The 113,134-nt window shown below is 62.0% G+C and carries 105 protein-coding genes, 1 pseudogene and 1 riboswitch (1 of these 107 cut by a window edge); of the genes and pseudogenes, 59 read left to right on the top strand and 47 right to left on the bottom strand.

The genetic code is table 11. From position 1 onward, the window contains the following. The 3 genes from CO666_RS15105 to CO666_RS15095 all read left to right on the top strand — a co-directional run. Nucleotides 1–161: the final stretch of a transketolase family protein gene (locus tag CO666_RS15105; RefSeq protein WP_097612905.1), read on the top strand. It extends 796 nt beyond the left edge of the window; only the last 161 of its 957 coding nucleotides appear in the window; its start codon lies beyond the left edge, outside the window; the stop codon is at nucleotides 159–161. Between the two features lie 67 nt (nucleotides 162–228). Then, nucleotides 229–1,695, top strand: a complete 1,467-nt coding sequence (locus CO666_RS15100) for an FGGY family carbohydrate kinase (RefSeq protein WP_097612904.1) — start codon at nucleotides 229–231, stop codon at nucleotides 1,693–1,695. Between the two features lie 21 nt (nucleotides 1,696–1,716). After that, nucleotides 1,717–2,667, top strand: coding sequence for a sugar-binding transcriptional regulator (locus tag CO666_RS15095; RefSeq protein WP_085737461.1), 951 nt, complete (start codon nucleotides 1,717–1,719; stop codon nucleotides 2,665–2,667). A 30-nt stretch (nucleotides 2,668–2,697) separates the two neighbouring features. Here the strand turns inward: CO666_RS15095 and CO666_RS15090 are convergent, their stop codons facing one another. The 3 genes from CO666_RS15090 to CO666_RS15080 are packed head-to-tail and all read right to left on the bottom strand — an operon-like array spanning nucleotide 2,698 to nucleotide 5,657. Next, the gene (locus tag CO666_RS15090) at nucleotides 2,698–3,450 is read right to left on the bottom strand and encodes an ABC transporter ATP-binding protein (RefSeq protein ID WP_097612903.1); all 753 of its coding nucleotides are present in this window, start codon (nucleotides 3,448–3,450) and stop codon (nucleotides 2,698–2,700) included. After that, the gene (locus tag CO666_RS15085) at nucleotides 3,444–4,514 is read right to left on the bottom strand and encodes a FecCD family ABC transporter permease (RefSeq protein ID WP_097612902.1); all 1,071 of its coding nucleotides are present in this window, start codon (nucleotides 4,512–4,514) and stop codon (nucleotides 3,444–3,446) included. Before CO666_RS15085 ends, CO666_RS15090 begins: the two co-directional genes overlap by 7 nt. Before the next feature lie 6 nt (nucleotides 4,515–4,520). Then, entirely contained in the window at nucleotides 4,521–5,657 is a 1,137-nt protein-coding gene (locus CO666_RS15080; RefSeq protein ID WP_097612901.1) for an ABC transporter substrate-binding protein, read from the bottom strand. Between the two features lie 116 nt (nucleotides 5,658–5,773). On the opposite strand from CO666_RS15080, the gene CO666_RS15075 reads away from it, so the two are divergent. Beyond that, on the top strand, nucleotides 5,774–6,559 hold the full coding sequence (locus CO666_RS15075) for a class I SAM-dependent methyltransferase (protein WP_097612900.1): 786 nt from the start codon (nucleotides 5,774–5,776) through the stop codon (nucleotides 6,557–6,559). Nucleotides 6,560–6,797: 238 nt separating this feature from the next. On the opposite strand, the gene moaA is transcribed toward CO666_RS15075, so the two are convergent. Then, nucleotides 6,798–7,844, bottom strand: a complete 1,047-nt coding sequence (moaA, locus tag CO666_RS15070; RefSeq protein ID WP_097612899.1) for a GTP 3',8-cyclase MoaA — start codon at nucleotides 7,842–7,844, stop codon at nucleotides 6,798–6,800. Nucleotides 7,845–7,980: 136 nt separating this feature from the next. Here moaA and CO666_RS15065 point away from each other — a divergent pair, with 136 nt between their 5' ends. Together CO666_RS15065 and CO666_RS15060 are read left to right on the top strand one after the other, a co-directional pair. After that, nucleotides 7,981–8,355, top strand: coding sequence for a gamma-butyrobetaine hydroxylase family protein (locus CO666_RS15065; RefSeq protein ID WP_097613049.1), 375 nt, complete (start codon nucleotides 7,981–7,983; stop codon nucleotides 8,353–8,355). 36 nt (nucleotides 8,356–8,391) lie between these two features. Beyond that, nucleotides 8,392–9,582 (top strand): low temperature requirement protein A, encoded by a 1,191-nt coding sequence (locus CO666_RS15060; protein WP_097613048.1) that lies wholly within the window; start codon nucleotides 8,392–8,394, stop codon nucleotides 9,580–9,582. Between the two features lie 54 nt (nucleotides 9,583–9,636). Here the strand turns inward: CO666_RS15060 and CO666_RS15055 are convergent, their stop codons facing one another. After that, nucleotides 9,637–10,104 carry a MarR family winged helix-turn-helix transcriptional regulator gene (locus CO666_RS15055; protein ID WP_097612898.1) on the bottom strand — a complete coding sequence of 156 codons (468 nt, stop codon included), beginning with the start codon at nucleotides 10,102–10,104 and terminating at the stop codon, nucleotides 9,637–9,639. A gap of 47 nt (nucleotides 10,105–10,151) precedes the next feature. On the opposite strand from CO666_RS15055, the gene CO666_RS15050 reads away from it, so the two are divergent. Both CO666_RS15050 and CO666_RS15045 read left to right on the top strand, forming a co-directional pair. Further along, nucleotides 10,152–11,126, top strand: coding sequence for an alpha/beta hydrolase (locus tag CO666_RS15050; RefSeq protein ID WP_097612897.1), 975 nt, complete (start codon nucleotides 10,152–10,154; stop codon nucleotides 11,124–11,126). Nucleotides 11,127–11,162: 36 nt separating this feature from the next. Then, nucleotides 11,163–11,774, top strand: a complete 612-nt coding sequence (locus CO666_RS15045) for a pyridoxamine 5'-phosphate oxidase family protein (protein WP_097612896.1) — start codon at nucleotides 11,163–11,165, stop codon at nucleotides 11,772–11,774. Between the two features lie 38 nt (nucleotides 11,775–11,812). Here the strand turns inward: CO666_RS15045 and CO666_RS15040 are convergent, their stop codons facing one another. Further along, nucleotides 11,813–12,880: a GGDEF domain-containing protein gene (locus CO666_RS15040; RefSeq protein WP_097612895.1), complete on the bottom strand. Its 1,068-nt coding sequence runs from the start codon at nucleotides 12,878–12,880 to the stop codon at nucleotides 11,813–11,815. 231 nt (nucleotides 12,881–13,111) lie between these two features. Here CO666_RS15040 and CO666_RS15035 point away from each other — a divergent pair, with 231 nt between their 5' ends. Beyond that, the gene (locus CO666_RS15035) at nucleotides 13,112–13,300 is read left to right on the top strand and encodes a hypothetical protein (protein ID WP_097612894.1); all 189 of its coding nucleotides are present in this window, start codon (nucleotides 13,112–13,114) and stop codon (nucleotides 13,298–13,300) included. A gap of 52 nt (nucleotides 13,301–13,352) precedes the next feature. On the opposite strand, the gene CO666_RS15030 is transcribed toward CO666_RS15035, so the two are convergent. Further along, complete coding sequence (locus CO666_RS15030; RefSeq protein ID WP_097612893.1) at nucleotides 13,353–14,960, bottom strand: fumarate hydratase; 1,608 nt, start codon at nucleotides 14,958–14,960, stop codon at nucleotides 13,353–13,355. Between the two features lie 255 nt (nucleotides 14,961–15,215). On the opposite strand from CO666_RS15030, the gene CO666_RS15025 reads away from it, so the two are divergent. After that, nucleotides 15,216–16,043, top strand: a complete 828-nt coding sequence (locus CO666_RS15025; RefSeq protein WP_097612892.1) for a VCBS domain-containing protein — start codon at nucleotides 15,216–15,218, stop codon at nucleotides 16,041–16,043. Between the two features lie 271 nt (nucleotides 16,044–16,314). Here the strand turns inward: CO666_RS15025 and fumC are convergent, their stop codons facing one another. Continuing rightward, nucleotides 16,315–17,706: a class II fumarate hydratase gene (gene fumC, locus CO666_RS15015; protein ID WP_097612890.1), complete on the bottom strand. Its 1,392-nt coding sequence runs from the start codon at nucleotides 17,704–17,706 to the stop codon at nucleotides 16,315–16,317. Nucleotides 17,707–17,767: 61 nt separating this feature from the next. Between fumC and CO666_RS33665 the strand changes: the two genes are divergently transcribed. After that, nucleotides 17,768–18,034: a hypothetical protein gene (locus CO666_RS33665; RefSeq protein ID WP_143540313.1), complete on the top strand. Its 267-nt coding sequence runs from the start codon at nucleotides 17,768–17,770 to the stop codon at nucleotides 18,032–18,034. Between the two features lie 70 nt (nucleotides 18,035–18,104). Next, nucleotides 18,105–20,015: a L,D-transpeptidase family protein gene (locus CO666_RS15010; RefSeq protein WP_097612889.1), complete on the top strand. Its 1,911-nt coding sequence runs from the start codon at nucleotides 18,105–18,107 to the stop codon at nucleotides 20,013–20,015. A gap of 308 nt (nucleotides 20,016–20,323) precedes the next feature. Here CO666_RS15010 and CO666_RS15000 read toward each other — a convergent pair whose 3' ends face one another. Both CO666_RS15000 and CO666_RS33660 read right to left on the bottom strand, forming a co-directional pair. Next, nucleotides 20,324–21,034 carry an HAD family hydrolase gene (locus CO666_RS15000; RefSeq protein WP_097612888.1) on the bottom strand — a complete coding sequence of 237 codons (711 nt, stop codon included), beginning with the start codon at nucleotides 21,032–21,034 and terminating at the stop codon, nucleotides 20,324–20,326. After that, a complete protein-coding gene (locus CO666_RS33660; RefSeq protein WP_143540311.1) occupies nucleotides 21,031–21,279 on the bottom strand; it encodes a hypothetical protein in 249 nt (82 codons plus the stop codon). Before CO666_RS33660 ends, CO666_RS15000 begins: the two co-directional genes overlap by 4 nt. A gap of 24 nt (nucleotides 21,280–21,303) precedes the next feature. Here CO666_RS33660 and rpiA point away from each other — a divergent pair, with 24 nt between their 5' ends. The 3 genes from rpiA to CO666_RS14985 all read left to right on the top strand — a co-directional run bounded on the left by rpiA (nucleotide 21,304) and on the right by CO666_RS14985 (nucleotide 22,970). After that, nucleotides 21,304–22,002 (top strand): ribose-5-phosphate isomerase RpiA, encoded by a 699-nt coding sequence (gene rpiA, locus CO666_RS14995; RefSeq protein WP_097612887.1) that lies wholly within the window; start codon nucleotides 21,304–21,306, stop codon nucleotides 22,000–22,002. Between the two features lie 15 nt (nucleotides 22,003–22,017). Beyond that, nucleotides 22,018–22,584 carry a DUF2059 domain-containing protein gene (locus CO666_RS14990; RefSeq protein ID WP_097612886.1) on the top strand — a complete coding sequence of 189 codons (567 nt, stop codon included), beginning with the start codon at nucleotides 22,018–22,020 and terminating at the stop codon, nucleotides 22,582–22,584. 89 nt (nucleotides 22,585–22,673) lie between these two features. Continuing rightward, a complete protein-coding gene (locus CO666_RS14985; RefSeq protein ID WP_097613047.1) occupies nucleotides 22,674–22,970 on the top strand; it encodes an acylphosphatase in 297 nt (98 codons plus the stop codon). Between the two features lie 46 nt (nucleotides 22,971–23,016). Here the strand turns inward: CO666_RS14985 and CO666_RS14980 are convergent, their stop codons facing one another. Beyond that, nucleotides 23,017–23,235 carry a hypothetical protein gene (locus tag CO666_RS14980; RefSeq protein ID WP_097612885.1) on the bottom strand — a complete coding sequence of 73 codons (219 nt, stop codon included), beginning with the start codon at nucleotides 23,233–23,235 and terminating at the stop codon, nucleotides 23,017–23,019. A 203-nt stretch (nucleotides 23,236–23,438) separates the two neighbouring features. Here CO666_RS14980 and gor point away from each other — a divergent pair, with 203 nt between their 5' ends. Next, nucleotides 23,439–24,824: a glutathione-disulfide reductase gene (gor, locus tag CO666_RS14975; protein WP_097612884.1), complete on the top strand. Its 1,386-nt coding sequence runs from the start codon at nucleotides 23,439–23,441 to the stop codon at nucleotides 24,822–24,824. Nucleotides 24,825–24,839: 15 nt separating this feature from the next. Here the strand turns inward: gor and CO666_RS14970 are convergent, their stop codons facing one another. Next, the gene (locus tag CO666_RS14970) at nucleotides 24,840–26,123 is read right to left on the bottom strand and encodes a TadE/TadG family type IV pilus assembly protein (protein WP_097612883.1); all 1,284 of its coding nucleotides are present in this window, start codon (nucleotides 26,121–26,123) and stop codon (nucleotides 24,840–24,842) included. A gap of 255 nt (nucleotides 26,124–26,378) precedes the next feature. On the opposite strand from CO666_RS14970, the gene CO666_RS14965 reads away from it, so the two are divergent. Next, nucleotides 26,379–27,752, top strand: a complete 1,374-nt coding sequence (locus tag CO666_RS14965; protein ID WP_097612882.1) for a class II 3-deoxy-7-phosphoheptulonate synthase — start codon at nucleotides 26,379–26,381, stop codon at nucleotides 27,750–27,752. 57 nt (nucleotides 27,753–27,809) lie between these two features. Here CO666_RS14965 and CO666_RS14960 read toward each other — a convergent pair whose 3' ends face one another. Continuing rightward, a complete protein-coding gene (locus tag CO666_RS14960; RefSeq protein ID WP_097612881.1) occupies nucleotides 27,810–29,648 on the bottom strand; it encodes an ABC transporter ATP-binding protein in 1,839 nt (612 codons plus the stop codon). A gap of 305 nt (nucleotides 29,649–29,953) precedes the next feature. Here CO666_RS14960 and CO666_RS14955 point away from each other — a divergent pair, with 305 nt between their 5' ends. Next, a complete protein-coding gene (locus CO666_RS14955) occupies nucleotides 29,954–30,352 on the top strand; it encodes a GFA family protein (RefSeq protein WP_097612880.1) in 399 nt (132 codons plus the stop codon). Here the strand turns inward: CO666_RS14955 and CO666_RS14950 are convergent. Beyond that, entirely contained in the window at nucleotides 30,349–30,879 is a 531-nt protein-coding gene (locus tag CO666_RS14950) for a DUF1003 domain-containing protein (RefSeq protein WP_097613046.1), read from the bottom strand. The two genes, CO666_RS14955 and CO666_RS14950, sit on opposite strands and share 4 nt — an antisense overlap. Before the next feature lie 176 nt (nucleotides 30,880–31,055). Here CO666_RS14950 and CO666_RS14945 point away from each other — a divergent pair, with 176 nt between their 5' ends. Together CO666_RS14945 and CO666_RS14940 are read left to right on the top strand one after the other, a co-directional pair. Continuing rightward, nucleotides 31,056–32,735 (top strand): NAD+ synthase, encoded by a 1,680-nt coding sequence (locus CO666_RS14945; protein WP_097612879.1) that lies wholly within the window; start codon nucleotides 31,056–31,058, stop codon nucleotides 32,733–32,735. A gap of 63 nt (nucleotides 32,736–32,798) precedes the next feature. Then, entirely contained in the window at nucleotides 32,799–33,629 is an 831-nt protein-coding gene (locus tag CO666_RS14940) for a TolB family protein (protein ID WP_097612878.1), read from the top strand. Between the two features lie 53 nt (nucleotides 33,630–33,682). Here the strand turns inward: CO666_RS14940 and CO666_RS34170 are convergent, their stop codons facing one another. Further along, nucleotides 33,683–34,081, bottom strand: coding sequence for a hypothetical protein (locus CO666_RS34170; RefSeq protein ID WP_179869689.1), 399 nt, complete (start codon nucleotides 34,079–34,081; stop codon nucleotides 33,683–33,685). A 325-nt stretch (nucleotides 34,082–34,406) separates the two neighbouring features. Here CO666_RS34170 and CO666_RS14930 point away from each other — a divergent pair, with 325 nt between their 5' ends. Continuing rightward, on the top strand, nucleotides 34,407–34,886 hold the full coding sequence (locus CO666_RS14930; RefSeq protein ID WP_245436792.1) for a hypothetical protein: 480 nt from the start codon (nucleotides 34,407–34,409) through the stop codon (nucleotides 34,884–34,886). Between the two features lie 289 nt (nucleotides 34,887–35,175). Here CO666_RS14930 and CO666_RS14925 read toward each other — a convergent pair whose 3' ends face one another. From CO666_RS14925 to CO666_RS14910, 4 genes are all read right to left on the bottom strand, one after another. Next, nucleotides 35,176–36,243 (bottom strand): 3-deoxy-7-phosphoheptulonate synthase, encoded by a 1,068-nt coding sequence (locus tag CO666_RS14925; RefSeq protein ID WP_097612876.1) that lies wholly within the window; start codon nucleotides 36,241–36,243, stop codon nucleotides 35,176–35,178. A 322-nt stretch (nucleotides 36,244–36,565) separates the two neighbouring features. Continuing rightward, complete coding sequence (locus CO666_RS14920) at nucleotides 36,566–37,147, bottom strand: hypothetical protein (RefSeq protein ID WP_097612875.1); 582 nt, start codon at nucleotides 37,145–37,147, stop codon at nucleotides 36,566–36,568. A gap of 61 nt (nucleotides 37,148–37,208) precedes the next feature. Beyond that, nucleotides 37,209–39,083, bottom strand: a complete 1,875-nt coding sequence (locus CO666_RS14915; protein ID WP_097612874.1) for a methyl-accepting chemotaxis protein — start codon at nucleotides 39,081–39,083, stop codon at nucleotides 37,209–37,211. A gap of 226 nt (nucleotides 39,084–39,309) precedes the next feature. After that, nucleotides 39,310–40,713, bottom strand: a complete 1,404-nt coding sequence (locus CO666_RS14910) for a DHA2 family efflux MFS transporter permease subunit (protein WP_097612873.1) — start codon at nucleotides 40,711–40,713, stop codon at nucleotides 39,310–39,312. Between the two features lie 426 nt (nucleotides 40,714–41,139). Then, nucleotides 41,140–41,325, top strand: a riboswitch (cobalamin riboswitch). Nucleotides 41,326–41,367: 42 nt separating this feature from the next. Between CO666_RS14910 and bluB the strand changes: the two genes are divergently transcribed. Further along, a complete protein-coding gene (gene bluB / locus CO666_RS14900) occupies nucleotides 41,368–42,057 on the top strand; it encodes a 5,6-dimethylbenzimidazole synthase (protein ID WP_097612872.1) in 690 nt (229 codons plus the stop codon). Nucleotides 42,058–42,087: 30 nt separating this feature from the next. Here the strand turns inward: bluB and CO666_RS14895 are convergent, their stop codons facing one another. After that, nucleotides 42,088–43,179 (bottom strand): DUF2865 domain-containing protein, encoded by a 1,092-nt coding sequence (locus tag CO666_RS14895; RefSeq protein WP_097613044.1) that lies wholly within the window; start codon nucleotides 43,177–43,179, stop codon nucleotides 42,088–42,090. Nucleotides 43,180–43,470: 291 nt separating this feature from the next. On the opposite strand from CO666_RS14895, the gene CO666_RS14890 reads away from it, so the two are divergent. Then, complete coding sequence (locus CO666_RS14890; RefSeq protein WP_097612871.1) at nucleotides 43,471–44,007, top strand: ribonuclease H family protein; 537 nt, start codon at nucleotides 43,471–43,473, stop codon at nucleotides 44,005–44,007. 66 nt (nucleotides 44,008–44,073) lie between these two features. Here CO666_RS14890 and CO666_RS14885 read toward each other — a convergent pair whose 3' ends face one another. Both CO666_RS14885 and CO666_RS14880 read right to left on the bottom strand, forming a co-directional pair. Beyond that, nucleotides 44,074–46,386, bottom strand: a complete 2,313-nt coding sequence (locus CO666_RS14885) for an NADP-dependent malic enzyme (protein ID WP_097612870.1) — start codon at nucleotides 46,384–46,386, stop codon at nucleotides 44,074–44,076. Nucleotides 46,387–46,546: 160 nt separating this feature from the next. Further along, a complete protein-coding gene (locus CO666_RS14880; RefSeq protein WP_097612869.1) occupies nucleotides 46,547–47,167 on the bottom strand; it encodes an NADPH-dependent F420 reductase in 621 nt (206 codons plus the stop codon). A gap of 103 nt (nucleotides 47,168–47,270) precedes the next feature. On the opposite strand from CO666_RS14880, the gene CO666_RS14875 reads away from it, so the two are divergent. Together CO666_RS14875 and CO666_RS14870 are read left to right on the top strand one after the other, a co-directional pair. Further along, complete coding sequence (locus CO666_RS14875; RefSeq protein WP_097612868.1) at nucleotides 47,271–48,158, top strand: LysR family transcriptional regulator; 888 nt, start codon at nucleotides 47,271–47,273, stop codon at nucleotides 48,156–48,158. A gap of 185 nt (nucleotides 48,159–48,343) precedes the next feature. Next, complete coding sequence (locus CO666_RS14870; RefSeq protein WP_097612867.1) at nucleotides 48,344–49,783, top strand: FAD-binding oxidoreductase; 1,440 nt, start codon at nucleotides 48,344–48,346, stop codon at nucleotides 49,781–49,783. A 98-nt stretch (nucleotides 49,784–49,881) separates the two neighbouring features. Here CO666_RS14870 and CO666_RS14865 read toward each other — a convergent pair. Next, nucleotides 49,882–50,031: pseudogene (locus CO666_RS14865) on the bottom strand (TetR/AcrR family transcriptional regulator); the annotation flags it as partial. A gap of 82 nt (nucleotides 50,032–50,113) precedes the next feature. Here CO666_RS14865 and CO666_RS14860 point away from each other — a divergent pair. The 3 genes from CO666_RS14860 to CO666_RS14850 are packed head-to-tail and all read left to right on the top strand — an operon-like array spanning nucleotide 50,114 to nucleotide 51,454. Beyond that, nucleotides 50,114–50,428, top strand: a complete 315-nt coding sequence (locus CO666_RS14860) for an ArsR/SmtB family transcription factor (protein ID WP_097612865.1) — start codon at nucleotides 50,114–50,116, stop codon at nucleotides 50,426–50,428. Further along, entirely contained in the window at nucleotides 50,425–50,796 is a 372-nt protein-coding gene (locus CO666_RS14855) for an SRPBCC family protein (protein WP_097612864.1), read from the top strand. Before CO666_RS14860 ends, CO666_RS14855 begins: the two co-directional genes overlap by 4 nt. 46 nt (nucleotides 50,797–50,842) lie before the next feature. Next, nucleotides 50,843–51,454, top strand: a complete 612-nt coding sequence (locus tag CO666_RS14850) for an ATP-dependent Clp protease proteolytic subunit (RefSeq protein ID WP_097612863.1) — start codon at nucleotides 50,843–50,845, stop codon at nucleotides 51,452–51,454. A 140-nt stretch (nucleotides 51,455–51,594) separates the two neighbouring features. Here the strand turns inward: CO666_RS14850 and CO666_RS14845 are convergent, their stop codons facing one another. From CO666_RS14845 to CO666_RS14840, 3 genes are all read right to left on the bottom strand, one after another. Then, the gene (locus tag CO666_RS14845) at nucleotides 51,595–52,344 is read right to left on the bottom strand and encodes a histidine phosphatase family protein (RefSeq protein WP_097612862.1); all 750 of its coding nucleotides are present in this window, start codon (nucleotides 52,342–52,344) and stop codon (nucleotides 51,595–51,597) included. A gap of 97 nt (nucleotides 52,345–52,441) precedes the next feature. Beyond that, the gene (locus tag CO666_RS34165; protein WP_179869688.1) at nucleotides 52,442–52,585 is read right to left on the bottom strand and encodes a hypothetical protein; all 144 of its coding nucleotides are present in this window, start codon (nucleotides 52,583–52,585) and stop codon (nucleotides 52,442–52,444) included. 70 nt (nucleotides 52,586–52,655) lie between these two features. After that, complete coding sequence (locus CO666_RS14840) at nucleotides 52,656–52,988, bottom strand: hypothetical protein (protein ID WP_097613043.1); 333 nt, start codon at nucleotides 52,986–52,988, stop codon at nucleotides 52,656–52,658. Nucleotides 52,989–53,234: 246 nt separating this feature from the next. On the opposite strand from CO666_RS14840, the gene CO666_RS14835 reads away from it, so the two are divergent. Next, complete coding sequence (locus CO666_RS14835; protein WP_097612861.1) at nucleotides 53,235–54,074, top strand: UDP-2,3-diacylglucosamine diphosphatase; 840 nt, start codon at nucleotides 53,235–53,237, stop codon at nucleotides 54,072–54,074. Between the two features lie 164 nt (nucleotides 54,075–54,238). Further along, nucleotides 54,239–55,459, top strand: coding sequence for an MFS transporter (locus CO666_RS14830; RefSeq protein ID WP_097612860.1), 1,221 nt, complete (start codon nucleotides 54,239–54,241; stop codon nucleotides 55,457–55,459). Here CO666_RS14830 and dgcA read toward each other — a convergent pair. Continuing rightward, the gene (gene dgcA, locus CO666_RS14825) at nucleotides 55,411–56,394 is read right to left on the bottom strand and encodes an N-acetyl-D-Glu racemase DgcA (protein ID WP_097612859.1); all 984 of its coding nucleotides are present in this window, start codon (nucleotides 56,392–56,394) and stop codon (nucleotides 55,411–55,413) included. The two genes, CO666_RS14830 and dgcA, sit on opposite strands and share 49 nt — an antisense overlap. A gap of 85 nt (nucleotides 56,395–56,479) precedes the next feature. Here dgcA and CO666_RS14820 point away from each other — a divergent pair, with 85 nt between their 5' ends. From CO666_RS14820 to CO666_RS14800, 5 genes are all read left to right on the top strand, one after another. Then, a complete protein-coding gene (locus CO666_RS14820; protein WP_097612858.1) occupies nucleotides 56,480–57,664 on the top strand; it encodes an ABC transporter permease in 1,185 nt (394 codons plus the stop codon). Nucleotide 57,665: 1 nt separating this feature from the next. Next, nucleotides 57,666–58,511 (top strand): ABC transporter ATP-binding protein, encoded by an 846-nt coding sequence (locus tag CO666_RS14815; RefSeq protein ID WP_085737424.1) that lies wholly within the window; start codon nucleotides 57,666–57,668, stop codon nucleotides 58,509–58,511. Nucleotides 58,512–58,519: 8 nt separating this feature from the next. Next, nucleotides 58,520–59,890 carry an MlaD family protein gene (locus tag CO666_RS14810; RefSeq protein WP_097612857.1) on the top strand — a complete coding sequence of 457 codons (1,371 nt, stop codon included), beginning with the start codon at nucleotides 58,520–58,522 and terminating at the stop codon, nucleotides 59,888–59,890. A 17-nt stretch (nucleotides 59,891–59,907) separates the two neighbouring features. Beyond that, entirely contained in the window at nucleotides 59,908–60,519 is a 612-nt protein-coding gene (locus tag CO666_RS14805; RefSeq protein ID WP_097612856.1) for an ABC-type transport auxiliary lipoprotein family protein, read from the top strand. A 147-nt stretch (nucleotides 60,520–60,666) separates the two neighbouring features. After that, nucleotides 60,667–61,920 (top strand): sensor domain-containing diguanylate cyclase, encoded by a 1,254-nt coding sequence (locus CO666_RS14800; protein ID WP_097612855.1) that lies wholly within the window; start codon nucleotides 60,667–60,669, stop codon nucleotides 61,918–61,920. Between the two features lie 116 nt (nucleotides 61,921–62,036). Here the strand turns inward: CO666_RS14800 and CO666_RS14795 are convergent, their stop codons facing one another. Then, on the bottom strand, nucleotides 62,037–62,912 hold the full coding sequence (locus tag CO666_RS14795; RefSeq protein WP_097612854.1) for a D-alanyl-D-alanine carboxypeptidase family protein: 876 nt from the start codon (nucleotides 62,910–62,912) through the stop codon (nucleotides 62,037–62,039). Between the two features lie 370 nt (nucleotides 62,913–63,282). On the opposite strand from CO666_RS14795, the gene CO666_RS14790 reads away from it, so the two are divergent. Further along, nucleotides 63,283–64,032, top strand: a complete 750-nt coding sequence (locus CO666_RS14790; protein ID WP_097612853.1) for an aminoacyl--tRNA ligase-related protein — start codon at nucleotides 63,283–63,285, stop codon at nucleotides 64,030–64,032. A 146-nt stretch (nucleotides 64,033–64,178) separates the two neighbouring features. Beyond that, complete coding sequence (locus CO666_RS14785; RefSeq protein WP_097612852.1) at nucleotides 64,179–64,847, top strand: hypothetical protein; 669 nt, start codon at nucleotides 64,179–64,181, stop codon at nucleotides 64,845–64,847. 175 nt (nucleotides 64,848–65,022) lie between these two features. Here CO666_RS14785 and CO666_RS14780 read toward each other — a convergent pair whose 3' ends face one another. Continuing rightward, nucleotides 65,023–72,000, bottom strand: coding sequence for an apolipoprotein A-IV repeat region-like domain-containing protein (locus tag CO666_RS14780; RefSeq protein ID WP_097612851.1), 6,978 nt, complete (start codon nucleotides 71,998–72,000; stop codon nucleotides 65,023–65,025). A 462-nt stretch (nucleotides 72,001–72,462) separates the two neighbouring features. Between CO666_RS14780 and CO666_RS14775 the strand changes: the two genes are divergently transcribed. Then, nucleotides 72,463–72,846: an Hpt domain-containing protein gene (locus tag CO666_RS14775; protein ID WP_085737416.1), complete on the top strand. Its 384-nt coding sequence runs from the start codon at nucleotides 72,463–72,465 to the stop codon at nucleotides 72,844–72,846. Between the two features lie 222 nt (nucleotides 72,847–73,068). Then, complete coding sequence (locus CO666_RS14770) at nucleotides 73,069–73,389, top strand: 2Fe-2S iron-sulfur cluster-binding protein (RefSeq protein WP_085737415.1); 321 nt, start codon at nucleotides 73,069–73,071, stop codon at nucleotides 73,387–73,389. Between the two features lie 348 nt (nucleotides 73,390–73,737). On the opposite strand, the gene CO666_RS14765 is transcribed toward CO666_RS14770, so the two are convergent. After that, on the bottom strand, nucleotides 73,738–74,364 hold the full coding sequence (locus tag CO666_RS14765) for a DUF922 domain-containing Zn-dependent protease (protein ID WP_097612850.1): 627 nt from the start codon (nucleotides 74,362–74,364) through the stop codon (nucleotides 73,738–73,740). 101 nt (nucleotides 74,365–74,465) lie between these two features. Between CO666_RS14765 and folP the strand changes: the two genes are divergently transcribed. From folP to folK, 3 genes are read left to right on the top strand one after another with little or no spacing between them, the layout of a single operon-like run. Further along, nucleotides 74,466–75,335 (top strand): dihydropteroate synthase, encoded by an 870-nt coding sequence (gene folP / locus CO666_RS14760; RefSeq protein ID WP_097612849.1) that lies wholly within the window; start codon nucleotides 74,466–74,468, stop codon nucleotides 75,333–75,335. Then, the gene (gene folB / locus CO666_RS14755; protein ID WP_003569012.1) at nucleotides 75,332–75,697 is read left to right on the top strand and encodes a dihydroneopterin aldolase; all 366 of its coding nucleotides are present in this window, start codon (nucleotides 75,332–75,334) and stop codon (nucleotides 75,695–75,697) included. The genes folP and folB overlap by 4 nt, the downstream gene beginning before the upstream one ends. Beyond that, nucleotides 75,690–76,208 (top strand): 2-amino-4-hydroxy-6-hydroxymethyldihydropteridine diphosphokinase, encoded by a 519-nt coding sequence (gene folK, locus CO666_RS14750; RefSeq protein ID WP_179869695.1) that lies wholly within the window; start codon nucleotides 75,690–75,692, stop codon nucleotides 76,206–76,208. The genes folB and folK overlap by 8 nt, the downstream gene beginning before the upstream one ends. Nucleotides 76,209–76,277: 69 nt before the next feature. On the opposite strand, the gene CO666_RS14745 is transcribed toward folK, so the two are convergent. The 4 genes from CO666_RS14745 to CO666_RS14730 all read right to left on the bottom strand — a co-directional run bounded on the left by CO666_RS14745 (nucleotide 76,278) and on the right by CO666_RS14730 (nucleotide 80,163). Next, a complete protein-coding gene (locus CO666_RS14745) occupies nucleotides 76,278–76,829 on the bottom strand; it encodes a hypothetical protein (protein WP_097612847.1) in 552 nt (183 codons plus the stop codon). 210 nt (nucleotides 76,830–77,039) lie between these two features. Beyond that, nucleotides 77,040–78,119: a YcjF family protein gene (locus CO666_RS14740; RefSeq protein WP_097612846.1), complete on the bottom strand. Its 1,080-nt coding sequence runs from the start codon at nucleotides 78,117–78,119 to the stop codon at nucleotides 77,040–77,042. After that, nucleotides 78,116–79,591 carry a YcjX family GTP-binding protein gene (locus tag CO666_RS14735; protein WP_097612845.1) on the bottom strand — a complete coding sequence of 492 codons (1,476 nt, stop codon included), beginning with the start codon at nucleotides 79,589–79,591 and terminating at the stop codon, nucleotides 78,116–78,118. Before CO666_RS14735 ends, CO666_RS14740 begins: the two co-directional genes overlap by 4 nt. 77 nt (nucleotides 79,592–79,668) lie before the next feature. Then, on the bottom strand, nucleotides 79,669–80,163 hold the full coding sequence (locus CO666_RS14730; protein WP_097612844.1) for a SixA phosphatase family protein: 495 nt from the start codon (nucleotides 80,161–80,163) through the stop codon (nucleotides 79,669–79,671). A 276-nt stretch (nucleotides 80,164–80,439) separates the two neighbouring features. Between CO666_RS14730 and dksA the strand changes: the two genes are divergently transcribed. Further along, nucleotides 80,440–80,859, top strand: a complete 420-nt coding sequence (gene dksA, locus CO666_RS14725; protein WP_003569003.1) for an RNA polymerase-binding protein DksA — start codon at nucleotides 80,440–80,442, stop codon at nucleotides 80,857–80,859. Nucleotides 80,860–80,965: 106 nt separating this feature from the next. Here dksA and CO666_RS14720 read toward each other — a convergent pair whose 3' ends face one another. Together CO666_RS14720 and CO666_RS14715 are read right to left on the bottom strand one after the other, a co-directional pair. After that, a complete protein-coding gene (locus CO666_RS14720) occupies nucleotides 80,966–81,601 on the bottom strand; it encodes a DUF1062 domain-containing protein (RefSeq protein ID WP_097612843.1) in 636 nt (211 codons plus the stop codon). A gap of 406 nt (nucleotides 81,602–82,007) precedes the next feature. Continuing rightward, nucleotides 82,008–83,084: a flagellar biosynthetic protein FliO gene (locus CO666_RS14715; protein WP_179869687.1), complete on the bottom strand. Its 1,077-nt coding sequence runs from the start codon at nucleotides 83,082–83,084 to the stop codon at nucleotides 82,008–82,010. Nucleotides 83,085–83,392: 308 nt separating this feature from the next. Between CO666_RS14715 and cckA the strand changes: the two genes are divergently transcribed. Beyond that, nucleotides 83,393–85,996: a cell cycle histidine kinase CckA gene (cckA, locus tag CO666_RS14710; protein WP_097612841.1), complete on the top strand. Its 2,604-nt coding sequence runs from the start codon at nucleotides 83,393–83,395 to the stop codon at nucleotides 85,994–85,996. 71 nt (nucleotides 85,997–86,067) lie between these two features. Here the strand turns inward: cckA and CO666_RS14705 are convergent, their stop codons facing one another. Together CO666_RS14705 and CO666_RS14700 are read right to left on the bottom strand one after the other, a co-directional pair. After that, nucleotides 86,068–86,994, bottom strand: a complete 927-nt coding sequence (locus tag CO666_RS14705; RefSeq protein ID WP_097612840.1) for a pseudouridine-5'-phosphate glycosidase — start codon at nucleotides 86,992–86,994, stop codon at nucleotides 86,068–86,070. Between the two features lie 82 nt (nucleotides 86,995–87,076). After that, nucleotides 87,077–88,021, bottom strand: a complete 945-nt coding sequence (locus CO666_RS14700) for a carbohydrate kinase family protein (protein WP_097612839.1) — start codon at nucleotides 88,019–88,021, stop codon at nucleotides 87,077–87,079. Nucleotides 88,022–88,249: 228 nt separating this feature from the next. Here CO666_RS14700 and recA point away from each other — a divergent pair, with 228 nt between their 5' ends. Further along, nucleotides 88,250–89,338, top strand: a complete 1,089-nt coding sequence (gene recA / locus CO666_RS14695; protein ID WP_097612838.1) for a recombinase RecA — start codon at nucleotides 88,250–88,252, stop codon at nucleotides 89,336–89,338. A 153-nt stretch (nucleotides 89,339–89,491) separates the two neighbouring features. Beyond that, nucleotides 89,492–92,146 (top strand): alanine--tRNA ligase, encoded by a 2,655-nt coding sequence (gene alaS / locus CO666_RS14690; protein WP_097612837.1) that lies wholly within the window; start codon nucleotides 89,492–89,494, stop codon nucleotides 92,144–92,146. A 174-nt stretch (nucleotides 92,147–92,320) separates the two neighbouring features. On the opposite strand, the gene CO666_RS14685 is transcribed toward alaS, so the two are convergent. Continuing rightward, the gene (locus tag CO666_RS14685; RefSeq protein ID WP_097612836.1) at nucleotides 92,321–92,686 is read right to left on the bottom strand and encodes a winged helix-turn-helix transcriptional regulator; all 366 of its coding nucleotides are present in this window, start codon (nucleotides 92,684–92,686) and stop codon (nucleotides 92,321–92,323) included. Between the two features lie 113 nt (nucleotides 92,687–92,799). Here CO666_RS14685 and CO666_RS14680 point away from each other — a divergent pair, with 113 nt between their 5' ends. After that, a complete protein-coding gene (locus CO666_RS14680; protein WP_210202061.1) occupies nucleotides 92,800–93,180 on the top strand; it encodes a YybH family protein in 381 nt (126 codons plus the stop codon). Nucleotides 93,181–93,555: 375 nt separating this feature from the next. Then, nucleotides 93,556–94,407, top strand: a complete 852-nt coding sequence (locus tag CO666_RS14675; RefSeq protein WP_097612834.1) for an AraC family transcriptional regulator — start codon at nucleotides 93,556–93,558, stop codon at nucleotides 94,405–94,407. 46 nt (nucleotides 94,408–94,453) lie between these two features. Here CO666_RS14675 and CO666_RS14670 read toward each other — a convergent pair whose 3' ends face one another. The 3 genes from CO666_RS14670 to CO666_RS14660 all read right to left on the bottom strand — a co-directional run bounded on the left by CO666_RS14670 (nucleotide 94,454) and on the right by CO666_RS14660 (nucleotide 96,877). Next, a complete protein-coding gene (locus CO666_RS14670; protein ID WP_097612833.1) occupies nucleotides 94,454–95,080 on the bottom strand; it encodes a glutathione S-transferase family protein in 627 nt (208 codons plus the stop codon). Nucleotides 95,081–95,155: 75 nt separating this feature from the next. Continuing rightward, nucleotides 95,156–95,599, bottom strand: coding sequence for a GNAT family N-acetyltransferase (locus CO666_RS14665; protein ID WP_097612832.1), 444 nt, complete (start codon nucleotides 95,597–95,599; stop codon nucleotides 95,156–95,158). 66 nt (nucleotides 95,600–95,665) lie between these two features. Continuing rightward, nucleotides 95,666–96,877, bottom strand: coding sequence for an NADP-dependent isocitrate dehydrogenase (locus tag CO666_RS14660; protein ID WP_003586206.1), 1,212 nt, complete (start codon nucleotides 96,875–96,877; stop codon nucleotides 95,666–95,668). Between the two features lie 188 nt (nucleotides 96,878–97,065). Between CO666_RS14660 and CO666_RS14655 the strand changes: the two genes are divergently transcribed. The 10 genes from CO666_RS14655 to CO666_RS14610 all read left to right on the top strand — a co-directional run bounded on the left by CO666_RS14655 (nucleotide 97,066) and on the right by CO666_RS14610 (nucleotide 107,520). Continuing rightward, nucleotides 97,066–97,593 (top strand): hypothetical protein, encoded by a 528-nt coding sequence (locus tag CO666_RS14655; protein ID WP_097612831.1) that lies wholly within the window; start codon nucleotides 97,066–97,068, stop codon nucleotides 97,591–97,593. A 123-nt stretch (nucleotides 97,594–97,716) separates the two neighbouring features. Then, nucleotides 97,717–99,756, top strand: a complete 2,040-nt coding sequence (locus CO666_RS14650) for an FUSC family protein (RefSeq protein WP_179869686.1) — start codon at nucleotides 97,717–97,719, stop codon at nucleotides 99,754–99,756. Nucleotides 99,757–99,760: 4 nt separating this feature from the next. Next, nucleotides 99,761–100,591, top strand: a complete 831-nt coding sequence (locus tag CO666_RS14645; RefSeq protein ID WP_097612830.1) for an RNA methyltransferase — start codon at nucleotides 99,761–99,763, stop codon at nucleotides 100,589–100,591. Then, the gene (gene murI / locus CO666_RS14640; protein ID WP_097612829.1) at nucleotides 100,572–101,372 is read left to right on the top strand and encodes a glutamate racemase; all 801 of its coding nucleotides are present in this window, start codon (nucleotides 100,572–100,574) and stop codon (nucleotides 101,370–101,372) included. Before CO666_RS14645 ends, murI begins: the two co-directional genes overlap by 20 nt. 128 nt (nucleotides 101,373–101,500) lie before the next feature. Then, a complete protein-coding gene (locus CO666_RS14635) occupies nucleotides 101,501–103,012 on the top strand; it encodes a helicase HerA domain-containing protein (protein ID WP_097612828.1) in 1,512 nt (503 codons plus the stop codon). 224 nt (nucleotides 103,013–103,236) lie between these two features. Next, nucleotides 103,237–103,854, top strand: coding sequence for a 30S ribosomal protein S4 (gene rpsD, locus CO666_RS14630; RefSeq protein WP_004676212.1), 618 nt, complete (start codon nucleotides 103,237–103,239; stop codon nucleotides 103,852–103,854). 72 nt (nucleotides 103,855–103,926) lie between these two features. Beyond that, nucleotides 103,927–104,856 (top strand): glutaminase, encoded by a 930-nt coding sequence (locus CO666_RS14625; protein WP_097612827.1) that lies wholly within the window; start codon nucleotides 103,927–103,929, stop codon nucleotides 104,854–104,856. A 57-nt stretch (nucleotides 104,857–104,913) separates the two neighbouring features. Continuing rightward, a complete protein-coding gene (gene ttcA, locus CO666_RS14620) occupies nucleotides 104,914–105,777 on the top strand; it encodes a tRNA 2-thiocytidine(32) synthetase TtcA (RefSeq protein ID WP_097612826.1) in 864 nt (287 codons plus the stop codon). Nucleotides 105,778–105,825: 48 nt separating this feature from the next. Beyond that, complete coding sequence (locus CO666_RS14615) at nucleotides 105,826–106,653, top strand: inositol monophosphatase family protein (protein WP_097612825.1); 828 nt, start codon at nucleotides 105,826–105,828, stop codon at nucleotides 106,651–106,653. 42 nt (nucleotides 106,654–106,695) lie between these two features. Next, entirely contained in the window at nucleotides 106,696–107,520 is an 825-nt protein-coding gene (locus CO666_RS14610) for an inositol monophosphatase family protein (RefSeq protein WP_097612824.1), read from the top strand. Between the two features lie 95 nt (nucleotides 107,521–107,615). Here the strand turns inward: CO666_RS14610 and CO666_RS14605 are convergent, their stop codons facing one another. The 5 genes from CO666_RS14605 to CO666_RS14585 form a co-directional block, all read right to left on the bottom strand. Continuing rightward, nucleotides 107,616–108,089 carry a GNAT family N-acetyltransferase gene (locus CO666_RS14605; RefSeq protein ID WP_097612823.1) on the bottom strand — a complete coding sequence of 158 codons (474 nt, stop codon included), beginning with the start codon at nucleotides 108,087–108,089 and terminating at the stop codon, nucleotides 107,616–107,618. 71 nt (nucleotides 108,090–108,160) lie between these two features. Next, the gene (locus CO666_RS14600) at nucleotides 108,161–109,441 is read right to left on the bottom strand and encodes a multidrug effflux MFS transporter (RefSeq protein ID WP_097612822.1); all 1,281 of its coding nucleotides are present in this window, start codon (nucleotides 109,439–109,441) and stop codon (nucleotides 108,161–108,163) included. A gap of 34 nt (nucleotides 109,442–109,475) precedes the next feature. Continuing rightward, nucleotides 109,476–110,681 (bottom strand): multidrug effflux MFS transporter, encoded by a 1,206-nt coding sequence (locus CO666_RS14595; RefSeq protein ID WP_097612821.1) that lies wholly within the window; start codon nucleotides 110,679–110,681, stop codon nucleotides 109,476–109,478. Between the two features lie 140 nt (nucleotides 110,682–110,821). Then, on the bottom strand, nucleotides 110,822–111,157 hold the full coding sequence (gene grxD, locus CO666_RS14590) for a Grx4 family monothiol glutaredoxin (RefSeq protein ID WP_085737390.1): 336 nt from the start codon (nucleotides 111,155–111,157) through the stop codon (nucleotides 110,822–110,824). Nucleotides 111,158–111,328: 171 nt separating this feature from the next. Beyond that, entirely contained in the window at nucleotides 111,329–111,559 is a 231-nt protein-coding gene (locus CO666_RS14585; protein WP_097612820.1) for a hypothetical protein, read from the bottom strand. Nucleotides 111,560–111,725: 166 nt separating this feature from the next. Here CO666_RS14585 and CO666_RS14580 point away from each other — a divergent pair, with 166 nt between their 5' ends. Continuing rightward, nucleotides 111,726–112,892 (top strand): hypothetical protein, encoded by a 1,167-nt coding sequence (locus CO666_RS14580; protein WP_097612819.1) that lies wholly within the window; start codon nucleotides 111,726–111,728, stop codon nucleotides 112,890–112,892. The last annotated feature ends 242 nt before the right edge of the window (nucleotides 112,893–113,134 follow it).

The following is a 113,134-nucleotide window of genomic DNA, read 5'->3' as shown; positions in this document are numbered from 1 at the left end:
TCGCCGAAGTGGTGGTCGACAATGCCCCGGTGCCGATGAAACGTCTCGGCGTTCCCGGCGTCTATGCTCCGACCGGTTCGGCAGAGTTCCTGCTCGACGAATTCGGAATGGCGCCGTCGGCCATCGCCGACGCCGCGCAGGCACTGATCAGGCGCAAGTAACTGGGGTCATGCGATCGGCCGGGCGGCTTTTGCCGTCCCGGCCTGCCACCTGATCCGGGAGGATGGAATGCGGGCAATTCTGGCAATCGACCAGGGCACGACCAATTCAAAGGCCGTTCTCGTTTCCGAGGAGGGAGAGATCGTCGGTAGAGGTTCGGCGCCTGTCGGCATCGCCTATCCGAAGCCGGGCTGGGTCGAACAGGACCCGCGCCGGCTCTACGCCTCGGTCCGCGAAGCGGTCGACGCCTGCCTGAAGGCCGGCCCGGAGGTGGCGGTCGAGGCGGTCGCCATTTCCAACCAGCGCGAATCCGTCACCGCCTGGGACGCCGATACGGGCGAGGCGCTTGGGCCGGTGGTCAGCTGGCAGTGCCGCCGAACGGCGCAGGATTGCGAACGTCTGATTGCCGAAGGCCAACTTGACCGGGTGCAGGCGCTGACCGGCCTGCCATTGGATCCGATGTTTCCGGGTTCGAAATTCCGCTGGCTGCTCGACCGTATTGCGGCCGGGCGATCGGTGCGGCTGGGAACGATCGACAGCTGGCTCGTCCACTGCCTGACGGGCGGGCGCCGGCATGCCTGCGACGCCTCGAATGCCGCCAGGAGCCAGTTGTTCGATCTCAGGGAGCAGAGATGGAGCGAGGAACTCGGCGATGTTTTCGGCGTCGATATCGCGCTGCTGCCCGAGGTCCTCGACAGCTCGGCCGATTTCGGCAGAACGCAAGGGTTGCCGGGGGTGCCGGACGGCACGCCCATCATGGCCGCGATCGGCGACAGCCATGCGGCCCTCTTCGGTCACGGAGCCTTCAAGCCGGGCGACGGCAAGGTGACCTTCGGAACCGGCTCTTCGGTCATGACGACGCTCTCGCACTTCATTCCCCCACGCAACGGCGTCACGACCACCGTCGCATGGCGTCTCGGGGGAAAGCCGACATTTGCTTTCGAAGGCAATATTCTCGTTTGCGCCGCCAGTCTTCCCTGGATGGCCGATATTCTCGGCCTGGCGGATGTGGCGGCGCTGGTCGAGCTTGCGGCGAGCGCCGCGCCGGGCGGGCCCGGCTTCGTGCCGGCGTTCGTGGGACTGGGCGCACCCTATTGGAACTCCGATGCCCGTGCGCTGTTCTCGCAGATCAACTTCAATACGACACGGGCGCAAATGGCCCGGTCGGTGACCGATTCGATCGCTTTCCAGGTGCATGACGTCATCGCGGCCATGCGGACGCAGAGCGGCGGCGAACTCGGTGCGCTCTATGTGGATGGCGGACCGAGCCAGAACCGCTTCCTGATGCAGTGTGTGTCGAACCTCATCGAACATCCGGTGATCCAATGCGAAGCACCCGAGGCCTCGGCCCTGGGCGCTGCCTATCTTGCGGGACTGTCGCTCGGCTTGTGGAGCGATCTCGACATTGTCGCGGCGTTGCCGCGAAACACTCAAATCATCGAGCCGCAACCCGTCGACCGCGCGGGGCTTCTCGATCGCTGGAATGATGCGCTCGCCCGCTCGACGTTTCGCCAAACACAGGCTAAAGGTGAATAAAAATTCACTCTGGGATCAGTGATGACTCGCCTCAACGAACTCCGCCTCATTTCAAGGGTCGCCCAGATGTACCATATCGAGGGGCGGCGGCAGGCGGAGATCGCAGAGCACCTTCGCCTGTCGCAGGCGACGGTATCGCGCATGCTGAAGCGCGCCGAGGCCGAGGATATCGTCAGAACCAGCGTGATCCCTCCCGTCGGCACCTATAGCGAGCTGGAGGGCGCGCTTCGCGAGAAATACGGCCTGCCGGAGGCGATCGTCGTCGAGTGCACGGAAGATCGCGACGGCGCCATCATGGCCCGCATCGGCGAGGCCGCGGCTCATCTGCTGGAGGTGACGCTTTCACCAGGGGAGATCATCGGCGTTTCGAGCTGGAGCCAGACCATTTTCAAGATGGTCGAGAACATCCATCCTTCGAAGAGCGCTCAGGTGAAATACGTCGTCCAGACCCTTGGCGGCATGGGCGATCCTTCCGTGCAGACGCATGCGACGCAGCTGACCACGCGGCTTGCGCGGCTGACCGGCGCCGAGCCGAAACTGCTGCCTGTGCAGGGCGTGACCACATCAAGGGAGGCAAAGCTTCTGATGCAGGCCGACCCGTTCGTCCGCGAGACGATGGACCTGTTCGGCAGCATAACGCTGGCGATCGTCGGCATCGGCGCCGTCGAACCGTCCGAACTTCTCGCCCGCTCCGGCAACATCTTTTCCTCCCGCGAACTCTCCGATCTCGCGGAAGCGGGCGCCGTCGGCGATATCTCGCTTCGCTTCTTCGATAAAAACGGCAAGCCGGTCAAGACGCCGCTTGATGATCGGGTCATCGGGCTGCCGCTCGAGGATCTCGAACGGGTGGACCGGGTCATTGCTCTTGCCGGCGGAGCCAAAAAGACCGACGCGATCGCCGGCGCGCTCCGCGTCGGGGTCATCGACATGCTTGTGACCGACAAGTTTACCGCGCAGCGATTGATCGACTGACGGGGCAGGGCGGAGCACCCGCCTCTCGGCTCAATGCGCCGTCCCATCGACGATCACATGATCGTGGTCCAGCGAGCATTTCTCCACCCGGGCTTCGACCCTGTAGATCTCCCGCAGCATCTGCGCGGTGACCACATCCCTTGGGGCGCCGCAGGCGCGCATGCGGCCGTTGGCGATGACCAGCACCTTGTCGGCGAAGCGCAGCGCCTGGTTGAGGTCATGGATAGCGATGAGGACGAGCATGCCCTTGGCGCGGGCCCGGCGGCGCATGAAGTCCAGCACCTCGATCTGGCGGTGGAGGTCGAGGGCGCTGGTGGGTTCGTCCATCAGCATGATTTCGGGCTCGCGGACGAGCGCCTGGGCGATCGAGACGAGCTGGCGCTGGCCGCCGGAGAGCGCGCCGAGGTCGCGGAAGGCGATGGCTGATATGTCGAGCGCTGCCATGATCTCGTCGATAAAGTGCAGGTCGCCGTCGCCGACGGCCCAGGACTGGCCCTGCTTGCGGGCGAGAAGAATGGATTCGTAGACGGTCAGCACCGCATTGGCCGAGGTATCCTGCGGCATATAGCTGATGGCGTTCTTCGCCTTCGAGCCTTCGACGACGACATGACCCGGGCCCTTGAGCAGGCCGGTGATACGCTTGAAAAGCGTCGACTTGCCGGCGGCGTTCGGGCCGATGACCGCGACGACCTCGCCCGATGTCATGACAGGCGTCGTCACGTCTTCGACGAAGAGCTTGCGGCCGTGATAGGCGCCGACCGATTGCAGTTGAAGCGCTACCATGACCGGCTCCTGTTCGAGAGGATGAGCGAGAAGAAGAAGGGCACGCCGACCAGCGCGGTGATGATGCCGATCGGGAAGACGACGCCCGGGATGATCGACTTCGAGACGATCGAGGTCAGCGACAGCAGCAGCGCGCCCGAGAGGATCGAGCCCGGCAGGAAGAAGCGCTGGTCCTCGCCGAGGATCATGCGGGCGATGTGCGGGCCGACGAGGCCGACGAAGCCGATCGTGCCGACGAAGCTCACGGGGACTGCGGCCAGCAGCGAGACGACGAGCATGGTTTCCAGCCGGATGCGGCGGACATTGACGCCGAAGCTTGCGGCTTTGTCTTCGCCGAGGCGGATGGTGGTCAGCGCCCAGGCATTGCGGGCAAAGAGCGGCAGGGCTGCCAGCAGCACGGCGAGCGTCACCCAGATCTTCGGCCACGTCGCCTTGGTGAGGCTGCCCATCGTCCAGAAGACGACGGCCGACAGCGCCTGTTCCGAGGCGAGATATTGCAGGAAGGCGAGGGCGGCGTTGAAGGTGAAGACCAGGGCGATGCCGAGCAGCACCACCGTCTGCACCGAGACGCCGCGGGCCTGCGAGACGAAATGGATGAAGAGCGTGGCGATCAGCGCCATGACGAAGGCATTGACCGGCACCAGCAGGCCGGCCGCGACGGGCAGAAGCGGAACGCTGGTGACGATCGCCAGCGCCGCGCCGAAGCTTGCCGCCGCCGAAATGCCTAAGGTGAAGGGACTGGCGAGCGGATTGGCGAGGATCGTCTGCATCTGCGCGCCGGCGACCGAGAGCGAGGCGCCGACGACGATCGCCATGACGGCGACCGGCATGCGGATGTCCCAGACGACGGCGCGGATCTGATCGGAAACGGAGGCTGGGTCGAGGAGGGCGGAGACGACCTCACCGAGGCTATAGCGGGCCGGGCCCCAGGCGAGATCGACGGCGAAGGACAGGCAGAGCGCGGCCGTCATGGCGAAAAGGATCAGCAGCTTGCGCCGGGCAAGCGCACGATAGCGCTCCCGCCCGGCTTCGGCTTCGATCGATATGGCGGCGATCTCGGCCATCGCGGATCAATTACCTGCCTTGGCGTCGACCCAGTAGCCCGGCTGATAGGCGACCGGCAGGAATTTCTCGTGGAATACCTTGAAGGTGGCATCGGGGTCGAGATCGGCAAAGAGGTTCGGGTGGAACCATTTGGCCAGCTGCTGGACGGCGACGAACTGGTAGGGGCTGGTATAGAATTGGTGCCAGATCGCGTGCACATTGCCGCCGGCCACCGCCTTGGAGCCGGTGAAGGCCGGGTTTTCCATCAGCGTGATCAGGGCCTTGCGGCTGTCGCCGAGGGTGGCTGCGGCATTCGGGCCGACATTGACGAAATCCTTGGCATCCTTGGTCTGGCTCCAGTTGGAACCGGTGACGACGATCACCTCGGGATTGGAAGCGACGACCTGTTCGGCATTGATGGAGCCGGTATAACCGGGCAGGAAATCGGAGCCGAGATTGTGGCCACCGGCCAAATCGACCATCAGGCCGAAATTATCCGGGCCGAAGGTACCGCAGCACTCCACCAGACCGGCGGCGCGATACATGAAGACCTTCGGCTCCGGCGGATTGGCTGCCTTCAGTCTGTCGGTCACGCGCGCCATCTGCTCCTTCCAGAAGCTGGCGACGGCTTCGGCGCGGTCCTCATGGCCGAAGAGCTTGCCGAGGATCTTCAGGCTCGGTTCGGTGTTTGCGAGAATATGTTCGCGGAAATCGATATAGACGATTTTCACGCCGATGCCGGCGAGCATGTCTTCGAGCTTCACTTCGTCGGCGGCTGTCTTGTTGCCGATCGGCAGCAGCAGCACATCGGGATGAAGCTTGACGACGGTCTCGGTCTGCAGCGTACCGTCGGTGAGGTTACCGAGAAAGGGCAGGTCCTTGCCCTTCGGAAACTTCTCGACATAGGCGTTGAAGCCATCCTTGTCGGTGGTCCAGAGATCGTTGCGCCAGCCGACGATCTTGGCGAAGGGATCTTCCTTCTCGATCGGTGCGACGGCATACAGCATGCGGCCTTCCCCAAGGATCACACGCTCGACCGGCTTATCGAAACTCACTTCTCGGCCTGCCACATCCTTGATGGTGAAGGACTGCGCAAGGGCCGAAAGCGGCATCAAGCCGGCTATCGCAGCTGCGGAAACTGCGAGCATTTTCACGAAATTCATCTGGAAATTCCCCTGACGTCTGAATAATGTCCGCAGGCATAAGAAATATGACTTTATGAATCAAGTTATATGTTTTAGAGCATTTCCAAACTGATGTTATGCCGGGGGTGCCTGCGATGAATTCGATGAACACGAACTACTCGATCCGCGACGAAATCCGCGATTTCTGGTCGGAACGGGCTGATAGCTTCGACCAGAGCGTCGGCCATGAAATCTTTTCGGAAGAAGAGCGGAAGGGCTGGCAGCGGCTGATCAGGAAGCATCTTGGCGAAGGCCAGGGGCGCCCGCTGCTCGATCTTGCTTGCGGCACGGCCGTCATCTCGCATCTGATGCATGATGTCGGCTTCAAGGTGACCGGCCTCGATTGGTCGGATGCGATGCTGGCGCAGGCGCGCGCCAAGGCGAAGAAGCGCGGCACCGATATCCGCTTCGTTTCCGGCGACGCCGAAAACACCATGGAGCCGAGGGACAGCTACGACGCCATTACCAACCGACATCTCGTCTGGACGCTGGTGGACCCGGCGTCTGCCTTCAAGGAATGGTTTTCGGTGCTGAAGCCAGGCGGCAGGGTGCTGATCGTCGACGGCAATATGGGCAGGGAAACCTGGGTCAAGGGCCTGCAGAAGTTTTGGACGAAGCTGACCGGCAGGCCGGCGGCGAGCCATATGTCGCCTGAAATGATGGCGCGGCACCAGAAGATCCGCTCGCGCGTGCATTTCTCCAAGCAGATGCCGGCCGAGGCGATCGTTGATCTTCTGCGCGAGGCGGGTTTTGTGGACATCGTGGTCGACCGCAAGCTTGGCGACATCCATTGGGCGCAGGCGCGCAAGATGCCGTTTTTGCGGGGGCTGGAGCGGTTGGTGCAGGAGCGGTTTGCGATTTGTGCGCGTAAGCCTGGGTGAGGGGGTTCCCTTCTCCCCAGCGGGGAGAAGGTGGCCCGAAGGGTCGGATGAGGGGGCCGCACGGCACTCCATTAATTGCCCTTCGCTTGCGCTCAGCGCACGCGCTCCTGTCGTCGCTTGTCCCCTCATCGCCTCGAGTTTGCCGCATCGTATCCCGGCCCTTCGCCTGGGCTCAGGGCGTTCGGCCCTGCGATCGATTCACTGGATCGATCGCTCCCCGCTTTGCGGGGACCGGGCCTCACCCACCAGTGACACTCATATGCCGGGCCACGGCCGGGCGGTTATGCGTGCGATCGATGATGAAATCGTGGCCCTTCGGTTTGCGGGTGATGGCCTCGTCGATGGCGGCGTGGAGGAGGGCATCGTCATCGGTGGCGCGGAGGGCTGCTCTGAGATCAGCGGCGTCGTTCTGGCCGAGGCACATATAGAGCGTGCCGGTGCAGGTGAGGCGGACACGGTTGCAGCTCTCGCAGAAATTATGGGTCATCGGCGTGATGAAGCCGAGGCGGCCGCCGGTCTCGGTGACGCTGACGTAACGCGCGGGGCCGCCTGTGTGGTAATCGATGTCAGTGAGGGTGAACTGCTTCTCCAGATCGGCGCGCAGCTCGGAGAGCGGCAGGTACTGGTCGGTGCGGTCTTCTTCGATCTCGCCCATCGGCATGGTTTCGATGACGGTCAGGTCCATGCCGCGGCCATGGGCGAAGCGCAAGAGGTCGGGCATCTCGGCCTCGTTGAAATCCTTCAGCGCCACGGCGTTGAGCTTGATCTTCAGCCCTGCCTTTTGAGCCGCGTCGATGCCTTCCATGACCTTGGCGAAATCGCCCCAGCGGGTGATCTTGCGGAACTTGTCGGGATCGAGCGTATCGAGCGAGACGTTGATGCGGCGCACGCCGCAATCATAAAGCTCCTCGGCATGGCGCGACAGCTGCGAGCCGTTGGTGGTCAGCGTCAATTCGTCGAGGCCGGCGCCGATCTTTTCGCCGAGCCGGCGGACCAGATACATGATGTTCTTGCGCACCAGGGGCTCGCCGCCGGTCAGCCTGATTTTGCTGACGCCCTTGGCGATGAAGGCGGAACACAGACGGTCGAGCTCTTCCAGCGTCAACAGATCCTTCTTCGGCAGGAAGGTCATATTCTCCGCCATGCAATAGGTGCAGCGGAAATCGCAGCGGTCGGTGACGGAGACGCGGAGATAGGTGACCGCCCGGCCGAAAGGGTCGATCATCGGATGCGCGTCCGCCACCAGCGGCGATGCAGCGCCTAACGTTCCAACTCTAGTGTTCACCTGTATCTCCGTACTCCAGTCAATGTGGGCATAGGCTATTGTCGCGTCAAGGGAAACAGGCTGCGTGCGCATGCCAATTTCAGCTTGCGCTGAAAAAGATCAGCGCCTACTCCTCGCATGAGAAGAGGACAAAATGATGAGCGATATCTGGCCGAGCGAACTCCGCGTCTCGAAAGACAGGCAGCGGCTGGCGGTGACCTTCGACGACGGCCAGAGCTTCGAGCTGTCGGCCGAGATGCTGCGGGTGCTGTCGCCCTCGGCCGAGGTGCAGGGGCATGGGCCGGGGCAGAAGGTGACGGTGCCGGGCAAGCGCAACGTCGCGATCATTTCGATGATGCCGACCGGCAATTACGCGGTCAGGATCGGCTTCGACGATATGCACGATACCGGCATCTACACCTGGACCTATCTGCGCGAGCTCGGTGAACGGGGGCCTGAGCTGTTTTCGGCCTATGAGGACGAGCTCAGGGAAAAGGGCATGAGCCGCGATACGGCGGAAAAGCCGCGCTGACCTTCAAGCTGAAATTTTATGAATATCGGGGGCGATATGGCGAAAACGAACGCAAAGAACTGGCTGCGCGCCAAGGGGAGTGCGAGCGGCAGCAAGGTGACCTTCCTCGAACTGTTCTTCGACCTGGTCTTCGTCTTTTCGATCTCGCAGCTTTCGCATGCGCTCGCCGCCCACTACACGCCGCTGGGTGCGGCCGAAGCGGCGCTGATGACCTTCGCCGTCTGGTGGGTGTGGATCTTCACCGCCTGGGTGACCAACTGGCTCGACCCAGACAAGATGCCGGTGCGCGGCATGCTGGTGGCGCTGATGATGCTCGGGCTGCTGCTGTCCGCCTCGATCCCCGAGGCCTTCGGCGACAAGGGGTTGCTGTTTGCCGGCGCCTATGTGGCGATGCAGGTCGGCCGTTCGCTGTTTACCACCTATGCCATGACGCGCGTCGACCGCGCCAACACGCTGAATTTCATCCGCATCACCACCTGGCTCGTGGCGGCCGGCGTCTTCTGGATTGCGGGCGGGCTGCTCGAGCATGAAGCCCGGCTGATCGCCTGGGTGATTGCGCTTGCCATCGAATATATCGGGCCGGCGGCGGGTTTTGCCGTGCCGGGGCTCGGGCGCTCGAGGCCAAGCGACTGGGACGTTTCCGGGGCGCATATGGCCGAGCGCTGCGCGCTCTTCGTCATCATCTGCCTCGGCGAAGCCATCCTGGTTTCCGGCCGCACCTTTTCGGAACTGCCGTTTTCAGCGCTGACCGGTATCGTCTTCGTCACCGCCTTCATCGGCACGGTCGCCATGTGGTGGCTGTATTTCCGCTTCGGCCACGGGCGCGCCGCCCACCGCATCGAGCATGAGGAGACGCCGGGGAGCTTAGCGCGGCAGGCCTTCACCTATGGGCATATCCCGATTCTCGCCGGCATTATCGTGCATGCGGTCGCGGTCGAATTCATGTTCTCGCATCCGCACGAGACCGGCGATCTCGGCATCGCTGCGGCAGTGCTCGGCGGCTCCGGCCTGTTCCTGATCGGCAATCTCTGGTTCAAGGGCGCGACGAGCGGCCAGTTGCCGCTGTCGCATCTCGCCGGCCTCGTTCTGCTGATCCTGCTTGCCTTCGCAGCACCTTTCATCGAGATCTATCTGCTGGGCATTCTGGCGACGCTGGTGCTGATCGTCGTCGCTGCCTGGGAATATCGGTCGCTGAGCGGCACATCGGCAGCGCCGTCGCTGCATTGATCATCAAGCGCATGTCGTCCTCCTAAAACCGCTGCACACTTTGGGCGACATGCATTAATCCTCGTCGCGCAGATCTTTCAGCAGCGTGGCGATGATGCGCTCCATCGAGGTGGCGGTCGCCATGCATTGTTCGATCGGCTCGTCGGAGAGCGTACGTTCGATGAGATCGGTCTGGATCGCCATCGCCGCCTCGGTTACTTTGCGGCCTTCACCGGTGAGATAGAGGCGCAGGACGCGCTTGTCGCGTTCGTCGCCGCGCCGCTCGATTAGCCGGCGTTTCTCCATTTGCGGTAAGAGCATGCTCATATTGGAGCGGCCGACCAGCAGCTTGCGCGCCAGTTCCTGCTGCGAGATGCCTTCGAAACGGTAGAGATTGACGAGAATGTCGAGATGCGGCGGCTTGATGTCGAGATCGGCGAGCGAGCGCGTCAGCGACTGCTGCATCAACTGGCAGGCGCGCGCCACCGCAATCCAGCTGCGAAAACGCGGATGATCCCAGGGAAGGGATTGATTTTTGTTCATCGTTGTACTTTATTGTTCAGTGTTGAACAGTCTTTTGGATTCTCACTATGGCAAATTTTGCGCTTGAGGTCACCCGCCTCGGATTTTCGGCCTTGCAGGCGGTTTCGCCGGATCTGGCGGGCAAAGCGGCGTTTCGGCTGTTCTGTCGGACGCCGTCGCCGCGGCCGAAAGGAGAGAAAGCGAAGGCGGCGCATGCGGCCGGCGTAATCCGGCTTGCCGGCGTCGAGCGCTTCGTCCTCAGGCTTGCCGGCGGCGCTAAAGCACATGCCTATAGGTTGAACGGTGGAGCGATCGGCCAGCGCAAGCGCTATCTCGTCACGCATGGCTGGGGCTCGAGCGCCGTCTACATGGCCGAACTTATTTCGATGCTTTCGGCAACGGGTGCCGAGGTGGTGGCGCTCGATTTTCCCGGCCACGGGCGCGCGGGCGGACGTTTCCTGCATATGGGGCTTGCGGTCGGCGCGATCGCGGCGGTCGAGCAGCGCTTCGGCGCATTCGATGCGGTCATCGGCCATTCGTTCGGCGGTGCGGCGCTGATGGTCTCAGCGGCGGGTCTGCTGCCCGGTGTGGCGCCTGTTACCTCAGGGCGGCTGGTGCTGATCGGCGCACCGAGCGAGATGGCATGGCTGTTTACCGATTTCGGCCGCATGATCGGCCTTCGCACTGCCGCGCAGATGGCGCTGGAGAAGAAGGTTCATCGTGTCACCGGGCGGCGACTCGGGGAGTTCGATGCCGCCAATAGCGTCGGTGCGATCGGGCGGCCGGTGCTCGTCATTCATGCCGAGGACGACAAGGAGGTGTCGCCGGCCCATGCCAGGCGTTATGGCGCGGCGGATCCGAGTGTGCGGCTGTTCTGGGCAAATGGCTTCGGGCATCGGCGCATCGTCGCCGCGGCCCCCGTGCTTGGCGCGATCGCGGCCTTTCTCGAAGGCGGCGTAGATGAGAAAGCCGGGGAAAGCATCAAAAAAGATGCGGAGATCATTCCATTTTTTGAGCTTCCGGCGCGGCGCGCGGCATTGTAGCGTCCGTGGCGACATCAAGCCGCGGCGGGACGCTTCATGAAAATCATCAGCAGCATCGAAGAGCTCAACACGATCTATGGCGCCGGGCTGTCGCAGGCCTCGGTCGACAAGGTGACCAAGCGGTTGACGCCGCTCTATCGGGAGATGATCGAGATCTCGCCCTTTGCGGCGCTGGCGACGGTCGGGCCGGAGGGGCTCGACTGTTCGCCGCGCGGCGATCTCGGCGGCGTGGTGCGCGTCGTCGACGACGAGACGCTGCATCTGCCGGACTGGCGCGGCAACAACCGCGTCGATTCACTCTCCAACATCGTGCGCGATCCCAGGCTGGCGCTGATGTTCCTGATCCCCGGCTCCAACACGACGATGCGCATCAACGGCCGCGGCCTGGTCTCCGACGACGAGGCGCTGCTTTCGAGTTTCGAGATGGACGGCAAACATCCGCGCACCGTCGTCGTCATTTCGATCGACGAGGTTTATTTCCAGTGCGCGCGTGCGGTAATGCGGGCCGAGCTCTGGAACGCCGCGCACTTCGCCGATCCGGCAGGCCTGCCGACGCCGGGACAGATGCTGAAGGGCGCCGTCGGCGATTTCGACCAGGAAACCTACGACCGGGAATGGCCGGGACGGGCGGCAAAGACGATGTGGTGACAACGTCTGTCGCCTGGCGCTGATTATTATGGCGGCCGTCAGGTCTTGTAGATCAGCCAGCTCTTGGTGAAATCCTTCTGCATGCCGTCCTGATAGAGAATGGTGCAGTTGCGGCCGGCATTCTTGGCGCCGTAAAGGGCGATGTCGGTCTTGCTGTAGAGTTCGCCGGCATCTTCGGCGCTGGAGGCCATGCAGATGCCGATCGAGACGGTGATCGGGCCGTAGTTCACGCGCGTGCGGGAATTCTTGAACGGGGTCGTTTCCAGCGTGCGGCGGATGCGCTCGGCGATCGCCGTGATTTCCTCCGCGGTATTGCCGTCGATGATGAGCGCGAATTCCTCGCCGCCGGCGCGGGCGACGAAGACGTCGCGCCGGACGTTGCTGCGGATGACGGAGGCGACGGTGGCCAGGATCTTGTCGCCGACCGGGTGGCCGTAGGTGTCGTTGATCTTCTTGAAATTGTCGATGTCGGCGAGCAACAGCGCCGTCACCGGCCGCATGCCGGGATTGTTGAAGACGGCGGCGAGGCGCTCGTCGAAGGCGCGGCGGTTGGAAAGGCGCGTCAGCGAATCGGTGTTGGCGATGCGCTTGTATTCGTCGAGTTCCTTGCGGACCTGGTCCATTTCCTGCGAGCGCTGGACGACATCCTCGACGGTGCGTTCGCCATGCGCCATGGTGTCGCCGGTCGCCTGGCTCAAAAGTTCGATGGCGTTTTCGATCAGTTCGACGCTGGCATTGCTCTTGGAGGTGATGCGTTTGTGCGTCTCGCCGAGCAGCCGTGTATAGCTTTCCAGCGAGCTCTGCTCCTGTCGCAGGATCCGCAACAGGCCATCGAGTTCGCCCGATATGCGCGTATGGGCGTCGTCGAAGACGCGGACCGGGCTGGTGGTGAAATATTGCGCGCCGAGCGCGTCGAGTTCGGCCTGGGTCACCTGGGAGCCGAGGGCTGCAAGTTCCCGGGTGAGCGCCGGATTGGAGCCGATATAGGCCTCGTAGAAGAGTTCGTAATTGCGGGGTATCGGCGCAACGCCCATCGAGCGCATGGCATAGGTGATCTGGCCCGCTACGTCGGGAACCTGCACCTTGGGCGCGGCAGCCGTATTCATCCGGCGATACTCCTCATATATTCGAAGGCAATATTTTAGTTGTTAGCTTAAATTTCTTGGGAAAAGATTAAAGCGACATATACCAAAGATTACATACGACAACTTCGCAATGGGGCAGTACTTCGATCAGGCCTATGATTCTCCACCGAAAAACGCATTTTAAACGGGACAATGCGTACCCGCTTGACGGGAATGAATGTGTGAAAAACTTACAGTTCTTCTCGTGAGATCATGGAAACATCCCGTCATACTTCTTTCGCCATCTTCGCCTTCACCATTCTCGCCTTCGGCGCCTTACTGCTGGAGCACACCGGCTTCTTGGCCTTCCGCACCGAGATCCTTGCGGGGGTGGATGACGGGGATGTGGTGGGAGCAACGGATTTTCTGAGCAAAACGCCGTCTGCGGCACCGTCACGATAGGTGAGGTGCCGGTGCATGTCGCGTTTTCTGCCGGCAGAAGAGCCTGCCGCAGTTACCCCAGATTCAATTCCTGGAAGAAATCATTGCCCTTGTCGTCGATGACGATGAAGGCGGGGAAGTCTTCGACTTCGATCTTCCAGACCGCTTCCATACCGAGTTCGGGATATTCGAACACTTCGACCTTGCGGATGCAGTCCTGGGCGAGGCGGGCGGCGGGGCCGCCGATCGAGCCGAGGTAGAAGCCGCCATGTTTCTTACAGGCCTCGCGCACGGCGCGCGAACGATTGCCCTTGGCGAGCATCACCATCGAACCGCCGAAGGACTGGAACTGGTCGACGTAGCTATCCATGCGGCCGGCCGTTGTCGGGCCGAAGGAGCCGGAGGCGTAGCCGGCCGGCGTCTTGGCGGGGCCGGCATAATAGACCGGGTGGTTCTTCAGGTAATCCGGCATGCCTTCGCCCTTTTCCAGCCGTTCACGGATCTTGGCGTGCGCCAGGTCGCGGGCGACGATGATGGTGCCGGTGAGCGACAGGCGGGTCTTGACAGGATGCCTCGAAAGCTCGGCAAGCACTTCGGCCATCGGCCGGTTGAGGTCGATACGGACGGTCGATTCCGACAGTTTCGCCTCGTCGATCTCGGGCATGTATTTCGACGGATCGCTTTCCAACTGTTCGACGAAGATGCCGTCGCGGGTGATCTTGCCCTTGGCCTGGCGGTCGGCGGAACAGGAGACGCCGAGGCCGATCGGCAGCGAGGCGCCGTGGCGGGGCAGGCGGATGACACGGACATCATGACAGAAATACTTGCCGCCGAACTGGGCGCCGACGCCCATCTGCTGCGTCAGCTTGTGGATTTCCTTTTCCATTTCGACGTCGCGGAAGGCGTGGCCGCTCTCGGACCCTTCGGTCGGCAGTTCGTCGAGATAACGGGTCGAGGCGAGCTTGACGGTTTTGAGGTTCATTTCGGCCGATGTGCCGCCGATGACGATCGCCAGATGGTAGGGGGGACAGGCTGCCGTTCCCAACGTCAGGATCTTCTCCTTAAGGAAGTCGATCATCCGGTCATGCGTCAGCAGCGACGGCGTGCCCTGGTAGAGAAAGGTCTTGTTGGCCGAACCGCCGCCCTTGGCGACGAAGAGGAAGTCGTAAGAGTCGGTGCCTTCCTCATAGATATCGATCTGCGCCGGCAGGTTGTTCCTGGTGTTCTTTTCCTCGAACATCTTGATGGGCGCGAGCTGCGAGTAGCGGAGGTTCTTCTTCTCGTAGGCGTCGAGAACGCCCTTGGAAAGCGCTGCCGCATCCTCGCCCTCGGTCCAGACCCTGCGGCCCTTCTTGCCCATAATGATCGCCGTGCCGGTATCCTGGCACATGGGCAGCACGCCGCCGGCGGCGATATTGGCATTCTTCAGCAGATCGTAAGCGACGAAACGGTCGTTGTCGGTTGCCTCGGGATCGTCGAGAATTGCGGCGAGCTGCTTCAGATGGCCGGGGCGCAGCAGGTGGTTGATGTCGGCAAAGGCGGTTTCGGCAAGCAGGCGGATGCCTTCCGGCTCGACGGTCAGGATCTCCTGGCCCTTGAAGCTGTCGACCGAGACGTAATCACCGCTGATCTTGCGATAAGGGGTGGCATCCTTGCCGAGGGGGAAGAGATCGTCAGCCATCGAAGTGACCTTTCTGCTGGGCGTGCGTCGCTAAATTGGAACCGGTCTAAATCTCCCGCGTTGCAAAAGCAATCAGGATGCGGCGGACTCTGGTGGGGACGTGTCGTGCCGCGTTTTGCAGTCGGCAGGTCGCACACGGTAGGCGAGTAAACGTAAGGGTGAAATCGACATTTGCCGTCAAGTCGACGACTTCAGGTTGCTTTCGGTTCGAGGCCGGTTCATATTCCCGGCAGCGTTAACCTGCCGGGGCTTCCCATGACAAATGCAAGGCCAACTGCTGTCGACGACCTTCTCGTTTTTTTCGAACACGATTGGATCCGCGGGGATCTGCTGCGCCTCGCCAGCGATCCCGAGGGAGCGGACATGTATGTTCGCTTCGTCAATGGCGTGCGGATCGACGCCAAACATGGGCCCGACCACGAAACGATCATCACGGGCGAGTACGGAACCTTCAAAGTGAAACCCGACGGTCACTTCACCTACGAGCTGGACTACACGCTCGACGTCGTGAAGAATTTAGCGAAGCAGGATCAGCTCATCGAGAAGCTGAGCTACAAGATGTCCGATGGCTCGGGGGGGACGGATCTCGGCGTGTTGACCCTCGCGATCGACGGCGTCAACGAAGGCGAAAAATACCATGAAGTCCTGGATTTCGACGATATGGGCGTCACATCGAGGGCAGATAATTTCTCCCTGCCCAATTACCGGGGCTTTGCGCTCGCGGTGAACGGCAGCCACGAGGTGACGCTTCTGAACGGCTTCGTCTATGATACGATCCCGGGCGTCGACGCCATTACCGAGGATGGTTTCAGCGATACCGTTCTATCGCCGGGTTCTCAGCCCGTCAGCCTGAAACTGCTCGACGGCGGGGAGTTCACCTTTCAGAGCGTTTCGATCGCCGAATTGTCGGCAGCGCCATTTCACCTGACGCTCACCGCCCTGAACGACGGGCAGATCGTCTATCAGCAGGAGCTTGAGGTCACAGGTCCCAATCTCGAGGTTGATATCGAAGACATCGAGGAAATCCGTTTCGACTTCATGGGCAATTCGGTGGTGATGGACAATTTTTCGCTGTTGGTTTGAGGTTTGCCGGATGTGCCGAGGGGTTGGCTCGGCCGGCGCCGGCAGGCGGATGGCTTTATCCGCGTCGGCTGGAAATTTCGCGAGAACGGCCACCTCCATCTCCCTCATTCCTGTGCTCGTCACAGGAATCCAGTGCGTCCAAGTCCTTGGGCGCAAAAGACTCTTTCCCTTGAAGTATTGATTCACTCACGGCGCAGACGCGCCGTGGCTGGATTCCTGTGACGAGCACAGGAATGAGGGAAGAGAAGTGGGGCAGACCACCTCTGCTGCCCTATTTCGGTCCGATCATCGTCTCGGGGCGGACGATCGCGTCATACTCTTCCGACGTCACCAGGCCGCTGGCGAGCGCCTCTTCCTTCAGCGTCGTGCCGTTCTTGTGGGCGGTCTTGGCGATTTTGGCGGCGGCGTCGTAACCGATCTTGGGGGCAAGCGCGGTGACCAGCATCAGCGAGCGCTCGAGGCCGGCCCTGATATTGTCCTCGCGCGCCTCGATGCCGACGACGCAATTGTCGGTGAAGGAGACGGCGGCGTCGGCGAGCAACTGCACCGACTGCAGGAAATTATAGGCCATCATCGGATTGTAGACGTTGAGTTCGAAATGGCCCTGGCTGTCGGCGAAGGTCAGCGCCGCATGATTGCCGAAGATGTGGATGCAGACCTGCGTCAGCGCCTCGCACTGGGTCGGGTTGACCTTGCCGGGCATGATCGAGGAGCCGGGTTCGTTTTCCGGCAGTGCCAGTTCGCCGAGGCCGGCGCGAGGGCCGGAGCCGAGCAGGCGGATGTCGTTGGCGATCTTGAAAAGGGCAGCCGCCGCTGCGTTGATGGCGCCATGGGAAAAAACCATGCTGTCATGCGAGGCAAGCGCCTCGAACTTGTTCGGCGCGGTGACGAAGGGCATGGCTGTTATGGCGGCGATTTCTTCGGCGACCTTTTCGGCAAAACCCACCGGCGCGTTGAGACCGGTGCCGACGGCGGTGCCGCCCTGGGCGAGTTCGCAGAGGCCGGGCAGGGTCATTTCGATGCGCTTGATGGCCGAGCCCACCTGCGCGGCATAACCTGAAAATTCCTGGCCGAGCGTCAGCGGCGTGGCATCCTGGGTGTGGGTACGGCCGATCTTGATGATGTGGCTGAATTCGATGACCTTCATGTCGAGGGCGGCATGCAGATGCTTCAGGGACGGCAGCAGGTGGTGGGCGATCCGTTCCGCACAGGCAATGTGCATCGCCGTTGGGTAAGTGTCGTTCGACGACTGGCTCATATTGACGTGATCGTTCGGATGCACCGGCTTCTTGGAACCCATGACGCCGCCGAGCATTTCTATAGCGCGATTGGAGATCACTTCATTGGCATTCATGTTGGACTGCGTACCCGAACCGGTCTGCCAGACGACAAGCGGAAAATGCTCGTCGAGCTTGCCCTCGATCACTTCCTGGGCGGCATCGACGATGGCTTTGCCAAGCGCCGGGTCGAGCTGGCCGAGCGCCATGTTGGCGCGGGCCGCCGCCTGCTTGACGATGCCGAGCGCACGCACGATCGACAGCGGTTGCTTTTCCCAGCCGATCTTGAAATTTCCGAGCGAACGCTCAGCCTGGGCGCCCCAATATCGGTCGGCGGCGACATCGATCGGGCCAAAAGTATCGGTTTCGGTGCGGGTTGCGGTCATCGGCCTTGCCTTCCCTTTACATGCTGTTTTCGGTCATCTGAGAAAGATGAGGTCTTATAGGTTGGAAAGCCCGACAAGAAAACCGGACGCCCCGCGAAATATTGATGGCGGCAGTCATGTTTGCGCGGGTTTTGCGGCGTGCCTTTTAGGCCACTTTCAAAATATTATGCGTTCGGGCGTTTTCGCCGCACTGGTCTGGCCGCGAAAATTCGGTAAAAAATTAACTAATAATTTCATAATTTTGTGTGAACTTCTGCGCGGCGCCGTGCAGGATTTCCGTCACACAAAATTGAGTCCGCCGGCGCTGGCGGCGCAGGCCGGTTTCTGATCAATGAGCCGGACGCTGAGTTTCGCGGGATTTGAGCTGAAAACAGCATGACACCGGGACTGGAAGATATATGACGTTCGTTTTGAAAAGCGCGGCATCCGCATTGGCAATTTCCTGTGGCGTGGCAGTTATGAGTGCCGCACCCGCGCATGCCTATACACTGATGGACATGCTGCGCGGCGACAGGCAGCGGAGCCAAAGCACTATCTTCATGGATCAGGCGCCCGGCCGTCCGGTGCCGCGTGGCGCGGTCGGCGGTTCGCTCGGCGGGCTCGATCCGGAAGCGCCGCTGCCAAAGGTGAGCGGTCCACGTTATTATACCTATAAAGCCGAGACGCTGCAGTTTGTCGATACCAGCAAGTTTGCCGATCCTGTCGTCACCGGCGCGGTCGCTGATGTTTCGGCAAGCGGCGATGCCAGCGCTGAACCCGCCGTGCAGCGCCGTTTTCTGGCGCAGGCCAAGGTGCGCGCCAATGCTGACGTCGCCAAGGCGCTCGAAGCCTATTACGCCGACAGCGGCAACCCGCTCGTCTGGGTCGAAGGCAGCCAGATCAACGAACGTGCGAAGTCAGCGATGGCGGCCCTTGCCGATGCTGCTTCCGTCGGTCTCGACCCTGCCGACTACGCCGTCCAGACGCCTAATATCGATCCGGCCAATCCCGATCCCGCCGCCCGCGACCGGGCGCTGACGCAGTTCGAGCTCGAACTCTCCGCCAAGGTGCTCGCCTTCGTGCAGGACACGGTGCGCGGCCGCATCGATCCGAACAAGATTTCCGGCTATCACGACTTCCAGCGCAAGGTGGTCAATCTGGCGCCGGTGCTGAAACTTGCCCGCATGAGCCCGGATGCCGGCGCCTATATTGCCAGCCGGTCGCCCGATGGTCCGCAGTTCGAGGCGCTGAAGGCGGAGCTTGCCAAGCTGCGCGCCGCCGACGGCGGCAGTGAGGAGCAGATCGTCATCTCGCTCAGCGGGCTGCTGAAGCCCGGCGACAGCTCGCCCGAGATCGCCAATATCGTCAAGGCGATCGGCAAACACGGCTCCGAAACGCTGAAGACCGACCACGCGGCAACGCTTGCCGCCTATGCCGGCGGCAGCGACTATTCGCCCGAGATCGTGGCGCTGGTCGAGGGCTTCCAGAAGGAACGCGGGCTCAAGGCCGACGGCGTCATCGGCCAGGCGACGGTGCGCGCGATGACCGGCGGCGATAGCAATGCCTCGAAGATCGACAAGCTCGATGTCGCGATGGAGCAGGCGCGCTGGCTGCCGGAGGACCTCGGTTCCCGCTACGTGATGATCAACCAGCCGGCCTTCATGGCTTACTACCACAATGACGGCAAGGAACAGCTGTCGATGCGCGTTGTGGTCGGCGGCAAGAACAATCAGACCTATTTCTTCGACGACGAGATCGAGACGGTCGAGTTCAACCCGTTCTGGGGCGTGCCGCAGTCGATCATCATCAACGAGATGCTGCCGAAGCTGCGCTCGGATCCGAACTATCTCGACCAGCTCGGCTATGAGGTCGAGGTGAACGGCCATGCCGTCGCCTCGTCGAGCGTCGACTGGTACGGCTCGACCGACAATGTGTCGGTGCGCCAGCCGCCGAGCAGCGACAATGCGCTCGGCGAACTGAAGATCCTGTTCCCGAACAGCCACGCGATCTATATGCACGACACACCGTCGAAGAGCTTCTTCAAGCGCGATATGCGGGCTCTCAGCCACGGTTGCGTTCGCCTGTCCAATCCGCGCGCGATGGCAGCCGCCGTTCTCGGCACGACGGTCGACGATGTCGCCAAGCAGATCGCCACCGGGCAGAACCATGCGGTAAAGGTGCCGCAGAAGATCCCCGTTTACGTCTCCTACTTCACCGCCTGGCCGAACAAGGACGGCGTGGTGGAATATTTCGACGACGTCTATGGCCGCGACGCCTATGTCGACAAGGCTTTCGACGCGACGAGTAAGGCGCGTGGGGCGCAGATCTGATTATCGGATTTGATGGCTATGCGGGCGGGCGGTCTTTGGGCCGCCCGTTTTGTTTTTGGCGGCGCGCACGAAACAATGTAGAGGGGCGTGCGTGTGGCACCCCCCTCTGTCCTGCCGGACATCTCCCCCACAAGGAGGGAGATTGGCTGGGAGCGCCGGTCTCGCAAACAATCGGCGCCGCAAACTGCGCAACGTTAGTGATGTGCGAAGGTTCGGCCTCTGTCCGATCTCCCCCCTTGTGGGGGAGATGTCCGGCAGGACAGAGGGGGGGCCTCACGGCGCAACAGAAGGCGAGGAAGACTCCAACCTCAGACCACAACCTTCTCCGCATACTCCTGCAACAACCTCTCCAGCAGTTCCGGCGTCAACTCATCGAAATGCATGATGATATGGTCAGGGTTCAGCGTGCTCACCGGCACATCGGAATAGCCGAAAGGTACGGCGATCGACGGCACGGCGGCGTTCCTTGCCACGGCGATATCGTTGATGCTGTCGCCGATCATCACGGTTCGGGAAATATCGCCGCCGGCGCGCTCGACGGTTCCGGTAAGGTGGCGGGCGTCGGGCTTGCGGTATTCGAAGGTGTCGCCGCCCGATATGGCGTCGAAATAATGGGTCAGGCCGAGTTTGTCGAGCAGACCGAGCGCGAGGCTCTCCATCTTGTTGGTGCAGACGGCGAGCCGGTAGCCGGCGGATTTCAGCCGGTCCATCGCGGCGACCAGGCCGGGATAGGGTTCGGTGCGCCCGGGCATGTTGCCGGCATAGTGGGCGACGAAGCGCTCGACCAGGGCTGGCAGGGCGTCGCCTTCGAGCGGATGGCCGCGCAGCCGGCAGGCGCGCTCGATCATCACGCGCGCGCCCTGGCCGACGAGATGGGTGAGGTCGTCATAGCTGACCGGTTCGAGGCTGAGGGCGGCGATCGTATGGTTGAGGCTTTCGACCAGGTCCGCGTGGGTGTCGAGAAGGGTGCCGTCGAGATCGAAGACGATAAGCGCCGGGCGAACGGGGGCAGGGGTCAAGGGCTTGCCTCTTTGAGCGATGAGTCATTCAGGGGAGCAATGGATCCTTCCAGGGCAACGAACGTCTTCTTGGGAACGATCGATGGCCCCTGGAATGAGATGTCGTTCCTGAGGTAGGCGATCACGCTTGGGAAAGCAACGTCCTGTGTTGGTTGGGGGGCCGCAGGCATTTGTTTCGGCTTTTCATTTTCCGTGATGATTTTGACTTTCGTTTGCCAGGCGAGCCGTGTAAACAGCACATCCAACGCAATAATCGGAGCTGGCGGCGCATGGATGCCCGCGAAATGAAGATCAAGGCCGCCGAGGCCGCACTCGCCCATGTCGAAAGCGGAATGCGCCTCGGCATCGGCACGGGCAGCACGGCGGAAGAATTTGTCCGCCTGCTGGCGGAGAAGGTCGCGGGCGGCTTCAGGGTCGAAGGCGTTCCGACGTCTGAAAGAACGGCGCGGCTCTGCGTCGAACTCGGTGTTCCCTTGAAGTCGCTCGATGAACTGCCGGCACTCGATCTGACGATCGACGGCGCCGACGAGGTCGATCAGGCGCTGAGGCTGATCAAGGGCGGCGGCGGCGCGCTGCTGCGCGAAAAGATCGTCGCGGCCGCTTCCGAGCGGATGATCGTCATCGCCGACGAGAGCAAGCTGGTCGAGACGCTCGGCGCCTTCGCGCTGCCGATCGAGGTTAACCCGTTCGGGCTCGTCTCGACGCGGATCGCGATCGACAAGGTCGCGGCCCGGCTCGGTCTTTCCGGCGAACTCACCCTGCGCCAGTCCGGTGACGGAGAGTTTACCACGGATGGCGGCCATCACATCATCGATGCATCTTTTGGCCGCATTCCTGATGCAGAGGCGCTTTCGAGCGAGCTGAATTCCATACCCGGCGTCGTCGAACACGGGCTCTTTATCAATATGGCGGCACTTGCGATCATTGCCGGTCCTGCGGGTGCGCGCACACTGCAGAAAAACAGATAACAGGAGCATACACTCATGATGAACATTGCAGGTCTTGGCCGTCTTGCTGCTGCGACCGTCGTTCTTTCCGGGCTTGCCTTCGGCTCCGCCGTCAAGGCGCAGGAGGTCTCCGAGGAGCAGTTGAAGGCGTCTCGCGCGGCGATCGACGCCATCGGTGCCACGGCCCAGTTCGACAACATTCTGCCCGGTCTCGCCGAACGCCTGAAGGCCGGCCTGATCCAGGATTCTCCGAACTACCAGGACGTCATTTCGTCGACGGTCGACGCGCAGGCGCTGGCGCTGGCGCCGCGCCGCGGCGATCTCGAGAAGGAAGCGGCGCTAACCTATGCCAAGACCTTCACCACCGACGAACTGAAGGCGATCGCCGATTTCTATAATTCCGACGTCGGCAAGAAGCTGCTGCGCGACGGCCCGGTCGCTTCGCGCGAGACGGCGAAGGCTGCCGACATTTGGGCGCAGGGCATTTCCCGCGACCTGGAAAAGCAGAGCAATGCCGAGCTTTCCAAGGTCATCAAGGCGCCGCCGCCGGCAACCGACAGCCCGGCCGCTCCGGCTGCGGCTCCCGCTCCGGCTGCCCAGTAGTCAGGCCTGCCCCATCAAATTGCGAAAGCCCGGCATCGTCCGGGCTTTTTTGCTATGATGTGGCAAATGCTGTCGGCGAGGTTTCAGGGGTGACTGCCAACAGACCCGATCGTTCCAACGCTGTCCGAGTGCGGATATCCGGCAAGGTCCAGGGTGTCGGCTTTCGCATGTGGACGCGCAAGGAGGCGGTACGGCTGGGTTTGACGGGCTGGGTTCGCAATGAAGAGGACGGGGCCGTCGTCGCTTTGATCGCAGGACCCGATACCGCCATCTCGACAATGATCGAACGTTTCAGCCGCGGACCGGCGGGGTCGTCGGTCACAGGTGTCGAGACTGATGCAGTCGAGCTTGAGACGAGCCTGACGGATTTCAGCATCACCGGTTGAAAGCGGCAATCCGCCGAGGGACGCGCATATCAGATGCGGCCGGCGCTCAGCCCCAATCCTTCGAGCTCTTGGCCAGTTGCCACTCGCCCGTTTCATCCGGCTCGACGCGCTTGTTGCCGCGGTAGAAGATCGGCAGTCCTGTTTTCTTGTCCATCGCGAAACGGCTCGGCGTGAATTTTTCGCCCTCGTGGCCTTGGATGGCGAGACCGAGCGCTTCCTTGAATTTGCCAGCCTTGCACAGGTTGGTGAAGAGAGTCTGATCCATCTTTTGCTCCGGCTTCTTTTCTACTGCGTGGATTGCCTGCCAGCCTCAGGCGCCGGGGTCAACCGTAAACGGTGACTGGGGTCAACCGTTTGGCGGGAAGATTCGGCCGGGGAACGGGATGATGCAAGGACGGGCTTTTGTTTTCAGGGCGATCGCCCCTATATCAGCAACATCCTTCCTGCGATTCCCTTCCGGAGTTCCTCATGTCTTCCTACGACTACGACCTTTTCGTCATCGGCGGCGGTTCCGGAGGTGTGCGCGGTGCGCGTGTCGCCGCCTCGCTCGGCAAAAAAGTGGCGATCGCCGAGGAATACCGCTACGGCGGCACCTGCGTCATCCGCGGCTGTGTGCCGAAGAAGCTCTTCGTCTATGCCTCGCAGTTCCACGAGCATTTCGAGGATGCGGCAGGTTTCGGCTGGACGGTTGGCCAAAGCAGCTTCGACTGGAAGAAGCTGGTGGCCGCCAAGGATGCCGAAATCACCAGGCTGGAAGGCCTCTACAAGAAGGGGCTTGCGGGCGCCAAGGCCGAGATCCTGGAAACGCGCGCCGAACTCGTCGACGCCCATACGGTGCGGCTTACGAAAACAGGGCAGACGGTGACGGCAAAGACGATCGTGATCGCCACCGGCGGGCGACCGAACCCGCACGCAGCCCTTCCCGGCCACGAGCTCTGCATCTCCTCCAACGAGGCCTTTCACCTCGAAGACTTGCCCAAATCGATCGTAATCGCCGGGGGCGGCTATATCGCCGTCGAATTCGCCAATATCTTCCATGGCCTCGGCGTCGAGACGACGCTGATCTATCGCGGTGCCGAGATCCTGTCGCGCTTCGACGAGGATCTGAGGCGCGGGCTGCATGAGGCGATGGTCGCCAAGGGCATCCGTATCCTCTGCCACGACACGATGCAGAAAGTTTCGAAGCGGCAGAACGGGCTCGTGGTGGAGACGCTGAACAGCGGCACGCTGCAGACCGATGTCGTCATGCTGGCGCTCGGGCGCGATCCGAACACGGAAGGCCTCGGCCTCGAGGCGGCCGGCGTCGCCGTCGACGAACGCGGCGCCATTATCGTCGACGAATATTCCCGCACCAATGTCGAGAACATCTACGCCCTCGGCGATGTCACCAACCGGGTACAGCTGACGCCGGTGGCGATCCACGAGGCGATGTGCTTCATCGAGACCGAATACAAGAACAATCCGACCCGGCCGGACTACGAGCTGATCCCGACCGCCGTCTTCTCGCAGCCGGAGATCGGCACCGTCGGCCTCTCGGAAGAAGAGGCGGGCAAGCGTTTTGCTGAGCTTGAGGTGTATCGGGCACAGTTCCGGCCGCTGAAGGCCACGCTTTCCGGCCGGGCCGAACGGATGATCATGAAGCTGATTGTCGATACGGCGAGCCGCGTGGTGGTGGGCGCCCATATTCTCGGCCATGATGCCGGCGAGATGGCGCAGCTGCTCGGGATCACGCTGAAGGCCGGCTGCACCAAGGACGATTTCGACCGGACGATGGCGCTGCATCCGACAGCGGCCGAAGAGCTCGTCACCATGTATGCGCCGAGCTATCGCATCCGAGACGGGCAGCGCGTCTGAGCCCTCCGGTCATGCTCAGCTGGTGATGCGCGGTGCGCGGATGACCTTGAGGAAAAGCGCCTTCATCGCATCGGCGATGCCTTCGGTCGGCGTCACCTCGAAATAGAGGCCGGGCGAGGCGCATGCCTGCATCCTCGTCGGGATTTCGCTCTGGAAGGGCTTGATCCAGGTATTGTACCAGTTGTTGCTCGGCAGCGGCAGATAGGTGGTATAGAGCACGGCGATCTTGACGCCGCGGTCCTTCAGCGGCTTGCAGAAAGAGGTGTCGATCGGCTCCTGGCAGCGGCCGCCCGTCGTCTTCTTGGTGCATGAGGTCGGCTTGTAGCTGTCACCGACGCCGTCGGCGACGAAGAACAGGATCTTTTCGGGGCTGGTGTTCGACGTACCATCGCCGGCCGGATCGACGATCGTGTTCATCTGTGTCATGGCGCTGTCGAAGCTGGTGAGTTGGTCCTGGTTGTAGTTCTGGTAGGGAATGGTCATCAAGTCGACGGCGTCGGTGTAATTCTTCACTTTCGTCAGATCGGAGGTGAGGCTGGAGATCGTCGTCAGTTTTGCGTCCTCGGCCTTGGTGCCGAAAGTATAGACGCCCATGCGGAACTGGTCGCTGCTGACGCGCTCGGTCTTGGCCGTATCGGTCAGCGCCTGGGTTGCCTGGCGCACCACGTCGATGCGCATGGCAACGCCGAGGCTCTTGGCGATGGTGTAGTTGTTGGTGGCCTGGTCCATCTGATGGCAGGCGAAGGCGCAGCCTGTCTTGGCCTCGAGCTTTGAAACGTCGCTCGGGGTCGCGCCGACGCCCATGGAGGGCGTATTGTCGAGCAGGATGTAGAAATCCATGAAGGCGGCGGTCTGGTATTCGGCTGTCGCCGTGCCGGAAATGGTAATCGAATCCCGGCCGAAAATACGCATGAAGGTCGTCGGCACGGTGGCGGTGAAGGAAACCTGCGAATTCAGCTTGTTGGCCGTTTTGGTGACGTCGATGCCGAGGTCGACGTGAACCTCGGACAGTTCTCCCGACACCTGAGACATGAAGATGTTGCGGGCATCGGTCTTGCCGAGCGAGATCGTGCCGTTGCCGCTCATCGTCATGGCGGTGGCGACCGCGCCGGATTTCTCGGCGATCGAGCCGACGGCGGCTGCATCGGCGGCGGCGTAAAGCTGCGTCCTCAGGCTCAGAGCATGGGCGAAATCCAACGCCATGCCGGCAGTGCCGAGAAGCGGCACCATCAGCAATGCCGTCATGATGCCGAAATTGCCCGAGCGGTCCGCTATGAAGCCGGGCGGAAGGATCGCCATGACATATCCCCAATGTTGAAATCCTTTGCGGTTCTACATTCAAAATCTAAAATATAGGGAAATCGACGTGGTATATGCTGGTTTAACGGTGGAATTGCCGGTTTTTGCTACCTATATGCGAGCTCTCGCCGACGGCGACAGGGCGGCAATCCCGCTTTGGGTGATTGGCCTTTGCAAGGCCGATCTAAACGTCTATAAGCCGCCGCAATCTAGGATACAGGCATCCCCGGGACGGGTGTGAGTGAGGTGAGTGACATGGCAGAAAATTGGACCCCGAGCAGCTGGCGGCAAAAACCGATCCTGCAGGTTCCCGATTATCCCGACGCAGCCGCTTTGGCGGCAACGGAAGCCACGCTCGCCAGCTATCCGCCGCTCGTCTTCGCCGGTGAGGCGCGCCGCCTGAAGAAGCATCTCGCCAATGTTGCCGAAGGCAACGGCTTCCTGCTGCAGGGCGGCGACTGCGCCGAGAGCTTCGCCGAACATGGCGCCGACAATATCCGCGACTTCTTCCGCGCCTTCCTGCAGATGGCCGTCGTGCTGACCTTCGGCGCGCAGCTGCCGGTCGTCAAGGTCGGCCGCATTGCCGGCCAGTTCGCCAAACCGCGTTCGTCGAATGTCGAGAAGCAGGGCGACGTGACGCTGCCGGCCTATCGCGGCGACATTATCAATGGCATCGAGTTCACCGAGGAGTCGCGCATTCCGAACCCGGAACGCCAGGCCATGGCCTACCGCCAGTCGGCTGCGACGCTGAACCTTCTGCGCGCCTTCGCGATGGGCGGTTATGCCAATCTCGAAAACGTGCACCAGTGGATGCTCGGCTTCGTCAAGGACAGCCCGCAGGGCGAGCGTTACCGCAAGCTTGCCGACCGCATCAGCGAAACCATGGATTTCATGAAGGCGATCGGCATCACTTCGGAAAACCATCCGAGCCTGCGCGAGACCGATTTCTTCACCAGCCATGAGGCGCTGCTGCTCGGCTACGAAGAAGCGCTGACCCGCGTCGATTCCACCTCGGGCGACTGGTATGCAACATCCGGCCACATGATCTGGATCGGCGACCGCACGCGCCAGGCCGACCATGCGCATGTCGAATATTGCCGCGGCATCAAGAACCCGATCGGCCTGAAATGCGGCCCGTCGCTGCAGGCCGACGATCTGCTGCAGCTGATCGATATCCTGAATCCGGCTAACGAAGCTGGCCGTCTGACGCTGATCTGCCGCTTCGGCCATGAAAAGGTCGCCGAAAACCTGCCGCGGCTCATCCGCGCCGTCGAGCGCGAAGGCCGCAAGGTCGTCTGGTCCTGCGACCCGATGCACGGCAACACGATCACGCTCAACAACTACAAGACCCGGCCCTTCGAGCGGATCCTGTCGGAAGTCGAAAGCTTCTTCCAGATCCACCGGGCCGAAGGCACGCATCCCGGCGGCATTCATGTCGAGATGACCGGCAAGGACGTGACGGAATGCACCGGCGGCGCCCGCGCCGTCACCGCCGACGACCTGCAGGATCGCTACCACACCCACTGCGACCCGCGCCTCAACTCCGACCAGGCGCTCGAGCTTGCCTTCCTGCTCGCCGAGCGCATGAAGGGCGGCCGCGACGAGAAGCGTATGGTCGCCAACGGCTGATAGCAGCCCGAAACGGATGACGAAAAACCCGGCGCGACGCCGGGTTTTTATTTAGTTTCATATACTCGCCTGAACGCTGTGCAGGTTGGCATAAACACCGCCTAGCGCCATAAGGTCGTCATGCGTGCCCTGTTCGACGATGCCGTCACCCGTCAGGACCAGGATGCGATTGGCATGGCGGACGGTGGACAGGCGGTGGGCGATGACCAGGGTGGTCCGGCCGTTCGCCAGGCTGAGCAGCGCCTGCTGCACCGCCCATTCGCTCTCATTGTCGAGCGCGCTGGTCGCCTCGTCGAAAATCAGGATTTCCGGATTTTTCAAGAAGGCGCGGGCGATGGTGATGCGCTGGCGCTGGCCGCCCGAGAGCTTGACGCCGCGCTGGCCGATATCGGTATCATAGCCATTGGGCAGGGCCATGATGAAGTCGTGCGCATTGGCGGCGCGGGCGGCCGCTTCGAGCTCCGCATCTGTCGCATCCGGCCTGCCGTAGCGCAGGTTTTCCGCAACGGTGCCGGCAAAGAGATAGATATCCTGCTGCACCACCCCGACATGACGTCGGAGCGAAGCTAGCGTGACGTTTCTTACATCGGTGCCGTCGATACGGATCGCGCCCGCCTCGACATCGTAGAAGCGCGGGATCAGTGCGCAAAGCGTGCTCTTGCCGACTCCCGAAGGTCCGACCAGGGCGACGAACTCCCCAGGGGCGATGGTAAGTGACAGCCGCTCCAACACCCTGGGACCATCGGCTTCATAACCGAAGGCGACGTCGGAAAAACTGATCTCGCCTCGCGGCGCCGGCATCGGACGCGCGTCCGGCCGATCGGTGATATCGGGAGCGATCTCCAGGATTTCCATGGCTCGGATGAAGCCGGTATAGCCCTCCTGCCAGAGGCGCACGAAATTGGCGAGCCGCTGCACCGGATCGACGAGCACGGCGACGCAGAGCAGGAAGGTCAGCATATCGGGGACGGTGAGTTCCGTTGCCAGGATGCGCAGGCCGCCGACGACAATGACCAATATAGTGATGAGCTGGGCGAAGGTTTCGGTGCCGACCGAAAACCACGCTTCGCTGCGGTAGCCATCGGCGCGGCTTTGCAGGAAGCGCCGGTTCTGCTCGGCGAAACGTTGCCGTTCCAGCGCCTCGTTGGCGAAGGACTGGACGACGCGAATACCCGCCAGCGCATCCTCGACACGCTCGTTGACCGCGGCGATCTGCCGTTTGCTGGCTTCGAGCGCATGGTTCATGCGCCGGTTGAAATAGAGCGCATAGGCGACTGCGACCGGAGTGAGCAGCAGGATGAGGGCAGCCAAGGGCGGGTCGATGAAGAACAGCACCAGCATGGCCCCGCCATATTTCAGCACGGCGATGAAAAGATCTTCGGGGCCATGGTGAAAGAGCTCTCCCAGCCACAGGCTATCGTTGGTGATGCGGCTCATCAGCTGGCCGGTACGCTGGCGGTCGTAGAAACTGAAGGAGAGCTTCTGGCAATGCTCGAAGAGTTCCTGCCGGACCGTCGCCTCGATGCGGGCGCCCATGACGTGGCCGCGATAATCGACGAAGAAGATGGCGACCATCTGCACCGCCAGAACGGCCAGCATGACGCCGCCCATCGCCAGGATGTGTGCGAAGGCCTGCGGGGCGTCGGCTAGGGCCAGAAGCCGGCTGGTGACGACATTGGCGCAGAGCGGCAGGGCGACCGCCGTGCCGGCGACGAGGATGGCACAAAGCAGATCCGCCAGCAGCAAAGGCAGGTGCGGGCGATAGTAGGACAGGAATTTGCGCATACGCGACCAGCGCCGGCCGCGGTCGGCGGCATTCGCATCGTCGCGGAAGAATTTCAGGAAGCGGTTACGGTGTCGCGAGCTTTTCCTCGCGCGGGAGAACGAAATGTTCATGAAGCTGATTGTCCTTGTGGGGGATTTTTCCTTTCTGTTTGGACAGGGTCGCTTTCATGTCAGTCTCCCGGCGGTTGAATAAATTGAGCCTATAGTATCACCCAGAACGGCGTTCGGTTCAACGCGGTGACGCGAGGAGATGGCCCGGTGTTGTCGACGGGCAACAGCGAGGAGTCGGGGGACGCTTGGGTCGGTGCTGACATTGAGCCTGCACCTTCAAGATTTCTGATCATTCGTTCAGGCGAATGGATTTGACGACAGGGCCGAGTGGCCGCACCTTCTCGACGAGCCAGGAGAGAGCGATCATGAGCACACAACACACCGGTGGCTGCCTTTGCGGGGCCGTACGATTTTCAATTCGAGGGAAGCTCGGGCCTGTCGTCGGTTGCCACTGTTCGCAATGCCGCCGGCAGACGGGTTTTTATTATGCCGCGGTCAACGTGCCGCGCACGTCGCTTTCGGTGGAAGAGGAAGGCGTCGTGCGTTGGTATCGGTCGAGCCAAGAGGCGCAACGCGGCTTCTGCTCGAATTGCGGCTCGGCGCTGTTCTGGCAAGGCGATGAATCGCCTGAGATTTCAATTCTGGCCGGGGCTTTCGACGAACCCACCGGCCTTGCCTTCAGCCATCATATCTACTGCGCCGACAAGGGCGATTTCTACGAGATATCGGATGGGCTGCCCCAATATGACAGGTATCCCGTCTAGCCTTTGGCAGAAAGCGCAGCACTCAGGCGGGCCACATCCTCGCGCAGCGCCGTCAGTTCGGTCAGCACGCTCATGTCGATCTTCTGGTGCAGGGAGAGCACTTCGAGCTCGGCCTTGAGGTTGACTTCGTAATCCTTGGCAGCCTCGAAGCGATCGCGTTCGGCTTGGCGGTTCTGGGACATCATGATGATGGGCGCCTGGATGGCGGCAAGCATCGACAGAATGAGGTTGAGGAAGACGAAGGGGTAGGGGTCGAAGGCGCCGGTCGCCAGGATGATGGTGTTGATCAGCGTCCAGACGACGAGAAAGGCGAGGAAGGCGATGATGAAGGACCAGGAGCCGCCGACGCGGGCGATGCCGTCGGCGACACGCTCGCCGAATGACGCCTCGGCGGAGAAGGCGGCATTGACGTCGGTCGAAATGATCTTGCGCGCGTGCGCTTTCGCCAGCACGCGCTTCTCGATTGCGCCGAGCTCTTCGGCTGGCTTGTCGAAATGATGGTGCACGAAATTCGAAAAGTTATTCATGGCCGTGTTTCCGATGCTGTCGCTTTCGGCGCAGTATTCCGCTCCGTCCATAAATTGCAATGTGTATCGAGCCCCGCGGCGCTCTGGCGCACCTTCATAAAAATTTCGTCCCCGGCGGGTGGCGCTTTCGCAGCGAACATGTTGCCGTTGCGGAAGCTGCAGGCTAAATAAATGACATGACACAGGAAAACGCTCTCTCTGATATATTCCGTATCGCCATCGGCCAGCTCAATCCCACGGTTGGCGATGTCGCAGCCAATCTCGCCAAGGCGCGTGAGGCGCGTGCCGACGCTGCCCGGGAGGGCGCGCATCTGCTCGTCCTGACCGAGCTTTTCATCTCCGGCTATCCGCCTGAAGATCTGGTGTTGAAGCCGGCCTTCATCCGCGCCTGCTGGAAGGCGATCGAGAGCCTGGCGGCCGATACCGCCGATGGTGGGCCGGGCGTCATCATCGGTTTTCCCCGGCAGGACGAGGCCGGGCGCTACAACTCCGTTGCCGTGCTCGACGGCGGCAAGGTGATCGCCGTGCGCGATAAGGTCGATCTGCCGAATTACGGCGAATTCGACGAAAAGCGCGTTTTCCATCAGGGTGCCATGCCGGGGCCGGTGAATTTCCGCGGCATCAGGATCGGTATTCCGATCTGCGAGGATATCTGGGGCGATCTCGGCGTTTGCGAGACGCTGGCCGAAAGCGGCGCCGAGATCCTGCTGTCGCCGAACGGTTCGCCTTATTATCGCGGCAAGGTCGATATCCGCCATCAGGTCGTGTTGAAGCAGGTTATCGAGACCGGCCTGCCGCTGGTCTATGCCGCCCAGCTCGGCGGCCAGGACGAGCTTGTCTTCGACGGGGCGAGCTTCGCCTTCAACGCCGACAAGTCGCTCGCCTTCCAGATGAGCCAGTTCGAGACCGCGCTTGCGGTGACCACCTGGAAGCGCGGCGCGGCCGGCTGGCATTGCGCCGAAGGGCCGATGGCGCATATCCCGGAAGGCGAGGAGGCCGATTACCGGGCCTGCCTGCTCGGCTTTCGCGACTACGTCAACAAGAACGGCTTCAAGACCGTCGTGCTCGGGCTTTCCGGCGGCATCGACTCGGCAATCTGCGCGGCAATCGCCGTCGATGCGCTCGGCGAAGAGCGGGTGCGCACCGTCATGCTGCCCTACCGCTATACCTCCGAGGATTCGCTGAAGGATGCCGCCGACTGCGCCAAGGCGCTCGGCTGCCGTTACGACATCGTGCCGATCGAAGAGCCGGTGACGGGTTTCAGCAGCGCGCTCGCCAGCCTTTTCGAGGGAACGGACAGCGGCATAACCGAGGAGAACCTGCAGAGCCGGGCGCGCGGCGTCATCCTGATGGCGATCTCCAACAAGTTCGGCTCGATGGTGGTGACGACGGGCAACAAGTCGGAAATGTCGGTCGGCTACGCCACGCTCTACGGCGACATGAACGGCGGCTTCAATCCGATCAAGGACCTCTACAAGATGCAGGTCTATGCGCTGTCGCGCTGGCGCAACGAGAATGTGCCGCCCGGCGCGCTCGGTCCTTCCGGCGAGGTGATCCCGCGCAATATCATCGACAAGGCGCCATCGGCCGAACTGCGTCCCGACCAAAAGGATCAGGATTCGCTGCCGCCCTATCCGGTGCTCGACGATATTCTCGAATGCCTTGTCGAAAAGGAGATGGCGGTCGAGGAGATCGTCGCGCGCGGCCATGACGTCGCCACCGTTCACCGCGTGGAGCACCTGCTCTATCTCGCCGAATACAAGCGCCGCCAATCGGCGCCGGGGGTGAAGATCACCAAGAAGAATTTCGGGCGCGACCGGCGCTATCCGATCACCAACCGGTTCCGGGATCGTTAGCGCAATCGGGATTGCTGACGGCGTCGGGATTGCTAGCGCAATCGGGATATAAGGGAGGCAGTCATGCGCAGTTCGGTCGAGATCTACAATGTCAGAACGGGCAGGGCCCGCGAAGTCTGGCAGACGGACAGGCTGGTCGAGGCGCCGAACTTCTCGCCTGACGGTTCCTACTTGCTCTTGAACGGCGACGGTCTGCTCTACCGGCTGCCGCTCGATGGTGGCGACGTCACCCAGGTCGATACCGGCTTTGCCGTCAACTGCAACAATGATCACGGCATTTCGCCGGATGGTACCCAGATCGTCATCTCCGACAAGACCGAATTCGGCAAATCGACGATCTATGTGCTGCCGGTCGAGGGCGGCAGGCCGCGGCTCGTCACCCAGAACCAGCCCTCCTATTGGCACGGCTGGTCGCCGGATGGGCGTCAGCTGGCTTATTGCGGCATTCGCGACGACCTCTTCGATATCTATACCATCTCCGTCGAGGGCGGCGTCGAGACGCGGCTGACGCATGGCGAGGGCCGCAACGACGGACCGGATTATTCCGCCGACGGCCAATGGATCTATTTCAATTCCAGCCGCACCGGGCTGATGCAGATCTGGCGCATTCACCCCGACGGCACCGGGCTCGAGCAGGTCACCTCGGACAATCAGGGCAACTGGTTCGCCCATCCGTCGCCCAAAAACGACAAGGTGCTGATCCTGTCCTACGACCCCTCGGTTTTCGACCATCCGCGCGATCTCGACGTGCGGCTGCGGCTGATGGATATGGACGGCGGCAATCTGAAGACGCTGTTCGAGCTGTTCGGCGGGCAGGGCACGATCAACGTGCCCTGCTGGTCACCGGATGGTGATGAATTTGCTTATGTCAGATATTTCCCGGTGAGGTTTTGAGAGCCGCGCACCGCCATTTGATGAGGGGGCGGTAGCATGACGGCTTTGCGGCTTCACTGTAGACGTTGCGTATCAAGCATGATCGGGAAAGCTGTGATCAAAACTGCAGCGAAAAATGGAATGAAAGCAATTATAGCCACACTCGTCTTTTCGTGCTCAGTCGCATGGGTGAGTTTGGCCGCTGCAGAAACGGTCAAAATATTGGTCGCGGGCGGAGAGGTCGCGCCGTCCAACATGGGCGACCAAATTATGCTAACTCTTACGCTGGCCAGCTCGAAGGATTTGTCAAAATTCACCCGGCGCCAGGTCGGTACGGACATAGATGTCCTAGTCAACAAAAACGTTGTCTCATCGCCGCATATCATGGACCCGCTTCTATTTTTCGGAAAACCGCTCCAGATTCCAATACCTGCAAATGCCACGCGTACTGAAAGCAAGGAAACAATCGACAAGCTAGTTTCCGGAACCTCGATCCTTGAACTCAGATCCCGTGACGGTCAATAGGTAAAGGCGGCACTATCAGGGCAATCGCTTCAGGTTACTGAGGGGTCAATTCTGGCGGCCTTTGGTTGATCCTGCGCCGGCGATGTCCAGCACTTCGTTAGCCGAAATTAACCTGAAGCGATCCCCCTGGCGGCACTATGAGAGGCGCTAGGGTAGGCCCGCCTTTGTTTAGCGTCTCGATCGCAATCGAGCGCGTTTTATCGAGGTCGGGCATCATGATAAAGCCTCACGCAATCGTTCTGAAATAGGCATTGGCCATAAATGGGGAAATCGATGCCGAATATGCCTGTAATTTCAGCTATGCGACTCCGTATGCAGATAGTTCTTGTACTGATGCTTTGCTTTCCAGGTATGGCAGCGGCAACGCCTCCCTGTCGCGGAAATACGCTGGCGAATGCCAAGATCGTGGTCGAGGCACGCGTGAAATCGCTCTCGATCGGAGAGTCCGGTCTGTTGCTCCCCCGAGATTTTCCGAAACGGATGATACGGGTCGACTTAGAGATCAAGAGGGTTATCAAGGGCGCCTTCACCGATAAGGAGGCGATATTGTATGGTGTCCCTTATCCTCCTCCGGAAAGGATGTTTGAGCTAAGCATAATGGCTTTGACAACTGGGATGGGTGGCCATGACACCTTTGAGTGGGAACTTTCGGCCAACAAAATAAACAGCGACGTGTCCTTCTTTTCATTGAACAATTGTAACTACTCAAAATTCCCCGATGAGCTTGACTTTTTACAGCAGCGCCGGCCTTGATGCCGGCCCAATCGTTCAGCTCTACGGGGTGTTCGACCTCGATCCAGTTGCCGGCACGAGCCCGAGCGTCGCCAGACCGACGGTGGCGGGCATGCACAGTGCGGCCATTCTCATAGAATCCGGTATGGCCGTTCGTCTCCGCCTGGTCGGCAGAGCGCCGAGGCTGTCGGAGCTATGAGCGAGGCCCATGATCTTCGCCTCTACCAGTAGAGGCAGATGGGACAGGGGGACACCCTCACCGCCCTGTGAATGGGCGGCGAGGTTTGTCTCGGGCAACTGATGCGGCCAATCAGGCAGCGACAGCTGCCTTGCGCCGCTCGCGGGCGGATTTTGCCAGGTCTTCCAGCGTCGTAATCGACATGTCCCAATCGATGCAGCCGTCGGTGATCGACTGGCCGTAGACCAGCGGCTTGCCGGGAATGAGATCCTGGCGGCCGGCGACGAGGTTGCTTTCGATCATCATGCCCTTGATGTCGCCGTTTCCGGCGGCGATCTGCGCGGCGACGGATTTGACGACGCGGGGCTGGTTCATCGGGTCCTTGCCGCTGTTGGCATGGCTGGCATCGATGAGGATGCGCGGGGCGACGCCGAGTTTGACGGCTTCGCTGGTGACCGCTTCGACATCGGTCGCCTCATAATTCGGCTGTTTGCCGCCGCGCAGGATGATGTGGCAGTCCTCGTTGCCCCTCGTCGAGGCGATCGCCGCCTGTCCGTCCTTGGTGACGGCGGGGAAATGATGCGGCTGCGAGGCGGCCAGGATCGCATCGAGGGCGACGCGGGCGCTGCCATCGGTGCCGTTCTTGAAGCCGATCGGGCAGGAGAGGCCGGAGGCGAGCTGGCGATGGATCTGGCTTTCGGTCGTGCGGGCGCCGATCGCGCCCCAGCTGACGAGGTCGGCGATATATTGCGGCGTGATCGTGTCGAGGAATTCGACACCGGCCGGAAGCTCCATGGCATTGATGTCGAGCAGTAGGCGTCTGGCAATCCTCAAGCCTTCCTCGATGCGGTAGCTGCCATCGAGATGCGGGTCGTTTATCAGTCCCTTCCAGCCGACTGTGGTCCGGGGCTTTTCGAAATAGACGCGCATGACGATTTCCAGATCGTCGGAGAAGCGCTGTCGCTGCTCCCGAAGCCGCGCGGCATAGTCCCGGGCGGCAACGGGGTCATGGATGGAGCAGGGGCCGATGACGACGACCAAGCGATCGTCGTCGCCCTGGAGAATTTTATGGATCGCATCGCGATTGCTGGTCACGGTCTCGGTGACAACAGCGTCGCGGTGGATTTCCGCAATGATATCGGCGGGTTTGGTCAGCGGGGTGATCTCGAGAATTCGCAGATCATCAATAGTATCGGACACGGTATGGCTCCTGTTTGGTCATACCCGCGCGGAACAAAAAAGCCGCCAGGTAGACTAGCGGCTGTTCGGGTTGTCGTCGCGTCGACTTCAGTTACGCATAGACCCGCATCCGCTCTGAGCAGCGGTACCAATAAAATCGCGAGGCGTAGATCGAAGTGGTCGACATCAGGCTGGTGTAGCGTCGCAATCGCGTGATGTCACGCGGAATTTGCGGCTTGAGAATCCGGCTGCTGCGGGACGACCAATCGCTCCCGCGGAGAGGCAACAAGCATATCGCCCGAAAGCGCGCTGCTTTCGGGCGATATGAACGCAGAATCTGAGATCAGAGAGCGTCGACGTTGACGCCGACGGTGATGGCGCCGATCGGCGTTCCCTTCTCGTCTGAAATCGTGACGCTTGCCTGCGACTGCAGCGTCTGGGTCGATTCGTCCTTTTCGATCTCATCGACGAAGACGGCGTCCTTGCCGGCACCGAAGGATTTCTGGAACTTGCCCTCGTCGCCCTGCCAGTAGTCGGAGGTGGGATCGCTTTGGCCGACATTCAGCCCCTTTGCATCCATGACGAAGATCTCGGCAATCTTGCCGTTGGACGCAGCCTTCTTTTCTTGCAGGAATTTCGACAGCGCATTGCCGAGCACGCCGTCGATCATCGAATGGTCGGAACCATCGACCTCGGCGCGCCACTTCTTGTCGAGGGCGTCGATATCGGACTGGCTGAGATTGGCGTTTGCGGCATTCTGCGCCTTGATGGCCTCGATGATCGCAAGGTCGTTCAGCCAGGGTTTGATGTCGCTCGTCACGTAGTCGGCGATCGGAGCAAGCTTCGCATCCTGCGCCATGGATACGCCCATAGGCATGGCGACTGCCGTACAGGCCAAAAGCAATGCGGTCATAACTTTCTTCATATCTGTTCCCTTCCCGATTTTTGGGTGTTGAGGATTAAAGGCTTATCGAACGAAGTTGGCGTCAGAACTCTTCCCAGGCGCCGGGAGAGGCGGCGACGGCGGCGTTACCCGCATGGCGCTGCGAAAAGCTCCTCTGTTCCGGGCGAGGTTGACGAACGGGTTGAGCGGATTTGGGCTGGCTGGCGGCAGAGACGGCGACGGTGAACCGGCCGGCCGCGTCCTGCAGAAGGCGTCCCTGCATGCGCAGTTCCTGGCAGGCCGCGTTGGTTTCCTCGACCATCGCCGCATTCTGCTGCGTCGCCTGATCCATCTGGTTGATCGCACCGTTGATTTCCTGCAGGCCCGTCGCCTGTTCGCGATAGGACTGGACGATCGAGGCGATGCTGTCGCTGATGCGGTTGATCTGCTCCTCGATCTTCAACAGGGCATCGCCGGTCTCGTTCACCAGCCCGACGCCGGCCGCCACTTCCTGGCCGGATACGTTGATCAGGTTCTTGATTTCCTTTGCCGCATTGGCGGAGCGCTGGGCGAGTTCCCGCACTTCCTGCGCGACGACCGCAAAACCCTTGCCGGCTTCGCCGGCGCGTGCCGCCTCGACGCCGGCGTTCAGCGCCAGCAGGTTCGTCTGGAAAGCGATTTCATCGATGACGCCGATAATGCGGCCGATCTGGCTCGACGAGGTCTGGATCCTGTCCATTGCTCCGATCGCATCGCGTACCACCGTTGCCGAGACATGGGCGCTGCGCTTGGTTTCCTCGACCAGCTTGCCGGCACTTTCGGCCCGCTCAGACGACGTTCTGACCGTGGTCGTCACCTCATCGAGGGCTGCGGCGGTCTGTTCGAGGGCGGCGGCCTGTTGCTCTGTCCGCCTGGCGAGCTGATCGGCGGAGGACGCCAGCTCGCTCGACCCGCCTTCAACCGCGACGGAGGCAGTCTTGATCTCCGTCAGCGCGGCGGCGACCGCCTGGACCATGTTGTTGAAATCCTGCCGCAATTTGTCGAACTCAGGACCGAGATCGGCGAGCTGTATCGAGAAATCGCCGGCGGCAAGCTTTTCCAATTCATTTGCTAGCGCTGTCATCACCAGCCGCTGAGCGTTGCTGGCCTCTTCCGTCAGCAAGGTGTTGCGTGCGCGTTCGGCGTCGAACGAGGCGCTCTGCTCGGCAGCGGCCTGCTCTCTTTCGATCTTGGCAATCGCCTCGTTGCGGAAAACTTCCAAGGCACGCGCCAGGAAGCCGATCTCATCGCCATTTTCCCGGTAGGTGACGGGAGAGGCCAGATCGCCTTTCTGCAAGGCGCTGATCCTTTCGCTGAGAATCCTGAGGGGCCGGCCGACGAGGCTGCGCATGGCGAGAAGAAAAGCGACAACGGCCATGGCGGTGATGACGAACTGCGTCAGCAGCGAAATCAGCACCTTCTGCTTGACTTCGGCAGCGATCTTTTCGATCGACCAGTTCGTCACCACGTAGCCGGTCGCCTTGCCGGCCTTATCCAGCGGAAGCGGCGCGATGATCGTCACGACGCCGGCAGATATCCCGCTGTCATCGATCGTGGTTTTTTCGGGTTTGGCGCTGAGGTCCTTTGCCAGATCGGCCGTTGCCGGCAAGCCGTCGATACCGTCGCGCGTCCACGTATCGACGGCGGCAGGTTCAGCGTTGAAGGCGGCAAACTGAACAAGGTCGAGCGAGGGATCGTCGCGGTAGAGCGAATAGGCCTCGCGAACGGCGTTCGCCTTGCCCCATTTCACGCCGCCGGCAGCCAGGGACGCAAACTGCTCGACATCCTTGGACCAGTTCGCCTTGGCGCCATCGATCAACGCCTTGGTTTCATACATCCATGTATAGGTGGCAAAGGCGGAAATGCCGCAGAGGTTGACGGCAACGATAATCGCCGCCAGCTTGGCTGTCAGGGGCATCGTTTTTAAAAATCGGAACATGCCGCGGGGGCCTCGAAACGCGGCTCAGTCGGAAATGGTCTCGACCGGCCTATCAACACGGGCATCCACGCTGGCGGTCGCAGCATGAGCACTCATGCCCATGTCCCCCTTGCGACCCAAAACGCGCAGACGCAGTGTGTCTGCGAGGTGTGAATAAATCATAAAGTGGAATGGGTGTCGGAGCGCATGCGTGTTATTTCGCTATCACGCGGGAGATCGGCTTCTCTCAGCTGTTTTCCGCGATCGCCTCTTCGACTTCGGCCTGCCGGTGTTTGCGGCGACGCGTCGTCAGCTCCGCGCCGGCATCGCGCGGCAGGCGCAGGAAGGTGATGCAGGCCAGGGCCGAAATTGCCGAGACGCTGAAGAAGGCGATGTGGAAATCCGAAACCAGCAGCCTGCCACCATGGAAGCTGCTGGAAATTTCAAGAATGCCGCCGGCGATCGCCACACCCATCGCCATGGAGATGCGCTGGGCCACGGCGTTGATTGCGGTCGCCTGACTGCTGTCGGCATCGTCGACATCGCCGAAGGCCATGGCGTTGACGCCCGAGAAAGCCATGGAGCGGAACAGACCGCCGATCAGCAGGCAGGCCATGATCAGGAACAGCGGCGTTTCGGCGGTGAACAACCCGTTGATGCCGAGAAAGATCGCCGCCAGCAAAGTGGTGATCGATATGACGGTGCGGAAGCCGAAGGCATTGAAGGTGCGCGAGGCGGCGAATTTCGATCCCATGGAGCCGAGCGCGCTGACGAAGGTGACCGAACCGGATTGCAGCGGCGTCAGGCCGAAGCCGAGTTGCAGCATGAGCGGCATCAGAAAGGGCAGGGCACCGAGCCCCATGCGGAAGTTCGAAGCGCCGAGGATCGCCGCCCGGAACAGGGGATAGCGGAACATTTTCGGATCGAGAAGCGGGTAGGCGGCGCGGCGGGCATGCAGGAGATAGAGGAGGCCGGCAAGGATGCCGATCGCAACCGTGACGTAGCCGTAGACGACGGGCACGGCCGGCAGGCTGATGACCGACAGGCCGAAGACGAAGCCGGAAAAGCCGATGCCGCAAAGGAAGAATCCGGGAAAGTCCATCGGCCGCGGACTGCGCGGCTCGATCGCCGGCAGGAAACGCGTGACGAGGATGATGCCGGCGACGCCGATCGGGACGTTTATCCAGAAGATCCAGTGCCAGGTGAGATAGGTGGTGAGGAAACCGCCGATCGGAGGTCCCATGATCGGGCCGATCAGGGCGGGAATGGTGAGCCAGGCCATGGCATTGACGAGTTCGTTACGCGGCGTTCCTCGGACCAGGAGCAAGCGGCTGACCGGCGTCATCATCGAGCCGCCGGCGCCCTGGATCAGCCGTGAGACGACGAAGGCCGCGATCGAATTGGAAAAGGCGCAGGCGACCGAGCCGATCATGAAGACGAAAATCGCCAGGCGAAAGACATTGCGTGCGCCGAAACGATCGGACATCCAGCCGCTGATCGGAATGAATATCGCCAGCGCCACGAGATAGCTGGTGACGGCGAGCTTCAACGCGACCGGCGAGGTGCCGATATCGGCTGCGATCGCCGGCAGGCTGGTGGCGATCACAGTCGAATCCATCTGTTCCATGAACAGGGCGACAGCAAGGATCATGGGCGTGAGGCGAGGCACGGGCAACCGGGATGCTGCAAGGGACTGCATGGTCCATACGCCTTCGGTGGCGACAAGGCCATGGAAACTGTCGATGAAGGGGTTTTCCTGGCCGCTTCAAACCGACGCGGGGCGGGCGGTGCGCCTCTCACCATCCCTTCACTGGCGATCGGGGGATTCGCAGTTTCGTCGCTTGCCCTCAACGGTCTATCGATAAACTCTCCTCCTTCATTCCTGTGCTCGTCACAGGAATCCAGCCACGGCGCGTCCGCGCCGTGAATGAATCAATACTTCAATAAAAAGAGCCTTTTGCGCCCAAGGATTTGGGCGCACTGGATTCCTGTGACGAGCACAGGAATGAGGAATGTGTAGCTCCACGTGGTTCCCGATTGCGACGTCGGAGCCACCTTGCCACCACCGCGCTTTCCTGAAATAGATGCGCCGTCAGGTGCCCGCCGGTGAGGCGGGAGAATCGGGAATCCGGTGCAAGACCGGAACGTGCCCAACGCTGTAAGGCCGACGCTGCCGCATCATTATGCCACTGGCTTTTGCCGGGAAGGCTGCGGCAGGCGGATGACGCCAAGTCAGAAGACCGGCCTGGCAAGATAGACCCAACCCGCGCGGACGGCGGGCGGTTGCGTTGTTGGGGATTTGACGATGCGACCCTTTGATGAGGATGCCCTGTCAGTGGCGTCCGGTTTTTCCTTGGCCGAACGCGAGGCCGTTTATCACGCGATCATGACGCGGCGCGACGTGCGCAGCCAGTTCCTGCCCGACCCATTGCCCGACGATGTCGTGGCGCGGCTCTTGACGGCCGCCCATCACGCGCCCTCGGTCGGCTTCATGCAGCCGTGGAATTTCATTCTGGTGAAAAGCGCCGCTGTCCGCTCGCGCGTGCGGGACGCCTTTGCCAAGGCCAACGAGGAGGCGGCGTTGATGTTCGAGGGTGAGCGGCGACAGGCCTACCGTTCCCTCAAGCTCGAAGGCATCGTCGAGGCGCCGCTCGGCATATGCGTGACTTGCGATCCCACCCGCAGCGGCAGCGTGGTGCTGGGGCGCACGCACAATCCGAGGATGGACAGCTATTCCACAGTCTGCGCGATCCAGAATCTCTGGCTTGCGGCCCGCGCCGAAGGCATCGGCATCGGCTGGGTCAGTATCTTCCGCGAAGGCGACCTGAAGAGCATTCTCGGCATACCCGAGCATGTCGAGGTGGTCGCCTGGCTCTGCGCCGGTTTCGTCGATCGGCTCTATGACGAGCCGGAACTCTCCGTCAAAGGCTGGCGGCAGCGGCTGCCGCTCGGGGAACTGGTCTTTCACGACGGCTGGGGACGGAGCGAGCGCTGAACGGCGTGCCTTCGAACCCGGCTCGGTCAATCACTGCTGTTGCGGCTGCGGCCCCGGCGTTGCCGGATTGGCGAGGTCGATCGAACCCTGATCGCCGGCGAGGAATTGCGGGCCGACCTGGCGGACCTTGTTCTGCGTGGGGTCGTAGGGACGATCGGGAACAGATGGCTGCGGGGCTGTTGCTGCCGCAGTATCTTTTACCGGCGGATTGGTGCGGATTGATGTGATCGAGCCCTGCTGCGGCGGCTCGCTCAAGGCCTGCTTGCCGCGCATCTCGTCGTAATAGGCGGTGAGATTGCAGGCGCAGGAGTTCTTTTCGCCGGGCGAGCGGTTCTTGTAGGCGAAGGCGTTCTTCATGGCGCTGTAGGGTGTGCCGGTGGCGACCGAGATCATGTTCGAGGCTTCGGTGCTGGTCACGTCGCGATAGAACAGTTCCGTCTCGATGCCGGGGCACATCTTGGCGCAGGTCTCAGCGTCGCGGCCGAAATCGACCGAGGTGGCGTTCGAGCTGATCGGAAAGAAGCCACCGTCGCAGCTGCGCACACACATGGTGCTGATGGGAGAGAGCATATCAGCCCGCGGCAGGCCGTAACGCGGATCCACCTCTCCACCGCCGCCGAGCGGAATGAAGGTGTCGCCGCGCATCGCCTGTTCCTCGATGCTGGGGGCGGGATCGTTGGCGCTGCGTTCGGACGGCGCATAGAAATTCTCGCTGTTGCAGCCGTTGCGCTCCAGAGCGGCCATCAGTTCCCGGCGCGCGCCGTCATCGCCCTGGTTGCGCAGCTCGTCGCGCCGATCTTGGAGGTAGCGGATATTGTCGATCATCCGGGCTTCGGCCTGCGAGAGTTCGGCGCAATAATCGGCATTCTCGCCGCCGATCACGACCATGCTGCCCGAGGTGCAGCCGTAGCTGCGCAGATCGTTGCGAACCTTGCGCAGCTCGAGATTCTGCTCGGCCATCGCGCTGGAATATTGGCGCGTTTCCGGGCCGTTGCCATTGCCGATCGATCGCGGCAGGTCCGCGAGGCGGCCGCGCAGGTCGTTGCAGATAGCGCTGGACTGCGCGGCGGCCGGCGATGCCAACGCAAGAAGAAGGACAAGAGAGAGGTTTCGGCGTTTCACGGCTCGTCCCGAAATGAGCATACGGTCGAAGATCGATGCGACGTCACTTCGCCGCGTGGTTTCTCTTAGCGTGTTTCTCTTAAGAAGCTGAGCTAAATTCCTAGCGCATTTTCGCGATTTTTTCCAGCGGTTGCAGGCATCTTCCGTTACGGGAGATCGGGAAGAGTTGGCTGATGTCAATGCTTGACGCGGCGGACGATGCAGTTCCAATGTCCGCTTGGGGATAGCAGGCCGGTCGCAGATCGCACTGGCCTGCGCGGCCGCACGGTGAAGGCGAAAAAGGGCTGAGAATTGACTGGCATTTCGGACGAGCTTTACTGCCCTGCAACGACATTCGGCGTACCAGACGCCCGACGCGGTCTCCAGGTCTTCGTGGATGGTTGTTATGAACCCGTTTCCGGGCGCGGAGGCTGGGCTTTTGTTGTCTATCGCGATGTCGCGGAAATCGCCTCCGGCTTCGGTGGCGTCGAAGATTCGGCCAATAATGCGATGGAATTGATCGCAGTGCTCAAGGCCGTCATGTGGATCAACAGCGAAGCAACGGGCGAAGCCGCAATCATCTGGTCGGATTCCGTCTATGTCGTCAAAGGCTGCAATATCAGGCGACATATCTGGAAGAACAACGGCTGGAAGAAAAGCAGTCCGAATGGGAGTGCCCGGAGCCGAACGATCGCCAATGCGGAGCTCTGGAAGGCAGTCGACCTTCAGCTCTCCCGGAACGCCCTGGCGACGATTGCCTGGTGCAAGGGGCATTCGGGCATTGCCGGCAATGAATGCGCGGATAGGCTTGCGGATAAAGGGCGCCTGTCGTTGCCGGGCGCCCGATAACTGTTGCATATCAACCGGTTGCAAATGCTCTGGACAAGCCCGAGCATGTCGAAATGAGGAGCCGGCTTATGCCGGCTGCGATGCTTCCACGACGGCGAGGGCTGCCATGTTGACGACGCCGCGGGAGGTGACCGACGGGGCGAGGATGTGGGCGGGCAGGGCGGCGCCGAGCAGGATCGGGCCGACATGCAGGCCGTCGGTCATCGACTTCACCACGCCGAGCGTGATGTTGGCGGCGTCGAGGTTCGGGAAGACCAGCAGGTTCGCCTCGTCGTGCAGCGTCGTATGCGGCATGACGCGTTTGCGCAGCGCCTCGGTGATGGCGCTTTCGCCGTGCATTTCACCATCGACTTCGAGATCCGGGGCGGCATCGCGCACGAGTTGCAGGGCATTGCGCATCTTCGTGGCGCTTTCGGATTCGCGCGAGCCGAAATTGGAATGCGAGACGAGAGCGGCGCGCGGGGTGATGCCGAAGCGGCGGATTTCCTCGGCCGCCAGCACCGTCGATTCGGCGACTTCCTCGGCGCTCGGATTGAAGGTGACGTAGGTGTCGGTGAAGAAGGTGGCGCCGCGCTGCGAGATCATCAGGCTGAGGGCCGAGAAATCGCGGACGTCCTTGCGCTTGCCGATGATCTGGCGGACGTCGCGAAGGTGTTTCTCGTAGCGGCCTTCGAGGCCGCAGATCAGCGCATCGGCCTCGCCGCGCCTGAGCGCCAGCGCCCCGATGACGGTGGTGTTGGTGCGTACGATGGTGCGGGCGGCTTCCGGAATGACGCCGCGGCGGCCGACGAGGGAGAAATAGAGATCGACATATTCGCGGAAGCGCGGATCGTCTTCCGGATTGATGACTTCGAAATCCTGCAGCGGGCGGATGCGCAGGCCGTAGCGCTTCAGGCGGGTTTCGATGACCTGCGGGCGGCCGATCAGGATCGGGTCGGCGAGACCTTCCTCGAGCAGCACCTGGGCGGCGCGCAGCACACGTTCGTCCTCGCCTTCCGAGAAGATGACGCGCTTGCGCTCGGCCGCCTTGGCGGCGGTGAAGATCGGCTTCATGACGAAGCCGGAGCGGAAGACGAAGCGGTTCAGCTGATCGAGATAGGCGTCGAAATCCTGGATCGGGCGGCGCGCCACGCCGCTCTGTTCGGCCGCCTTGGCGACAGCAGGCGCGATGCGCAGGATCAGACGCGGGTCGAAGGGCGAGGGGATCAGGTAATCGGGGCCGAAGACCGGGGTCTCGCCGGAATAGGCGCGGGCGGCGACATCGGACGGTTCCTCGCGGGCAAGGGCGGCGATGGCGCGCACGGCCGCCATCTTCATTTCCTCATTGATCGTCTCGGCGCCGCAATCGAGCGCGCCGCGGAAGATATAGGGGAAGCAGAGGACGTTGTTGACCTGGTTGGCGAAATCCGAGCGGCCGGTGCAGATCATCGCGTCAGGGCGGGCGGCACGGGCAAGGTCCGGCATGATCTCGGGCGTCGGGTTGGCGAGCGCCATGATCAGCGGCTTGTCGGCCATCTGCGCCAGCAGTTCCGGTTTCAGCACGCCGGCGGCCGAAAGGCCGAGGAAGACGTCGGCGCCGCCGATATTTTCGGCGAGCGTGCGGGTGTCGCTCTTCTGGGCGTAGACGGATTTCCATTCATCCATCAGCTCGGTGCGGCCTTCGTAGACAAGGCCTTCGAGATCGTGGACCCAGATGTTTTCGCGCTTGGCGCCAAGCGTCACCAGCAGGTTGAGGCAGGCAAGCGCTGCAGCACCCGCGCCCGAGGCGACGATCTTGACCTCCTCGATCTTCTTGCCGGCGAGCTCCAGCCCGTTCAGGATCGCGGCGGCGACGATGATCGCCGTGCCGTGCTGGTCGTCGTGGAAGACGGGGATCTTCATCTTCTCGCGCAGACGGCGCTCGACTTCGAAACATTCCGGCGCCTTGATGTCTTCGAGGTTGATGCCGCCGAAGGTCGGCTCCAGCGAGGAGACGGTCGAGACCATCTGGTCGACGCTTGCCGCGTCGATCTCGATATCGAAGACATCGATGCCGGCAAATTTCTTGAAGAGCACGGCCTTGCCCTCCATGACCGGCTTAGAGGCGAGCGGCCCGATATTGCCGAGGCCGAGAACGGCGGTGCCGTTGGAGATGACGGCGACGAGATTGGCGCGCGAGGTATATTCGGCCGCCATCTCCGGATTGTCGCGGATCGCAAGGCAGGGGGCGGCAACGCCGGGCGAATAGGCAAGGGCCAGATCGCGCTGATTGCCGAGCGGCTTGGTCGCCTGGATCTCCAGCTTGCCGGGGCGGGGGTAGCGGTGGAAGAAGAGCGCCTGTTCGTCGAGATCACCGCTCGTCAGGTTCTTTTCCGTCTTGGATTTTTCTTGGTGATCCATTGCCGCCTCCGTGCACGTCTTTTTCTGGAGTTCCCTCCATACATCAATCGGATACGGGCGACAGTATGGAAATGAGGGATGGGAGAAGTTTTCGATCGAACGGCAAAAACATCCCGGCCTCACGGACGGGATGTTCATCTTGGCTATCGGTGGTAAGCCCTCAGGCGGCGATGTTGACCCAGGCAGGCGCAATGGCGGTTCCGCGGCCGAGGCCGTAGCCGAGGCGGATGTTGAGCATGCCGAGCGGTTCCAGAAGTGTCGCGGCGTCAAGGCCGCCGGACTTTTCGATTGCAAATCCGGAGTCGACGACTAGACGCGAAACCTTTTCCACCGCGTCCTCATCATTTCCGGCGACGAATACCGGCACTTTCGACGTGGCGTCGCGGGGCGCGTTGAAGAGCTCGGCGAAGATGGTGTTGAAGGCCTTGACGACCTTGGCGCCGGCGGCAGCCTTCTGGATCTTCTCGGCGGCGGAAGTCTCGTGGCCGAAGAGCAGGCCGGAGAAATCAGGTTTCAACGGATTGCTGATATCGACGACGATCTTACCTGCGAGGGACGGCAAAGCGGCAATTTCAAGCGCGCTCGCATAGGGAACGGCAAGGACCACGATTCCGGCGGCGGCGATCGCTTCCGTGATGGGGGCGCTCTCGATGTTGAGGCTTTCGGCAAGGCTGCGTGCAGCCGTATCGTTGCGGCTGGCGATAACGAGATCAGTCTTGCCGGCGAGACGCGCGGCCAAGCCCGTGCCCATGTTTCCAATGCCAATAATTGCTGTTTTCATTGTGCTTTCTCCTATGATCCGATGGGATGACAAAGAGATACATCCAAGCAATTCATTCGTTAATTGCATTGATTGCGATAATAGAACTGCATAAAAGTATCGAATGCCCGATCTTTTGAACCTGCAGACCCTCATTGCCGCCGCGACATCGGGAAGCTTTGCCGGAGCGGCGAAGCGGCTTGGCATTTCGCCTGCGATGGTTGGCCGGCGCATCCAGGCGCTGGAGCAGGAGTACGGAGTTAAGCTGATCGAACGCACCACGCGCACGCAGCGGCTGACCGAGATCGGCTCTCGGTTTCTGGTCAAGGCAAACAGGATCATCGACGAGCTGGAGGAGCTCAACGACATCTCCCGCCCTGATGTCGAGGCCCTGTCTGGACGCCTGCGTGTAAGCGCCCCGACGACACTGGGGATCAAGCGGCTCGCGCCTGTCATGGCCGAGCTCGCGGAGCGGCATCCGGCACTTTCCGTCGAGCTCAATCTCAGCGACCGCAATGTCGATCTCGTGGCCGAGGGTTACGATCTGGCGATCAGGATCGGCGAATTGAAGCCATCCTCCCTGATTGCGCGCCGGGTCGGCAGCTATCATTTCGTCTGTTGCGCCTCTCCGGCCTATCTTGAACGATTTGCGGCGCCGGAGCGGCCCGAGGATCTTCGCCTCGGCCGCTGCATCCTCAATCTCAATCTCGTTCCGCGCGACGAATGGCCGTTCGAGACGGACGACGGGGAGAGTTTCACGGTCGCGGTGCGCGGCAACATCGAGATCGACAACGGAGAGGCACTCAGGACGGCAGCGCTCGCCGGCGCAGGCATCATCTACATCCCCGTCGATCTCGTTGCGGAAGACATAGCCGATGGAAGGCTTGTGGAGGTTCTCTCCGGTTGGCGAAAACTGGTGCTGCCGATCCACGCCGTCCATCCATCGCGTCGGTTCGTGCCGGGGCGGATCGGCGCGGTGATCGATGCGATCGCGCGCGGGCTGCGGGGTTAGATATCTGTCGGCTCTCGGCAGGGATTGCCGTCCGCGAACATCAATTTCCGACGTGAAGTCAATGGAATGCCACTTCTGCAGTTGCAGCCACAGGGAGCTAATCCTTTTCGGAACTTGTTTGGCGGCCCCAGCAAGCGCAAAATGCCGCCGCGACGGTGCGGGGCGCCGGTCGCATGGAGGAAATCATGGACAATTTGAACCTCACGACCCTGCAAAAGGGGCAGACGATGGTCAATGACGTGGCCATTGATGCCTTTGCCGCCGGATTTCGCGGCAATCTCCTGACCGGCAAAGATTTGGATTACAATGCGGCGCGGACGATCTGGAACGCGATGATCGACCGCCGGCCCGGCCTGATCGCACGCTGCGCGGGTGCAGCCGATGTCGTGCGCGCGGTGCGCTTCGCCCGCGACAACAATCTGCTCGTTTCGGTGCGCGGCGGCGGACACGGCATTGCCGGCAATGCGGTCTGCGAGGGCGGTATCGTCATCGACCTGTCGGCCATGAAATCAGTGCGCGTCGATCCTGAGATACGCCGTGCCTGGATCGGGCCGGGCGCGACGCTGGCCGACGTCGACCAGGAAACGATGGCCTTCGGACTGGTGCTGCCGACCGGCATCAATTCCACGACCGGCATCGCCGGACTGACGCTCGGCGGCGGATTCGGCTGGCTGACCCGCAAATTCGGGTTGACCGTCGACAATCTGCTTTCGGTCGATGTGGTGACGGCCGACGGCGAACTGGTCAAGGCGAGCGAGACGGAAAGGCCGGACCTCTTCTGGGCATTGCGCGGCGGCGGCGGCAATTTCGGTGTCGTCACTTCCTTCGAGTTCCAGCTCAACCCGCTCAATACCGAGGTTCTCGCCGGGCTGGTCGTGCACCCCTTTGCCGATGCGGAAAAGGTGCTGAAGGAATATCGGCAGGCGCTGGAAGCGGCACCCGATGAACTGACCTGCTGGGTGGTGATGCGCCAGGCGCCGCCGCTGCCGTTCCTTCCCCAGGAATGGCATGGCAAGGAGGTCCTGGTGCTTGCCATGTGTTATTGCGGGGACATGGCGGCCGGGGAAAAGGCAACATCCAGATTGCGCGCGATCGGAAAACCCATCGCCGACGTCGTCGGCCCGGTGCCGTTCACCGGCTGGCAGCAGGCATTCGATCCGTTGCTCACACCCGGTGCGCGCAACTACTGGAAGAGCCAGGACTTTGCTTCGCTCTCTGATGCGGCAATCGACGTTTTGCTCAACGCTGTGCGCAAACTGCCGGGGCCGGAATGCGAAATATTCGTCGGCCATGTCGGCGGAGCCGCTGGCCGCATCCCCACCGAGGCCACCGCATTTCCGCAGCGCAGCTCGCATTTCGTCATGAATGTGCATGCGCGCTGGCGGGAGAGCGGCATGGACGCAAGCTGCATCGGCTGGGCACGCGAGCTGTTCGAGGCAACCAAGCCGCTTGCAGTCGGCACCGCCTATATCAACTTCATGCCGGAGGATGAGACCGATCGGGTCGAAATGGCTTACGGCGCCAATTATGCCCGGCTTGCCGAAATCAAGCTGCGTTATGATCCGAACAATCTGTTCCGCATGAACCAGAATGTGAAACCGACCGCGGCCGTGCGGGCTGCCTGAGAGGAGCGATAGATACCTGCAAGTCGAAGCCGCCGCTGCGCGTCACGCAGAACGCGCGGCGCTTTACGTCTTCGGCTGGTGACAGGCGGATTGCTTTGTCACCCATCGGTGATGACGAGCAATTCCTGCAGCAGAGCCGCATCGTCGGACCCGGGATCTCCGTCGGGTCTCAGAACATGGGTAAGCCATGCCTCGTCCGCCGCCAGGCGGACGATTTCGAGCCGGGTTCCCGTGTCGTGCCGGATGAGGATCAGGGATTTCCGATCGTCGACGTTCAGGGGCCGCCGGAAAGGGCTTGTGAATCGCATAAGTGTGTGCTTATGTGTCGTCATGATAGAGCATGATATTTTCCGGGCTTTGGCCGATCCGACCCGCCGTACGATTTTCGAGAAGCTGGCGAACGGCAGCATGAATGCCAGCGCGCTTCGGCAGGGTATGGATATCAGCCAGCCGGCGATGTCCCAACACCTCGCAGTGTTGCGGGAGGCACGACTGGTGCGCGAACAGCGGGAGGGACGTTTCGTGAATTACCAAGTCGATCCGGACGGGCTCGCCCTCATCGCAGAATGGCTGGCGAAATATCGTGCCTACTGGCCCACCCGCATCGATGCTCTCAAGCTCTTGCTGAAGGATATGGACCAATGAACGAGGTGAAGACCCTAGCGCAGACCAAACAACAGCAAACCGGCTTCGAACAGAGATACGAACTCGATGCGCCGCCGGAAAAGGTCTGGCGGGCCATCAGCATTGCGGAATTCCGGGAGAAGTGGCTGCCGAAGGAAGCGCTGGCCGATCCGCAATCGCTCTCCGAGACACCGGGCAAAGAGGTTCGCTACAAATTGCGCGACGAAAGCCCGCCCTTCCTCGAAAGCACCGTCACCTTCACGATCACGCCGAACGCGTCGGGCGGCACAAGCCTGCGGATCATCCATGAATTGACCGGCGTGACATTCGAGCGTCTCACGAGCTCGGTCGCCAACAGCAACAGCCCGGTCCTCATGCTCGCCGCCTGACACGGCAAGCATCCCCGTCATAGTCCCAAACGATTGGAGTTCGCCGATGCGCGAAGCGATGCAACTCGTCCCTATGGTCGTCGAACAATCCTCCAGAGGGGAGCGATCTTTCGATATCTACTCCCGTCTGCTTAGAGAGAGGATCATCTTCCTCAACGGCGAGGTAAACGACACCGTCTCGGCGCTCGTCTGTGCGCAATTGCTGTTTCTTGAAGCCGAAAATCCCAGGAAGCCGATCCATCTTTATATCAATTCGCCAGGTGGTGTCGTGACCAGCGGTCTCGCGATGTACGATACGATGCGCTACATCCGTGCGCCGGTGCATACGCTGTGCATGGGGACCGCCCGTTCGATGGGCTCGTTCCTGTTGATGTCAGGCCAGCCGGGTGAGCGCACAGCGCTTCCCAATGCCAGCATCCATTTTCACCAGCCATTGGGCGGTTTCCAGGGGCAGGCATCGGACATGTTCATCCATGCGGAAGAAATGAGACGGACGAAGCACCGCATGACACGGCTCTACGCAGAGCATTGTGGGCGCACCTACGAGGATTTCGAGCGTGCGATGGACCGCGACCGTTTCATGACAGCGGAAGAGGCGGTGGAATGGGGCCTTATCGACCGCATCCTGCAGGTTCGGGAAGTCACGACCGAGCAATGACTTGCCGCCGGTTTTCACCTGCGGTGCAGATGCCCATCTGCGACCCAAAATCTACAAAAGGCAGTCTTGTGATTTTCGTATGTTTGGGATTTTCGTATGTTGAAGTGCGCGCCTGTCGGCCGGCTCGGTTCAAAGCCTGATCACGGTCCGCCGGTCTTCGGCTTAATCGTCACGTCGGCGCCATAGGCATCGCGCAGTTCGCCTTCCTGCCCGGGCTGCCGGTCGGCCGCCTGGTGAAGCAGGATCGACTCGAATCCCTGCAGGCGCGTTCCCTCGATCAGCGTGATATCGGCATTTCCAGGGTTGTCGGATCGCTCGAACCATTCGACGGGGCGGTGCAGAAAATTCATTTCGACCGCCCGGTTGGTGACGCCATGGCCGACGATGACGACGTTGTGGTCGCCGCTTTCGGCATCGCGCATCACCGTCTGGAGGAAAAGCCGCACCCGCTGGGCTACATCGGCGCGGCTTTCGCCATCAGGCGGCCGGGCGTAGAACTTGCCGCTGCTGTTGCGCAGCCTGGCCCATTTTTCGAATTCCTCGGGGAATTTCTGCTTCTGCTCGGCATGGTCGTAGATTTCGGTGAAGAGACCGAAATCCTGCTCGCGCAGCAGATAATCCTCCCGGATGTCGCCGACGGAGCTTTCCGGCAGGGCCGAGAGCAGCGCATCCTTGCTCTGGCGCGTGCGCAGGAATGGCGAATACCAGATGTGGAGCGGAGAACCTTGGCTCGGCAATCCCTTCAAATAGGAGGCGATGACTGTGCCTGCCTCGACCGCCTGGCGATAGCCCCATTGCGTCAGAGGCACGTTGTGATCGCCGAATTGGCGATAGGCCCGTTCGTTGATGTTGCCGAGGGATTCGCCGTGGCGAACGAGAAAGAGACGCATCAGCCATCCCGCAGTGTCGAATATGGAATCGTCGCCATCATGAACGCGCCCGATCCACAGGGCAACACTGCCGGCGAGAAGGGAGAGGGCGAAGCGCTTAGTCTCCGCTCGCTCCGAATCTCCGCGGCCCGTCGCTCCTGTTCACGGTCTCGCCGATGGATTGAACAGTCTCCATCGCGGCAAGCGCCGGCATGATCATCGCCATATGGCTGATCGACCGCTCAACGGTGTCTTCGTCCATTTTCATTCTCCCGAGGCTTAAACACTCGGGAGGATTCGGTTCCAAAAGTGAAAGGGCGTCTTCGGGAAGATCAGCGGCCCTGGAAGATCTTGACGAGCTTTGGCGTAAAACGGTGAGCCTTGATGTCGAGGAGATCCTGATACGTGGCGCGACCGGAGATCGCGGCCGCCAGATATCGCTGGCAGGCGACCCTGGGAGCGTCCTTGTCCGAGACGTTTGTCACAATCCCGGCGGTATGACGCTGATTTGCGTCGAAATCCTTTGCGCACTCTTTGACGAACTCATTTCTCGCTCTCGCGCTGCCTTCCAGCAGCGTGACGGTCGCATCATATTGCTGCTGCGTCGGTGCACAGCCTGCAAGCAGTGCAATAGAAATCATTATTGTCGCGGTGCGGGCGCGCATCATCAATCCCCCGGGGTTATGCCTTGATCGGCGATTGCTGTTAATTTGATTCTCGGTATGCGGGAAAGATCCCGAACCTCGCGGCTGAAAAATAAGATGATCCGATTCCCCGGTGTTGTATTGCGAGCTTCGGGGCCGGACGGGATCGACGTTGCCATCCGGGCGGAAAGAGCAGGTTTACAGGGCTTTTCCCCAGCTTGTCATCTTCCTGAAACACGAGTCTGGTTTTGGAAGGCTAGATGAAAGATGGGGCATGAGCGGCAGCTCGTGATAGACATGATGGAACCCAGACATTTCCGCACGCTCTTCATTTCCGATGTCCATCTCGGCTCGAAGGCCGCGAAGGCGGATTTCCTCTTGGATTTCCTGCGCTACCATGAGGCCGATACGATCGTCCTCCTCGGCGACATCGTCGATGGCTGGCGCCTGAAGCGCAGCTGGTACTGGCCGCAGGTCTGCAACGACGTCGTCCAGAAGCTGCTGCGCAAGGCGCGCAAGGGCACACGCGTCGTCTATATCCCCGGCAATCACGACGAATTCCTGCGCGACTTCCCGGGCATGCATTTCGGCGGCATCGAGGTCGTCGAGCGCATGATGCATGATGGCGCCGACGGCAAAAAATACCTGATCCTGCACGGCGACGAGTTCGACGTCGTCGTCCGCAACGCCCGGCTGCTCGCCTATCTCGGCGACTGGGCCTACGATACGGCGATCCGCATCAACCTCCTGCTGGCGGCCGTGCGCCGCCGCCTCGGCATGCCCTACTGGTCGTTCTCGGCCTGGGCGAAGCTCCAGGTCAAGCATGCCGTCAACTTCATCGGGGAGTTCGAGCGAGTCGTGACGGAGGAAGCCCGTAAAAGCGGCGCCGACGGCGTGATCTGCGGACACATCCATCATGCCATCATCCAGGATATGGACGGCATCCGCTACATCAATACCGGCGATTGGGTGGAAAGCTGCACGGCGGTCGCCGAACATGAGGACGGCACCTTCGAACTGATCACTTGGCGGGCGCTTGCCAGCGTTGTGCCGGCCCTTGCCGCCGTCGAGCGAGAAGACGCAGAGTTCGCACCCCAAGCTGCCTGATTTTCGTGTCGGCGCCTCGGCGCCCGCGTTCTCAGGAATATAGCCGTTACCTTCAGGTGACAGGCCCTATTTATTTTCTAAAACGTTTCAGTAGGGCTATTTCTCGCAATAGTCGCCTCCGGGGTGCCGTGTTAGGACAAGGTTAGTTTCCTTCAGGTCCCCCGATGATTCCCGCTCAACATTCTCCGACAGGTGAGGGAGCGCCGCCGCGCTTCCGGCTGCTCAGCGCGCTTTCCTATTGCGCGCCGCTGCTCGTCAACGGCGTCGTCCTGCCGTTCTTTCCCGTCTGGCTCGCAACCCACAGTTTCAGCGACCACGAGATCGGCATTATCCTTGCCGTACCAATGGTGGTTCGCGTGCTGGTCGCGCCTATCGTCGCGATGATCGCCGACCGTCTGAAGGAACGCGCCGACGTGCTGCTCTGGTCGGGCAGCCTGTCGCTTCTGACGGCGATCGCGCTCTTCTGGACGACGAGTTTCTGGCCGGTGACGATCGTCTATGCGCTGCAGGGCGCCACCTTTGCTCCCTATGTGCCGGTCGTCGAATCGATCGTCATCTCGGGCGTGCGCCGCTGGGGGCTCGATTACGGGTCGATGCGCGTATGGGGCTCGATCGCCTTCATCGTCTCGACGCTGGTCGGCGGCCAGCTGGTCAGCCGGTGGGGCGGCGAGATGGTGCTGAATGTTATGGTGTTCGGCTTTACCATGACCGTGGTCATGGCGATCTTCTGTCCGCGCATAGGGCCGACGCGGCGCCGCGGCCAGCCGCTCGACATTCCGGCCGCCACCGGCAGCGGCCTGCGTGAACCGCATCTGCTGCTGCTTCTGATCGGCGTTGCCATTCAGCAGTCGAGCCATGCGGTGCTCAACGCGTTTTCGTCGATCTACTGGCACCATCTCGGCCTATCGGGCACCGAGGTAGGCCTGCTCTGGAGCGCCGGCGTCGCTTCGGAAGTGACGGTGTTCTTTCTGTCGAAACGTCTCAGCCGGCGCTTCGACGCCTGGACGCTGATCCGCTTCGGCTGCGCCGTCAGCGTCTGCCGCTGGATCCTCTTTCCGATGAATACCGGCTTTGCCGGTTTTTTCCTGCTGCAATGTTTTCACGGCTTCACCTATGCCTTCGTGCATACGGGCGTGCAGCGGCGGATCGTGGCGACAGTCCAGGAGACGCAGGAATCCTCGGCGCAGGGCGCCTATTTCTTCTATGTCGGCATGGCGATGGCGCTGATGACGCTCGCATCGGGTTATCTCTATGCCTGGCTCGGCGTCGTCAGCTATTACGTCATGGCGCTGGTCGCGTTTACCGGCCTCGGCCTTGTCATCTCAGCCTATTACCTTCAGCCCCAGAGCGCGCTTTCGGGCGGAAAGACCAGGGAAGCAGCGTAACGCAGGCCGGGCTCGCGGTCGCGGGCCAGCAGCAGCGGGCCGTCGAGATCGACGAAATCGGCATTCTGGGCGAGCAGCACGGCGGGCGCCATCGCAAGCGAGGTGCCGACCATGCAGCCGATCATGATGGAAAAGCCGAGCCGTTCGGCCTCGGCCTTCATCACCAGCGCTTCCGTCAGGCCACCGGTCTTGTCGAGCTTGATGTTGATCGCGTCGTAACGGTCGGCAAGGCTCGCGAGATCGCCGGTATGGTGGACGCTTTCGTCGGCGCAGACGAGCAGCGGCCGGCGGATTTCGGCGAGCATCCCATCGCGGCCGGCCGGCAGCGGCTGCTCGACAAGAGCCACGCCCGCTTGTGCGGCGATATGAAGATGACGTTCCAGCACCGCTTCCGGCCAGCCTTCATTGGCATCGAGGATGATGGCGGCATCGGGTGCGGCGGCGCGAACGGCGCGGATACGGCTTTCATCGTCGCCTGTTCCGACCTTGACCTTGAGCAGCGCGCGGCCGGCATGTTCGCGCGCCTGCGCGGCCATCACCTCGGGTTCGCCGAGCGAGATGGTGTAAGCGGTGGTGAGCGGCTTCAGTTCGACAAGGCCGAGACGAGCCGCGACGCTTTCACCCGTGCGTTTGGCTTCCAGGTCCCAGAGGGCGCAATCGACGGCGTTGCGGGCAGCGCCCGGCGGCATCGTCGAGAGCAGGTCGCGGCGCGAGATCCCGGCCTCGATCAGCGGGCGGGCGGCCTCGATCTGGGCGAAAACGCTCTCCATGGTCTCGCCATAACGGCGATAGGGCACGCATTCGCCATGCCCTCGCGCACCGTCTTCGGTGAGCGTGCAGCCAATCACCTCGGCCTCGGTCTTTGCGCCGCGCGAGATGGTGAAGGTCCCGGCAATCGGAAAGGAAATCATCTGGATATCAAGGGTGCGCGGCATTATTGCTGTCCTGCGAGCATGGAAATTGCAGCTTGCTTCTGTATATTGACGCGCCGGTCGTCGAACGGTCGTTCGCGATTCGGCAATGTCGCTGCAAGCCTTGAAAGACATAAGTATCTTGAACGCCGAGAATCGCAACGCTGCCTCGCTTGACGTGGACGACCATGCCGATGGCTCGGGGCAGCATGTGCGTCTCCGCGGCAATTGGCGCAGCGCCTACATCCATCTCGTGCTGCGTGATTTCGAAAAGCTCCTTCATCAGAAGAGCGGCGACCTGACGGTCGACCTCTCTGATATTTCGGACATCGATACCGCCGGAATCTGGCTGCTGTGCCGGCTGAAGAAGGAAGAAGAGGCGGCTGGACGGACGGTTCGCTTCGAAGGCACCAATCCGCATATCGACGAAATGCTGGCGATGTTTTCCGAGGAGCCGGCCAAACCCGAGCCGGAGCAGCCGGAGAAGGTCTCGCTTGTCGCGCGCATTTTCGCGCCTGTCGGCAGGATGACCTATGACCTCTGGGACAATTTCGCCGCCTCCATGTATATCCTCGGCTCGGCGGTGCGCGGGGCGCAGATGAAGTTCGGTCGCGGCAGCGGCGTTTCGCCGGCCTCGATCGTCAACCAGATCGACCATATGGGCGTTCGCGCCGTTCCGATCATCCTGCTGATGTCGTTTCTGATCGGGGCGATCATTGCCCAGCAGGGCGCCTTCCAGCTGCGCTATTTCGGGGCCGAGGTCTTCGTCGTCGATCTCGTCGGCATCCTGCAATTGCGCGAAATCGGCGTGCTGTTGACCTCGATCATGATCGCCGGCCGTTCGGGCAGTGCGATCACCGCCGAAATCGGCTCGATGAAGATGCGCGAGGAGATCGATGCGCTGAAGGTGATGGGGCTCAACCCGATCGGCGTGCTGATTTTCCCGCGACTGGTGGCGCTGACCATCGCGCTGCCGCTTCTGACGGTGCTCGCGAATTTCGCCTCGCTTTCCGGTGCGGCCGCCGTCGCCTGGGGTTATTCCGGCATCACCTTCGCCAACTTCCTGTCGCGCCTGCATGAGGCGGTGACGCTGTCGACCGTGCTTTCGGGCATGATCAAGGCGCCGTTCATGGCGCTTGTTATCGGCATCGTCGCCGCCGTCGAAGGGCTGAAGGTCGGCGGCAGCGCCGAATCGCTCGGCCAGCATGTGACGGCCTCGGTGGTGAAGGCGATTTTCGTCGTCATCCTGATGGACGGGCTTTTTGCGATGTTCTATGCAGCGATCGATTTCTAGCATGGCGGACCGCGTGGACGAGCAATCGAACGAAATCGAGAAAGACGGCGAGGGCAGGGACATCGTGCTTTCGGCGCGCGACGTCACCGTCGCCTTCGGCTCCAAGGTCGTGCTCGACAATCTCAATCTGAATATCTACCGCGGCGAGATCCTCGGTTTCGTCGGCGCGTCGGGCACCGGCAAGTCGGTGCTGATGCGCACGGTGCTGAGGCTCCTGCCGCGCCGCTCCGGCACGATCAAGATTCTCGGCCAGGACTTCGACGAACTCGACGAGCCGCAGCGCAATGCGCTCGACATGCGGCTCGGCGTGCTGTTCCAGCAGGGGGCGCTGTTTTCGTCGCTGACGGTCAAGGAAAACATCCAGGTGCCGATGCGCGAATATCTCGACCTGCCGCGCTCGCTGATGGACGAACTGGCGCATCTGAAGATCCGGATGGTGGGTCTGGCGGCCGATGCCGCCGACAAATACCCGTCCGAACTGTCAGGCGGCATGATCAAGCGCGCCGCCCTTGCCCGCGCCCTGGCGCTCGATCCCGAGCTCGTCTTCCTGGACGAACCGACCTCGGGTCTCGATCCGATCGGTGCTGCCGAATTCGACGAGCTGATCGCCAACCTGCGCGATAGCCTAGGGCTGACTGTCTATATGGTGACGCATGACCTCGACAGCCTGTTTTCGGTCTGCGACCGTATTGCCGTGCTCGGAAAGAAACGGGTAATGGTGGAAGGCACGATCGACGACATGCTGGCCTATGACGATCCGTGGGTGCAAGCCTATTTCAAGGGTAAGCGGGCGCGCTCGATCGTGCCGCAGGATGATGGCGCGCGGCACGGCGTGAGTGGGAAGTGACCGGATAGATGGAAACCAAAGCCAACTACACAATTGTCGGTTTTTTCACGGTGCTGGTGATCGCGGCGGCCTTCGGCTTCGTCTACTGGATGGCCGAATATGGCCGCGGTGGCCCGATGACCGAGCTGATCGTACGCATTCCGGGTTCCGCCAATGGCCTCAGCGTCGGCTCGCCGGTGCGCTTCAACGGCATCCAGATCGGCTCGGTGCAGACATTGTCGATCGATGCCGACGATCCGCAATATTCGCTTGCTTTCACCCAGGTGCGCACCGATGCGCCGATCTACCCCTCGACCAAGGCCGCCCTTGAAATCCAGGGCCTGACGGGCGCCGCCTATATCGAATTGTCTGGCGGCCGCAAAGGCGAGGAAAGCATCCTCCAGCATGCGATCGACAACGGCAAACGCGCCGTCATCGTCGCCGACCAGTCGAGTGTCACCAATCTTCTGGCGACCGCCGACAAGATCCTCGACCGCGCCAATGACGCGGTCGGCGAACTCCAGGGCTTCATCCAGGATTCACGCGCGCCGCTGACGCAGACGTTCAAGAATGCCGAGACCTTCTCGGATGCGCTGGCCAAGAATTCCGACAATATCGACGCCTTCCTGCAAAGCGTCGGCGAACTCTCCAATACGGTGAAGGCAGTCTCCGGCCGTGTCGATTCGACGCTTGAAGCGGTGGAATCGCTGGTCAAGGCTGTTGACGCCAAGAAGATCGACAACATCGTTTCCAACGCCGAGAAGATCACCGCCAACGTCGCCGACGCCTCGGGTGATCTGAAGGGGGCGATCCAGAAATTCGACGAAACCGCCACCACCTTCAATGATTTCGGCAAGCAGGCTCAGGCGACGCTCGACCGCGTCGACACGCTCGTCGCTCAGATCGACCCCGCCAAGGTGAAGGGTTCCGTCGACGACATCGCGCAGGCGACCAAGGATGCGCGCACCGCCGTCGCCTCGATCCGCGATGTCGCCGATACGGTTTCGGCTCGCAAGAAAGACATCGACCAGACGATCCAGGACGTTTCGCAGCTGACCAACAAGCTGAATTCGGCCTCGACCCGCATCGACGGCATTCTCATCAAAGTCGACGCGCTGCTCGGAACCGATAACACACAATCGCTGTTCACGGAGGCGCGCGATACGCTCGAATCGTTTAAGAAGGTGGCCGACAACCTGAATGCGCGCATTGGGCCGATCGCCGATAATCTACAGAAGTTCTCGAGCGGCGGCCTGCGCGATGTACAGACGCTCGTTAACGACATGCGCGGAACCGTGAATAATCTGAACGATACGATCACCAACTTCGACCGCAACCCGCAACGCCTGATCTTCGGCGGGGACACGGTGAAGCAGTATGACGGCCGGACGCGGCGTTAACAGGGGAAGTCAGCCTAATGGTCGCATCGCATCTGTTGTCGCGCCGTTCATGGATCAGGGGAACGGTGATCGCGCTGCCGCTGACGGCGCTGATCCTTTCCGGGTGCGGCACGTCGGCCAAGAACGACACCTACGACCTGTCCGCTGCCGTCGACGGTGATGGACCCGCGGCCAAATCCCGCCAAATCCTGATCGCCGGCCCGACGGCGCTGCGAGCGCTCGACAGCGAGCAGATCGTCATCCGCGTTTCATCTTCGGAAATCCAGTATCTGTCGCGGGCGCAATGGGGCGACAAGCTGCCGCGCATGGTCCAGTCGAAGCTGGTGGAAGCTTTCGAGAACTCCGGCAAGCTCGGCGGCGTCGGCATGCCGGGGCAGGGGCTGGCGATCGACTATCAGGTCGTCACCGATATCCGCTCCTTCGAGATCGATGCTTCCAACGGCAACCAGGCAGTGGTCGAAATTTCTGCCAAGATCCTAAACGACCGCAATGGCTCCGTGCGCGCCCAGAAGGTGTTTCGCGCCACGGCGCCGGCGGGCGGCGACAATGACGGTTTCGTCAAGAGCCTCGACCGCGCCTTCTCCACGGTTGCCGCCGAGATCGTCAACTGGACGCTGCGCTCAATCTGAGATGGCGTTTGGCGGTCGCTGCGTCGACATCAAGGGTTGCTGAATCCGAAAAATATTTGGCCCCATGAGATCGGGGCTGCCATCGTATTCAATTTCTTCACGAATTTGTGGAACGCATCATGTTATCGCTGTCAGGAGGCATGCTGCATGGTGGTCGCACGTGTATTCGGAAAGTCGTCATCGGAAGCGATCCAGCGCGACAATGCTCGCTTGGCTGCGCTGCAGCAGCTCGACATTCTCGACACGCCGAGGGACAAAGGCTTTGAGCGGATCGTCCGCCTGATAAAGCAGATTTTTTCCATAGATATCGGCATCGTCTCGCTGATCGACGGGCACCGGCAATGGTACAAGGCCTGCTCCGGCCTGTCGGCCGACGAGGTTTCGCTCGAAGATACGTTCTGCCGCTGCGTGGTGGATTGCGACGAGCCTGTTATCGTCCAGGATGCCACCAAGGATGCCCGCTTTTCAAAACATTCCGCGGTGACGGGCGAGGATCATATCCGCTTCTATGCCGGCGTGCCGCTGCGAACGAAAGCCGGGCACATGATCGGAACGGTCTGTGCGATTGACCGCCGGCCAAGATCGTTCGGCGCCAGAGACCTCAGCATTCTGGAAGAACTGGCGGGAGCGGCGATGGACCGCATCGAGCTGATGCAGTCGGCCGCCACCGACAGCCTGACCGAGGCGATGACGCGGCGCGCCTTCAAGCAGGAAGCCGATCAGCTGATTTCGCTCGCTCTGCGGCACCAGCATGACCTGTCCTGCATCGTCTTCGACATCGACCATTTCAAGCGGGTGAACGATACGCATGGACACGCCGCGGGAGACGAGGTTCTCAAGGCGGTTGCGTCAATCTGCAAGACGACCCTTCGCGCCGGCGATCTGTTCGGGCGGATCGGAGGCGAGGAATTTGCCGTCGTCCTGCCGCATGTCGATCGGGAAGGGGCTGTCGCCGTCGCCGAAAAACTCAGGGCCGCCATCGCCTCGCAGCCGATCCGTGGCGATCATGGCGTCCTGCATGTGACGGCGAGCTTGGGAAGTTCGGCGCTCTCGATCGTCAGCAAGGACATCGAGGCCCTGCTGGCTCAGGCCGATGCCGCAATGTATCAGGCCAAACACGGTGGCCGGAATCGCTGCGTGTCATGGAGCTCGATTCATGCCGATCATGCGATCGGCGCTCGGCGGCGGGTGCTGAAGGCGGGTTCGATCCTGTTCAACGAGCGACGCTCGACCATCGACTGCACCGTCAAATCGATCGGCTCGGAGAGCGCCGGCATCTCGGTCTCCAATACGACAGGCATTCCTTCGGAATTCATCCTTGCCATCAAAGGAGAGGGATTCGAGACGAATTGCAGGGTGATTGCGCAGGACCGGCAGCACCTGGAAGTCGCCTTCAGATAGCTAGAGCAATTCAAGGAAAAGTGCGAAGCGGTTTTCAGTCCGGAATTGCGTTTAAAAACAAAAAGCAAGAGCGGTTCTGCGCTTCCATTAAAAGCTGAACCGCTCTGGACAGCAGCCTACTTCGTCGGCTGCATATCCGTCATCGTCGCTCCCGGCTGTTTGCCTGGTGTGGTCGATGCCGTGGCGGTCGAGGACGACGGCAGTGCGCTGTCGAGCAGGCCCGCCATCTTGTCGTCGCGCAGGCTCGCGGTCTTTTCGCCCATGACGACGCCGACGACGCGGCGGCCGTCCTTCAGCGCCGAGGTCACGACATTGTAGCCGGATGCATCGGTATAGCCGGTCTTGATGCCGTCGACGCCGTCATAACGGTACATCAGGTTGTTGTGGCCGCGCAGCTTCATGCCGCGGAACTGAAAGCCGCGCATGGAGAAGAGTTTGAACTCCTCGGGAAAGTCCCGCATCAGCGAAACGCCGAGGGTTGCCATATCACGCGCCGAGGTGACCTGCTCCGGATCGGGGAGGCCCGAGGGATTCTTGAAGACCGTATTCGTCATGCCGAGCTGGCGCGCCTTGTCGGTCATGACAGTGGCGAAAGCCTGTTCTGAGCCGCCGAGTTGTTCGGCGATGGCGACGGCAGAGTCGTTGGCGGACAGGACGACGATGCTTTCGACTGCTTCGCGCAGCGTCACCTGGCGACCAGCGCCGATCGCGAGTTTGAACGGCTCCTTGCTCTCGGCATTTTCCGACATGGTGAGCTTCTGGTCCCAGGTGAGGCGACCCTGATGCAGGGCCTCGAAGGCGAGGTAGAGCGTCATCATCTTGGTCAGCGACGCCGGATAGTTCAGCTCATCCTGATTGGATGCTTCGAGAACCTGACCGGACTGCGCATCGATGACGAAACTTGCCTGGCCGGCATGAGCGGCCGTGAATGCGCCCATCAGTATGGCGGAGGAGAGCGCGGTGGCAAGGAGCCGGGAGGTCGTCTGGGTCATCGGGATACGGTCTCTGTTGTTGGACGGCCGAGGGGAGCCGTTGGCTAAACGCAAGCCGATCGAGAAAGTTTGTGACGAAATGAAGGACGGAGGGAAATAAAAATGCTCTGTCCACAGCTGATTGCTTTTGCCTCGTGATCTTCGGTTTTGACAATGGCGCACGCGGCACGTAGAAAATTCGGCATGAGCATGAAGAGCGCGCTTTTCTCCGGTGGTGACCGCACCTGCCTGCAGGTCGCGATCGCGCGCGCTTTTGACGGACGAGGTCTTCGCGTCCCGCTGTAACGCTAGGGCGTGATCGGCGTCCGGCACGCTGCTGGACGTAAAGCCCCTCGCCACGTCAATCAAGGCTGCCAAGGAGACCGGCACCGTGCTCAATCTTTATCATGTCAATTCGCTCGTCCATTGGGAGGAGCGCGAGATTCATCTGCGCGATCATATGATCGGCTTCTTCTCGCAAGAGGTCCGCAGCTTTCTCAGATCCGTCAATCCCGCCTGGGATGTCAGGAGGGTCGAGGCGCCGGCGCTGATGCCGCGGGCGCTGGTTTCAAGCGCCTATTCGAATGCCGACATCTGGGTCCAGGAACAGCTATCGGCCGGCGATACCGCGCTGGTGCTGCGGCCGGAAACCACGCCGTCGACCTATGCCTATATGCAGCATATTCTCGGAAATCACTCGAAGACGCGGCTGCCGCTCTGCGTCTGGCAGGCGGGCCGGTCCTATCGCCGTGAGCAGGAGCAGCCGGCCAAACATATGCGGTTGAAGGAATTCTGGCAGCTCGAATTCCAATGCGCCTTCACGGCCGACAGCGGCAACGACTATCACGCTGCCTGCCTCGAACCGGTGCGTCGCATGATCGCCCAGCTGATCCATCTGCCGACGCGCATCGTGGCCTCCGATCGGCTGCCGGCCTATTCCGAGGTGACGATGGATATCGAGGTCGACAACGGCGACAAATGGATGGAGGTCTGCTCGATCTCGCGGCGCACCGACTTTCCGCAGCGCTACCGGTCGCAGCCGAAGAAGGGACCTGCTGTCGACCACGACGTCCTGGTGCTCGAAATCGCCATCGGTCTCGATCGATGCGTTTACAATTGGGGCATAGCGGCCGATCGGTAGATGGGGAGCCGGGGCCGCATTGCGGTCCCGGTTTTCGCCGCCACAGTTGTTCACGAATTTCCGCAGCACTTTGAATTGCTGCATAATTCCGATTTAAGAAATTATACAGTAGGAGACAGCTTTACGCTGCGAGGGGTGGGATTTCTATGATGCGCTCGGCAATGGTTTTGGTCGTCGGCATATGTGTGCTCGTTTTCTCACCCTTTTCCGCCTTTGCGTCATCCGGACGCTCCGTTCCGCGTTCGCTAGTTCCTCAGATGTTTCTGTATGAGGAGAGACTGGAGAAGGCACGGCCGACGACGGTTCCCGGTTCTGTCACGTGGTCAATCGATATGCGCACCGACGCCAGGGGACATTCCGATCCTGTTATCCAAGCGCACATTGCGGTGCCGAAGCGTCACCTCACTGCAGTGCTGACACTGGAACGGAATGCAGATCCCTCCGTTTCCGCAAGCCACCTCATTGAATTGTCGTTTCAGATAGCGCCAGGATTTAAGGGAGGTGGAATTTACAGTCTCCAGTCCATGTCGATGAAGGCCACGGAAGGCGATCGCGGTGACACATTGATAGCCGTGCCAGCCAAGGTCACGGACAATCTTTACATGCTGGCGCTCAATGATCTGCCTGAGGCTCGTGCCAAGAACCTTGAACTGCTTGAACGCCAATGGATCGATTTGCCGATTTCCTATCAGGACGGCAAACGGGCACTGCTGACGCTTGAAAAAGGCGCTGATGGTGAACGTGTGTTCAATCAGGCCATCCAGGCTTGGGCGTCAGATGATCCGGCCCGGACTGATGGCGGCAACGCTCAATAAGAGATGGCAGCATCAAACCTGGCCTACGAACTGTTGCCTCGGTTTCCAGCTCAAAGCGTAGCCCAGGGTCAAAAGAGAAAGCCGCCTGACAGCAGTTCAAGCGGCTTTCTCCCATTCGACGATCAAATCAGCTTCCGTTCGCTCGGGCGGTTTTCGCCCGAGGTATAGGCCAGGCTCAGCTGAGCCTGCCTGCTGCATGGGCGAGCATGGTGTAGACCTTGCCCGTATCCGAGGTGAGGTAGGACTGCGAGACGGTCTGGTTCGGATCGGTGCGGGCGACGTCGGCGAGCAGCTTTTCGAAATCTCCGATATAGCGGTCGACGGCGGTGCGGAACTCCGGTTCGCGGTCGTATTTGCGCTTGATCTCATCGAAGGTCTGCTGGCCTTTCAGCGTGTAGAGGCGACGGGTGAAGACGTCGCGCTCGCCGCGCTGGTAACGGCGCCAGAGATCGACGGAGGCGTCGTGATCGATGGCGCGAGCGATATCGACCGAGAGCGAGTTCAGCGATTCCACAACATGGCGCGGATTGCGGCTGTCATTGTTGCGTGCGGCCGGTGCGGCGGCTTCCGCCGGCCGGGCCGGGGCACGGGCAGGCGCCTCGTCGGCGGTCTCCTCCCGCGATGCGCCGCGCAAGAGATCGCTGATCCAGCCGCCGCTTTCCGGGCGAGCCGGCTCCTGGCGGGTGGGGGCAGGCTGCGGAGCGGCGCGCTGAGGAGCGGCAACCGGTGCTGCCGGCGCGATCGTTCCGCGCAGGCCCGTCGCTTCGATCGATGGCGGCGCTGACGGCTGCTGCGGCTGAACTACGGCTTGCTGGGTTACAACAGGTTGCGCCGGACGCGGGGCAGGCTGTGCCTGGGCAAGGGTGCGGGCGACGGGCTCGGAGATCTCAAGCTGCTGGCTGGAGCGGCCGACGAGCTGCGAGATATCCTGCAGCGCCTTGATCTGCTCGGCAACGGCCCGGCGCATGGCCGAGGCGCTTTCCTTGGCTTCTTCCGGAAGGTCGAAGGCGCCGCGCTTCAATTCGGCGCGGGTGGCGTCGAGTTCGTTGCGGATGTCGGCGGCGGAGCGGCGGATATCATCGGTGGCGCCGGAGAAGCGGCCGACGGCATCGTCGATCGCCTCGCGCAGCGCTTCGCGCATGTGCTGGGCAGCGCCGTCGGAGGCGCGGCTGGCTTCGCCGACCATACGCTCGACTTCCGACAGCGAGGCCGTCAGACCGCCGCGAATACGGTTGGAGAGATCGCCGGACCGGCGCTCGACATTGGCGAAGGTGCCGTCGATCGTCGTATTGGCCTCGTCGCCGGCGCGGGTGATCGCCTCACGCATCGTCTCGGCCGCTTCCTGGGCGCGCTTCTCGGTTTCGGTGAGAATGCGGCCAATATCGGCGAAGGAGGATTGCACGCCCTGGCGCAGATTGCCGGTCACCTGGCTGGAGCGCTGTTCGGCCCGCTCGAATACGGTCTCAATCATGCCGCCGAGGCCGCGCATGGTCTTTTCGATCTCGTCTGAGCGCTGAACCAGGCTGACGGAGAGCGCCTGCAGCGCGCCTTCGCGTTCTTCGAGCGTCGAGGCGAGGTTCGACTGGGCAGCGCCGAGAAGCTGTGACGCCTGGGTCAGAACCTTGGAGTGCTCGTCGAAGCGGCCGATGATGCCGCCGACCTGCGACAGCGTCTGGCCCGAAATGTCGGAGAGGCGGTCGACCTTGCCTTCGAGAAGCCTGGTCGAGGCGTTGACCATTTCGGCGGCCTTGTTGGCGGAGTCGGCAAAGCGCGTGGTCGTGTCGCCCAGACGCCCGTCGACACTCGCCAACTGCTCGGCGGCGCGGTTCATCATCATCGCCATCGCCGCACTGCTTTCCGACATGCGCTGAACGAGGCCGTTGACGTTGCCGACCAGGCTGTTTTCGATGGCGCTGACGGCGTTGGCGACATTCTCGGTGCGGGCGGCAACGGCGCTGGCGAGCGCTTCGTTTTCGGCGCGCAGACGGTCGGCGCTGAGATTGGCCGCGGCGGTAATGCGGGCGGCGGCCTGCTCGCCGGCATCGGTGTAGCGGTCGATGATCGGGCGAGCCGTTTCATCGAGGATGCGCGTCAGTTCGACCGAGCGGCCAGCGAGCATCGAATTGAGATCGCGGGTGCGGTCTTCGAGCGTCGAGCGGATCGAATTGCCGCGCGCTTCGAGCGCCCGGTCGATATCGGTGAAGGTCGTGTCGATCTCGCGAGCCCGCTCCTCGAGATTGGAGCGAATGGCGCTGCTGCGGGCTTCGAGCGCCCGGTCGACATCGGCCATGGTGGCGGAAATTTCGCTGCCGGCGCCAGACAGCGTCGAGCGGATGGCATCGCCGCGCGCTTCCAGCGACTGGCCGGCATCAGACAACACCTTGGAGATGGCGTTGACCTGGGTGCCGACGATGGTCTCGGCTTCGGCGACCTTGTTGACGATGGCGTTGCCGGCTTCCGAGAAGGTCTGGGCGACGGCAGCGGCCTGGCTCGCCAGCCGGTTCTGGGCTTCTGCGACGCGGGTGACGATCTGCGATGAGCGCTCATCCATGGTGCGGGTGAACTCGTCGCTTTTCGTATTGAGATCCTCAGCAAATTGCTGGCCGGTCTTGCCGAGCAGTTCGGTGGTTCTCGTCGCTTCGCCTTCCATTCCCTGGGCCGCTTCGGCAACGGCGCTGCGCAGCGTCGAGGCAAGGCCGGCGGCCTTGCCTTCGATGGTGCGGTTGACGGCTTCGAGGCCGAGGGTCAAGGCGCGGTCCATGGTGGAGAGGCGTTCCTCGATGCGTTCATTGCCGCGGTCGAGAGTTTCACCGAGGATCGCAGTCCGGCCTTCGATGGCGCCCGTCATGCTGGTGGCGCGGCTGTCGAGCGTCTCGGCCAGATTGGCGGTGCGGCTGTCGATCGCCTGGGTGAGGTTTGCGGCGCTGCCTTCGAGCGTCGCAGAGATGCGCTGCGTGGCGTCGTTGCTGAGCGCACCGAGGCGGGAAATGCCGTCGGCTAGCACGCCGGAGAGCTGGCCGCTGGCCGTTTCGACCCTGTCGGCAACGCCGCCGACGCCGTCACGGATGCGGGTCTCGATCGCCGCAAGGCCGGCTTCCACCCGCGATCCGGTTTCTTCAAAGCGGCCGGTCAGGCTTTCGACCGACTGGTCGAGATGGGCCGAGAAGCTCTGGGCGGAGTTCGAAATCGCGCTTGCCGCCTCCTGGAAACGACCGGCGATCTGGCCGGCTCCGGCCTGCATGCGATTTTCCAACGTCTGCGCGCCGGAATCGATGGCCTGGCGGATTGCGGCTTCACGCTCCTCCAGCGACATTTCGAGCATGCTGACGCTTGTTGCAACCGAAGTGCCGATGCTGGTCGCTTGCTCGGTCAGCGTATCGCTGATCAGCGCGTGGGCCTGGCTCAGCGACAGGTCGATGGCGTTGGCGCGGTCCTCGAGCGTCGTGCGAATGCGGTCATGGGCGGAGTCGAGGCCGCGCTCGATGCGGGCGGCGGTCTCGTCGGCGAGGCCCCCGAGCCGCGCATGGGCATCGGTCAGGCGGCCTTCGATACGGCCGGTCAAGCCGCCGACGATGTCTTCGAAGCGCGAGCCGCCGGCATCCAGAGCGCCGGAGAGGGCAGCGCTATGCTGGGAGAGCGCATTTTCCAGCCGCTGCTGATTATCGGTATAGGCGGCGCGGATTGCCTCGGTCTTGTCGGCGAAGGCGCCGGCGACGCGCGTCTCGGCGTTGGCAACGGCCTCCATCATGGAGTTGCTGCGGGCTTCAAGTGCACTGTCGAAGCGGCTCTGATTATCGTCGAGCGAAATGGCGAGCGCCATGGTCTTTTCGTCGAGCGCATCGGTGAGCCGGTCGTGACTTGCCGTTACAGCGCCGATGATCGCAGCCGTGCGGTGCGTCAAGGCTTCCTCGATGCGGGCCTGGCCTTCGCTCAGCGAGGCGGCGAGGGCGGCGGCCTTCTGCTCGAGTACACCGTTCACGCCCTCATGTGTGCCGGAGACCGCATTGGTGATCGCATCGGTGCCTGTCGTCAGTGTCTCCTCGAGACGGCTCTGGCTCTCGTTCAGCGAAATGGCGAGCGCCATTGCCCGGTCGTCGAGTGTCTCGGACAGGCGGTCGTGGGTGGCTGCCACTGCATCGAGGAAGGATTGCGAACGGCTCTCCAGCGTGTCCTGCAGGCGGCTCTGACCCTCGTTCAGGGAGGCCGCGAGCGCCGCCGACTTTTCGTCGAGCGCCTGCGAAAGGCGGTCATGGGTGCCGGACACGGATTTGAGGAGGGCTTCGGAACGCGCTTCCAGCGTGTCTTCGATCCGCGACTGGCTCTCATTGAGCGAGATGGCGAGCGTCATCGCCTTCTCGTCCAGCGTTTCCGACAAACGCTCATGGGTGCCGGAGACGGCGCTCAACAGGGCCGCTGCACCGGTCTCCATCGAATTCTCGATACGCGTCTGGGTTTCGTTCAAAGAAATGGCGAGCGCCATCGCTTTTTCGTCCAGTGTCTCGGCCAGGCGTTCATGGGTGCCGGAGACAGCGTTCAGCAGTGCCGCGGAACGGGTTTGAAGCGTATCTTCAATGCGGGCGTGGCTCTCGTTCAAGGACATGGCAAACGCCGCCGCCTTTTCGTCGAGGGTCTCGGCAAGACGGTCGCGTGTGCCGGACACGGTGTTCAGCAGCGCCTCGGCTCGTGTTCCAAGCGCATCCTCGATCCGGGCATGGCGCTCGTCGAGCGAGGTCGTCAGGGCCGCCGCCTTGCTGTCCAATGTTTCCGACAACCGGTCATGGGTGCCGGAGACGGCATTCAGCAGGGCCGCGGAGCGGGTCTCGAGCGTATCCTCGATGCGGGCCTGGCTCTCATTGAGCGAAATGGCGAGCGACATCGCCTTTTCATCGAGCGTCTCGGAAAGGCGCTCATGGGTGCCGGATACCGCCTTCAGCAGCGCTTCGGAGCGGCTCTCGAGCGTATCCTCGATGCGGGCCTGGCTCTCATTGAGGGAGATGGCGAGCGACATCGCCTTTTCGTCAAGCGTCTCGGCAAGACGGTCATGGGTGCCGGAGACGGCGTTGATGATGGCGTCCGAACGGGACGTCAGCGCTTCCTCGAAGCGGCCGTGATGGGTGGTGAGCGCCTCGATCAGTGCGCCGCCGCGCTCTGCCATGACGCTGTCGATGCGGCCGTGAGCCGTACCGAGCGCATCGGTGATTTCTGCCGCACGCGCTGCAAGCGCGCCGGTCAGTTCTTCGGCGCGACCGCCGAAGGCAGCAGTCACCTGCTCGGTGCCGGCGGCAACTGCGGTGGTCAGATCGGTGGTGGTGGTGCGCAGCGTCTCGCGGAGTTCGGCCGAGCGCGTCTGCAGATTGTTCTGCAGTTCGGACGTGCCGGATGCGAGCGTCAGCGCGATGTCGGAGGTCGCGCTCTGCAGCGCCGAGGTCAGTTCGCCGGTGCGGTCGCTGAGCGCCGTGGTGATTTCGTCCGCCCGGGCGCCGAGCGTGCTTTCCAGCATTTCATGGCCGGTGGCGAGTGCGGTGGCGAGCGCCAGCGACTGGTCGGTCATCGAGGCGCCGAGCCGGTCGATGCTGGAACTCAGGATGCCGTCGATCGATTCCGAGCCGCCGGTCAGCGTCTCGTTGATGCGGGCAAGGCTCTCCATCAGCTTGGTGTCGAGCGAGCCGGTGCGTTTGTCGAAGGCGCTGGTGAATTCGGCGACGCGTTCGTCGAAGGCGGTCGACAGCTGGGCGACGGTCGTCTGCAGCCGTTCTTCGAAGAAGCCGGAGCGCACGTCGAGATCCATGACGGCGTCGTCGGCGGTGCTCTGCAGGCTCTGGCGGAAGCTCGCCCCCTTTTCGTCGAGCGCGCTGTTCAGCTTCGCCAGCACGTCGTCGAGCGTGCCGCCGATGGTGCGTTCACCGGATTTCAGGCTCTCATTGATCTCGCGGGTGCGGGCGATCAGGATCTCGCTGAGCTGGTGCGTGCGCTCGTTCAGCGCCGCGTTCAGCTTCTCGGTGCTGCTGTCCATGGTCGAGGCGCGCGTCTCGAACTGGCTGAGCAGTTTTTCGCCATGGTCGTTGAGGTTGACCGAGAGCGCTTCGAGGCGGTTGTCGAATTCGGTGGCGAGCGCGAAACCCGATGCGTTCAGTGTCTGCAACAAGCTATCGGTCTTGGCTGCGAGCAGGCTGCCGATCGACTGCAGGGCGGTGTCGGATTTTTCCAGGATCGCCGCGGCGCGCGTATCGATCAGCGAGGCGAAGGCTTCGCCCGATGTGGAAAGCCGCACCGCGATCTCTTCGGTCGCCAGCGACAGCTCTTCCTTCAACTGATCGTGGACGCTGCCGATCGAGGTGCGGATGCGGTCGGCATGATTGACGATCGCCTCGCGCTCGGATCCGAGTTCGTGGACGAGACCGCGGACGCGCAATTCGTTGTCGGCATAGGAGCGTTCAAGTGCATTGACTTCGGAATGGACGAGGGTTTCCAGCTCGGAGGCACGCGCGATGGTGCGCTCGATGCCTTCATTCATGGCCGAGACCTCACGGCGCACGGCCTGGCCGACGGTCATGATGCGTTCGGAAGCGATGGTTTCCGGCTCGGCGAGCCGCAAAGCCACCTCCGCCATGGAACGGGCGGCATTGCGCATGTCCTGGGCGCGCGCGATCATGATGGCGAAAGCATAGAACATCATCACCGGAATGATGATGCCGACGAGACCGGCGATGACGCCGGGCAGGGCGACGAGATCGGCGAGCGAACGGATCTGCCAGATTTCCGGCGCATAAAGCAGCGACATCAGGCCGAGACCGGCCATGACCCAAAGCACGGAGAACAGCGTGGCAGTGCGCACGGCCGAGCGGCTGGAGGCGCCGTCGAAGGATTTCAGGATCGAGGCGGGCGTATTGCGGCTGGCATCGTTGGCGGGCGCGAAGGCCGGCCCCCTGGATGCCTGCTCGCCGGCACTGCCGCGGCGGCTGCGGCGTTGCGCTTCTTCCTGGGCCTGCTGGTTACGCGCATTTACTGGATCAGACACATGAGCCTCCGGGGCCTCTGGCGCATCGCCGCGGCGAGACGGCACGTTATCTTTGCCGAAGTCGATCTGGAGCGCTTCGTCCAATGCCTTGAACGCCTTGTCTTCAATCGACTCGTTATATTTGTTGTTCGCCATTCGGTATGCCTCGTTACTGGTGGCCGGTCCGGCTGCGCATCCCGGGCTTCCGCCTCACCCGGGGACAACTTTGCCGTTCCAGCCTTCCATCCCAACGACGGACGGATAAGCATGTCATTTCAGAGTAGATAGCCGCTTTTTCAAACGGAAGGTATCAAAACACTACCATTATCCACTCGCTCGGCAAAGGCGCGTACCATAAACCCGCTCCACCAGTATCGTAGTGACACATCTGGGCTCCTCACACAATTAATGAAGGCTTGAGATTTGCGGCTCGTTAACCCGTTGTTAACATCTTTAAATCCGCGGCACGGCTTAAAAACCAATAATTTAGGGATATTTAACGGATGTTAACCATATGGCGAGATTTCCGCTGCGAATGTGCCGGAATTTAACGTGATGGCCACCCTCCCGACGCAGAACTGTTGCAACAGCGCACGACACGAGACGGGAGAATTGGCAATGGCAGCTCAGATGGCGGCATTGAACATCGTATTCGAGGCGCCGGATAATGCAAAGGGACCCTGTCCCTCGAAGGTCCGGCCGATCGATCTGGTCCACCTCGCCAAGCAGACGATGGGCGACAAGGCGCTGGAAATCGAAGTCCTTCAAATGTTTGCGCGCCAGGCGCGCGCCTGTCTGCAGGATATTGCAAGCGGCGAAACCATCCGCGTCGGCGCGGCCGCGCATCGCCTGAAGGGCGCGGCAAGTTCGGTCGGCGCGTTCCGCGTGTCGCAGACAGCGGAAGCCGTCGAGGAAACCGGCGGCGATGCCGGCGCGACGGCAGCGCTGGGTGCTGCCGTCATCGACGCCGAGAATTTCATCCTGAAGCTCTGCCGCGGCTGATCTCCAAGTCTTTGGTCGCTGCATGTCGCAGATGTCGTTCGAACGAGGCCCGTTGTTTCATTGCGGAACCACGGGTCTTTTTGCGACCTGCTCCATGACGCTTTGAAGACGGCGGGCACAGGCCCGATCTGCGACGCTATAACGAATTTCGGCAATGTTGACTGACGCGTCGAATTGTCGGAAGAAAATCCGCCCATCATTTGAAGACCGGAAACAGTCCTGATGCCCAAACTTACCATCGTTGCTTTCGACGGCACACGTTTCGACCTCGACGTCGACCAAGGCTCCACCGTCATGGAGAATGCCGTGCGCAATTCGGTGCCCGGCATTGAGGCCGAATGCGGCGGCGCCTGCGCCTGCGCGACCTGTCATGTCTATGTCGACGAGGCATGGACCGAACAGGTCGGTCAGCCGGAAGCGATGGAAGAGGATATGCTCGACTTCGCCTTCGATGTGCGCCCGACCTCGCGGCTGTCCTGTCAGATCCGCATGAAGGCTGCCTATGACGGGCTCGTGGTGCACGTGCCGGAACGTCAGGCCTAAAGCGCACTGCGCTTTGGCCTGATTTAAGCGCGCTGCGCTTTGCTGGCCGAGAATCTCCAATGTGGATCCCACAAAAAAGACGCCTCGCGCGCTAGAGCGAGCGAGGCGAGGCGGGCGCATTACCAACGGATGAGGGAGGAACATCCGCGGCTTCGGAACGCGCCAGGAGAACCCAGCGATGAAAGTCCAGATGCCGTACCTGCACTTTCGAATGTGTTCATATTAACGCGTTCCGGTTGAGTCTGCCAGGATGAAAAATGACCATTCAATCGCTGGGGAGGACGCAAGTTTCGCACAAGTTTCGTTGTGCAGCTAAGGTTTTCCACTCGCATCCCGGCTGAAAAAGCCTTATTTTTCGCCGGCCCGGCCGTTGATTCGATTGTTCAGCAATCTCAGCATACGCTTCTGGAAATTGACCGCCTCGACGCGGTCGAATCGCGCCTGCTGCCGATCGTGCTCTTCTATACCGCGAGCTGATTCGGCGGAGACGAGCTCCTGCATGGCCTCGCAACTGCGCTGCTGCGGCAGCGCGCGAATGGCGCGTTCCATGGCGCGGGCCTGATCGCGGGCGATTTCGGCATGGCGCTCCTCGTGGCGCTTGATATCGCTCGACAAGGCATCCCAGATCATCGACAGCTCCTTGCTGGCGCCCTTGCGGCTGCTCCAGCGCGGCAGGATGATCTGGGTGTGAACCGTGACCTTGACGTTGCCGACGCGGCAACGCCCGTTATCCTGAATATAGGTGGCTTCACCGCCAAAACGGATCTTCGTGGCACCTGGATGGCGCGCCGAAGAGCCGCTCGACGTCGGGCCGCGTCGGCTGAGTTCGCGATCGAGCTCATCCGCGGTTTTGCCGCGGATGCTGAAATAGGAATAGCTTTTCGATGCGATCACTTCTGCTGCCACCGGGCTGCAGACGGAAAGAGCAATGGAAAAGGCAATAGGAAGGACCATATAACGCACTGCAAGCGGCATTCTGAACGCAACCCGTGTTGAAATCGACAGGAGCTTGGGGCATAGCCACCGCAAGCGCAATATCGGATGGCGCTTTTTTCGCGATCGATGGGATAAGTCTGGTGAGAGGGTTCGAAGGCAGTTTATGGCGTGTCGGCCATGGCCGGCAGATCGAACTCGGCCGCCGTTCGGTGATCATGGCGATCATCAACGTGACGCCGGACTCCTTTTCCGACGGCGGGCGTTTTGAAACCGTCGATGCGGCGGTCGAACACGCGCTGCGGGCGGTGAGCGAGGGGGCCGGGATTGTCGATATCGGCGGCGAATCGACCCGGCCGAACGCGGCAGCCGTCAGCCCTTCCGAGGAGCAGGCCCGCGTGCTTCCGGTTATCGAGGCGCTGCGCGGGCGCACCCAGGCGCTGATCTCGATCGACACTTATCGCGCCGAGACGGCGCGGCTTGCGGTCGGCGCCGGTGCCCATATCGTCAACGATGTGTTCGGGCTGCAGAAGGAGCCTGATATCGCCGACATTGCCGCGGCGACCGGGGCCGGGCTCTGCATCATGCATACCGGCCGCGACAGGGCGAAGCTTCCCGACGTCATTGCCGACCAGGTGCATTTTCTAAAACGGTCGCTGGCGATCGCCGCGGCTGCAGGCGTCAACACCGACCGTATCGTGCTCGATCCCGGTTTCGGCTTCGCCAAGGAGACGGCCGAGGAGAATCTGGAGCTGATGGCGCGGTTTTCCGAACTTTCGCGCTTCGGCCTGCCGTTGCTCGCCGGCACATCGCGCAAGCGCTTCCTCGGCGCGGTGACGGGCCGTGAGGCGCAGGACAGGGATTCGGCGACGGCGGTCACCAGTGCTTTGCTCAGGCTTCAAGGGGCTGCGGTTTTCCGGGTGCACAATGTCGCAATCAACAGGGATGCACTCGACATCGCCGATGCTATGCTGAACGCGCGCAAGGAATTCGAGAGGAAGCGGCCAACATGACCACCTATACGATCACGCTGCAGAACTGCGCTTTCTTTGCGCGCCACGGCGTGCATGACGAGGAGGAATTCCTCGGTCAGCGCTTCTTCGTCGATGCCGAGCTCGACGTCGTTGCCGGCGAGGCGCTGGAAAGCGATTCGATCGACGATACCGTCAATTATGGCATCGCCTTCACCGTGATCGAGCAGATCGTCACGGGCAAGCGTCGTTACCTGATCGAGGCCTTGGCGCTCGATATCGCCAAGGGACTTTGCCAGACCTTCCCGCAGGTCCGGCGGGCGAAGATCACGGTGCGCAAGCCGAACGCGCCTGTGCCCGGCGTGCTCGATTTCGTGCAGGTGAGCGTTGAGCACTTTGCCTGAAGCCACATTGCAATCGGCCACCCTCGGGCTCGGCGGCAATATCGGCGATCCCGTGAAGGCGATGGCTGCCGCACTGCAACGATTGGACGGACGCGACGACTGCCGTGTCGTCGCCGTGTCCAGGCTCTATCGCACGCCACCCTGGGGCAAGACGGACCAGTCCTTCTTCTTCAATGCCTGTGCCGCGGTCGAAACCAGGCTGGAGCCCGAGGCTTTGCTCGATGTCTGCCTGTCGATAGAGCGGGAGATGAAACGAGAGCGTATCGAACGCTGGGGACCGCGCACACTCGATATCGACGTGCTGACCTATGGTGACGTCATCCAGGAGGCGCCGCGGCTGGAACTGCCGCATCCACGCATGACCGATCGCGGTTTCGTACTGATGCCGCTTGCCGATATCGCGCCGGGGCTGCTCGTCAGGGGCAGGGCAGTCAGCGACTGGCTTGATGATGCCGAGATCGGCGGCATCGAGGTGGCCGACGGCGGCCGCGACTGGTGGCTGAACGTCTGACGCAAAGGGACCGGAAAAGGAAAACGGCGGGAAACCCGCCGCTTCAGGAAAATCCGTTGTGCGATTTATCTACTCGATGGAGCCGACAGCCATTTCGTCGACCTGCCGGGTCAGCGTCAGGCCAATGACCGGGACCATCTGGCTTTCGACCTTGACCGAAACGGTGACGTTCATCGTCTTGTCGTCGCGCACACGGGCGATCATCGCGCCGTTCAGCTTGGCGCGGTTGATGCCGACGACGACGGTATCTTCACTGACGGCGCCGGAGACGACGTCAAGACCCTTGCCGTCGGCGCCGTCGAGGAATTTGCCCTTGTAGGTCGAGCCCGACTGCGAGATGACGGCGGTCATCGGCTGCTTGAAGACACCGACGCGGCAGGTGCCGTCGAGCTTGATGCCAGCGCCACTGTCGCCGGTGGGCTCGCCGATCAGGTTGCAGGTGAATTTCGTGCCCTTGTACTTGCCGGCGACGATTTCGCCTGGTCCCTTCCAAGAGCCGGCGACGGAATCGAAGAACGCCTTGTCACGGGTTGCAGCCGTGGCTGCCGGAGCGACATCTGCGACCGGAGACAATGCCGCGGCGGCCAGGCCGCATATAATGAGAAACTTGCGCGAATACATGGATTTTCCTTGGCAAACACCACTCACGAACTGGCTGCAAGTTTTGCCGAATAATGGTTAACCCTTCCTTTCGATCGTGCCGAAATGCGAGGCGATCCGGGGTTTTCGCGCGGCGGAAATTTCAAATTATCGTCGCTATGCCATTGAATCTTTGGTAATTATTTCGACCTTACGCAAGGGAAGGTGAAAGCTGCGGAATTGCGTCGTCGATCAGGGAGTGTTGCTGCGCGGTGACATGGAGGGCGTGAGGTCGCCGATGAAATCACCGATTCCCGGCCGCTTCAGGGTGCGGAAGGCGAGCGGGCGGCAGAGATCCATCGCCGCGATTCCAATGCGGGCGGTCATCAGGCCGTTGACGACACCTTCGCCAAGCCGGGCCGAGAGCTTGGAGGCCAGCCCGTGGCCGAGCACCTGCTGGACGAGGCTGTCGCCGACGGCGATCGAGCCGGTGACGGCAAGATGCGCGAGCACATCACGTAGCAGGCGGAACATGCCGAGCGTGCCGGGGCGGCCGCCGTAAAGTTCGGCCATGGCGCGGATCAGGCGCACGGCCTCGTAAAGCACGTAGAGCAGGTCGACGACGGCGCGCGGGCTGACGGCGGTGACGATCGAGACGCGCTTCGAGGCATTGACGATGAGCGCGCGCGCCTTGCGGTCGAGCGGAGCGAGCAATTCACGCTCGGCGAGCGCAATCAGATGCGGGGGGTCGATGACCTCGCCCTCGGTCGCCTTCAGCGTCGCACGGCCCTTCGATGTCTCGGGATTGGCGGAAAGCAGCGTGGTAAGGCGGGTGACGACGGCGCGCGCCTTGCCCGGCCGGGTTTCGACTATCGCCGCTTCCGCTTCGGCCTTGATCGCCTGGACGGCGGCAAGGCGCATCATGCCCGCAGTTTCGCGGATGACGAGGGCGAACACGGCGAGAATACCGACGGCGAGCACGGCAAGGGCGACATAACCCAGCCAGTCGGCGCGGGTGAAGAGATCGCGGATCAGGCTATCGGTCCAAAGCCCAACGGCGAGAGACACCAGGATGCCGAAGGCGCCGGCAGCGATCTTGCCGAAAGAGGTCCGGTGCTTGCGTGGCTCTGCAACAGGGACCGCGCTCAGATCCCTGTCGGGATTGAGGAAGGGATCGTCCTCGTCCGCCGTCACGACGACATTTTCAGAGAAGCTTTCCGGCTTGCGCCGCTCACCTGCCTGGCGGCCATTGTCGCGCCGCTCGGTGGCCTCATCCTCATAGGCGAAGGCGGCAGGCGGGCGGCGCGGCGGATCGGATGGGGGCTTGCTCATGCGAGACGGTCTCCGAACAGGAACTGCATGGCGCGGTCGAGGCGGATATGCGGCACCGACAGCTTGATGCCGCCGCCGGTTTCCTCAAGCTGCGGTGGGCGGAACCTGACGACGTTGACGTCGGGCAGCGGCAGGCTGGTCTCGCCCGAGGCGATGCGGTCGAACAGGCTTTCCGGATCCTCCGGCAGGTCGCCGGGGAAGATCGCGGTTTTTCTCAGGCCGTCGAAGCGCTCGGCCCCGATGGTTTCGCCCTCCATCGGCGTGCCGACGATGACAGGCAGCTCGTGGCCGTCGCGCTTGACGGTTGCCTCGCGGGTGGCGCGCACGGAGGCGAGCGCCATGACGTCGATGCCGGCACCGGCCATGCCGATGCGGTCGATGGCGCGATCCACCAGGCGGCGGGTCAAGGCGTCGAGCCGGTCGTGGCTTTCATGGTGGAGATGATCGGCCTTGGTGGCGGCGACCAGCACGCGGTCGATGCGGCGCCCGAGCAGCGAGGAGAGCAGCGAATTGGTGCCGGGGCGGAAACAGGCGAGCACATCGGTCAACGCCCGCTCCAGATCCTGCACCGCTTCGGGGCCGCGGTTCATCGCCTGCAGCGCATCGACCAGCACGATCTGGCGGTCGAGGCGGGCGAAATGCTCGCGGAAGAAGGGTTTGACGACGACCGATTTATAGGCCTCGTAACGCCGCTCCATCATCGTCCAGAGCGAGCCGCGGCCGGGACGCCCGTCCGGGGGCAGCGCCAACGGCGCGAAGGTCAGCGCCGGCGATCCGTCGAGATCGCCCGGCAGCAGCAGGCGGCCGGGCGGCAAAGTGGAGAGCGAGCGTTCGTCGGCCTTGCAGGCCTTGAGATAATCGGCAAAGGCCCCGGCGAGATCGCGGGCGACCATCTCGTCGGCGCCAGCGTGGATATCGGCAGCACGCGTCAACGCCAGCCACGCTTGCGACAGCTCGGAGCGGATGCCGGTTTGCGCAAGCGCGATCGTTTCCTCGCTGAAGGTGCGGTAGTCCTTGCCGAGAAGAGGCAGGTCGAGCAGCCATTCGCCGGGATAATCGACGATGTCGATCGACAGGCGGCCGGGCGAAAACAGCCGGTTCCAGCCGCTGGCGCTCTGATAATCAAGGGTGATTCGCAGTTCCGATATGGCGCGGGTCGAATCCGGCCAGATACGGTCCTTCACCAGCGCGCGGATATGATCCTCGTACTGGAAACGCGGCACGGCATCATCTGGCTGCGGCTCCAGCCGCACCGCCGAGACGCGGCCCGATTGCACCGGCTCGAACAGCGGCAGACGGCCGCCATGCAGCAGATTGTGAACCAGCGAGGAAATGAAGACCGTCTTGCCGGAGCGGGAGAGGCCGGTGACGCCGAGCCGCACGGTCGGATTGACGAGGCCGCTCGCCCGGTCGGTGAGATTGTCGAAGGCGATGCGGGCGTCGTCGGCTAGGGATGTCAGGCGTGGCGGCAAGGCGCAATTCCGGTTGGTGACTGCCGGCAATATAGGAAGGGTCCGCCGCCTGCAAAAGAAGAGCAGGACGAAAGACTTCAGACGACCAGGAAGTCGGTCAAGCGCCAGGCGTTGGTGGAAGCGTGGTAGTCGACGACGGCAAGGCCCGCCGTCGGGAAGCCGCCGGGAAGGGCGCTGACCATCGCCTCATGGCCGATCAGCGTCTCCAGCGCCTGTTCCATGGTCGGATTGTGGCCGACCAGCATGACGGCCGCCTCATCCTGCGAATCGACGATCTCGAGATAGGTATCGACCGTGGCGTTGTAGAGGGCGTCGACATAGCGCACCTCAAGCGTAACGCCCATCGCCCGGTGAACGGCGTCTGATGTACCGCGGCAGCGCAATGCCGTTGAGCTGATGAGAAGATCGGGACGGTAGCCCTTGTCGGCGGCCTTGTCGGCGATGATCTCGGCATCGCCATACCCCTTTTCGTTGAGCGGCCGGTCGAAATCGCGCTGTCCGGGTTCGGCCCAGGCGGCCTCGGCGTGACGCAGGAGATAGATGCGGTTGGGCGGAGGCAGCGGTACGGTCATGGGCAAAATCCAGGATCGGGCGGGTCTTTTCAGTAGCGGTTGCGATTGGCTGCCGTCAATCGCCCGCCATGCCGCAATTGCCGAAAACGTCACCGCCAACACGGCGTTTTGAAGGCGAAGACAAAAAGGGTGGCCGGAATAACCATGACAAAATAGACCGTTAGCCGAAAATTGTAACAGATTTAAAAATCTGTTTACCTGTCGTATTTGGCTTGAATCGCGACTAGCGCTTGGGATATACACCCGCCAGATGAGATGTTCTTCAGGAGAATCGCGTTGAGTGAGAAGATCGATCTTAGCAATTACGTTCCCTCGGAAGAGGAAGAGTTCATGAACGTAAACCAGCGGGCCTACTTCAGGACCAAGCTGGTTGCATGGAGAAATGATATCCTTAGAGAAGCGCGCGAGACCCTCGACCATCTGGCTGAGGAAAGCGCAAACCATCCCGACCTCGCCGACCGGGCGTCGTCGGAAACCGACCGGGCGATCGAACTTCGCGCCCGGGATCGGCAGCGAAAGCTGATTTCCAAGATCGACGCGGCACTGCAGCGCATCGAAGACGGCACCTACGGTTATTGCGAGGAAACCGGCGAACCGATCGGCCTCAAGCGTCTCGACGCCCGCCCGATCGCGACGCTGTCGATCGAGGCGCAGGAGCGCCACGAACGCCGCGAAAAGGTCTATCGCGACGAATAGCGGTTTCCACGCCGACATGAGAGTAGCACAATCGCCGCGATCTGATCGCGGCGCTTGTTCGTTGCGCCATCGTCCGGCGTGCCGGAGAGGAAGGTGGCTTCCGCAATTACAGCGGATCTCCTGTCGCCAGAGGTTTCCACGATCGCTCTCGCTCGGCCTCGGTGGAGAGGTCGATCACGACAAGGGTGCCATTCCGGATTCGTCGCCGCATGATGTCTGCACGCTCGGGATCCGTCCGGACCATGCCTTCAGTGTGCAGAGCCTGCAGCCTCGAACGTGAAACCGTCAGCTCGGACGCCAGCAGGCGGTCGAGACGTGTGCTTGTCGGGAACGGGACCGCCAGTTCGATTGCCAGTCTCGTCCAATTTGCCGCGTCGCGCTGCATCTCCTTTACGATTTCAAATTCGGCAAACTCATCCACACGCTGCGATCTGTGTCGGAGAGCATCGAGGTTGAAGGTCTCTGCGCGGATCCAGTCCGGATCGTTGGATTGCAGCGCCTCGAGGACCGCAGGATCGATGTCGCGGACATTCCGGCGCTCGAGGATCGGCCGGTTCCATGTCCTTTCGCAGTTCAGGCATTTGTAGATGAGCCAGGCGTCCAGCTTGCGGCCGTTGGCGTTGAGGCGGATCTTGCCGCTGGATTGGAAAGCTCTCAGGCCACCGCATCCGCCGCAGGCAATCCAAGGCTGGGGCGCTGTCTTGGGAATAACGGTCCATCGGACCCGAAGTGTATCGCACATATCGTCTTGGTCTTCCGTTCGGAAGTCCACCAAGATGGTGCGGGAGAAAACCCCTGCGGGCGCGGTGTGGCGATGTTGTGGGCGGCTGAAGAGCTGAGACAGCGGAGCTGCACATGGCACGATGTAACAATGCCAAACCGGTCTCTCGCCACCACCCGATGAACAAGTTCGCATGCCGCCAGCGTGTCGCTATGCGGCAGGGGTGAAACTGGACTGAGACCGGTATTTACTTAGGCAAAGTGTGACCTCGAATGCGCCAAGCTCTTCAACCCTAGGGATAGCAAATCATCGGCGGCAAAGGTAGCCCCCAGGCCCTTCGGCAACGAAAGGCTGCGGCATTGCGGCTTTTATGCAACTTGTCGATGGAGGCCTGCGCAATCCGATACTTGGGCGGGCGTTGTTACCTTCATTTGTCGCGATTGACGCTCATTTCGCCGAAGATGCGGGCAACTTCCTTCTGCAGCTCCGTATCGGCACCGGTGATCGGGGCAAGCTCGGGATCGCGGCGCGGCAGGTTGCCCGGCTGCGGTACGGCTTGGCGGGGCGCCTGGCTTGCCGGCGCCGGCACGATACGCTCGGCGGTCAGATTGTTCGACATCTCTTCTTCCAGCACCCGCTGGAAATCATGGCGGATCGCCGCTGGCGACTGCGCGGCCGCATCATCCTCGGCCGTACCGGGTGCGGCGCGCGCGGCTGTCGGCATGTACTGGACGGGCGGGGTGGAGACCTCGGGTTCGATGCGCTGCTGCGGAAGCACGCGCTGGCGGGCGGCGTCGAGAATCTCGGCCGCGCTTGCGGTATCGGGGAACGGTGCAGGCTGCGCGGCTGGAGGCGCGACGGGACGCTCCGGCGGGCGTGGGGCGGCGGGCAGAGGCATGTCGCGTTCGGCCGAGAGCGGGGCCGTCACGGGGGTTGCCGGAAGAGGGCTCGTGGCCACCGGCGGTGCGACAGCCGGCGGGGCAGGCGGTTGAGCCAACGGTTCCGGGCGCGGGGATTCTGGACGCGGGCGTGGCTCCGGCGAAGCCGGCGCGGAGAAGGAAGGCTCGGAGGCCGGCTCGATTCGGGCTGCGACTGGGGCGACGACGGGGACTGCGACTGGGGGCGGAGAAACCGCCGGCGTTTCCGGCCGCGCTGGGGATATCGGGCGCTGCTCGACCGGTTGCAGGCGGCTGGCGCTTTCCGGCCGTTCGGCCGCTTCGGGCAGGATGCGGCTTTCGATGACGATATCGCTCGGGCCGCCGATCATGATCAAGTGTTCGACGTCATCGCGGCGCACCAGCACCAGCCGGCGACGGGCGTCGACGGCTGCGGCATCCAATACCTGCAGACGGGGCTGGCGGTTGCGGCCGCCGCGCACGAAGGGCGACGGCGCCCGGCGGCGGATGACCCAGAGCACGAGGATGAGCAGGAGAAGCGCCAGACCGACGCCACCGGCGGCAAGCAGGAAACGGCTGCCATAAGCTCCGACGACATCATCCAACATAGTCACTCACTCCATTTCACATTCGGCACATATTGACGACTTTTCCGTTCCTTAGGCAAGGGCCGCCGGTGCTGTCCAGTCCCCGCGCGAACGCGATTTCGTGTTCGGCTGCTTGGGCCGCCGGCGATCTTGCTCACGGGCAGCCCTTTGGGGCTTCAGGGGCAGATGGCGCTGTTGCCTGTGAATTCAAGCAGTCTTGCCGGCCGCCGGTGTTTTTGCCGGCGCGGCAAATTGCTAAGAAGGAAGGAGTGCCTGATTCCCGCTTCGTGTTCGTGCTAGGAAGCGGGAGGGGCTTATGTGAGGAATACATGACGAAACCGCGTCAGGCCGACGACTATAACGCACCGCTTGTGGATCGTGGGGGGCGTTCTGGCACGGTTTTGCGCATTCTTCTGCTGGCGCTCGTGCTGATCGCCGCCGCGGGCGGCTTCGTCTTCTTCAAAAAGTCGCTCGACAACGAGATCGTGCTCGGCGGCCTCGGCGTGCTCGCCATGGTCGGCATCTTCTTTCTGGTCTCCTCGGTCATCGGCTTCATCGAGGTGATGCCGCAGCGTCAGTCCGACAGCCTGGCGCGCGCCTTCCTCAACAGCCACCCGGACGGGACCTTGATCACCGACGAAAAAGGCCGGATCATCTATGCCAATGCCGCCTATGGCGCCCTGACGGGGGCGCGCAAGGCGACCGAGGTGCAGACGCTGGAGACGCTGCTGTCGCGTCACCGCGAATCGAACGAGGCGCTCTACAGGCTGGTCAACGGCCTGCGCGAGGGTAGGGAAGGCCGAGAGGAATTCCGCCTGCTGCGCGCCGTCGGGCCGGGCAGCAACAGCTCCGGCGCGCATTGGTACCGGCTGAAGGCGCGGCTGCTGCAGCCGGAGGAGGGCGGCGGCAAGCCGCTGCAGATCTGGCAGATCACCGACATCACCACCGAGCGCGACGACCAGGAGCGGTTCTTCAAGGAACTGCAGAACGCGATCGATTATCTCGACCATGCGCCGGCCGGCTTCTTTTCCGCCGGCAGGAAGGGCGAGATTTTCTATCTCAATGCGACGCTTGCCGAGTGGCTGGGTCTCGACCTCACCAAGTTCGTGCCGGGCTCGATGACGATCGGCGACGTCGTGGCCGGCGAGGGGCTGGCGCTGATCCAGTCGGTGCAGGCCGAACCGGGCCTGAAAAAAACCGTGACGCTCGATCTCGATCTGCGCAAGACCAACGGCCAGAGCTTGCCGGTGCAGATCATCCACAGCGTCACCTCGATGCGTGACGGCGCACCCGGCGAAAGCCGCACGATCGTGCTGGCGCGCGAAAAGAACAGCGAGAGCAGTCAGTCGGCTTCGGCGGCCGCCATGCGCTTCACCCGCTTCTTCAACAACACGCCGATGGCGATTGCTTCGGTCGACGGCGACGGGCGGATTCTGCGGACCAATGCACCGTTCCTGAAGCTGTTTTCCGGCGTCGTCTCGCGCGACGACCTGGAAAAGGCGCCGCATCTCGAAACCATCGTGCAGGAGAGCGACCGGCCGCAGCTGGCCGAGGCGCTCGCGGCGGCGAAAGACCGGCAGGGCGACATCGCGCCCCTCGACACCCGCACGCCGACCGACGAGGCGCGCTATTTCCGCTTCTATGTCAACGCGGTCATCGACCAGAGCGACGAGGCGCCCGAGGAGGCCGCGATCGTCTATGCCGTCGAGATAACCGAGCAAAAGGCCCTGGAAGCGCAGATGGCGCAGACGCAGAAGATGAATGCGGTGGGAACGCTGGCCGGCGGCATCGCGCATGACTTCAACAACGTGCTGACGGCGATCCTGCTGTCCTCCGATCATCTGCTGCTACAGGCTCGGCCGGCCGACGCCAGCTTCGCCGACCTGATGGAGATCAAGCGCAACGCCAACCGCGCCGCCGTGCTGGTGCGCCAGCTGCTGGCCTTCTCGCGCAAGCAGACGATGCGGCCCTCGGTGCTGAACCTCACCGACGTCGTCGGCGACCTGCGCATGCTGGTCGACCGGCTGCTCTCCGGCACCAACGTCAAGCTCGACGTGCAATATGGCCGCGACCTCTGGCCCGTCAAAACAGACCTCTCGCAATTCGAACAGGTGCTGATCAATCTCTGCGTCAATGCGCGCGACGCGATGCCGGAGGGCGGCACGCTGACGCTGCGCACCAAAAACCTGACCGCCGCCGAAGTCTCTGCCTTCAACTATTCCTACATGCCGGCCGAAGACATGGTGCTGGTCGAGGTTGCCGATAACGGCACGGGGATTGCGCCCGAGATCATGGACAAGATCTTCGAGCCCTTCTTCACCACCAAGGATGTCGGCAAGGGCACCGGGCTCGGCCTCGCCATGGTCTATGGCATCGTCAAGCAATCGGGCGGCTACATCCAGCCGGAATCCGAAGTCGGCAAAGGCACGACCTTCCGCGTCTTCCTACCGCGCCACATTCCGGAGCCGGCGGTGGCCGCAGAAGCGGGTTCGATCGACGGCGCCATCGCCGGGGCCGAGGTGCCGCCGCCGCCCGCATCGCCGCAGCAGCCGGAGGATCTGACCGGATCGGCCGTCATCCTTCTCGTCGAGGACGAGGAGGCCGTGCGCCGCGGCGGCAAGCGCATGCTGGAAACGCGCGGCTACACCGTGCACGAGGCCGGCTCGGGCGTCGAGGCGCTCAGCATCATGGAAGAACTCGACGGCAAGGTCGACATCGTCGTTTCCGACGTGGTGATGCCGGAGATGGATGGCCCGACGCTGCTGCGCGAGCTGCGCAAGAACTATCCCGACATGAAATTCATCTTCGTCTCCGGCTATGCCGAGGACGCCTTCGCCCGCAACCTGCCGCCTGAGTCGAAATTCGGGTTTTTGCCGAAGCCGTTTTCGCTGAAGCAGCTGGCTGTGGTGGTGAAAGAGACGCTGGAAGGGTGAAAGTGTGCGTCAGAGGGGGCCGGCACGGCACCGCCTATCTGTAAAGGTGATACCGGCCGGCTCATCAGCCCTCATTCGCCCAACGCAACCGCAATCTCAGCCGCCAGCCGCGCATTATTCTCCACCAACGCAATATTGGTCTTCAGGCTCTGGCCGTCCGTCAAATCGAAGATGGTCGAGAGCAGGTAGGGCGTGACCGCCTTGCCGGTGATTTCGTCGCGCTCGGCGCTGTCCAGCGCCCGCTCGATATAGATTTCCATCTCCTCGCTCGGAATCTCATCAGCCTCGGGCACCGGGTTGGCGACGAGCATGCCGCCTTCGATGCCGAGCTGTTCGCGCACGGTCTGGAAATTGGCGATGGCGGCCGGGCTGTTCAGCGACAGCGGGCTTGCGATGCCCGACGAGCGCGACCAGAAGGCAGGGAATTCCTCGCTCTCATAGGTGACGACGGGAACGCCGCGGGTTTCCAGCACCTCCAGCGTCTTCGGAATATCGAGGATCGCCTTGGCGCCGGCGCAGACGACGATGACGCCGGTGCGGGCGAGCTCCTCGAGATCGGCCGATATATCGAAGCTTTCCTCGGCGCCGCGATGCACGCCGCCGATGCCGCCTGTGGCAAAGACGCGGATGCCGGCGCGGGCGGCTGCAATCATCGTTGCCGCGACCGTGGTGGCGCCGGTGCGGCGTTCGGCGATCGCGAAGGCGAGGTCGGCGCGCGACACCTTCATCACGTCGGTCGCCTTGGCGAGCTGCTCCAGTTCCGCGGATTCAAGGCCGACATGCAAGGTGCCGTGGATGACGGCGATCGTTGCCGGCACCGCCCCCTGTTCGCGAATGATCGCCTCGACGCTGCGGGCCATCTCGATATTGCCGGGATAGGGCATGCCATGGGTGATGATCGTCGATTCCAGCGCCACGATCGGGGCACCGCGCTGCTTGGCGCTCGCGACCTCCTTGGAATAGGCGATCGGCAGAAGAGGGGAGATGGGCTTGGTCATGGTCTTGTCCTGTGATCGTCAGAGCATGATGCCGAAAAGCGTGAGCGGTTTTCGGCATCATGCTCAACTCTAACTCGTCGCTTCAATGCAGAATTCTGACCGCGGGAACAAGGGCAAGCGCCTCGTTCAAGAGATCCGGCGTCAGATTTTCGTTGACGGCGTGCCGCGACTGCACCGTCAGCGCCGCGGCTGCCGTGCCGTGGCGGACGGCTTCCGCGAGCGGCAGGCCCGATATCACGGCGGCAAGCGTGCCGGCGGCAAGAGAATCGCCGGCGCCCGTGACATCGGCGACCGTGTCGGCGATGGGAGGCTGCAGCGTCACGGCGCGGCCCTCGCTCAACGCGATGAGTTCGCGGCGGCCGCGGGTGACGACAGCGTTCCGGATGCCGATCTCGTTCAGGAGCGGCGGCCAGCCGTCGGCATTCTCCGGCTGCTGCCCGGTCAGAGCTCTGGCTTCTGCCTCGTTCAGGAAGAGATAGTCGATGTCGCCGATGCAGGGCCTTAGCCTGACGACCTTGGCCGGCGAGATGGCGATCGCCGCGACGGGCTTGGCCAGGGAACGCGCCTTTGCGACAATTGCTGCGATTGTCTCTTCCGGCAGATTGGCATCGAAAAGAATCAGATCACGGGCGGCGAAGGCCTCCCGCACCCAGCGGATCGACAGACGCCGCGGCACGAAGAAGCGGTAGAGATCCATGTCGGCAAGGGCGATCACCAGATTGCCGTCCTTTTCGATGATCGCCGTATAGCTCGGCGTCTTGCGATCGAGGAAGACGAAAGGCCGGTCGTCGATGCCGGCGGCATCGGCGGCTTCGCCGACCATCTCACCGATCGGATCGCCGCCGCGCGGCGAAATCATCGTCACCTGGAAACCGAGCCTTGCAAGGTTGCGCGCCGCATTGAAACCGCCGCCGCCCGGCTCCTCGAACCAGGTGCCGGGATTGCTGGCGCCCGGCGCCGTATCGCCCGAGATGCGGCCGCGCCGGTCGATATGGGCGCCGCCGAGAACAAGAATCTTTTTGTTCATTTCAACCGGCCTCCGATGCCCGACGCGCGAATCGAGGCGGTGCCTCCTTTCGCGGCAAGGCCGGCGCGCATGGGCTAAGCCGTTGCTTTGCATCGATAAAACAAATATAGAACACGGGCTGTTTTACCTTTTTCTTTCAATCGTTTGATCGCCTATTGCGGGAATAGAACAAATAGGGTACAAACTCGACATTGCTTGGGCGGCTTCAATAACCTAAAGGTGGATCGGATGTCTCAGAATTCATTGCGGCTGGTAGAGGACAAATCGGTGGACAAAAGCAAAGCGCTTGAAGCGGCACTCTCACAGATAGAGCGGTCGTTCGGCAAGGGCTCGATCATGAAACTCGGCTCCAACGAGAATGTTGTCGAGATCGAGACGGTTTCGACGGGCTCGCTTGGCCTCGATATTGCGCTGGGTATCGGCGGTCTGCCGAAGGGTCGTATCATCGAAATTTACGGGCCGGAAAGCTCCGGCAAGACGACGCTCGCGCTGCAGACCATCGCGGAAGCGCAGAAGAAGGGCGGCATCTGCGCCTTCGTCGACGCCGAACACGCGCTTGATCCGGTCTATGCCCGCAAGCTTGGCGTCGATCTGCAGAACCTTCTGATCTCGCAACCCGATACCGGCGAACAGGCGCTCGAAATCACCGACACGCTGGTGCGCTCCGGCGCCGTCGACGTTCTGGTCGTCGACTCGGTCGCAGCACTGACGCCGCGTGCCGAAATCGAAGGCGAGATGGGCGACAGCCTTCCCGGTCTGCAGGCGCGCCTGATGAGCCAGGCGCTGCGCAAGCTGACCGCCTCGATCTCCAAGTCGAACTGCATGGTGATCTTCATCAACCAGATCCGCATGAAGATCGGCGTCATGTTCGGTTCGCCTGAGACAACGACGGGTGGTAATGCGCTGAAATTCTACGCTTCCGTGCGTCTCGATATCCGCCGCATCGGCGCGGTCAAGGAGCGCGAAGAGGTGATCGGCAACCAGACCCGCGTCAAGGTCGTCAAGAACAAGATGGCGCCTCCCTTCAAGCAGGTCGAGTTCGACATCATGTATGGCGAGGGCGTATCGAAGACCGGCGAACTCGTCGATCTCGGCGTCAAGGCCGGCATCGTCGAAAAGTCCGGCGCCTGGTTCTCCTATAACAGCCAGCGTCTCGGCCAGGGCCGCGAAAACGCCAAGACCTTCCTGCGCGACAATCCGGATCTCGCCCGCGAGATCGAACTGTCGCTGCGCCAGAATGCCGGCCTGATCGCCGACCGCTTCCTGCAGAACGGCGGACCGGATGCCAACGACGGCGATGACGCGGCGGACATGTAATTTTCGCGCGTGAACGCATTGGACAATTTCGGCCGGCCGCATTCCTGATGAGAATGCGGCCGGTTTTGTTTGTCGGCTGGACAGTGGCTGAGGCGAACGTTAAAAGCCGATGGATTTGTATTATCTGCTTCCGGCAGCATTGAAGGGCATAGAATGAGCGGCGTGAACGATATCCGGTCGACCTTCCTCGACTATTTCAAGAAGAACGGCCATGAAATCGTTCCGTCGAGCCCGCTGGTGCCGCGCAACGACCCGACGCTGATGTTCACCAATGCCGGCATGGTGCAGTTCAAGAACGTCTTTACCGGTCTTGAGAAACGTCCCTATTCCACGGCGACGACCTCGCAGAAATGCGTGCGCGCCGGCGGCAAGCATAACGACCTCGACAATGTCGGCTATACCGCACGTCACCTGACCTTCTTCGAGATGCTCGGCAACTTCTCCTTTGGCGACTATTTCAAGGAGAATGCGATCGAACTTGCCTGGAAGCTTGTCACCGAAGGTTTCGATCTGCCGAAACATCGCCTGCTGGTGACGGTCTATTCCGAAGACGAGGAAGCCGCGGCGCTGTGGAAGAAGATCGCCGGTTTCTCCGACGACAAGATCATCCGCATCCCGACCTCCGACAATTTCTGGCAGATGGGCGATACCGGGCCCTGCGGCCCCTGTTCTGAAATCTTCATCGACCAGGGCGAGAATGTCTGGGGCGGCCCTCCCGGCTCGCCTGAGGAAGATGGCGACCGGTTCCTGGAATTCTGGAACCTCGTTTTCATGCAGTTCGAGCAGACCGCACCTGGCGTGCGCAACCCGCTGCCGCGCCCGTCGATCGACACCGGCATGGGCCTGGAGCGCATGGCCTGCATTCTCCAGGGCGTCCAGAGCGTTTTCGATACCGACCTGTTCCGCACGCTGACCGGCGCGATCGAGGACGCCGTCGGCGTCAAGGCCGCCGGCAGTGCCAGCCATCGCGTCATCGCCGATCACCTGCGCTCCTCCGCCTTCCTGATCGCCGACGGCGTGCTGCCGTCGAATGAAGGCCGTGGCTACGTGCTGCGCCGTATCATGCGCCGCGCCATGCGCCATGCCCAGCTTCTCGGCGCCAAGGAGCCGCTGATCTACAAGTTGCTGCCGACACTGGTGCAGCAGATGGGCCGGGCCTATCCGGAGCTTGTGCGCGCCGAAGCGCTGATCTCCGAGACGCTGAAGCTCGAGGAAAACCGCTTCCGCAAGACGCTTGAACGTGGCCTGTCGCTTCTATCCGACGCGACCGCCGACCTTTCCAAGGGCGACATGCTTGATGGCGAGACGGCCTTCAAGCTCTACGACACCTACGGCTTCCCGCTCGATCTGACGCAGGATGCGTTGCGCGCTCGTGAAATCGGCGTCGATATATCAGGCTTTACCGATGCGATGCAGCGCCAGAAGGCTGAAGCCCGTTCGCATTGGGCCGGCTCCGGCGAGAAGGCAACGGAAACCGTCTGGTTCGAACTCAAGGACAAGCACGGCGCCACCGAATTCCTCGGTTACGACACGGAAGCAGCCGAAGGCGTTGTTCAGGCGATCGTCAAGGACGGTGCGGTTGCGACCGAGACCAAGGCCGGCGAGAAAGTACAGATCGTCGTCAATCAGACGCCGTTCTATGGCGAATCCGGCGGCCAGATGGGCGATACCGGCGTGATCTCCTCCGACCATGGCAAGATCGAGATATCAGATACGCAGAAGAAGGGCGAAGGCCTCTTCGTGCATTCCGGAACCGTGGTCGAAGGCGTGTTCAAGGCCGGGGACGCTGTTGTGTTGACGGTCGATCATGCCCGCCGTTCGCGCCTGCGCGCCAACCATTCGGCAACCCATCTGCTGCATGAGGCAATGCGCGAGGTACTCGGCACCCATGTTGCCCAGAAGGGTTCGCTGGTCGCGCCCGAGCGCCTGCGCTTCGACGTGTCGCATCCGAAGCCGATGTCGGCCGAAGAACTCAAGGTGGTCGAAGAGATGGCCAACGAGATCGTGCTGCAGAACGCGCCTGTCACGACCCGCCTGATGAGCGTCGACGACGCCATCGCCGAAGGCGCCATGGCGCTATTCGGCGAGAAGTACGGCGATGAGGTGCGTGTCGTCTCCATGGGCACAGGCCTTCATGGCGCAAAGAGCAACAAGCCTTACTCGGTCGAGCTTTGCGGCGGCACGCATGTATCGGCCACCGGTCAGATCGGCCTCGTGCGCATCCTCGGCGAAAGCGCCGTCGGCGCCGGCGTTCGCCGTATCGAAGCGGTCACCGGTGAATCGGCGCGCGAATATCTTGCCGAGCAGGACGAGCGCGTAAAGACGCTCGCCGCCTCGCTGAAAGTGCAGCCATCCGAAGTTCTGTCGCGCGTCGAGGCGCTGATGGACGAGCGCCGCAAGCTCGAAAAGGAACTGGCCGACGCCAAGCGCAAGCTCGCCATGGGTGGCGGGCAGGGCGGTTCTGCCGATGCCGTGCGCGAAGTTGCCGGCGTCAAGTTCCTCGGCAAGGCCGTGACCGGCGTCGATCCGAAGGACCTCAAGGGACTTGCCGACGACGGCAAGTCCAGCATCGGCTCCGGCATCGTGACGCTGATCGGCGTTTCCGAGGATGGTAAGGCAAGTGCTGTCGTTGCGGTGACGCCGGATCTCGTCGATCGTTTCAGCGCTGTCGATCTGGTGCGTGTCGCGTCTGCCGCGCTCGGTGGCAAGGGTGGCGGCGGCCGTGCCGACATGGCCCAAGCCGGCGGTCCAGATGGATCGAAGGCGGACGAAGCGATCGAGGCAGTTGCCGTGGCGCTCGGAGGCTGAACTCCGGAAATCGATTGATTGTAAAGGGCGGGACATATTCCCGCCCTTTGTTTGTCGTCCAATATTGTTCGCTGCTCACTTATCCTCGCCACACATCGATCCATTCCCGATGTCAGTGCGGATCCTCACTTGATAGCCCTTGACGCGCATTCAGGCGGCATCTCCTGCCGTGCGCTACGATTCAGGGGAGCCGGCCGATGACGTATGTTCCAGTCGCGGCTTCACATGTGTTTCCGACCAGGCGGCAAGCTCCTGTAACAATGGTTGCAGAGTTCGGCCGAACGGCGTGATCGAATATTCCACCTTGGGCGGCACTTGCGGATAGATTGTCCGGGTGATCACGCCGTCCGCTTCCAACTCTCGCAACTGCGTGGTCAGCATGCGCGGCGTCAGTCCTGGAAGCAGCCTGCCGAGTTCATTGAAACGTTTGGTGCCGTCGAGGATGTGGAACAGCAATATCGCTTTCCACTTGCCGCCGATGATGTCGAGGGCGGCCTCTACCGGACAATTCCCATAAAACGTATGGCGCTGCTTGCGCATCCCTCATGTCTCCTTACTATCAAATAAGACAGTATAGGCTTTATTTGTGCGTACTGGCGTAATTTTTCGATCTGCGTCATAGGCTGGCTCCCACTTTGAAAAGGAGCCTGAACGTGAACCATCATACCGTTATCGACTTGGAGAAGGCCGCGCTTGCACGCTGGTGTAACGGTGACCCATCAGGTTTTCTGGAATTATCGGCGCCTGACGTTGCATATTTCGACCCTTTTCTATCCGAAAGATTGGATGGGCTGGACAAACTCACAGCCTATTACGAGGGGATCCGCGGCAAGATCTTTGCTCCCCGCTACGAAATGATAGCGCCGCGCGTTACCGAAATCGGAAACGCTGCCGTGCTGACCTTTCGTTTCGTCTCCTATAGCGGCAGCGAAGGCGCAGAGATGCGCTGGAACTGCACCGAGGTTTATCGCCGGGAAGACGCGAGATGGCGGATTGTACAGACCCATTGGTCGTTTACCGGTAGAGAGCAATAGGAAGAAGGCCGGTGAGGCGATCGAGGCGGTTGCCGCGGCACCCGCCTCTTGTGTTGGTAAATCTCGGCGTTTCCCGCCAGCCTCCCTCATTCCTGTGCTCGTCACAGGAATCCAGTGCGCCCAAGTCCTTGGGCGCGAAGGACTCTTTCTCTTTAGGTACTGGTTCATTCACGGCGCGGACGCGCCGTGGCTGGATTCCTGTGACGAGCACAGGAATGAGGGAGGTTGGAGTGATGGCTCGAGCACCGCCCCATCCTTCGGGGCGCCTAAGGACGATACTCTCTCGGGTGTTCGCGCTCGGAAGCAATTTCCGCAGGATTTGTCAAATCCGGTTATGGTTCCCTGCGGTCGATCGATATTGCACGAGGTTCCGACATGAACGGTGAAACGGCATGGGCGCTTTACGAAAACCGTCTAAGGCGGGTTTCGGCCTATATTCAGGACCACCTCGACGAGGAGCTGGATATGGAGCGTCTTGCCGAAATCGTCTGTATGTCGAGCTATCACTGGCACAGGATCTACCGGGCGATTTACGGCGAGACGCTGGCGGCAACCGTCAAGCGGCTCAGGCTGCATCACGCGGCGGGCGAGATGGTCCGCACAGAGCTTGCCGTCAGCGAAATTGCGAAGCGATCGGGCTATCCCAATCTCCAGTCCTTCAATCGCATCTTCAAGTCGGTCTACGGCATGCCGCCGGCCCGCTATCGGAAAGAGGGAAGCCACACAGCCTTCCAATCCTCACCTAACGGAAAGACCAAAGCCATGTTCGACGTTACCATACGAGAGATCGCACCGACGGAGTTGATCGGTGTTGTCCATACCGGATCCTACATGGAGATCGGCAAGGCCTTCGAGACATTGTTCGGCACGCTCTACGCCCGAGGCCTCGCCAAGCCCGACATGCGAATGATCGGCGTCTATCTCGATGATCCCGACATCGTGCCGGCGGAACGGCTGCGGTCGATCGCCTGCGTGACGAGCGTGTCCGAGGGGCCGGCCGAAGCGCCGTTCGAGCGGCGCGCGATCGACGGCGGCGATTATGCGGTGCTGCGCCACAAGGGGCCTTACGCCGATATGTTTAAGGCCTATCAGTGGCTTTATGCGGAATGGCTGCCCAAATCAGGACGGCAATTGAAGGACAGCGTCATGTTCGAGGAATATCTGAACAACCCACGCGACGTGCCGCCGACCGAACTGATGACGGATATTTACATGCCGCTTGTCTGACGTCTGACGTCCCGGCGCGGCGGTCTGGCCACCGCGCCGGTGACAATCAGGCCGCCTGCATCGTCTTGCCGGCCTCGTCGTCCAGCGCATTGGCTCTGATGTAGGCCTCGCGCTCGCTGATGCGGCCGAAATAATCGATGAATGCCTGGCGCTTCTCGATGCTGCCGAAGCCGAGGCCCCAGCCGATGTGAGCGCCGACATAGACGTCGGCGGCGGTGAAGCGCTCGCCGGCGACATAGGTCGAGCCGGAGACGGCCATCTCGAGCGTGTTCATGACGTCGCCGAAACCACCGCAGCCGGCCATGCGCAGGCGCTCCGTCGGAATTTCGAAGCCGAGAGCCCTCATCGTCACCGCCGATTCCAGCGGACCGGCGGCAAAGAACATCCAGCGGTAATAGGCGGCGCGCTCCTCCGGTTTGGGGGCAAGCCCCTTTGCCGGGAAGGTCTCGGCGAGATAGGCGCAGATTGCCGCGCATTCGGTGACGACGGTGTTGCCATGGCGGATCGCCGGCACCTTGCCCATCGGATTGACCGAGAGATATTCGGGCTTCTTCATGCCTTCACCGAAAGTCAGGAGTTCGGTGCGATAGGGCTGGCCGATTTCCTCCAGCATCCAGCGCGCGATGCGGCCGCGCGACATCGGGTTCGTATAGAATACCAATTCTTCGGTCATGACGTCCTCCTCGTGTTCTCGTGTCGCTATCGTCCGGAATCAATAGCGCGGCGAGGTCTTTGTGCAAGCCCGGAGCTAAAGCGCTTTGCGGTACTGGATGAAACCCGAGCGTTCGGCGATCTTGTCATAGAGGCGCCGCGCGGTCGCATTGCTTTCGTGAGTCATCCAGTAGAGCCTGCCGGCACCGTTTGCGCGGGAAAGGTCGGCGACGGCTTCGATCAGCGCGGCTCCGGTGCCGAGGCCACGTTGGCTGTTTTCGACATAGAGATCCTGCAAATAGCAGGTCCATTGCGGCAGCCAGCAGGAACGATGGAAGATGGCATGGACGATACCGACGAGGCGGCCGTCATCATCAAAGGCGCCGAGCGCGTGCATCGGTTCGTCGGGATCGTGGAAGCGGGTCCAGGTGAGATCCGTGGTTTCGGGCGGGATGGCGACTTCATAGAAGCGCTGATAGGCCTGCCATAAGGGCTCCCAAGCGGCGCGGTCGGCGGGTTCAAGCGGTCGGATGGCCGTCATCGGTTCTCCCCAAATGAAAACGGCGGGAAAGCCCCGCCGTTTCCATGCTATTCCGAAAGGACAGGCTTACGCCATGGCCTTCTGCAGGTTCTGGTCGATCTTGTCGAGGAAGGCGGTGGTCGAGAGCCACGGCTGATCCGGACCGATGAGCAGCGCCAGATCCTTGGTCATGAAACCGGATTCGACGGTGTCGACGCAGACCTTTTCGAGCGTCGAAGCGAAGCGGGCGAGTTCGGCATTGTCGTCGAGCTTGGCACGGTGCGCCAGGCCGCGGGTCCAGGCGAAGATCGAGGCGATCGAGTTTGTCGAGGTTTCCTGGCCCTTCTGGTGCTGGCGGTAGTGACGGGTGACCGTGCCGTGGGCGGCTTCGGCTTCGACGGTCTTGCCGTCGGGCGTCAGCAGAACCGAGGTCATCAGGCCGAGCGAGCCGAAGCCCTGGGCAACGGTGTCGGATTGGACGTCACCGTCATAGTTCTTGCAGGCCCAGACGTAGCCGCCCGACCACTTGAGCGCCGAGGCGACCATGTCGTCGATCAGGCGGTGTTCGTAGGTGATGCCGGCTTCCTTGAACTGATCCTTGAATTCGGTCTCGTAGACTTCTTCGAAGATGTCCTTGAAGCGGCCGTCATAGGCCTTGAGGATGGTGTTCTTGGTCGAGAGGTAAACCGGCCACTTGCGCATCAGGCCGTACATCATCGAAGCGCGGGCGAATTCGCGGATCGACTCGTCGAGATTGTACATCGCCATGGCAACGCCTGCGCCCGGCGCGTTGAAGACTTCCTTCTCGATGACGGTGCCGTCTTCGCCGACGAACTTGATCGTCAGCTTGCCCTTGCCGGGGAACTTGAAATCGGTGGCGCGGTACTGGTCGCCGAAGGCGTGGCGGCCGACGACGATCGGCTGCGTCCAGCCGGGAACCAGGCGCGGCACGTTTTTGCAGATGATCGGCTCGCGGAAGATGACGCCGCCCAGAATGTTGCGGATCGTGCCGTTCGGGCTCTTCCACATTTCCTTGAGGTTGAATTCCTTGACGCGGGCTTCATCCGGCGTGATCGTCGCGCACTTGATGCCGACGCCGTATTTCTTGATGGCGTTGGCAGCGTCGACGGTGACCTGGTCGTTGGTGGCGTCGCGGTTTTCGACCGAGAGGTCGAAATAGTCGATGTCGAGGTCGAGATACGGATGGATCAGCTTGTCCTTGATAAGCTGCCAGATGATGCGCGTCATTTCATCGCCGTCGAGATCGGCGACGGGATTGGCGACCTTGATCTTGTTCATGTATCTGCCTCGTTCGAGCTTGAATGGGGACGGGGGTCCCGGGTGGGTGACGTGATGAGGAGCGCTATAGCATTGTGAACCCGGAACGCAAAGCTGCAACGGGTTCGAGAATGCGTTTTTGCCGGCATTGCCAAGCGCGGAAATCCGGCTAGTGTCCGCCTTGATTTGCCCGCCCGGAACATTCGACCATGAAGACAATCGCTCTTGTTATCGCAAGCCTTATCGCCGTTTCAGGCGCAGCCCGTGCGGCCGATGCCACCGCGCCCGTGAAGGAGATCATGGACGCGACCAGGAGCAACTGGGCCGACAATAGCGGCGATTGGAGCGACATCTTCGATGCGAGCCGGCTCGCCCATCTCTACAGCAAGGATTTCGTCGCCAAGTACCAGGCCGCCGCGCAATTTCCCGCAGTCGATGACGATGGCATATCGCCGTTCGACTACGACGTCATCGTCAACGGTCAGGATGCATGCCCGCTGGAGGATCTGACGATGGCAGCCGCGCCTGCGGTCGACGGGACGGCGGAGGTGACTGTGCGCTTCAAGAAATCCGCTTGCTCGGATGCGCCCGATGCCAAGGACTATACGACCGTCCGTTTCGCGGTGATCGAAGAAGGCGGTACACCTGTCATCGACGACATCGTCACCGAGAATATCGAAACGCAGGGCCGAGATTCACTGAAGGCGACGATGGCGCTGATTGCCAAGGGCCAATAGGCGCGCGACATTCGATCCATACCGGAGAATCGATTCCGGGCGATTGTTGCGACCGGTTCTCCGACGGTTTGATTTCCGTTTCTGCGGCGATATCTGTCGATCCTTCCGTGGCATGAGGGGCTCTTGCATTTGTTTTCCGGTTTTCAGCTTCGCGACTGGCTGCTTGCCAACGATCCGGCGCTTTCACGTCTGCGCATGGCCTCGCGGGTGACGCTGGCGATCGTCCTCTCGTTCCTGATCCTGCTTGCCATCCACGCCTCTGTTCTGCCGCTGCCGACTGCGGCTTTCGGCCTCGGCATCGTGCTGTCGATCGAAGGCGGGATTGCCGTGCGCGATAAGGGAAATGCGCGCCAGCTGGTGACGCGGCTTCTCGGTTGTGTCGCAAGCCTTGCCATCGTCGCCGTCGCGGCCGGGCTCGAGGATAGCCGTTTTCTCTCCGATCTCGTCTTCCTGGTGGTGATTGCGCTTGCATCGGCGGGACGGGTGTTCGGGCCGCGCGGTTTTGCCATCGGCATGTTCGCCTTCACCTCCTATTTCATGGGCGCCTATTTCCGGCCTTCGCTGGCCGATCTGCCTGAAGTGGCGATCGGCCCTGTCGTGTCCGTGCTCGTCGGTCATCTGGTGCGGGCGGTGCTCTTGCCGGACGATTGGCGGCGCGACCTGCTGCGCTCGCTGGAAAGCGTCAGGGGAAGGATCAACCAGATCCTCTTCAAGCTCGCCGCCATCGCTGGCAGCGCCGAGGTCGGTGACACCGACCGGCAGGAACTGCGCCAGCTGGAAGACCGGCTGAAGGAGGTGGTGCTGATGGCGGAGACCTTCATTCCGCGTCCGCCGGCCGGCGTCTTCGACGGTGCCGCCGACCCTGCCGCCGAACTGGCGATCCGGCTCTTCGATGTACATCTTGCCGCCGAGAGCGCCATCGTGCTGAGTTTCCAGAGTCCGCCGCCTTTTGCGCTCGTTCACGCCGTGATCGAGACCGACAAGGCCGAGCTTGCCACCTATGAGGGGATGGCGGAATCAATCGGGGATCAGCCGCAGAGCGAGACAGTGCGGGCACTGCTCTGGCTTGGCGAGGCGCGGCAGCAACTGACGCAGGCGATCGACGAGGGGCAGGCTTCCGGTTTTTCCGGCATCGATACGATCAACGACACCGCGCAATCCCAGCCGATCGACTTTTCGTTCGGCAATCCGCTGCTGCGCTCGGCGCTGCAGATCACGCTCGCCTCGGCAATCGCCATGGGCTTCGGCCTGCTGTTGTCGCGCGAGCGCTGGTTCTGGGCCGTGCTCGCCTCTTTCCTCGTCTTCACCAACACCAATTCGCGCGGCGATACGGCGATGAAGGCGCTGTCGCGCTCGCTCGGCACCGTGTTCGGCATCGCCTTTGGTCTTGGGCTGGCGACGCTGATTTCGGGTGAACAGGCGATTGCCATTCCGGTCGCCGTCGTCTGCATCTTCCTCGCCTTTTATTTCCTGCAGATCTCTTACGCGACGATGACCTTCTTCATCTCGATCGTGCTCTGCCTGGTCTACGGCATGACCGGCGTGCTGACGCTCGATCTGTTGAAGCTGCGCATCGGCGAGACGGTGATCGGCGCGGTGGCCGGTACGGCGGTTGCCTTCATCGTCTTTCCCACCCGCACGCGCGGCGCGCTTGATGGCGCACTTGCGCGCTGGTTCCAGGCGCTGCGCGATTTGCTTGACGCGCTCGGCGAGGGCAAGGGCAGTTTCGAGTTGATTGCGCTGTCGCAGAGGATCGATGCCTGTTACCGCGATGTGACGGTGGCGGCGCGGCCGCTCGGCTCCTCCTGGTCGGTGGTGACGCGGCCCGGCCAGATTCGCCAGACGCTGGCGATCTTCCTGGCCTGCACCTATTGGGCGCGTATCCTGGCGAAGAATTACCAAACGCCTGATGCCGACGACAATCTGCACAGGCTGATCGCGGCGGATCTGGCGCTGATCGACAATGCCGCGCCGCGCGGTTCGGCCTGCTTCCTGATCGAGCGCAAGGCATCCCGGACAACGGGACGACACCTGCCGCTGTTGCGGGAGGGCGCGAGACTGGGGCTCGAAATGATCGGTTCGGCGCTGGAAAGGCTCTATCCGCAGGCCGATGTCTTGCCGTTTGCAGCGGGCGAGGCTATTGCGCGCTCGAAACAGGGATAGGACCATGGCAGGCACGAACAGCGAACGTCAACTTCTGGCCGAGGGGCCGGCCATCATTCTGGTCGAGCCGCAGATGGGCGAGAATATCGGCATGGTGGCGCGCGCCATGGCGAATTTCGGCCTTGCCGAACTGCGCCTTGTCAATCCGCGCGACGGCTGGCCGAACGAGAAAGCATTGGCGACGGCCTCCAAGGCCGATCATGTGATCGAGGCAACGAAGGTCTACGACACGCTGGAGCAGGCGGTGGCCGACCTCAACTTCGTCTATGCGACGACGGCACGCGAGCGCGATGGCTATAAGCCGGTGCGCTCCCCCGTCATCGCCGCAGAGACCCTCAGGACAAAATTCCGGGCGGGCGAGGGCACCGGCATCCTCTTCGGGCGCGAGCGCTGGGGGCTGACCAACGAGGAGGTGGCGCTTGCCGACGAGATCGTCACCTTTCCCGTCAATCCTGCCTTCGCCTCGCTGAACATCGCCCAGGCCGTGCTGCTGATGTCCTATGAATGGATGAAATCCGGCATGGAGGATCTCGGCGCGGTGCCTTTCCAGGCGATGGGGCAGACGCCCTCGACCAAGGAACAGCTCTTCGGCCTGTTCGACCAGCTGGAAGAGGCGCTCGATGCGCGCGGTTATTTCCATCCTGCCGGGAAAAAGCCGAAAATGGTCGACAATCTGCGTGCCGTTCTCTCCCGCCGGGCTTTCACGGAGCAGGAAATCAGCGTGTTGCGCGGCGTCATCTCCTCCCTCGACCGCTTCTCGCGCAAGAGCCCGCGCGGCGGCAGGTTCCCGACAGCGGCCAAGGAAACAACGCCCGATGACAGCGACGACGCGTGAGCTGAAACCCATCCTCCTCTTCGATTCCGGCATCGGCGGGCTGACCGTCCTGCGCGAGGCGCGTGTGCTGATGCCGGAACGCGGCTTCATCTATGTTGCCGACGATGCCGGCTTTCCCTATGGCGGCTGGGAGGAACAGGCGCTGAAGGAGCGGATTATCGGGCTCTTCGGCAAGCTGCTGACGGAACATGATCCCGAAGTCTGCATCATCGCTTGCAACACCGCCTTTACGCTCGTCGGCGCCGACCTGCGCGCCGCTTTCCCCCAGATGACCTTCGTCGGCACCGTGCCGGCGATCAAACCGGCGGCGGAGCGCACGCGGTCTGGCCTGGTCTCGGTGCTCGCAACGCCCGGCACGGTGAAGCGGGCCTATACGCGCGATCTCATTCAGTCCTTCGCGCAGCAATGCCATGTTCGCCTCGTCGGCTCTGAGAACCTTGCGCGCATGGCCGAGGCCTATATTCGCGGCGATGCCGTCTCCGACGATGCCGTGCTTGGCGAAATCGACCAGTGCTTCGTCGACAAGGATGGTCGGAAGACCGATATCGTCGTGCTCGCCTGCACCCACTATCCTTTCATGGCCAATCTCTTCCGCCGGCTTGCACCCTGGCCGGTCGACTGGCTCGACCCCGCCGAAGCGATCGCGCGGCGCGCCCGCACACTGGTGCCGCTGGTTGCCGATGCCGTCCATCCGGATAATTTCGACTTTGCGGTCTTCACCTCCGGCCAGCAGGATTTCGCCACCCGGCGGCTGATGCAGGGATTCGGGCTGAAGGCGTGAGCTGAATTGTCCTGTGGGTTGGCGAAATCCGGCCCTGAAAATCAGCAGATTCTTTGATAGACGGGGAGCTGCCGTTTCGGAAGAATGGCGCTTCGTTCATGTGAGTCTTTTCGCCGCGAGGATCAGCATTGCAGGTTGGCATCGATATGGGATTGGCGTCCGGCAGCCCGGCGACGCTCGATATCGAGGAGCTGCTGGCGACCCGTCTGCTCGTGCAGGGCAATTCCGGATCGGGCAAGTCGCATCTTTTGCGCCGTCTGCTCGAGCAATCGGCGCAATGGGTGCAGCAGGTCATCATCGATCCCGAGGGTGATTTCGTCACACTCAGCGACCGGTTCGGTCATGTCGTCGTCGATGGTGAGCGCACCGAGGCGGAGCTTGCAGGCATCGCCAATCGTATCCGCCAGCATCGCGTCTCCTGTGTGCTGACGCTCGAAGGCCTGGATATCGAGCAGCAGATGCGCGCCGCCGCCGCCTTTCTCAACGGCATGTTCGACGCCGATCGCGAATATTGGTATCCGGTTCTCGTCGTCGTCGACGAGGCGCAGATGTTTGCGCCGTCGGTCGGCGGCGATGTCTCGGAAGATGCGCGCAAGATGTCGCTCGGGGCGATGACCAACCTGATGTGCCGCGGCCGCAAGCGCGGCCTTGCCGGCGTGATCGCGACGCAGCGGCTTGCCAAGCTCGCCAAGAACGTCGCGGCCGAGGCCTCGAACTTCCTGATGGGCCGCACCTTTCTCGATATCGACATGGCCCGCGCCGCCGACCTGCTCGGCATGGACCGGCGTCAGGCCGAGATGTTCCGCGACCTGAAACGCGGCAATTTCGTCGCTCTCGGACCGGCGCTGTCGCGGCGGCCGCTGCCGATCCAGATCGGCGCGGTGGAGACTTCGGCGCGCTCTTCCAGCCCGAAGCTGATGCCGCTGCCGGATGCGCCGCAGGATGTCGAGGACCTGATCTTCACGCCCGACCCGGAGGAATTCCAGCGTCCGCTCGTGCGCCGCGCGCCGCCGGCGCCGCGGCCGACCACCGATATCCTGGCTGAACTTTCGCGCTCGACGCCGGCGGCGTCAGTCGCACCTGCCGAGGCGAGGGCGAGCCAGGTGGAAGTCTCCGCCGAGGAGCGGGAGGAGCGCCTGGCCGGCGTGCTGGCCGAAATACTCGACGATCCCACCTCCGCCTTCCGCACCGATTCGGTTCTCTACCAGGATTTTCTCGTGCGGTTGCGCATGCGCCGCGTGCCGGGACCGCCGATCGCGCTGCCGGATTTCCGCCGGCGTGTGGCAATCTCCCGCTCCGGCGTCGATGCCGCGACAGCCGCGACCGACGAGTGGACGACGGCGCTGTCGCTGTCGTCTGGCGTCACCGACGACCTGCAGGGCGTCTTCCTGATGCTCGCCAAAGCCGCCGTCTGCGGCGAGCCGTGCCCGTCGGACGCTCGCATTGCCCGTGCCTACGGTACCCATTCCGCCCGCCGGGCGCGCCGCTTGCTCGGTTATTTCGAAGAGCAGGGCATCGTCGTCGTGCACACGGATTTCTCCGGCAAGCGGATCGTCGCTTTCCCGGACATGAACTGCCAGACGGCGCCGGGCGATGCAAACGCGCCGGATACCGGCGATCAGCCTCTGGCTGCGGAATAGTGGCGCTTTCAGGTTTTGCCGCTGTTGACATTTTCATGACGGCCCTCTAAAGACCGCCGCAAGCACCGGGCAGCAATGTCCGGTGTTTCATTTGACATGTCCCGTGGATCGTTCCTGTTCGCTAACCGGAGCATCCTGTCGGGTCTCGAAAGAGATCAGAGGAGGGCGTGTTTCCTTCGTGCGGTTTGGTAACAAATCGCCATAAACCTTTGAAAGGAAATGCGATGAGCAAGCGCGAATCGTCCAAGTACAAAATCGACCGCCGTATGGGCGAAAACATCTGGGGCCGTCCGAAGTCCCCGGTGAACCGCCGCGAATACGGCCCGGGCCAGCATGGCCAGCGCCGCAAGGGCAAGCTTTCGGACTTCGGTGTGCAGCTGCGCGCCAAGCAGAAGCTCAAGGGCTATTACGGCGACCTGCGCGAAAAGCAGTTCCGCGCGATCTTCGCCGAAGCCGACCGCCGCAAGGGCGACACCTCTGAAAACCTGATCGGCCTGCTGGAATCGCGCCTCGACGCGATCGTCTATCGCGCCAAGTTCGTTCCGACGGTCTTTGCTGCCCGTCAGTTCGTCAACCATGGCCACGTCACCGTCAACGGCGTTCGCGTCAACATCGGTTCCTACCGCTGCAAGGCCGGCGACGTTATCGAAGTTCGCGAGAAGTCGAAGCAGCTCGTTACCGTTCTGGAAGCCGTCAGCCTCGCTGAGCGCGACGTTCCTGATTACATCGAAGTCGATCACAACAAGATGGTCGCCACCTTCGGCCGCGTTCCGACGCTCAGCGACGTTCCGTTCCCGGTCGTCATGGAACCGCATCTGGTCGTCGAATTCTATTCGCGTTAAGAAGAACCAGGCGTTTTCGCTTATGGAAAAGCCGCTCTTTCGGGCGGCTTTTTTGTTATTCGGAGAGAAGCGATGGCGGATTTGCAGGCGACCCTCGATAGTATCTACACCGATATCCTGCCGCGGATCGGCGAGGGTAAGGTCGCCGACTATATTCCCGAGCTGGCCAAGGTCGATCCACGGCAGTTCGGCATGGCGATCGTGACCGTCGACGGCAAGGTCTACCGTGTCGGCGATGCCGACATCGCCTTCTCGATCCAGAGCATATCCAAGGTCTTCATGCTGACACTGGCGCTCGGCAAGGTCGGCGAGGGCTTATGGAAGCGTGTCGGGCGCGAACCATCCGGATCGGCTTTCAACTCGATCGTCCAGCTCGAGCATGAGAGCGGCATTCCGCGCAATCCCTTCATCAATGCCGGCGCGATCGCCGTCAGCGACGTCGTCATGGCCGGCCATGCGCCGCGCGAGGCGATCGGAGAATTGCTGCGCTTCGTGCGGTATCTCGCCGATGACGAGTCTATCACCATCGACGACAAGGTGGCGCGCTCGGAGACACAGACGGGCTACCGCAATGTCGCGCTCGCCAATTTCATGCGCGCCTACCGCAATCTCGACCATCCTGTCGATCACGTGCTCGGCGTCTATTTCCATCAATGCGCGCTGTCGATGAGCTGCGAGCAGCTGGCGCGTGCCGGGCTGTTCCTGGCGGCGCGCGGCAGCAATCCGATGACCGGCCATTCGGTGGTCTCGCCGAAGCGGGCGCGACGCATCAACGCGCTGATGCTGACCTGCGGCCATTACGACGGCTCGGGCGACTTCGCCTATCACGTCGGTCTGCCCGGCAAGAGCGGTGTCGGCGGCGGCATCTTCGCGGTTGCGCCCGGCATTGCCTCGATCGCGGTGTGGTCGCCGGGCTTGAACAAGGTCGGCAATTCGCAGCTCGGCGCCGTGGCGCTGGAAATGCTGGCGGCGCGCACCGGCTGGTCTGTTTTCGGCGATTGATGCTGTGTTGCCAGGCCGCTTTCTGCTATGGCAAGTGCACCTTCGATAGGACAAGCAATGAATATCGCAGCTAATATCGCGGATGATTCCGAAGTGGACGACGGCGTCGGCCTTGCGCTCTTTGCCGATGCGCCGCGCTCGGTGTCCTTCAACAAGCTGCGCAAGCGGTTGCTGCGGCAGGTGCGCCAGGCCTTCGACGATTTCGACATGCTGAAGGGGCAGAAGCGTTGGCTGGTCGGCCTCTCCGGCGGCAAGGATTCCTATGGGCTGCTGGCGCTGCTGCTCGATCTGCAATGGCGCGGCCTGCTGCCGGTCGAGCTCGTTGCCTGCAATCTCGATCAGGGGCAGCCGAACTTTCCCAAGCACGTGCTGCCGGACTATCTGACCAAGATCGGCGTGCGGCATCGGATCGAATATCGCGACACCTATTCGATCGTGAAGGAAAAAGTGCCGGAGGGGGCGACCTATTGCTCGCTCTGTTCGCGGCTGCGGCGCGGCAATCTCTACCGCGTCGCGCGGGAAGAGGGCTGCGATGCGCTGGTGCTCGGCCATCACCGCGAGGACATTCTCGAAACCTTCTTCATGAATTTCTTCCACGGCGGGCGGCTTGCCTCCATGCCGGCGAAACTTCTGAACGACGAGGGTGACCTGATGGTGCTTCGGCCGCTTGCCTATGCCGCTGAGGACGACCTCGCCAAATTCGCCGCCGCCATGCAGTTTCCGATCATCCCTTGCGACCTCTGCGGCTCGCAGGATGGGCTGCAGCGCAATGCGATGAAGGACATGCTCGCCGATATCGAGCGGCGCATGCCGGGACGCAAGGACACGATGCTGCGGGCGCTTTCGCATGTGAACCCGTCACATCTGCTCGATCCTAAACTCTTCGATTTTTCCACCCTTGGTGTCACAGATCCGTCATGAATGGCCGGCTAAGCAGGCTGGCTATTTGGATCAAGGACAGGAATTCGCATGACGATTTCAGATCAGGATATTCTCTTTCTCGGCGGTTGCGTCAGGGAAGCGGCGCAAGCCGAGATCATGCCGCGTTTTCGCAATCTCGGTGCTGCCGATATTTCGGAAAAGACCTCGGCGATCGATGTTGTGACGCAGGCGGATCTGCTCGCCGAACACAGGATCACCGCGGCGCTGAAAGAGCGCTTCCCCTCGGCACTCGTCGTCGGCGAGGAGGCTTATGAGACCGACCGATCCGTCGTGCCGGCACTTGCCGATGCCGATCTGGCCTTCGTCATCGACCCTGTCGATGGCACATTCAATTTTGCCGCCGGGCTTCCGGTGTTCGGGACGATGCTGGCCGTGACCGTCAAGGGCGAGACGGTCGCCGGCATCATTCACGATCCCGTTCTCGGCGATACCGTGACGGCGATCAAAGGGGCGGGCGCCTTCCTGACGCGGCAGGACGGGCAATCGAGCAGGCTGAGGGTGGCGGAGCCCGCCGCCTTGAACCAGATGGTCGGCGGCATCTCATGGGGCCATATGGACGACCCGGACCGCTCACGGATCTCAGCCAACATGGCAAAGATCAGGATGACCTTCGCCTTCAACTGCTCGGCCTATGAATATTGGATGGTCGCCTCCGGCAAGCTGCATTTCATCGGCCATGCAAAGCTGATGCCCTGGGATCACCTGGCCGGCGTGCTCGCCCATCAGGAGGCCGGCGGCCATACGGCGAAATTCGACGGCACCCCTTATCGCCCCGGCGAGACGACGGGCGGCATCATCTCCGCGCCCGACAGGGAAAGCTGGCAGATGATCCGGCGTGAAATCGTCGGCATCTGATTTGAAGCCCTTTACCCAGAGGCCGGACCGAAAGGATTTGACATGACTGCGACTGTCGACGTGACCGTTCTTGCCGATCTGTTGCGCCGCGCGGCGAAGGCCGAGATCCTGCCGCGCTTCCGCCGGCTCGGCGAGGATGAGGTGCGCGCCAAGAGCGAGGCGACCGATCTCGTCACCGAGGCCGACGAGCAGGCCGAGCGGATGATCAAGGCGGAAGCAGAGCGGCGCTGGCCGGGTGCGCTGTTTCTCGGCGAAGAATCGGTCGCCGCCGAACCGGCGCTGCTCGGCAGGCTCGCAGATGCCGATCTCGCGATCGTCGTCGATCCGGTCGACGGCACGTTCAATTTCGCCGCCGGCATCCCGGCTTTCGGCGTCATGGCCTCGGTCATATCAGGCGGTGAGACCATTGCCGGCATCATCTACGATCCGATGGGCGACGACTGGGTGATGGCGGAGAAGGGTGGCGGCGCCTGGCTGCGGCGGCCGGATGGCGAGGCGCGGCGGCTGCGCGCGGCAGAGCCTGTCGCACTCGACCAGATGGTCGGCATGGCCTCCACCGGCTACCTGCCGCAGGAAAAGCGGGCCGAGATTCTCGGCAATCTCGCGAAGGTGCGCTTCCTCACCAATTACCGCTGCGCGGCGCATGAATACCGCACCTTCGCCGGCGGGCATGTGCATTACCTGATGTACAACAAAATGATGCCCTGGGATCACCTCGCAGGCACGCTGATCTCGCAGGAGGCCGGCGGTTATGCCGCCCGTTTCGACGGCTCGCCCTATCTGCCGCACCATCTTGCAGGCGGGCTGCTGGTGGCTCCCGACAAGGCTTCCTGGGACCTGCTGCGGCGTGAGGTCTTCACGGTCTGAACAGATAAACCCGGCCGCAGAACGCTGATTTCGCGGCCGTGTTTTCCGACGGGGAATGCCGGTTTTATCAGGACAGTCAACGGGGTACTTTCCTGTTACCCGTAGAGCTTCTCCATGAGAAAGTTTTCCAAGCTTTGCCCGCGTTTCTCGACGGTTTGCCTTGATATCACGCGGAAACCCCTACGCTCGAAAAACGGCCGTGCGGTTCGGCTGGCCTCCGTATAAATTCTCGTGAATCCCAGCCTCAGAGCTTCCGCCTCGACTGTGTTCAAGAGCCGGCTTGCGATACCGAGCCCCTGAAATTGAGGATGGACGAACATCATGTCCACACAGCCCTCGGCGGTCAGATCGGAAAACCCCACCGGCTCTCCGTCGATTTCCGCTATCCAGGCGGGCCTGCTGATCCGGCGCTCCGCCCATAGGCCGTGATCTTCCACCTTTGCCCACGCCTCTATTTGAGGGGGCGAATAGTCCTTGAACGAGACCTCCCGGATGGCGCGCAGAAAGATGTCAATCGTCGCGTCCGCGTCAGCCGGCGTGTACGGCCTGATCAAAATTCGCTCGTCCATCCTGGATGCCTTGCTCCTCGGTTCCACAACATCCTGACCCCGGCCGAATCTCCGCCGTCGGCAGGTTCGCGTCAGAAGTGGGCTCCACCCGGATCAAGCTGCGGGCTGTCGCCGGGATGGGTGAAGAGCTTGCCGTTCTCTGCCCAAAGCGTGGCGGCGATGGTCAGGAGACCGAAAATCGCAAAGCCGCCGAACAGCGGCTGGATCGTGCCGTTGAACATCTGGCCGACCAGGCCGCCGAGGATGGTGCCGAAGGTCGTCGAGACGAAGCCGGTGACGGCGGTCGCCGTACCGGCGAGATTGCCCATCGGCTCGAGGCTGATGGCGGTGAAATTGGTGGCGATCAGGGCAAACATCATCAGTACGACGGTGAAGATGCCGTAGGCGATGGCGAAATCCGGCTTGCCGGCCAGCGAAATGACAAAGCCGACGGCCGACAGCGCCGTGAAGATCAGCAGGGCGGCGTGGGAGATGCGGCGCATGCCGAATTTGCGGACGAAGAAGCCGTTGGCGAAATTGGCGACAGCGATGCCGCCGGCAGTGGCGGCAAAGGCGATCGGCAGCCAGTCGCCAAGGCCGTAGACCTCGCCGAAGACCTGCTGCACCGAGATCACATAGGCGCTGATGACCCCGGTGAACATGGTGAGGCCGATCATGTAGCCGCAGGTGATGCGGTTGGTGAGCACGGTCTTGAAGCCATCGACGACAGAGCCGACCGACAGCGGCAGCCGCTCTTCCGGCGGCAGCGATTCCTTCAGCCGCAGAAGCGCCCAGACGAACAGCATGGTGGCGATGACGCCGAGCAGGATGAAGATCCAGTGCCAGTTGGCATAGAGGATGATCATCTGGCCGACGGAGGGGGCGACGATCGGCACGATCATGAAGACGATCATGACATAGGACATGACACGGGCCATTTCGCGGCCGCCGAAGCAGTCGCGCACAACAGCCATGGTGGTGATCCGCACGGCCGCGCCGCCGACGCCTTGAATGAAGCGCATGACGAGCAGCATTTCGAAGCTGCCGGTTGCTGCGGCCGCAAACATGCCGACCACGTAGCAGAGGAGGCCGCCGAGCAGGATGTTCCGGCGGCCGAACGTATCCGAAAGGCTGCCGAAGAAGATCTGCGAGATGCCGAAGCCCAGGAGGAACACACCGATGATGAGCTGCGCGTCGTTGGTATTGGTGACGCCGAGTGAATGGCCGATATTGGGCAATGCCGGCAGCATGCTGTCGATGGCCATGGCGACGCTGGCGGTCATGATGGCGATGGTGACGACGAATTCGCCAAAGCCCATGCCGATGCGGCGGGAGCCCTGGTTTTCCTGGTGCGGTTTATGCGGCGGCGTCATGTGGTGATTTCCCGAATGCGGAGGAGTTGGCCGTTCAGACGGCCGAATTCTGCTGTTGGAAGAGACGGCCCTTCTCGGCGATCAGTACGAAGACGAGCCCGATGATCGACACGGTGAAATAGCCGGCGACCATCGGCAGCGCGGTGCCGTCGAAGGCCTGGCCGATGCCGGCGCCGATGAGGGCGCCGCCGACCGTGCTCATGAAACCGAGAACGGAGGAGGCGGTGCCGGCGACATGGCCGAGCGGCTCCATGGCGAGCGAATTGAAGTTCGAGCCGATCCAGCCGAACTGGAACATGGCAAGGCCGAAGAAGGAGATGAACAGAGCAAAGGGCATCGGCTCGGAACTCGCCATCTGGACGATCAGCCAGATGGTATTGATGGCGATGAAGCCGATGAGCGAGCCGTGCGACAGGCGGCGCATGCCGAGCTTGCCGACGAAACGCGAATTGAAGAAGGACGACAGCGACATGAAGATCGCGACACCGGCGAAGGCGAAAGGGAAATAGACGCCGAGGCCGTAAATGCCGACATAGACCTGCTGGGCGGAGTTGATGAAGCCGAACAGCGCGCCGAAGATGAAAGTGCTGGCAATGGTGTAGCAGAGCGCCACGCGATTGGTCAGCACCAGCCTGAAGGCGCCGAGGATCGATCGGGCGGTAAAGGGGCGGACATTGGCGGGATGCAGGGTTTCCGGCAGGCGAAGGTAGGCCCAGACGGCGATAGCCGTCGCCATGGCGGCAATAAAGAGAAAGATCAGGTGCCAGTTGCCGAAGAACATGACGATCTGGCCGGTGCCGGGCGCGATGACCGGGACGATCATGAAGACCATCATGATCAGCGACATGACCTCGGCCATCTGCCGACCGCCATAGATATCGCGGACAATGGAGACGGTGATGACGCGGGTTGCGGCCGAGCCGATGCCCTGGATGAAGCGCAGCACCAGCAGCCCGGCGAAAGTGGGGACGAAGACGATGCTGACGGCGGAAGCGATATAGATGACGAGACCGATCAGAAGCGGCGTGCGGCGGCCGAAACGATCGGACAGCGGGCCGTAGAACAGCTGGGCGCAGCCGAAACCGAGCAGATAGGTGGAGACGACGAACTGGCGATGGTTTTCGCTCTCGACGCCGAGGCTCGCGCCGATCTGCTGCAAGGCCGGAAGCATGATATCGATCGCCAGCGAGTTGACGGCCATCAGGAAGGCCGCGAGCGCGATGAATTCTCGTTTGCCCATGGGCAGGCGGCCCGCGGACACGGCTTGTGATGAATCTGTCACAGTGAAATTCCCATAAACAGGCCAAGGCGCTGCTGGCAGCAGCGCCTCGGACGCAAGATTACAGAATTGGAAACCGGGCGGACGCGCCCGGTGACCGATCAGGCGGCGCCGCGCACGGTGACGCCGTTTTCCTGGAGATGCTGCTGCAATTCACCGGCCTGGAACATTTCCCGGACGATGTCACAGCCGCCGACGAACTCGCCCTTGATGTAAAGCTGCGGAATCGTCGGCCAGTTGGAGTAATCCTTGATGCCCTGGCGGATTTCCGAATCGGCGAGCACGTTGATGCCCTTGTAGTCGACACCGATGTAATCGAGGATCTGTACGACCTGCCCGGAGAAACCGCACTGCGGAAACTGCGGCGTGCCCTTCATGAAGAGGACGACGTCGTTGCTCTTGATTTCGTTGTCGATGAATTCGTGAATGCCGCTCATGGGACCTGATCCTTTCAACAGGCGGGTTAAAGGCCCGCCGTTTCAATCGTTGCCTTTAGATAGCATGCGGCGGCAGGAATTCCAGCCGCCCGGACCAAAAAAAGACCAATCTGGTCATACCACTCCGGTATTGTTGCCGTCGCGTTACGGTTGGAGATTTTGCCGCTCGTCTCAGTTGCGGCGCTGACGGCTGCGGCCGGCGGCCGAGCGGCGTTTGCTGACCTGTTTGCGGGCGGGCTTGCGCTTTGCCGTGGTCGTCTTCGGGGCGGCCGTCGTCGTCGCGGCGGAGCGCGTCTTGCGCCTGGTGCGCTTCGTGGTCACGCGGCCGGTGGTTTTCTTCAGGATTTCCTTCAGCACGCTGTCGACAACGCCTGATATCAGTTCTTTGACAAGATCGGCCACAAAAACCCTCCGTTCATGGTGGAAACGACATGGGTGCTATTGAATTCCGGAAGGTTTCGGTTAGCAAGACGGCTTCGAGACCATAGCTGCTTTTTCGCCGATATTTGCGGCGCGGGCAGCCGGATCGCAGGCAACATGCCGGCCCTTTGGCCGGCCGGAAGGTGGAATGAAACTGATCGAGAAGCGGGTCGTCCTGCATTTTCCGGGCTTCGAGCCGCTTGACGGTGTCGCCCACAGGGCGCGCTACGAACGCTCTGCCCGGCAGAGTGCCGCCGTCTGGGGCTATTCGGTTGCAACGGGGGCGCCCGAGCCAGGAAGCGATCCCCTCAGTTTCGAGGTGACGACGGAGAGCAGGGCGGAGCCCGGTTCCCCCGGCTGGCGGACGAAGAGCCGGGTGCACATGGTCGATCACGATGGGTTTGTGCGCAAGCTGCGCAGCGGCAACACGCTGAGCCAGATCATAGCTGGTTTTCGAAGCTGCGCTCAGATCATGCTGGGCGGCGGCATGCGGGGATATTTCCGCCATGCTTGGCGCTTCGGCCTGTTCTTCGTCTTTCCTTTCCTGCTGACGGCGCTGGCGATTGCGCTGACCGCGCAGATCACCGTGCTGCCCTATGCCCTCGGTTTTTCGCCTTGGCACATGCTCTGGAGCGGACCGCTGGCGCTCTGCTTCTTCATTTTCGTCTTCCTGCCGTTTTCCGAACGTTTCCACACGCTGCATCTCTTTGCCGATTGGGAAATGGCGGTGGCGCTCGGCCGCATGGATAGGACGGATTTCAATAGCTGGCTGGAAGACCGTGCCACCGCCGTGCGCAAAGCGCTTGACGAAGAGGCGGATGAATATGTGATCTCCTCGCACAGTATGGGGTCGAGCGTTGCCGCCCATGTCATCGGCATATTGCTGGAGAGGGAGCCGGAGGTTTTCAACGGCAAGCGCGTGGTGTTTGCCACACTCGGCAGCGCCATCCTGCAATGCGCGCTGTTGTCATCGGCGACGCTCTTGCGCGCGCGTGTCGGACTGATCGCCCGGTGTCCGGCGATTTCCTGGCTCGACGTGCAGTGCCTGACGGATTCGATCAATTTCTACAAGGTGCCGGTCGTTGCCGTCTGCGGCCATGCGGAGGCACCCCCGGCAAAGATGATCCTGATCCGCGTCAAGCAGATGCTGACGCCGGAGCACTACCGCAAGATCCGCAGGGATCAGCTGCGGGTCCACCGGCAATATGTGCTAGGCCCCGATATGAAGGGATCCTTCGATTTCACGTTGATGACATCAGGTCCGATGCCGGCCTCGGTCTTTGCCTATGCGGATGAGAAGCGGATGCCGGGCTGAGGGGCGGGGGAACGTAATTGAGCCGGTCTGCCTACCTCTCCACCCTCATTCCTGTGCTCGTCACAGGAATCCAGCGTGCCCAAGTCCTTGGGCACAAAAACCTTTTTCTATCAGACCAGTAACTCATTCACCGCGCCGACGCGCGGTGGCTGGATTCCTGTGACAAGCACAGGAATTGTCTCTCAAATCTATGCTTTACTGTTGGGGAAGCTGGGATCGAGCTCCGGGATGGCCATCCCGGA

This window comes from Rhizobium chutanense (assembly GCF_002531935.1).
Taxonomy (GTDB): domain Bacteria; phylum Pseudomonadota; class Alphaproteobacteria; order Rhizobiales; family Rhizobiaceae; genus Rhizobium; species Rhizobium chutanense.
This window is presented reverse-complemented; position numbering and strand designations above follow the sequence as displayed.

Excerpts from the sequence above, each read along its gene's own strand:
- CO666_RS14840 (WP_097613043.1), bottom strand. The coding sequence starts at position 52,988 with ATGCGCGCCCGCACCGCGACAATAATGATTTCTATTGCACTGCTTGCA.
- CO666_RS14815 (WP_085737424.1), top strand. The coding sequence starts at position 57,666 with ATGGCGGACCGCGTGGACGAGCAATCGAACGAAATCGAGAAAGACGGC.
- CO666_RS14835 (WP_097612861.1), top strand. The coding sequence starts at position 53,235 with ATGGGGCATGAGCGGCAGCTCGTGATAGACATGATGGAACCCAGACAT.
- CO666_RS14845 (WP_097612862.1), bottom strand. The coding sequence starts at position 52,344 with ATGCGTCTCTTTCTCGTTCGCCACGGCGAATCCCTCGGCAACATCAAC.
- CO666_RS14805 (WP_097612856.1), top strand. The coding sequence starts at position 59,908 with ATGGTCGCATCGCATCTGTTGTCGCGCCGTTCATGGATCAGGGGAACG.
- CO666_RS15055 (WP_097612898.1), bottom strand. The coding sequence starts at position 10,104 with ATGAACAAAAATCAATCCCTTCCCTGGGATCATCCGCGTTTTCGCAGC.
- rpiA (WP_097612887.1), top strand. The coding sequence starts at position 21,304 with ATGGATGCCCGCGAAATGAAGATCAAGGCCGCCGAGGCCGCACTCGCC.
- CO666_RS14820 (WP_097612858.1), top strand. The coding sequence starts at position 56,480 with ATGTCGCTGCAAGCCTTGAAAGACATAAGTATCTTGAACGCCGAGAAT.
- folB (WP_003569012.1), top strand. The coding sequence starts at position 75,332 with ATGACCACCTATACGATCACGCTGCAGAACTGCGCTTTCTTTGCGCGC.
- CO666_RS14775 (WP_085737416.1), top strand. The coding sequence starts at position 72,463 with ATGGCAGCTCAGATGGCGGCATTGAACATCGTATTCGAGGCGCCGGAT.
- CO666_RS14880 (WP_097612869.1), bottom strand. The coding sequence starts at position 47,167 with ATGAAAACAGCAATTATTGGCATTGGAAACATGGGCACGGGCTTGGCC.
- CO666_RS15010 (WP_097612889.1), top strand. The coding sequence starts at position 18,105 with ATGACGTTCGTTTTGAAAAGCGCGGCATCCGCATTGGCAATTTCCTGT.
- CO666_RS14910 (WP_097612873.1), bottom strand. The coding sequence starts at position 40,713 with ATGATCCTTGCTGTCGCCCTGTTCATGGAACAGATGGATTCGACTGTG.
- CO666_RS15095 (WP_085737461.1), top strand. The coding sequence starts at position 1,717 with ATGACTCGCCTCAACGAACTCCGCCTCATTTCAAGGGTCGCCCAGATG.
- CO666_RS14675 (WP_097612834.1), top strand. The coding sequence starts at position 93,556 with ATGAACGGTGAAACGGCATGGGCGCTTTACGAAAACCGTCTAAGGCGG.
- CO666_RS14915 (WP_097612874.1), bottom strand. The coding sequence starts at position 39,083 with ATGTTCCGATTTTTAAAAACGATGCCCCTGACAGCCAAGCTGGCGGCG.
- CO666_RS14810 (WP_097612857.1), top strand. The coding sequence starts at position 58,520 with ATGGAAACCAAAGCCAACTACACAATTGTCGGTTTTTTCACGGTGCTG.
- CO666_RS14610 (WP_097612824.1), top strand. The coding sequence starts at position 106,696 with ATGACTGCGACTGTCGACGTGACCGTTCTTGCCGATCTGTTGCGCCGC.
- CO666_RS14965 (WP_097612882.1), top strand. The coding sequence starts at position 26,379 with ATGGCAGAAAATTGGACCCCGAGCAGCTGGCGGCAAAAACCGATCCTG.
- CO666_RS15085 (WP_097612902.1), bottom strand. The coding sequence starts at position 4,514 with ATGGCCGAGATCGCCGCCATATCGATCGAAGCCGAAGCCGGGCGGGAG.
- CO666_RS14645 (WP_097612830.1), top strand. The coding sequence starts at position 99,761 with ATGGCAGGCACGAACAGCGAACGTCAACTTCTGGCCGAGGGGCCGGCC.
- CO666_RS15050 (WP_097612897.1), top strand. The coding sequence starts at position 10,152 with ATGGCAAATTTTGCGCTTGAGGTCACCCGCCTCGGATTTTCGGCCTTG.
- CO666_RS14875 (WP_097612868.1), top strand. The coding sequence starts at position 47,271 with ATGCCCGATCTTTTGAACCTGCAGACCCTCATTGCCGCCGCGACATCG.
- CO666_RS14595 (WP_097612821.1), bottom strand. The coding sequence starts at position 110,681 with ATGGGCAAACGAGAATTCATCGCGCTCGCGGCCTTCCTGATGGCCGTC.
- CO666_RS14780 (WP_097612851.1), bottom strand. The coding sequence starts at position 72,000 with ATGGCGAACAACAAATATAACGAGTCGATTGAAGACAAGGCGTTCAAG.
- CO666_RS14770 (WP_085737415.1), top strand. The coding sequence starts at position 73,069 with ATGCCCAAACTTACCATCGTTGCTTTCGACGGCACACGTTTCGACCTC.
- recA (WP_097612838.1), top strand. The coding sequence starts at position 88,250 with ATGTCTCAGAATTCATTGCGGCTGGTAGAGGACAAATCGGTGGACAAA.
- CO666_RS14730 (WP_097612844.1), bottom strand. The coding sequence starts at position 80,163 with ATGACCGTACCGCTGCCTCCGCCCAACCGCATCTATCTCCTGCGTCAC.
- grxD (WP_085737390.1), bottom strand. The coding sequence starts at position 111,157 with ATGAGCGGCATTCACGAATTCATCGACAACGAAATCAAGAGCAACGAC.
- CO666_RS14945 (WP_097612879.1), top strand. The coding sequence starts at position 31,056 with ATGACACAGGAAAACGCTCTCTCTGATATATTCCGTATCGCCATCGGC.
- CO666_RS14930 (WP_245436792.1), top strand. The coding sequence starts at position 34,407 with ATGCCGAATATGCCTGTAATTTCAGCTATGCGACTCCGTATGCAGATA.
- CO666_RS14685 (WP_097612836.1), bottom strand. The coding sequence starts at position 92,686 with ATGCGCAAGCAGCGCCATACGTTTTATGGGAATTGTCCGGTAGAGGCC.
- CO666_RS14580 (WP_097612819.1), top strand. The coding sequence starts at position 111,726 with ATGAAACTGATCGAGAAGCGGGTCGTCCTGCATTTTCCGGGCTTCGAG.
- CO666_RS14960 (WP_097612881.1), bottom strand. The coding sequence starts at position 29,648 with ATGAACATTTCGTTCTCCCGCGCGAGGAAAAGCTCGCGACACCGTAAC.
- CO666_RS14850 (WP_097612863.1), top strand. The coding sequence starts at position 50,843 with ATGCGCGAAGCGATGCAACTCGTCCCTATGGTCGTCGAACAATCCTCC.
- CO666_RS14605 (WP_097612823.1), bottom strand. The coding sequence starts at position 108,089 with ATGGACGAGCGAATTTTGATCAGGCCGTACACGCCGGCTGACGCGGAC.
- CO666_RS14885 (WP_097612870.1), bottom strand. The coding sequence starts at position 46,386 with ATGGATCACCAAGAAAAATCCAAGACGGAAAAGAACCTGACGAGCGGT.
- CO666_RS14795 (WP_097612854.1), bottom strand. The coding sequence starts at position 62,912 with ATGACCCAGACGACCTCCCGGCTCCTTGCCACCGCGCTCTCCTCCGCC.
- CO666_RS14655 (WP_097612831.1), top strand. The coding sequence starts at position 97,066 with ATGAAGACAATCGCTCTTGTTATCGCAAGCCTTATCGCCGTTTCAGGC.
- CO666_RS14980 (WP_097612885.1), bottom strand. The coding sequence starts at position 23,235 with ATGGATCAGACTCTCTTCACCAACCTGTGCAAGGCTGGCAAATTCAAG.
- CO666_RS14855 (WP_097612864.1), top strand. The coding sequence starts at position 50,425 with ATGAACGAGGTGAAGACCCTAGCGCAGACCAAACAACAGCAAACCGGC.
- cckA (WP_097612841.1), top strand. The coding sequence starts at position 83,393 with ATGACGAAACCGCGTCAGGCCGACGACTATAACGCACCGCTTGTGGAT.
- CO666_RS14950 (WP_097613046.1), bottom strand. The coding sequence starts at position 30,879 with ATGAATAACTTTTCGAATTTCGTGCACCATCATTTCGACAAGCCAGCC.
- CO666_RS15080 (WP_097612901.1), bottom strand. The coding sequence starts at position 5,657 with ATGAATTTCGTGAAAATGCTCGCAGTTTCCGCAGCTGCGATAGCCGGC.
- murI (WP_097612829.1), top strand. The coding sequence starts at position 100,572 with ATGACAGCGACGACGCGTGAGCTGAAACCCATCCTCCTCTTCGATTCC.
- CO666_RS14705 (WP_097612840.1), bottom strand. The coding sequence starts at position 86,994 with ATGACCAAGCCCATCTCCCCTCTTCTGCCGATCGCCTATTCCAAGGAG.
- CO666_RS14625 (WP_097612827.1), top strand. The coding sequence starts at position 103,927 with ATGGCGGATTTGCAGGCGACCCTCGATAGTATCTACACCGATATCCTG.
- CO666_RS14715 (WP_179869687.1), bottom strand. The coding sequence starts at position 83,084 with ATGTTGGATGATGTCGTCGGAGCTTATGGCAGCCGTTTCCTGCTTGCC.
- gor (WP_097612884.1), top strand. The coding sequence starts at position 23,439 with ATGTCTTCCTACGACTACGACCTTTTCGTCATCGGCGGCGGTTCCGGA.
- CO666_RS14860 (WP_097612865.1), top strand. The coding sequence starts at position 50,114 with ATGATAGAGCATGATATTTTCCGGGCTTTGGCCGATCCGACCCGCCGT.
- alaS (WP_097612837.1), top strand. The coding sequence starts at position 89,492 with ATGAGCGGCGTGAACGATATCCGGTCGACCTTCCTCGACTATTTCAAG.
- CO666_RS14600 (WP_097612822.1), bottom strand. The coding sequence starts at position 109,441 with ATGACGCCGCCGCATAAACCGCACCAGGAAAACCAGGGCTCCCGCCGC.
- CO666_RS15090 (WP_097612903.1), bottom strand. The coding sequence starts at position 3,450 with ATGGTAGCGCTTCAACTGCAATCGGTCGGCGCCTATCACGGCCGCAAG.
- CO666_RS14955 (WP_097612880.1), top strand. The coding sequence starts at position 29,954 with ATGAGCACACAACACACCGGTGGCTGCCTTTGCGGGGCCGTACGATTT.
- CO666_RS14700 (WP_097612839.1), bottom strand. The coding sequence starts at position 88,021 with ATGAACAAAAAGATTCTTGTTCTCGGCGGCGCCCATATCGACCGGCGC.
- CO666_RS15040 (WP_097612895.1), bottom strand. The coding sequence starts at position 12,880 with ATGAATACGGCTGCCGCGCCCAAGGTGCAGGTTCCCGACGTAGCGGGC.
- CO666_RS15030 (WP_097612893.1), bottom strand. The coding sequence starts at position 14,960 with ATGGCTGACGATCTCTTCCCCCTCGGCAAGGATGCCACCCCTTATCGC.
- CO666_RS15100 (WP_097612904.1), top strand. The coding sequence starts at position 229 with ATGCGGGCAATTCTGGCAATCGACCAGGGCACGACCAATTCAAAGGCC.
- ttcA (WP_097612826.1), top strand. The coding sequence starts at position 104,914 with ATGAATATCGCAGCTAATATCGCGGATGATTCCGAAGTGGACGACGGC.
- CO666_RS14920 (WP_097612875.1), bottom strand. The coding sequence starts at position 37,147 with ATGAAGAAAGTTATGACCGCATTGCTTTTGGCCTGTACGGCAGTCGCC.
- CO666_RS15075 (WP_097612900.1), top strand. The coding sequence starts at position 5,774 with ATGAATTCGATGAACACGAACTACTCGATCCGCGACGAAATCCGCGAT.
- fumC (WP_097612890.1), bottom strand. The coding sequence starts at position 17,706 with ATGACCGCAACCCGCACCGAAACCGATACTTTTGGCCCGATCGATGTC.
- CO666_RS15065 (WP_097613049.1), top strand. The coding sequence starts at position 7,981 with ATGAGCGATATCTGGCCGAGCGAACTCCGCGTCTCGAAAGACAGGCAG.
- CO666_RS15025 (WP_097612892.1), top strand. The coding sequence starts at position 15,216 with ATGACAAATGCAAGGCCAACTGCTGTCGACGACCTTCTCGTTTTTTTC.
- CO666_RS14940 (WP_097612878.1), top strand. The coding sequence starts at position 32,799 with ATGCGCAGTTCGGTCGAGATCTACAATGTCAGAACGGGCAGGGCCCGC.
- CO666_RS14990 (WP_097612886.1), top strand. The coding sequence starts at position 22,018 with ATGATGAACATTGCAGGTCTTGGCCGTCTTGCTGCTGCGACCGTCGTT.
- CO666_RS14745 (WP_097612847.1), bottom strand. The coding sequence starts at position 76,829 with ATGTATTCGCGCAAGTTTCTCATTATATGCGGCCTGGCCGCCGCGGCA.
- CO666_RS14830 (WP_097612860.1), top strand. The coding sequence starts at position 54,239 with ATGATTCCCGCTCAACATTCTCCGACAGGTGAGGGAGCGCCGCCGCGC.
- CO666_RS14665 (WP_097612832.1), bottom strand. The coding sequence starts at position 95,599 with ATGACGGCCATCCGACCGCTTGAACCCGCCGACCGCGCCGCTTGGGAG.
- CO666_RS14670 (WP_097612833.1), bottom strand. The coding sequence starts at position 95,080 with ATGACCGAAGAATTGGTATTCTATACGAACCCGATGTCGCGCGGCCGC.
- CO666_RS14740 (WP_097612846.1), bottom strand. The coding sequence starts at position 78,119 with ATGAGCAAGCCCCCATCCGATCCGCCGCGCCGCCCGCCTGCCGCCTTC.
- CO666_RS34165 (WP_179869688.1), bottom strand. The coding sequence starts at position 52,585 with ATGGACGAAGACACCGTTGAGCGGTCGATCAGCCATATGGCGATGATC.
- CO666_RS15035 (WP_097612894.1), top strand. The coding sequence starts at position 13,112 with ATGGAAACATCCCGTCATACTTCTTTCGCCATCTTCGCCTTCACCATT.
- CO666_RS14660 (WP_003586206.1), bottom strand. The coding sequence starts at position 96,877 with ATGAACAAGATCAAGGTCGCCAATCCCGTCGCCGATCTCGACGGCGAT.
- bluB (WP_097612872.1), top strand. The coding sequence starts at position 41,368 with ATGCGACCCTTTGATGAGGATGCCCTGTCAGTGGCGTCCGGTTTTTCC.
- CO666_RS14800 (WP_097612855.1), top strand. The coding sequence starts at position 60,667 with ATGGTGGTCGCACGTGTATTCGGAAAGTCGTCATCGGAAGCGATCCAG.
- CO666_RS14765 (WP_097612850.1), bottom strand. The coding sequence starts at position 74,364 with ATGCCGCTTGCAGTGCGTTATATGGTCCTTCCTATTGCCTTTTCCATT.
- CO666_RS14970 (WP_097612883.1), bottom strand. The coding sequence starts at position 26,123 with ATGGCGATCCTTCCGCCCGGCTTCATAGCGGACCGCTCGGGCAATTTC.
- CO666_RS14720 (WP_097612843.1), bottom strand. The coding sequence starts at position 81,601 with ATGTGCGATACACTTCGGGTCCGATGGACCGTTATTCCCAAGACAGCG.
- rpsD (WP_004676212.1), top strand. The coding sequence starts at position 103,237 with ATGAGCAAGCGCGAATCGTCCAAGTACAAAATCGACCGCCGTATGGGC.
- CO666_RS15045 (WP_097612896.1), top strand. The coding sequence starts at position 11,163 with ATGAAAATCATCAGCAGCATCGAAGAGCTCAACACGATCTATGGCGCC.
- CO666_RS14870 (WP_097612867.1), top strand. The coding sequence starts at position 48,344 with ATGGACAATTTGAACCTCACGACCCTGCAAAAGGGGCAGACGATGGTC.
- CO666_RS15060 (WP_097613048.1), top strand. The coding sequence starts at position 8,392 with ATGGCGAAAACGAACGCAAAGAACTGGCTGCGCGCCAAGGGGAGTGCG.
- dgcA (WP_097612859.1), bottom strand. The coding sequence starts at position 56,394 with ATGCCGCGCACCCTTGATATCCAGATGATTTCCTTTCCGATTGCCGGG.
- CO666_RS14615 (WP_097612825.1), top strand. The coding sequence starts at position 105,826 with ATGACGATTTCAGATCAGGATATTCTCTTTCTCGGCGGTTGCGTCAGG.
- CO666_RS14785 (WP_097612852.1), top strand. The coding sequence starts at position 64,179 with ATGATGCGCTCGGCAATGGTTTTGGTCGTCGGCATATGTGTGCTCGTT.